A 101,269-nucleotide genomic window follows, 5' to 3' on the forward strand; every position below is an offset into this window, starting at 1 on the left:
GAGCGTCTGACAGTTTGGGTACTTGCCTGAGGCGATGATGCTGATGAGGCGACCCACCCGCCATTCCGCCACGCGACTGGTCCCCATTCGAGCCGGACGGTTCGATTTTAGATTCATGTGAGTCGAGTTTAATTCAGCCTTCTTAAACAAACAAAAACAAAAAGTCATTGGGGTCGGTCAGTCTTTGTCCGTCCCCCTGTGACACCCATGAGGCAATGATGAATACCTCACCCCTCACAGGATTGTTCGCCTTGTGCGTTCTCAGTTGCCTAAGCGCCATGCTCGCAGGTGCGATGGCATTGGGCTTCGTTTTTGCGGTGGCAAGCATCGCCAGTCATGGCTGCATTCGCAAAAATGAGGCCCGGGCCTGCTTGCCGCGACCCGTCATCACCTATCTGCAGCACGCCCGCGCATGTGAGCCGCTGATCAGTCTTCAGCGCGGTCAATTTGTCACCGTTCCTTGGCCGCACACTCTTCAGGTACATCTGCCAGCAGGAGTGCGCCTACAGATTCTCGAAGCCACACCTGAATGTATCCGAGTCATTGCAGTTTGAATCGCCCATTCGATTTACCATGAAACGCCGCTCGTTCTTCGTTCGCATCTTGAATGCAGTGACCGCCGTTGTCGCTACATCCACAACTGGCAGAACCGCACCCACTGTTGCCATTATTGATCCCCCTGTCCCGCTTCCGAAGGTGGACATCGAAATCCCTCCATGGCTCCGACACTGGCGCAGCTTATCACGCCAGCCTGTCTGGGAGAGCACGAATCCCACGGCAGCCCATTTGATCCAGGCAGTCGAGCACTCTCAAAGTGTGCAACTCAGATATTGGTGTGGCAGCATGCCAGGTGAACCTCGGCTATTTTCTCCATCGATGGTGTTCACTGTTGGACAGTCTAATGCTCTCTATGTCAATGGCTGGTGCCATCACCGTCAGGCCCACCGCACGCTGCGTTTGGATCAAATCACGCTGGAGTCGCCGACTCTCATGTGAAAACTGCGATGAATGGAATGATGCACAAGAATGCCAGTTTTTGATTGTGCGAATTTGATTAGGAACTCAAGATCGGAATACCCCAACCCCTTTAGATATTTTCCGTGCATGTCTTCTGCCTTATTTTCAGACCTCTTTCTTGAACTCACGGAGTCGGCTCCTTTCCCTTGGCAACAAGCCTTGTATGACCGCCTTCTCTGTTCAGAGCCGCCTTCGATGGCAGATTTGCCCACAGGCATCGGCAAGACCTCAGTGGTGGCGATTTGGCTGATCGTGCTGCTGACGCATCCAGATCGTGTTCCAAGACGGCTCGTCTATGTGGTGAACCGCCGGACCGTCGTGGACCAGACCTCAGCGGAGGTTGAGCGCATTCGGGAGCGTTTGAAGGCGAATCCTGAGTTGAACGCGAAGCTGACTGCACTGTGTGCGGTGCCGGTGGATGAGCCCTTGGCGCTGAGCACATTGCGGGGGCAGTTTGCGGACAATCGCGAATGGTGTGCTGATCCTGCGCGGCCTGCGGTGATCGTTGGCACGGTGGACATGATCGGCAGCGGGCTTCTTTTCAGCCGATACACCTGCGGATTTAAAACGCGGCCCCACCATGCTGCATTCCTTGGGCAAGATGTGCTGCTGGTGCATGATGAAGCTCATCTGGAGCCCGCCTTCCAAAAGCTGCTTGATAGCATTGTGGACGAACAAAAAAGCTGCGGCGACGCGATGCCGCTGCATGTGCTGCAGCTCACCGCCACGGCCCGGGATTCAGGCAAGCCCTTTACCCTCACTCCAGCGGATGAAGAGCACGAAGTTGTGCGCCAGCGGCTGAGCGCCAGGAAGCACCTGCGGCTCAGCGCGATTGAGGATGAAAAGCCGGCTTCATTGGCTGCAAAGCTCAGCGAACTAGCCCTGGCTCGGCGCGATTCGGGCCGTGCTATTTTGATTTTCGCCCGAACCGTCGATGCAGTTCAGAAAGTAGCCTCAGCGCTCGAATCTGAAAAGCTGCCTCACGAAGTCCTCACCGGCACCATGCGCGGCATGGAAAGAGAAGGACTCATCAAGAGGCCCATCTTGAGCCGCTTCCTGCCTCCTTCCTCCCGGCCAGAGGGTGCGCAACCGCCGCGCGAAGGCACCTGCTATCTCGTCGCCACCAGCGCGGGAGAAGTCGGTGTGAACCTCTCCGCAGACGACCTCATCTGTGATCTCTCGACTTATGAGAGCATGGCGCAACGCTTTGGCCGCGTGAACCGCTTTGGCCTGCTTACGGACACCGTCGTCGAGGTCGTCCATCCAGCCACTTTCAAAAACACCGACCCCGACGACAGCAAGTTTGACCCCATGGAAGCTGCGCGTCAGCTAACGCTCGATCTCCTGCGCCAGCTCAATGAGGATGCCAGTCCCGCAGCTCTTCGGAAACTGGATGCTGACGAGCGCGCCAAGGCCTTTTCGCCACTTCCGACCATCCGTCCCGCCACTGACATTTTGTTCGATGCTTGGGCCATGACCAGCATTAGCGAGTTGTTGCCTGGACGCCCACCTATCGCCCACTATCTGCATGGCGAGGCCGAGTGGCAGCCTCCGGATACTCAAATCGCCTGGCGTAGCGAGGTGGAAACAATCACTGGTGAACTCGCGAAGATTTACGATCCGGAGGAACTGCTCGGCGAGTATCCGCTCAAACCTCAAGAACTGCTGCGCTCGCCCTCCTATCGTGTACGGGAGGAGCTCGCCCAAATCGTGAAACGTCTCGGCGATGACAAAGCCGCCACCCTTTGCCCCTGGCTGGTTGCAAATGATGGCAAAGTCTCCCGTTCCTACTCTCTCGCTGAACTCGTGGAAAAGGACAACGAAGCCCTGCTGCACAACGCGACCTTGCTGCTGGCTCCGACCCACGGTGGACTTTCGGAAAGAGGCCTGCTTGATGGCAAGGCTGCCGCGCCGGAAAAACCTCTCACCCTCGATGTTTCCGATATTCTCGCTGGCCCTGCCATGCGAGTTCGCGTGAAAAGCGCCTCAGAAGATGTTCCCGCAGAACATGCCTGTCTTCGCCTCAAGCTCTTCATCGACACATTGATTCAAAATGAGGACCTCAGTGAAGCCGAGGAAGAAACGTCAAAAACTCGGTACTGGCTCTGGTTGGAGGCCAAAAAGGCCGTAGGCGCAGACAGCATGGAAAACACCACCGCCGTCTATCTTGATAAGCACGTCGCAGACGTCGTCAGCCACGCTCGCAATATCGTCGCCAAGCTCAGCCTCTCCGCATCTCTGGGCCGCAGCGTCATCCTTGCAGCCCAGCTCCACGATCTCGGCAAACGCCGCCGCCACTGGCAGCATGGCATTGGCAACTACGACAAAGCCGAGTGCTTTGCCAAATCAGGCAAACACCCCATCACCGGCAAAAAGCTCCGCCCTCGCCCTGGACTCAATCCCTACCGTCATGAGTTCGGTTCTCTGCTCGATGTCTCCTTCCCCAGCCAGCACAAAGAGTCTGATGCTGATCTTCTCCGCGAATTTGCAGCTCTTTCAGACGAAGGAAAAGACATCGTTCTGCACCTCGTCGCCGCTCATCACGGTCGTGCACGGCCTCACTTCCCGATGTCGCCCGCAGACGAAACTTTCGACCCCGAGTCAGACTACGAGGCCGCTCAAAAGGCCGCCGCCGAGGTGCCCCAGCGCTTTGCCCGTCTCCAGCGCCGCTTTGGCCGCTGGGGTCTCGCTTATCTCGAATCCCTCCTACGCGCCGCCGACTATGCAGCCAGCGCCGAAATCGAACCTTTGCCACTAACCCATCATGCCTGATTCTACCACGACCACCCGAGTGCAGGCAGACGTGACGAACCCCGCGCATTACTTCGCCTGCTGCGCTCTGCTCGAACTTGCGTCCCGGCTTGCACCAGAGAGTGAGGGATGGTTCGAAGACGGAGCTTTTCACATCGCCAAAAGCCCCGCCTTGCCAGAAATCATCCGCAAGCTCACCTCGGCATCTTTGGTGATGCTGGATCTGACGGACGGCACCGCCTCACCTATCCGAATCCCCGAGCCTTTCGGCCTGCGCCTCGACTGGTGGAAAGGTGGCGACCGTGCCTCCAGTGACCTCAAAGTCTGGGCTGGTACCATGGAGAGCTTCCGCATCGCCAAAGCCATGCAGGCGGCCATGCTCAAGCCAGAGTTCTCCACCGAGCATCTGCTCAATGCTTCCATGGTGGCCTACGATCCCGATGATCCGGTCAAAAAAGTTGAACCCTTTTACTTCGATGCCCGCCGCGGACCGAACGCCCATTCCCGTGATGTCGGCTTTGCCCCGAACGATCTCGGTATGACCACTATCGCCTCACCCGCCGCCGAGCTTCTGTGCCTTATTGGTCTCCAGCGCGTTCGCCCTGTGCCAGCGGGCAAAGACAAGCCCCGCCTGTATGACTACCGCACCTGGAGCCGCCCCATCCCGGCCTTGCTAGCCCCCATCGCTGCCGCCGGACTTTTATCTGACCCATGTGCAAAACGTTACCGGTTTGAGAGCTGGTATCGAACCGGTCAGCGCAAACACAAAGCCTTCCTTTCCGCCCAACTCCAAACCACAACCGACATCCTATGAGCAATATCCTCGAACAGTTCGACCACTACCTGAAAGCCGATGGCCCCGCCGCCATCGTCACGCGCGAGCCTCTGATCCCCGTCGAGGGGCCAGATGGCGTGCTTTTCCCATCCACCTTTGCCTCGGGTGATGGCTTCCCTGGTGGCTACAACATCGACGGGGACCTGAATGGCGAGAACATCGCCCTTGTGGACAGTGTAGGCTCCCAAGCTAATCGCATCGAGCCGCTCTTTGCCGAGCCCGAACAGGCTGAGCTAGTTCCTCAAGTCGTCATCACCGCAGGGGCCAAAAAAATCAATCTCCTGGAAGCAGGGCACCGCGCTGGAGATGCCATTGTTCGCTGCTCGTCCTTGCAGCAAGAACTTCAAGACGCCTTCAAGGCACTGCTGGATGGAAATGCCACAAGCCTCGCCAAGATCGCACCTACCTCGCTCGTCTTTGGTGTGTGGGACTCACGCGATACGCAGGCCAAGATGCCGCGCCTGATCGCCTCCACCATCCGCGCCTATAACGTGAGAAAGCTGACCCGCTCAGCTCAATATGTTCCTGCCACAGAATACGTCGGCAACGGCCTTCTCTCAGAAGCCACGGACAAAGCAGCCAAGGATGCCTACGCCGAACGCGGATTCATCCACGTCCCCGCCACCGGCTCCCACGGAGGCATTATCGCCAAAGGCGGCATCCGTCGTGATGCCACACTCGCCATTGCTGCTCTAAAGCTAATTACCGCAGGCTCCGATGCTGAGGCGACGCTGAAACTGCGTCGTTACATCCTCGGCCTTGCCCTTGTCGCCTTCACCAAGCTACCCGGCGGCTATCTGCGCCAAGGCACCATCCTCGTGTCTGATCCTGACAAGGAGCGCAAAACCGATGAAGTCTATGCCAACGGTTCTCGCAAACCATTCACCGTCACTCATGATGAAGTTCTGAAGTATGCCAAGGCTGCAGCCAAAGACTTCGGTGTCGGAGAAAGCCGCGAAGTTCCCTTTGATGCTGAGCGAGCCAAAAAAGACCTCGAACCCAAAGAGAAGAAACCCAAGGCCAAGAAGGAAAAGTAACCGCTCCACGCCATGCCTGACCACCTTTGCATCACCATCCGCTTCCTGGATGGCGCGTTCCACGGGCGTGCCGATCACGGAGAGCCCGAGTGGCCGCCATCGCCACTGCGGCTTTATCAGGCCATCGTCGCCGCATCCGCCGCACGATGGAATGAACGTCGTGGCCTTCGCCATGCCGAGCCTGCCTTGAAATGGCTGGAGCAGCTCACGCCGCCAGCCATCATCGCCCCGCAGGCCCGCGAATCGCAGGGATACCGCCTCTATGTGCCGGACAACGCAGGCGACCTTGTGGGCCGCTCCCTGTCACGAGGCGGAGACGACAGAATCGCAAATTACCGCACCGAGAAGTCCATCCGTCCGATGGTTTTCCCCACTGAAGGCGCTGTTCATTATCTCTGGTCCACCACCGGGTTGCCTTCCGGCTTCGACGAGCACCGCCGCGTGCTTTTCGAAGCTGTGGAATCCATCACTCACATTGGCTGGGGAGTCGATCTGGTCGTTGCCTCTGCCGCCATCGTGCCAGAGGAGGCTATCGCATCCCTCGCTGGCGAGACTTGGCGACCTGGCAGCGATGCTCCCAAAGCCGAGCTCCGTGCTCCCAAACCTGGCACCTTCGATGATCTGGCCCGACGGCACCAAGCCTTCTTCAACCGCGTCACCGCCAGCGGCTTTGCCCCAGTACCGCCTCTCTCGGATTACCAAGTCGCGGGCTATAGGCGTGACTCCGACCCCGCAGCCGTTCCTCACGCCATCTTTGCCCTTCGCAGCCTTGATGGTGCTAGTTACAAGGCCTTTGATCCCACCCTTCGCAGCCTGCACATTGCCGGAATGTTGCGTCATGCCGCCAGCCAGCCGGACTTTCTCCGTAGCGTGGGGCTAAGCCCCGAGGAAGGCCGCAGTCTCGTACTTGGTCACGGAGAAGCCCGAGGCGAAAGCCATCAGGCTGTCGCTGGCCCACGCCTTGCCTTCATTCCGCTGCCTAGCATCGAACCCCGAGAAAAATCACTCGTCGTGAGCAGCGTGCGCCGAGTTTTGATCACCCTCCGCAGCGGCGACACGGCAATCTTCAAACGCCTCGTGCAACGGCTCGAAGCCCGCGAACTCATCGACGAGAGCAAGACCGAAGCCATTGCCATCCTCCAACGCCAGTCAGGTGGCTCTGAAGGAGCCACCGACCGTTATTTGCGATCAGCCACTACCTGGGCCACCGTCACCCCCGTCATCCTCCCCGGTTACGATGACCCCCGCAAGCTCCGCCAGCGACTCAAACCCGGCAACACGCTTTCTGCCGAGGAAAAAGCCGCCGTGCTCGGAAAGCTCGACGAACGCATTGATGCCCTCCTGCGCAAAGCCATCCGTCAAGCTGGCTACTCAGAAGTCCTGGCCACCCATGCCGAACTCGACTGGCGTTCCTCGGGTTTCTGGCCTGGAACCGCCCTGGCCACCCAATACGCGGCAGGAGATCAGCACCGCCGCTACCGCAAACTCCACGTCCGTATCACGTGGAGAGACGCAGATGGCACTACCATCGATGTCCCTGGCCCGATCTGCGTTGGCAGCGGTAAGTTCACCGGCATGGGGTTGTTTGCAGCGATGACATAAAAACACCGGAGCTTTCACCCTTGAGTTTGAACAGTAAATTTAAGGCCCTCTGGCTCTGGATTATGGCTCCCCGCTTGGCTTCGGGTTGTTTGCGCTCGTTTCTGAGACCTGATGTCTGCCACATTCATCGACATGAAGAAATCATCTCTCCAAAACATGAAGGAATCGAAGGGCGAACCGCTTGGTCATGGTGACCACTGGGCGGCTTTGGGTCTGGAAGGTGAGACGTTGATCTCGCTCCTGACTCTTACCGCTCAAGAAGCCACTGCCATGCATGATTTTCAAATTCCATGGCCGCAGATTGACTTTGGAAGATTGGTTCAGCTAGAACTGTCGAGCCGAGAGGTAATTTATTCCATTATACTTGGGAAGCCACGCAATGAGGAATCGCTGAATTTACTGTCTGGCTTTCCTATTCTTAGCCACACCTCACCCTGGATCTTGGATATTTCTGGCGTCGAAGACAGCTATGGTCCTTTCGAAGGCGTCATTACAGCTAATGCAGATACCGGTCATGGCCTTGAGTGGTTTGCCCCACGGTTTGGCCGGGAAGCAGAGGAATGGCGACGAGGTGGACGCATGAAGGTGGGACTTGCAGGTCTGGCACTTTCCTTGGAACGCTTTACTGCGGAACCCATTGTCATCAAGAATGGGCCGCGGATTACGGAACGCCGCGCGGAATTGAATGCCGAAGGCCTGCATGACCAAGCCAATGATCCTAACCTGACCGTCACTTTCCGGACAGAAGAAATGCGAACTTTGTATTCTTCATTTCATGACCACCATGAATTGGTCGGCCAGGTCCTGCGAGTCGCCAAAGTACGTTTGGCACCCGGATTACAAGGCTGGCGACTGGAAGTGCAGTGCCGGCACGACGAAAACAAGACGGGATCCACAATACCCCTCTATGTCTTTCCTCCATCACTGTCGGATGGCTACGTGCCAAAACGAGGTGATCTGATTCAGGGCACGATCTGGCTGCAAGGTACACACCTTGGTTTTGAGCAGCTTGCGTGAACTCCAGCCCTATTCATTTACCCACGCCCAGCCATCATAGAGGCGGCCTTGCCAGGCTTGCATTAAAGGTTGGCGAGGCGGAGAGGTGGCGGATTTGTTGTCAAGGCTGGTAAGTCAACAGGCCATTCGGATTAACTTTCCATGCTGGAGCACGGGAGACCAGCATAACTTTTCTTTACGAAGAGCACTGATTCTGGTAGGTTGAAATTCTTGATTCACTTTTTCATGAAGCCGCGCGGTCTGACTGTCGCGGGCCACTTTTTATGAATCTGCCCTCCTACCGCACCGCACGTGCTCCTTACCCGCATCAATCCGAAAGGTGGGAGCCGGAATATCTCTATGAGCCACTGCCGGAACCGGCAGATCACCCGGAGCTGGATCTCTGGGGCATCGAACGTGTACGCCGAGGATTTGAAGCGGAAGATGTGCTGGCACCTGCTCGGGCGCGAGTATCGGAGAAGCAGTCGGAAAGTGAAGGTCCGGACTCCACCGCGGAGCTGATGCGGGCGCGGATGCTGAACGAGTTTGTCTATTGCCCGCGCCTTTTCTATTACGAACAGGTAGAGGGCGTGTTCGTGAGCAACGCGGACACGGAGCGTGGATCGGCCATCCATGAAAAGGTGGACCGGGGCCGGGGGGCGCTGCCGAGAGCGCGCAAGAAACCGAAGCCGGAGGAGGATGCCGCCGGAGCTGATGAGCCTGCCGAGAATACTGCGATGACGGAAGGTGGTGAGCAGGATCTCTCCGACCTGAAAACGCATGAGCCGGAGTTGGCGGAACCCAACACGGTTCCCGCTGCTGAAACGATTCACTCTCGCTCTGCGATGCTGAGCTCCACCCGTCTGGGCGTGGTGGCAAAGATGGATCTTGTGGAGGTAAAGATGGCCGTACGCGGTGTGGATGATCTCTTTGGCAGGAGGCCCGGGGATCCGGATGGCGCGGAGGTGCAGAGCGTGACGCCGGTGGACTACAAGGCCGGCGCACCACGGCTGGGTACTGAGACAAATGAGCTGTGGGACGCTGACAAAATGCAGCTGGGGCTGCAGATTCTCATCCTGCGCGACAATGGCTACACCTGCGACGAGGGCGTAATCTATTACCGCGCGACAAAGCAGCGCGTGCGCCTGGCGATGACGCCGCAGATCGAGACGTGGATCATCTCGAAGATCGCGGAGGCACGTGAGGTGGCTGCCTCGCCGGAGATCCCGCCGCCGCTGGTGAACAGCCCGAAGTGTGTGCGCTGCTCCCTCGCACCGGTTTGCCTGCCAGATGAAACGCGACTACTGGCGGAGGATCGTTCCCGCCAGCGCTTGGGCGCTGCACGTGTCCCAGCACCGATGCCTTTGGGCACATCACTACGCCCTGCACTTCCTGTGGCTGGAGCCTCGACTCCGCGTCGCCTCATCGCCGCGCGCGATGACGAGCGTGCGCTGTACCTGAACACGCAGGGCTGCCGCATCGGCATCAAATCCGAGCGGCTCATCGTGAAAGATGGCGACAGCGTGCTGGACGAGGTGCGTCTGCATGACGTGACGCATGTGGCGCTCTTTGGCAACATCCAGCTCAGCACGCAGGCGGTGCAAGAGCTGTGCGAGCAGGAGATCCCGGTGGCGTATTTCAGCATGGGCGGGTGGTTTTACGGGCTCACGCGGGGGCACGGGCTGAAGAACGTGCACACGCGCATCCAGCAGTTTGCGGCGGCGGCGAATCCGCTGCAGTGCCTGGCCATAGCACAGAGGATTGTGCAGGCCAAGATACGCAATCACCGCACGATGCTAATGCGCCTGCACAGTGACGCACCTGCCGCTGCGGTGGTGGGGCTGCGGGAGATCGCCGGACGTGTGCCGAATGCACGCGGGCTGGATGAGCTGCTGGGCATGGAGGGTGCGGCTGCCGCATTGTACTTCCAGCATTTCGCCGGAATGATCAAAGTGGGAGAAGATGATCTGGATGACGAGATCCCCGGCCTGGAATTGAGCGGCAAGGCGCAGGAGCGTCGAAAGGTGGAGACGGAGGCCTTCACCTTTGACTTCACACAGCGCCGGCGCAGACCACCTACGGACCCGGTGAATGCGCTGCTCTCGCTGGCCTACAGCCTGCTGGCCAAGGACTGCACCATCGCTGCGCTGGCGGTGGGGTTTGACCCTTATGTGGGCCTTTACCATCAGCCGCGCCACGGCCGCCCTGCGCTGGCGCTGGACCTGATGGAAGAGTTTCGCCCGCTGGTAGCGGAGAGCGCGGTGCTCACGGCAATCAACAATCGCATGGTTACAGCGGTGCATTTTGTGCGCGCAGGTGATGCCGTGAACCTGACTCCTCATGGGCGCCGCGCCTTTTTCCACGCCTACGAGCAGCGCATGAACGCGCTGATCACGCACCCTGTGTTTGACTACAAGGTGAGCTACCGCCGGGTGCTGGAGCTGCAGGCGCGGCTGCTTGCCCGCCACCTGACAGGGGAAATCCCCGAGTATGTGCCGATGGTCACTCGATGATGATCTGAAATCATTCCTCATGTCAGACCGCAATGTCATCGTCAGCGCCCGTCACACCTACTTGGTGTGCTATGACATCGCCAACGACAGGCGTTTGAAGAAGGTCTTCAAGGTGTGCAAAAATCATGGCACTCACCTGCAATTTTCCGTTTTCGAGTGCGATCTGAATCCACGTGAACTTGTCCAACTGCAGCGCGAACTAAAGTCGCTGATCAAGCAGGACGAGGACCAGGTGCTGTTCGTCTCACTCGGCCCGGCGGAGGGACGCGGCGACCGGGTGATTTCATCCTTGGGATTGCCTTATTCCAAGTTTGATGCGCCGTGCTACGTGGTGTAGAACACGTCACGTCTGTTTTTGATCTTTTACATATCCCAAGTTTAGACCGCGAGCGGTTCGATGGCGTCTCCGGGTGCCGCAAGCTCTCGCACGTTGAAAACCAACACTTTCCCCTCTTTTATTTCATGTCGCATCCGTCACCAGCATCATGGTTGACCAGCCGCTCGCCAAGTGCTGCTGGAAAGCTTGAATCTGCTAGGCCCGGAAGCCGACACTATCCGCCCTCCTCAGAGGGCGGCCCCGTTGAAGTATTGTCCTGCGCATACTGGCGGAGCTGCACCTCTTTCTATCCGCCCTCCTCAGAGGGCGGCCCCGTTGAAGTCAGATGTGGTGCCGAGCGATGTATTTGAAGCCCATCTATCCGCCCTCCTCAGAGGGCGGCCCCGTTGAAGTGATGGCATCGCGGACGCGGGAATCATCGCAAACGACCGCTATCCGCCCTCCTCAGAGGGCGGCCCCGTTGAAGTAATAGGCGCTTGTTTGAGCTTTGAAACGAATAAAACCTATCCGCCCTCCTCAGAGGGCGGCCCCGTTGAAGTAGCAGCGGGGCGAATTTGCCAAATGCCTCTTTCCATCTATCCGCCCTCCTCAGAGGGCGGCCCCGTTGAAGTCGCGCGGGTGATTCCCACATAAAAAAGGCGGCGCTCCTATCCGCCCTCCTCAGAGGGCGGCCCCGTTGAAGTATGCTTCCAGCGCCTCCACCGCCACGAGTTCCTTGGTCTATCCGCCCTCCTCAGAGGGCGGCCCCGTTGAAGTTCTCAGGGGTGATATTCCCCTCTGTGCCCGCCCATTCCTATCCGCCCTCCTCAGAGGGCGGCCCCGTTGAAGTTGAGAGGCAGAGGTGCCCTTCGTGTGGCTCACCACGCCTATCCGCCCTCCTCAGAGGGCGGCCCCGTTGAAGTGATTCGGCCGGGTTTTTTTGCGCCGCGGCCCAGACCCTATCCGCCCTCCTCAGAGGGCGGCCCCGTTGAAGTCCGAACGAACCGAGGGCGATGGTGTTGGTATTAACCCTATCCGCCCTCCTCAGAGGGCGGCCCCGTTGAAGTCGGGTGCGGGCGGCGAACATCATCCGCAGCGCCTGCTATCCGCCCTCCTCAGAGGGCGGCCCCGTTGAAGTTCCTGCGCCCAAAAGCGCACGCTCGCCGCCACGTAGCCTATCCGCCCTCCTCAGAGGGCGGCCCCGTTGAAGTCCAGCCGTCCGGGTCGTTGCCTCGAAGCCAGCGCCATCTATCCGCCCTCCTCAGAGGGCGGCCCCGTTGAAGTCATCATGCAGCTCCGCGCTGCTGGCACCGTGTCTGAGACTATCCGCCCTCCTCAGAGGGCGGCCCCGTTGAAGTCAGCCTTCGCGGTAAAGCGTCTGCGGGACCTCGCCGGCTATCCGCCCTCCTCAGAGGGCGGCCCCGTTGAAGTGATGGCACCTCCCGCGCCGTCGGCTTCCGTCCTGGCGACTATCCGCCCTCCTCAGAGGGCGGCCCCGTTGAAGTGGGCTTCGATGGTGCCTCACGCTCCATCGGATTCCGTCTATCCGCCCTCCTCAGAGGGCGGCCCCGTTGAAGTTCCAAATTCGGGAGGCACACGCTCACGAAATACCCCCTATCCGCCCTCCTCAGAGGGCGGCCCCGTTGAAGTAAGAACCTCATGCAGCAGCAGGCGCGCGCGGAGCGTCTATCCGCCCTCCTCAGAGGGCGGCCCCGTTGAAGTTTTTCATCGCGTGCCAGCACTGGCGCCAAGTCGCCATCTATCCGCCCTCCTCAGAGGGCGGCCCCGTTGAAGTGAGGGGGGGGCGCTGTCTGTGCCGCGCATGCCAGTGCTATCCGCCCTCCTCAGAGGGCGGCCCCGTTGAAGTCTGACCGGGCTGACCTGGACGCCTGAAGGTGCCGATGCCTCTATCCGCCCTCCTCAGAGGGCGGCCCCGTTGAAGTCTGCTATGGTGGCATCATCAGCGGCACTCTCTCGCTCACTATCCGCCCTCCTCAGAGGGCGGCCCCGTTGAAGTAAATCGACGGCGCCGACTCCATGCGCACCGACGTCAATCTATCCGCCCTCCTCAGAGGGCGGCCCCGTTGAAGTTTTTTTTCCTCCGCCGTTTTGGCGGCTTCGAGCTTCAGCTATCCGCCCTCCTCAGAGGGCGGCCCCGTTGAAGTCGCTCCCAGGTTGTCCATCAGCTTCACCAGTCGGTTGCTATCCGCCCTCCTCAGAGGGCGGCCCCGTTGAAGTGACCTGGCGAAGCTGCAGGAGGAGGTGCGTGTGGTCTATCCGCCCTCCTCAGAGGGCGGCCCCGTTGAAGTCAGATCGGCGGCATGATCGTCACCTTCGGCATCGGCTGCTATCCGCCCTCCTCAGAGGGCGGCCCCGTTGAAGTAAGCCTTTGGAAATTAAGTCTATAAAAGCAGTTTCTTCTATCCGCCCTCCTCAGAGGGCGGCCCCGTTGAAGTTCTTCTCAGAGCCCAGCAAGCTGCCCAATTATTCCGGCTGCTATCCGCCCTCCTCAGAGGGCGGCCCCGTTGAAGTAAAGACAAGTAACTCCCCCCGCCTCTTTCAGCTCCACCTATCCGCCCTCCTCAGAGGGCGGCCCCGTTGAAGTGCCGATTTGTGGCATATCCATTTCCGCCGTGGTGCCATTGACTATCCGCCCTCCTCAGAGGGCGGCCCCGTTGAAGTAACGTCGCCAGCCAGCCGCACGGCCCCGGTGCCCGTGCTATCCGCCCTCCTCAGAGGGCGGCCCCGTTGAAGTAGGCACCGCTCCAGCGCCGCCTTCTGGCTCTCGCTGCTATCCGCCCTCCTCAGAGGGCGGCCCCGTTGAAGTACGTATTGGCCATCATCAATGCCGAGTGTGTATTGAGGATCTATCCGCCCTCCTCAGAGGGCGGCCCCGTTGAAGTGACGCTGATGAGCTGCTGGCCGGAGAGTCCTTCAATGACTATCCGCCCTCCTCAGAGGGCGGCCCCGTTGAAGTGGGGGTGTTTTCCGCCGAGGATGCGGGCCGGGTGAGTGCTATCCGCCCTCCTCAGAGGGCGGCCCCGTTGAAGTTAGTCCGTGCTGGACTCGTCCGCGTCATAGATGACGAGCTATCCGCCCTCCTCAGAGGGCGGCCCCGTTGAAGTCAGGACTGGTCACACGGCCGCACTCTCGCGCCCGCCTCTATCCGCCCTCCTCAGAGGGCGGCCCCGTTGAAGTAACGACAACGGCAAACTGGTGTACCGCGAAGGTGACCTATCCGCCCTCCTCAGAGGGCGGCCCCGTTGAAGTCATTTGCGCTCTTTCCACTCAGCGATGCCTTTGCGGGCTATCCGCCCTCCTCAGAGGGCGGCCCCGTTGAAGTTCAAGCTCTGCGCCTCACGCTTTGAAAGCGCCGAGCCCTATCCGCCCTCCTCAGAGGGCGGCCCCGTTGAAGTGCAGGCCGAAGCGGGCAAGACCAAGTTTGTATCGGCAACTATCCGCCCTCCTCAGAGGGCGGCCCCGTTGAAGTGCGTGATGGGGCGATTGTCCTCCTTATGCCAATGCGCTATCCGCCCTCCTCAGAGGGCGGCCCCGTTGAAGTGCGGTGGTAGCCGTTGAGGCGGGCCGCGTGCTTGGCTATCCGCCCTCCTCAGAGGGCGGCCCCGTTGAAGTGACCTCTACGCCAATGGACGCCTCCGCCTTGATCCGGCTATCCGCCCTCCTCAGAGGGCGGCCCCGTTGAAGTATCTCAATAAGGAATCTTTTTCGTCCCCAAAGGCCTCCTATCCGCCCTCCTCAGAGGGCGGCCCCGTTGAAGTTTGATGCGGTGGCGGCAGGGAGAAAGACTTTTGAGATTCTATCCGCCCTCCTCAGAGGGCGGCCCCGTTGAAGTGCGCGGCGGCTGCGTCTGCTGCGGCCTTGGCTGCTGCCTATCCGCCCTCCTCAGAGGGCGGCCCCGTTGAAGTAAAGCCTTGGTGCACGTCGCACGTCAAGCAACCGGCCTCTATCCGCCCTCCTCAGAGGGCGGCCCCGTTGAAGTGATGCCGCAGAGACAGACGGCGGCGAAATGCTCCAGCTATCCGCCCTCCTCAGAGGGCGGCCCCGTTGAAGTCTGAGAGCGACAAACTCGCACCGTCCCTCCTGTCCAACTATCCGCCCTCCTCAGAGGGCGGCCCCGTTGAAGTACGTTCCGGGCACAAGAGGCGTAGTGCCCCGATGCCCCTATCCGCCCTCCTCAGAGGGCGGCCCCGTTGAAGTGCCACCAGCGGTCCGGGCGCAGGATGGAGCAAACAGCTATCCGCCCTCCTCAGAGGGCGGCCCCGTTGAAGTGCCTCTTCTGGAGTCACAGCCAGGCGGTTGAGCGCCTATCCGCCCTCCTCAGAGGGCGGCCCCGTTGAAGTACGGACGGCACGCTCAAAGGTGCCGGCATTGAGGGCCTATCCGCCCTCCTCAGAGGGCGGCCCCGTTGAAGTGACATCGGCGTTTTCAAAGGCAATCAATGGCTCCCCGCTATCCGCCCTCCTCAGAGGGCGGCCCCGTTGAAGTTCGTCGATGAGCGGTTGCAGTCGCTTTTCGCTGATCTATCCGCCCTCCTCAGAGGGCGGCCCCGTTGAAGTGGCCTTCCGGCAGTGACATGGGGAATTGCCTGGGTACTATCCGCCCTCCTCAGAGGGCGGCCCCGTTGAAGTATTTTCATGCGTGGTGCCAGGTGGCGGCGCGGGCGATCTATCCGCCCTCCTCAGAGGGCGGCCCCGTTGAAGTATTTTCATGCGTGGTGCCAGGTGGCGGCGCGGGCGATCTATCCGCCCTCCTCAGAGGGCGGCCCCGTTGAAGTTGACGCCTGCATTTTTGGCAAGCCTGAGCTGTTCTTGCTATCCGCCCTCCTCAGAGGGCGGCCCCGTTGAAGTGCCGCGCTGCCCGGCACTGGTGAAACCGGCAAGATTTCTATCCGCCCTCCTCAGAGGGCGGCCCCGTTGAAGTATTGCCGGTGATGTCGTCAATCTTGCCAAGATCGATCTATCCGCCCTCCTCAGAGGGCGGCCCCGTTGAAGTTTCTGCGCGGCGTAGAGGCGGCAGGCGCATGTCTTGCTATCCGCCCTCCTCAGAGGGCGGCCCCGTTGAAGTGACCTGCCTGCTGCTGATGAGCGCCGCCTGGATGGACTATCCGCCCTCCTCAGAGGGCGGCCCCGTTGAAGTCGCTGCCTCCGCCGCCATGTGGCGCAGGGAATAGGCGCCTATCCGCCCTCCTCAGAGGGCGGCCCCGTTGAAGTGACGGGGCCTGCGGGCTGCGGGAAGAATCGGCTGCACTATCCGCCCTCCTCAGAGGGCGGCCCCGTTGAAGTGTCGATGCCCGCCGCACCGATGCCATTGAATACTGTTCTATCCGCCCTCCTCAGAGGGCGGCCCCGTTGAAGCGGTGCCATGAAATGGACAGAATCACTTTAGCGGCCCTCGCACGAGCTCATACGACTCCGTTGAAAGCCAGTTCATGAAGTCGGCATGTTGTGAGTTGAGATAATCATGCCAGCGACTCCAGCTAAAGAACTTGCCGAGGTGCTGGATGAAGAAAAGTTCGGCGCTCGCGCCCGGCAGATCAAGCCTTGCAGTCCTGGCAGTCGTCCTGCCGACCCGCTCTGTCTGTGCCACGGCAACAAACGGTAGGCGGTAAGTGTTCATGGAAAAGTCAAAACTGTTCGCTGCCTCGACGCCGATGAAAAGACAGTGGCTCGGTTGAATGAGCCGGACAACCTCGGCAAAGACTCTCCAGGCAGAAATAAAATCTTCGCGAGTTGGGCGCTCTGGCAGCCCCTCTCGCTTGTAGCGCATAGGCCGCTGAATGAAGTTGTAGTATGCCGTGTCACCCCAGAGCCGTTCACGGTCTATGTCGGTCGTCCTGAAAAGGACTTTAGGCAATGTGTCCAGAGTGCGATTGCGCTCACCTTTGACGAGGATTCTGGAAGCAATTTCTCTAGTGTATAGAGGGTATTCGAGGTGCTGTCGTATCACCCTCTCAAGCTGGTCGGGCGGCTGCTCACCAATGTAATGAGACTCGCCGACAATGAGGAGCCGCTTGTGAGCTGGACGCTCCGAGAAACGGTGTCCTACCCAAGGGAGCCAGGTGAGCCCCTGAATCTCACGAAAGCCGGTGTCGAAGTGGGTGGATGACTCGCTGAAATTCATTCGGGCCGAGCTACAGCTTTGTCCAATGGTGTGAACTGGCCTTTGGACAACCGCTAATGCGTGGCTCCTTCGCCATCTTGGCGAGGGTGCCGCACTTCTTGCACTGGTAATTGATGTCACCCACCGGACCGAGCTTGGTCCAATTGTGAGATGAGGCGTCAGGGCAGCCGCTAATCCTGGGAATGGAACTGTTCTGAATGAGCGTCGAACAGTTTTTGCATTGGTAGTTGTCCATTGTCTTTAGAGGTGGGGTTTGGGACATTTGCTGTGTGCGCGTATCGACGGCTAATGTTGTTCTGTTCTGCGCCTATGGGCAAGCGAGCAATTCAAGCACCGGGAGAATTTACCTATGCCTATTTGCTACTGGAACGAGGGATTCAGCCCTTGGTTCTCAGTCCTGCAAAACTCAAAGTGCGGTTCAAACGAATGCCACTGTGATAGGCAAAGAGGATAATGACCGCCTTCTGAGACAAAGCCAACTTTGTCCGTGCGGTCTCAGGATGGCTTGCCATCATCGCAGCCTCCCTCATGGCCGTCGAAACCAAGCCTCTTTTCAATCCCGAGCTCGTCCGCCGGGAGGTGCATTCCTTCACACTGCCGGAATCGGCCGAGTCAGCACTGCCATGCCTGCAGCATTGGGCAGACCTCATCTCCTCGGGAAAAGCGGACACGTTCAAGGAAACCGCACTGTTCCCCGAGTTCCTTACCGACATCTTTGGCCAGCTCCTTGGTTACACAGGCCCGGCGGGTGCAGGAGACAGCTTCACCCTGCTGCGGGAGACGCATGTCGAGGTGGATGGCCAGTTCGCCGATGCCGCACTCGGACGCTTCACCTCGGAGACCAAGAAGTTCATTGTCGCCGTCGAGGGCAAAGGCACGCGCGATCCGCTGGAGCGCCCATTTGCAGGCCGACGTATGTCCGCCGTGGATCAGGCCTATCGTTACGCCATCAATCTACCGTGTGACTGGATCATTGTCACCTCCATGCAGGAGACGCGACTGTATCACAAAGGTTCCAATCAACAGACCTACGAACGCTTTGAGACCACTCGCCTTGCCAGCGATGCAGCGCTACGGAAACGCTTCGTCTTTCTCCTCGGCGCGGAGCGCGTAGCGCCAGCTCATGGTGAAAGCCATCTCAACGCCTTGCTGCGCACGTCCGAGTCCGCAGGGCGTGAACTGACCAACAAGTTCTACGCGCTCTACGCCGACATCCGCCAGGAGGTTTTTGGCCACCTTAGGGTCGCCAACGATCAGGTGGACCCGCAGGAAATCCTGCGCTGTACCCAGAAGCTGCTCGACCGCATTCTCTTTTGCTCATTCTGCGAAGACCGCGTCCTTCTTCCGCCGAATACCGTTCGCTGCGCCTTCGAGCACAACGATCCCTATAATCCCCGGCCCATCTGGGATAACTTTCGCGGCCTTTTCCGCTCCGTCGATGTCGGCAATGCCGGACTGAAAATTCCCGCCTACAACGGCGGCCTCTTCGCGCATGACGCGGGCCTCGACACCCTCGCCGTCCCAGATGAAGTCTGCGCGCTCTTCCGCGATCTCGCCGATTACGATTACCGCCCGGCGCGCGAGATGGCGGACGCCTCAGACACCCAGGAAATCCGTCCCGTCATCGACGTGGACATTCTCGGTCACATCTTCGAGCAGTCCATCACCGACCTCGAACGCCTGCGCCAGGACTTGGAGCGTGATGACAGCGCCCTCGCCGATGAAAAGCTGGCCAAGACCCGCCGCAAAAAGGAAGGTGCCTTCTACACGCCAGCCTTCATCACCCGCTACATCGTCGAGCAGACGCTCGGTGCCGTACTGCGTGTCCGGTTCGAAGCCCTGCGCCTCACCGAAGAGACCGCCGCTACTGGCACCGCCAAAAAAACGCTCATCGATCCCAATGCCTACGATCTCCAAGCGCTCAATGAGCCGCAGCGCAAGGCGCTCATCCGCTTCTGGGAGCAGTGGCAGGAAGTCTTGAAGACTCTGCGCATTCTCGATCCCGCTTGCGGCAGCGGTGCCTTTCTCATCGAGGCTTTCGACCAGCTTCACGCCCACTACGAGGTGTCCAATGCGCGCCTGGAAGAACTGCGCGGCCACCGCACACTTTTCGACCTCGACCGCCAGATCCTTCAAAACAACATCTACGGCGTGGACCTCAACGCTGAGGCCATTCAGATCTGCCAGCTCAGCCTCTGGATCAAAACCGCCGCGCATGGCAAGCGCCTCACGAGCCTCGACCACAGCATCCGCGAAGGGAACAGCGTCGTCAGTGATTCCACGGTGCATCCCAAGGCCTTCAATTGGCAGGCCGCCTTCCCCGAAGTCTTCGCCCAGGGCGGCTTCGACGTCGTGGTGGGCAATCCGCCTTACGTGCGGCAGGAATTTCTCACGCCCTACAAGCCCTGGCTCGAAGCGCACTACGCCAGCTACCACGGCATGGCCGACCTCTACGTGTACTTTTACGAGCTGGGCCAGCGCGTCTTGAAGCCCGGCGGTCTGCTTTCCTATATCGTCACCAACAAATGGATGAAGGCAGGCTATGGCGAGCCGCTGCGTCGCTTCTTTCGCGATAAGGTTTGGGTTCGCAGTGTCGTGGACTTCGGCCACGCAAAGCAAATATTCGAGGAGGCCGATGTCTTCCCCTGCATCATCGTCGCCGAAAAGCCCACCAGCGAAGAAAAGCCCAAAACCGCCCGCCTCTGCACCATCCCCAGAGAGCAGCTCCGCATCGACGATCTCAGCGTACAGATCGAGAAAGGAGGCGCGGATATGGATGCCGAGCAATTGAAGGCTGAAGCCTGGCAATTGGAACCCACTGAAGTCTTGTCGCTGCTGAACAAGCTGAGGCAAACTGGCAAAACGCTCAAACAATTCGTCGGTTCATCTCCTCAATACGGTATCAAAACTGGATTCAATGACGCTTTCCTCATCGACGATGCCACCAAACAACGACTAACCAAAGATCACGAAAGTTGTCGCGAAATCATTAAGCCCTATTTACGTGGGAGTGACCTTGATCGCTGGGAGTCCAATTGGGATCAACTCTGGATGATCGTGCTGCCATCCAGCAATGATTACGCCTGGCCTTGGGCAGACCTTGGTGACAGCGCCGAAGACAAATTTCGCGAGCTATACCCCAGCCTTCACGACCACATGAAGCCGCATGAAGAAGCGCTTCGGAAGCGCCAGGACAAAGGCCGTCATTGGTGGGAATTACGCTCATGCGCGTATTGGGATGCGTTTGAGAAGCCTAAAATTTTCTACCAGGAGATTCAGTTCCATCCAAGCTACTCGCTCGATGTCGCGGGCCGCTTCGGGAACAACAAAACCTTTTTCCTCAGCACCGATGATCTTTATCTGCTCGCCGTTCTGAACTCTCCGCTCATGTGGTGGCACAACTGGCGCTACCTCCCACACATGAAGGACGAGGCTTTGTCACCTGTGGCTTTCAAGATGGCCGAACTTCCCATCGCCGAACCCACCGCCGCCATCCGCACCGCCGTTGAAATCGCCGTGAGTCGCCTAATTGACATCAGCGACAGCCAGCAGCAGACCCAGCACACCGTGCTCGACTGGCTGCGCGTGGAATACGCAATCGAGAAGCCCAGCCAGAAACTCGCAGCCCTGAATGAGCTCGATTCGGACGCCTTTGTGGCCGAGGTGAAGAAGCTGCGTGGCAAAAGCCAGCCGCTCACCGCCGCCAGCCTTGCCGCCCTGCGTGCCGAGCACACCCGCAGCATCGCCCCCGCCCGCGCCCTCGCCGCCGAAATGCTTCAACTCGAACGCACCCTCAGCGCCCTCATCAATCAAGCCTACGGCCTCACTCCCCAAGAAGTGCAGCTCATGTGGGACACCGCCCCGCCCCGAATGCCGTTTGTAGGTCCGTAGTCGAGCAACCTTACGATCGCCTTGATGACCTGCTAACAATTGCCTCGTCCTCATGAAACCCTCCCGCCGCAAACGCTACCGCATCCTGACCGCAGCAGCGGAACTGGTGAGCCTGTGGTATGGACAGAAGGCCAACGAGCCCTTCAAAAAGAACGATCCGGCAGCCGAGCGTTCGTACACTCATAGCTCCGTCATTCACGACCGGGACTACTTTGCTCTCTGGGATGCTTGCAGGCGTCTGGGTCGCGAGTTCGAGTTCATGTGATCCAGCACTGAGTATAACACTCCTGGGTCTCAATCTTATTGGGATTACGTGCAAGAGCATGGCAAAGTTCTCACCGAGGAGGAACTGCAATCTCTCCTTGATGGCACTCTGGACCTGCAGCAAGTCGAAGGTCCCAAATACGTCGATCCATTGGATGCCCATGTCATCAAAGCGGCAGACGTATCACGAGCCTCGGTCCCGCAGATCGGCCGCCTGATTTACTGCTTCCAAGGGGCGGATAAATTCAACGACGGATTGTGGGATGGCTTTGTCTCCAGCGGCGAACTGGAACAGGCCATCCTGCGAATCGAGGTGCTGCTGAAAGCTGGTACCGACCTGAGCGGTGATGGCGCACCGCCTGTGAAAGGGTAATTTTTCCAACTTCCAACCAACTGATACCCCATGGGAATGCTGCAAGACTTCATCTGCCCGGCCTGCGGGCTAAAGGGGCACGTCTCCGGCGGCAAGGATGCCGGCATGATCGCTGCGACGACGACGATCTACTGCGAAACCTGCCGCACCCTGCAAGATGCGGAGGTTGAGAAAATCCGCTGTTCCATTCCACCCCGTCGCATCAAGCCCTGTTGCGAAAGAAGCAATATCCATACCATCAAAGTCTGGAACCAGAACGAACCCTGCCCCCGCTGCGGTCAAAGCTTGCTTGTGGTGGACGAGAACGGTGAAGTAACGATGTGGGATTGAAAAAGCGTAAGTTTGCGCTCAGAAGGGCCTCCTTACCTTTGTGAAAGTCTTCCATCCGGCCGTCTCATCTCTCGATGCTCGCCTTGCTTCGCCCCACTTGACGCCACGCTTCATTCGACGATTCTGCCACCAGAGTCGCTCCCATCCTCCAACACGACCATTGCAGGTGGCGGATGCATGGGGTGGAATGAATATGATCCTTCCGGCTCCACCCTTCTTCGTCTGATCATGGCTCGGTTTGAATACATCGTGAAAAATCTGAAACGGGCGAACCCGCGCTCGGTGCGGCGGAGTGTCATGCTCAGGATCGACGGTGAGGTGCTAAATCTTGGTTATGTAATGTGCGAAGATGAACTGGTGCGCAGCCTCGAAAAACCCGGTGACTACTGGCTTCTCACCTGCACCTGTGGCGAGCCGGGCTGTGCGGGGCTGTTTTCACCGTTCGAGGTGGAGCATCTGGACGATGGAATCATTCATTGGCACGTCACCGATCCCGGCCCTGAACGTGATTTTTATTTCTCCCGCGATCAAGCCATGCGTGAACTGCAAAAGGCCGGGGAGATCGCCAAACCTGCCAAACCGCTCCCTCTACCACTGCTGCCGACGGAGGGAGAAAACGATGCTTGAGATCACCTTTGGCGAAATCGAGGACGGTTGGCGGAGACCACCTTCGACTTTGGGAAAGAGCAGCGTCTGACGCTGGCACTTTCCTACATGACCGAGTTGTTTGGGGACCTGGCGGACCTGACGCTATGCATGCTACGCGGAGAGGCTTCAGGCATTGCCGCATTCACCGATGAATACGATCATTACAAACTTAGCTTCCAGCACCAGCCAGACAGTCTCTACTTTTTACATCAGGAGCGCTGGCATCCATGGTCACTCCTGCCCGGTGTACTGCGTTGGAGCAATGACGATGAAGGCTGCCTGCCGGAAGTCCATGTCTCAAATTCTCTCAAACAACCAGCCTTCGTCCGCCGCAAGGCCCTACCAGGCAAGACAATGTACACGCTGCATAAAGTCCGTCAGAAACCATTCCGTACATTTTCCACAAGCGATTTTTTGTACATTGATGATGCAATGCCTGAGCTGCCGTTGAAGGCATAAAAATGGCACTATTGTTTCACCTCAGAACGAGCCTTGTACAAGGCAATGGCGTGCTGTGCTTACAGCGAAGCAATTCGATTTGTACAAAGGAGGGGCGTAAGGTGTTTTATTTGAGACACGGTAATAGGCGATCATTTTTAAGCGAATGTACAAATCGTTGATCAAGCATTCCTTTTGGAGAGATGTCTTCGAGTACGATCTAATTTGTGGCAGTACAGTGGTCAGGCAATTGAGACATGAAGCCTGAGCAGGCAAGTTTCAAGTGTCGTCTCTGGATGGGCCGAAGGCACTGCTTTTCTCTTCAACTCGCCGCCACCCTTTCCGCAAAGCCTCCACGGGGCTGCGTGCATTCAGAGGGCCTCAAGAGTCCCCAGATCACCCCTCGATCGCGAGCCATCGACGTTCAGGAACCGTTAAGTGGGATTATGAACTCATGTTGGGGCATGTTTCCCAGTATGTTCATAATGAGCAGCTGGCATTGCGTACCGTTGCGCACTCCTGTTATGAACAGCCTCCAGGACCACCATTTAAGGGAGTCACAAGCGTTTAAAAGACGTGGACGAAAACTCCATGTCACGACAGTCAGGTGTTTCCAGTTAGAGCAAATCACATTGATTTTAACTCCTGGGCATCGGGCGGTTCGCGACGGGCAGCGCCACGCCGCTGCCCTGCTCTTTGCCAACCGAAACATTCAAAAGCACGTCCTTAACGGGACGTGTTTCTATCAATTTACAAACTGCGACACGTCCATCAGAAAACGGCCATGGGGCCGGGGATGATGGCTGAGAACTGCCCCTATGGAGTTCCCAGAACAGCGAGTGGGCGAACAGGTGCGGACGAGAGTCCAATTCCTGTCGCCGCAGTGATCGGTTGAAAGCAGTCCCAGTCGTGTACGGTGGTGATAAAGCCGGATGCGGTGAAGCGGGATGAAACGCTTTCATCCTGGGCAACGAGGCCCGGGATGCAGGCAGCACAGATGGAGCGGTTCAGTCACACAAAGGGTGATCGAATCGTCGTAAGGACAAGGCGGCGTAATCTCGTTGAGGAAGGGATTTCTAATCTCTCAGCACGCCGCAGCCAAAAGGCACTGGGGTATCGCCTCCAGGAGTGTGCGACATCTCCTGGATTCACCGGCCGCCCCCGGCGAATGCGCCCGGACCGTCTCCATCGTCAATCGCCCGCTCGAAACGTGGTCACCTCCGTCGTCTCTCCAGGCGCAAGCCAGGAGTAGGTCATCACCCGTATGACGGCGAAGGGCAGGACGTCCGACCAAGCCAGTGCGCCCCTGTAATGGGGGCGAGATGCCGAATTCGGACGGGCAACACGAAGACCAAACCAATTAAAAGAACATGATTACGAAACCCATCGATCAATGGGAGGACCTTCCGCTGGAGCAATTCAAACAGGAGGTCTTCCATCTTCAACGGCGCATCTTCGGCTCATCGCAGCAAGGAAATCGCAAGAAAACGCACCGCCTGCAAAAGCTGCTCCTAAGCAGTTTCGCAGCCCGATGCATTGCAGTACATAAAGTCTCAGAGATCAACGCCGGCCGTAACACCGCCGGTATTGATGGCGAGAAAAGGCTCACCGATTCACAAAGGCTCCAACTGGCACACGATCTTGATGTACATCAGGACATCCTGCCAGTACGCCGTGTCAGAATCCCCAAGCCTGGCAAAAGCGAGCAACGACCGCTCGGAATACCCGCCATGAAGGATCGAGCATTGCAGGCGCTCATAACGCTGGCACTCGAACCCGAATGGGAGGTCCGGTTCACTCCGGGCATGCATGGATTCCGCAAAGGTCACCGGGCTCACGATGCCATCGACATCATCAGAGCAAGCATTCAATCTTCACCCAAATGGGTTCTGGACGCCGACATCGAGAAATTCTTTGATCGTGTGGACCACGAGGCCCTCCTGGCGAAGATCGACACATTCACGATATTGGAACAGGCGATCCGCCGAGTTCTGAAGTCGGGAAGCATCGAGGGTGGGGTTGCGTCCGCCACTCACGAGGGAACTCCGCAAGGAGGACCTCTGTCACCTTTGCTTGCAAACATCGCTCTCTGCGGATTGGAGTCAGACCTGACAGAATATTTCCAACAGGGAACAACCAGGAATGCCAAGAGACCAAAACGGATGCCCGTTATGGTCATGTATGCCGACGATTTTGTGGTCCTTCACAAGGATCGCAAGATCATCACCGAATGCCGGGAGTACATCTCGGCCTGGCTGGTCAACATGGGGTTAACCATCCACCCCGAAAAGACCCGCATCACGCATACGCTTAACCTCGAAACAGGAAGCGCCGGCTTCAGTTTCCTCGGTCATTGCATTCAACAATTCCAAACCGGGAAGTATGCCGTGAAAGCGGCATTCAAACAGGTCTTCACCCTCATCAGGCCCGCACCTGAGGCTCAGGAGCGCGTTTACCAGCGAATCGCCACGATCATCAACATGATGCTCTGTGGCAGTCCCAACCGAAACGCCGCCCGCCGAGCCGAGGAGATTCTGATACCGCAGATCAATGCGGTCATCCGAGGGTGGTCCAACTACTTTCGTCACTGCAACGCGAAGCACAGCTTTAGCCGCCTGGACAGCCTGGTGTGGTTCAAGCTGTGGAAGGCTCTCCGACGCAGGTACAAAAAGCGTGGTCGCCAATGGACAGTGCAACAGTTCCTCAAAAGGTCCGATGGGAAGTGGCGGTTTAACTGCCCTTCCAGCAAGGATCCACAAGAGCTACTGGTGATGCGCCTGTTCGCCGAGACCCCTATTCTTAAACACATGCAGCTCCGCAAGGGCAAGTCGTACTTCGATGGCGACTGGGCCTACTGGGGGACACGGTTGGGGAGCTACCCTTCCATCCCGTTAGAGCTGACAAGGCTTCTAAAACGACAGCACGGCAAGTGCCATCGATGCCAATCTCTGTTCACCCGACGCGACAAACTTCACGTTTGTACTGAATGGGTGGACGTGAGGGACATGAAGAAGCCTCTACAGAGATTGGAGCACCAAGACTGCGATTCCCAACTGCGCTCGAACAGTGAGGCAGCCATGCCCGCTGTTGACGCTGCCAGCAGCCCGGTGCGCTGAAAGGCGCCCGCCGGGTTAAAGGACCAAGGTTGTCCGCGAGGACAGCTTTGAGCCACCTCTTAACAAACCACGGTGATGGCGGGGAAGTCCCCCGCCGCCGCCTCTCTTCCGTGCTGTCAAAACAGCACGATGCGGCCTCGGCGATTCCAGGCCATCCACACCGCGAATCCAATCCAACACTCCGTCGGCTAGGGGCATCATGTTTGCCCCCTCAGACGGTAGCAAATTTATCAGCCTCCTCAGTCAGCTACAAACCCATTCAAAAATCTATGAAACAAACACCGAACGACCAGCACCAACCGATGGCGACAGCCACACCAGCAGCGGAAGAGCCCGTCTCTCTTCAACAGGCAGCCGCAACATTTAAATTAAAAGAGGTTACACTGAGATCCTGGTGTAAAAAAAAGCTCATCAAGTGGAAGCGTGTCAAAATCGGCAAGAAGGCTCGCCGCTTGGTATTCATCTCGGATGTCCGCGCCTATCTCGCCAAACGGCCCGCTTCCGCCGTTGGCAGTGTCGAATCATCGCATGCTAAGCCAGAGTTAGCACAGCTGAGCATTGAAGCCCATGTGCCTGTGCCGCAAATGCCAGTCGCTGATGCCTCCTCAGAAGTACCTCTGCCCGCAGCTGTTCCAGCAAGCGCAAGTCAAGTGGAGTCCAATCAGAATACTACCGAGACGAACTCGCCCCCACATTCCCCGAGCATGACCACCGCTGTTCCCCAATCCACTGTGGCCACACAGCCAGCACCTTCACATCCTTCGGCATCACTGAAGCAGAAAACGAAGCCGCCACGGGTGGGATCGTCAGGTCTGCTGATACACCGTGCCAAAAACTCCATGCGAAAATTCGGAGCAGACGAACTCCGGAAAATCGGTGCGTGGATAACACATCGTCTCGAGAACAAGCTGGCACCGAACATCAACCCCACTCCTTCCGAACAACCAACGACAGCATCATGAACGCAGCATCGCAAACCTCAGCCACCGTTCAAAGTCATACGATGGAGCCCTTGCGCTGGCTCCGTGTGGAAGAAGCCGCGCGCACACGCGGCATATCCCGCAGTCTTCTTTATGAGTTCCTTCGCGACGGCAAAATCAAATCGTCACTCTTGCGCAAAAAAGGCAACGTCCGTGGCATTCGACTCATCAGTGCCGAAAGCTTGGATGCCTACATCGAGTCACATGTTCTTCCTTGGCATCCACCTACAAGCGAGATGGCGTCCGTAACAAAAAGTCCAGACGGTTGATTGCGGGATGGCTTCATACCCTCTCCCTGCAAACAGGAGCTAGCGGCCTAGATTTGGACGCTGCCGGACGTGATTGGACATGTTCTTAGCCATGTTCTCAGATCGTCACGTTTGCATGCCTACCACGTTGATTTTCAACGTGGTGGCAGAGGGGAGATTTGAACTCCCGACCAAAGGCTTATGAGTCCTCTGCTCTACCCCTGAGCTACTCTGCCGTCGTCGTTAATGGCTCCTGAGGTAGGGTTCGAACCTACGACCTAGTGGTTAACAGCCACCCGCTCTACCGCTGAGCTACTCAGGAATCACTTTTTCCCCTCCCGAAGAAGGGGGCGAGATGGATAAACGTTCCCATCCATCACGCAAGCGTTTTTGGCACGGAAATTGAAGAGTTTTCAGCCGACGGCATTGGCGGCCAGGAGAGCCTCCAGCAGGCCGCGCTGGCGGTAGAACTCCACCTCCGCGGCGCCGGTGGCCTCGAGATCGGCACGAATGGAGGCGGCGTCCCGCTCTGCGGCGACGTGCTGGCGGATGAGGGCGGTCTTGCGGGCCTGGAGATCCAGGAACTCGGTGTCCACCACGGGGGTCTGGGGCCATTTGCCGTCGGCCTGCCCTGCCCTGAGCACCTGCTTGAAAGGGGTGCCGGCTTTCTGCGCCTGGATCTTGGCCTCATTGATGCCGGCATACCAGTCCGGGTGCACGAGGCGGTAGTAGTCGCGCATGGCCTGCTTGTTGTAGTGGATGACGAGCTTGCGGCCGTCTACATCCAGGAAGGTGGTGCCGCGGAAGGAGTCGGCGTCGATGGTGTCCACAAAGAGGAGTTCCTCGCGGTCCACGGCAAACTCCCACTTGAGGTCCCAGAGGAGGAGGCCGGCGCTTTCCAGGAGCTCGCGGACGGCCCAGCCGCCGAGGATGGCGAGCTTCACGGTGTGGAGGAAGTCATCACTGCTGAGGCCGGACATCATGAGGGCTTCCTGCTTGCTGACGGCGCGGTCCTCGGGCTCGTACTTGCTGGTGAGATCGTAGATGGGGCGCTGCAGCATTTCCCAGACGCCCATGGGCTTGGAAAGGCCGAGCTCCTGCTCGTAGGCGCGCTTTGCGGGCTCGCTGAGGCTCTGGTATTTTTTGAGGATGGAGGAGCCGCTGGTGACGCCGAAGCGCACGATGTACTCCAGCGGGACCACATACGTGGCGCTCTGGTGGAACTGGGCGTAGTCAAAGACGTAGGTGCCGAGGAGATTGCGCTGCGGCGGGTGCATGACCGGGAAGCGGCGCACGACATTGTAGCAGCTCGGGTTTTTGGGCAGGCCGGTGCGGACGATCTCGCCGGTGACGGCGTCCACCATCCCCACATGGTGGGTGGCGGCGCCCTGCTCCAGCATGAGCTCCATGGGGCCGGAGAGGAGTTCCTTGCGCCAGGCGGCGTCCATGGGAGCGGCCTCGATGGCGGCCTTCACGCGCTGCCAGGTCTCGGGCTGGCCCAGGCGGGAGTACATGGCGTGGCGGAAGATGGCGCGGTTGAGGTCATTGCCCTCGATGTTGAAGATGGAGCCCACGTCGAAGACGGATCCGGCGGGGGTGGTCTCGCACACGACGTAGCCGGGATGGTCTGGCACGGCGTAGAGATTCTGCACGGAGCCGCGGTAAACGGGCTGGCCGAGCCTGGCGAGATCGAGGTGGGTGGGCGCTGGGGCGGGATGGGACATGGTTGCCGGGGAAAAACAACGGATTCCGCCCCCGCGCAACTGGGAAGAGAGAAGCGCGAACTTTGAACTTTAAACTTTGAACTTTAAACTTCCGGCTCCTACTTTCGCCCTCACACTTTTTCCATGTCCGAAGCCGCCGCCCCCTCCCCCGCCTCCCTTGATTTCATCCGTGAAATGATCGCCGCCGACCTGGCCGCAGGTCGCAATGGCGGGCAGGTCGTGACGCGTTTCCCGCCGGAGCCGAACGGGTATCTGCACATCGGCCACGCGAAGAGCATCTGCCTGAACTTTGGGCTGGCGCAGGAGCATGCGCCGAACTCGCGCTGCCACCTGCGCTTTGACGACACCAACCCCACCAAGGAAGAGGTGGAATATGTGGACAGCATCATGGCGGATGTGAAGTGGCTGGGCTTCGACTGGGGCGAGAACCTTTTTTATGCGAGCGACTACTTTGAGAAGCTGTATGCCTTTGCCGAACAGCTCATCACCAAAGGGCTCGCCTATGTGGATGACCAGACGCATGAGGAGATGCGTGCGAACCGCGGCACGCTGACCTCTCCGGGGACGCGCAGCGCGGGCGCGGACCGCAGCGTGGAGGAAAATCTGGACCTCTTCCGCCGCATGCGGAAGGGAGAATTCAAGGAAGGCCAGTGCGTGCTGCGCGCGAAGATCGACATGGCCTCGCCGAACATGAACATGCGCGACCCGGTGATCTACCGCATCCTGCATGCGCACCATCACCGCACGGGGGATGCGTGGTGCATTTATCCGATGTATGACTACGCCCATCCGCTGAGCGATGCGCTGGAGAGCATCACCCACAGCCTGTGCACGCTGGAGTTTGAGCACCACCGCCCGCTATACGAGTGGCTGATCAACAACGTGGACGGTCTGCCCGGCGCGCCCTACCAGCGCGAATTCGCCCGCCTGAACCTGACCTACACCGTGATGAGCAAGCGCAAGCTGCTGCGCCTGGTGAAGGAAGATCTCGTCAACGGCTGGGACGACCCGCGCATGCCCACCATCAGCGGCATGCGCCGCCGCGGCATCACCGCCGCCGCCATCCGCAGCTTCTGCAAGACCATCGGCCTGACGAAGTTCAACTCCCTCACCGAGATCGCGCTGCTGGAGCACGCCATCCGCGAGGACCTGAACAAGGTGGCCCGCCGCGCCTATGGCGTGCTGCGCCCTATCAAGGTGGTCATCACCAACTACCCCGAGGATCAGGTGGAACACTTCGAAGCACCGAATCACCCGGAAGATCCCGCCGCAGGCACCCGCCAGGTGCCGCTGTGCCGGGAGTTGTACATTGAGGCCGATGATTTCATGGAGTTCCCCTCTGAGGGCTTCCACCGCCTGAAGCCCGGCGGTGAAGTGCGCCTGAAGTTCGCGTTTTGCATCATCTGCCAGGAAGTGATCAAGGATGCCGCCGGGAACATCACGGAGCTGCGCTGCACTTATGATGATGCGACGCGGCACGGCAAAAAGCCCGAAGGCCGCACCAAGCCCAAAGGCATCATCCACTGGGTCAGTGCACGTCATGCCATCGACGCCACCACCCGCCTCTACGACCGCCTCTTCACCGTGGAAACCCCGGACGCCGATGCCGGCGAAGACGGAGATTTCACCAAGTTCCTCAATCCAGGATCCCTGGAAGTCATCACGAATGCCAAGCTCGAACCCAGCCTGAAAGACGCCGCCCCCGGCAGCCTCTGGCAGTTTGAGCGCGTGGCCTATTTCTATGCGGACCCGATCGACTCCAAGCCCGGAGCGCCCGTGTTTAACCGCACGGTGACGCTGAAGGACGGGTGGGTGAAGAAGTAGGCCGGAGCGGGGTCAAAGAGTCACCGGTCAAGAGGACAAGGTGGTGTGTGCGACAGCGCAATAACCAGCGCCGATGCGCAGCATCTTTGGACTGCGGTCGCGCAGATGCGAGGTACAAGCCCGCATCGGAGCTACCGCTTTCGCGGAATGCAGAATGTTCTTCGTCCTCAGCCCCCTGCCCGGCGTGCAAAAGCGGCGTCGCGCAGCCTTGCCGCGAAACCAACCCAGGCGGCAACCAAAAAGAATGGAACCTTCCGGCCTATTTAATCCCTGTTGGCGCTCCTATTCGGATTTGAGCTGGCACAGGATAAAGCAGGCGGACTTCTCCAATCGTTCCCCAATCGAGAGAGCATCTGGAACTTTGGCTGATTTCACAAGCTCCGCCAGGCCATCTATGCTGCGAAGCAACGGGACCAAATAGTCAATCTTGATGGCGTAGTTCACATTCTGCGGGACTGAGCCAGTAGCCAAAACGACGGCGGAGTCGTTTAGTTTTGCGTTTACAACCCCCACAACGCTGCCATCCGATGAAACGAGCGGACCACCGGAGTTGCCAGGCTGGATTGAAGCATCGATCTGAAAATGTCTCACATCGTCTTGCATGCCTTTGAGGCTGCTGATCACGCCCTTAGTCAGTTTCAGACTGGTCCCCTGCATCCCTGGATTTGGAAAGCCACCGACGACAATGTCATCGCCCAGCTTGGGGCTTGTATCCGTATTTAATCGTATGGGCGTCGTTGCCGCTTCGATTTTCAGTATCGCCAGATCATTCTGCTGATCTATCGCAACAACCTTTGCCTCAACAAAGGTCTGACCTGAACGAACCTCCACCTTCACCGCACCTTCGACCACATGAGCGTTGGTCACAACGTATCCAGTCTCGGTGATCGCAAAACCACTTCCGGTGGCAGAAAAGCTCTCCTGGGCATGCTTGGAATTGCGATCATTTTTTGCAGCCGACCCATCGCGCGGCGCAAGCCTGTTCTCCCAGATTACAACCGCCTTATCCAGGCTTCTAGCGAAGCTTCTAATGGTTCTGTCAATATTTTCAACGCTCGTGTATGAGTATGAACCCGCCCAATAAATATCGCTGCGATAGACTTCGCCATCGGCAACAGAGTTTCTAAACTTCCCCCAGATAAACATCGTTTCACCTGAAAAGTAACGGTTATTGTCGGGGAGCTCCTGGCAGAGGATGCCGTCTTCGAGCACCTGAATCACTTTATAGGGTATCTGAGGAAATGATCTTTCCAGCACACGCTCAGCCAAGTAGCAATATCGTTGGTCCGCAGGGCTCAACAGTTTCTCGCTAAAGGTCATCTTCTTCCCATCTTTAAGAATGACGGTGACTGAGGGTGGTCGATATTCAACCATCTGACCCGAGAACGTCCGTGAACCATCGGCACTTTTCCACTCTCTCGCTGAAACAGTCTTGATGCCAACGACAAGCGACAGGATGAATAAAATGAGAGTGCGCATGACGCTAATGTCTAAAAAAATCGTCTTCAATCCCCCCCGGCCAAAGACTCATCTAGGGCGGTTCAAATGCAGAAGATGGCAGGGGGCTTTAAGGATAATCTCAAGAAGGCATCCCACATCAACCACTTTTCCTGATGGCTCACGACTTGTCTCGCAAGCCCGCTCCACGTGTCATCTCGTTTTTTCCGCCCTACTCTTCCTAAGGAGCCACCACCCCACCGCAGCCGCTAGCAATCCTGCGAGAGCGGCCATGCGCTCAACACCTTGGGAAGAATCTGCGGGCGGCTGAAAGGTGTATGCGATTTCGCCGGCGCTTTGGTTTTCGATTCTCGTTTGCCGGTTGATCTGGATGGTCGCAGTCTTGGGTTTGGCGGCATTGATGAGATACACGCTCACGCTGGGGAGGTGGCGGTTCCGCAAGGTGAGGGTGTGGGGGCCTGCGGCAATGGTGTCGGGTACAGCGGTGAATTCCATCTGCATGATCCCTGCGCCGGTGCGGAGTTCTGCGGGGGTGGGGATGTCTGAGGCTGTGAGTTTTAGCTCCAGGTCTTGTGTGTCGAGCTGGAGGCTGAGTTCGCGCTTCAGCAGCGCTGCGTAAGCAGCGCCTTCCTCGGTGGAAAGGACGCCGTCCGCATTGCCATCCATCAACGCCAGCACCTTTTCCGCGATGGACACGCCGGGGGTCAGGATCATCTGCAAACGGATGCTGGCGGGCTCGATGACGACCAGCGTGGACTGCAGGTATTCATCGAGCTGATGGGCGCGCACGACAGACGGCAGCGCGAGCAGCACCAGAGATGCCAGCCGTACTTTCACGGCCTCCACCATTGGGCTCCGTAGTCGTTGGTCGGGTCGCGGTAGATGGTGTGAATGTGATTCGTGGGGTCGCCGCCGAGGCGCTGCGGGGCGTACTCGATGAGCACCGTGGGGCCCTGGATGCGGAAGTAGGCGGCACCGCCTTTTTCCACCGGGCCGCTCCAGGCGAACCAGGTGTCCTCGATGTTCTTTTTCATCTCCTCCATCTTCGCTTTGGCAAAGTCGGCGCTCTGCATGCCGGTCCACTCGCTGGCGAGGTCGAGCAGCAGCTCGCGCTGCTTGTCGGTCAGGTTTGCACCCTTGATGCCTTCGGGCTGGATCGTCTGGCCGTCGCGGCCGGGGCCGAGCACGAGGTCGCGCATTTCGAAGCCGAGGATGGCCTGCTTGCGCTGGGCCTCGGTGAGCGATGTGAGCAGGGCGTGGGCCTTGTCCGTTTCATCGCCCAGGGGGCGCACGGTTTTGCCCTCGATCTCATAGCGGGCGGGCTGCGCGGCGGTGTGGCTGGGAGCCAGGGTGCCGTGCGCGCCCGCGAGCGTGATGTTGATGGCGAGGTGGTGCCCGCCGAACTGGATCATCCACGGCTCCGTGGTGGAGGGCTGGCCGAGAAAGGAGATGTAGTATTCATCATGGCCAAACGCGGGAGGGCCGCCGCCTCCCGGTCTTCCCGGACCCTTGGGCGCGCCCGGGCCCCCTGCCCCGCCGGATGGTGGTGCTCCAGCACCACCTGCACCGGCCTGACCGCTGCGTGGTGCGCCGCCTTTGTCGTTCTTCTTCAGCATCTCGTCGCCCTCGACGATTTCCTCCACCTTCGCGTAGCCCTCCGGGCTCAGGGCGGCCTCGACGACTGCCATGGCGGCGTCGCGCTGCTCCTGGGTGAGATCGCCCAGGCGCAGGCCGCCGCGCTTCACGAAGGAGGTGGGCAGATTGGACCAGTTTTTGCGCTGGGCGGCGTCTTTGAAGTCGTAGGCGACTTTGCCACGCTGGACTTCCGTCAGCGTGGCGAGGAAGGTTTGGGCGGCAGTGGCCGTCGCGCCTGTGCTTGTCGCTAGATTTTCCTCCGCTACGACCTTCAGCGGGAGACAGGCGGCCATCAGGGCGAGCAAGGGGAGTGTTTTGTGAGTCATGGCGGAAGTGGAAAGGGAGATCGGGTTAACAGGCAGACGTGCCTCAGGTTGCGTGTGACATCGCGTTGTTTTTTGTCGTGTTTTGCACAACATGCGCCCAGAACGAGCTAAAGCTCTAGACTACTTTTTGAGATCGTAGGTCGTGATCTCCAAAAGGAAGCCATCGGGGTCGGAGAAGTAGATGGAATGGGAGATTTCGTGGTCGCGGAATTCGACGACGATGCCTTTGGCGGTGAGCTCGGTCTGGGCGGACTGGAAGTCGGCGTAGGTCGGGGCGCGGAGGGCGAGGTGCCAGGCCTGGCCGTTCTTGGCGGGCGGGTCGTTTTCCTTTTGTGGGAAGAGGGTGAGGAAGGTGGTGCCGAGGCGGAGGAAGAGGGGGATGCCACCGCCGTGGCCGGGATAGACGTGCTCAAAGCCGAGGGTGCGGATGTACCAGTCTGCGGTCGCTTGCAGGGAAGCGCAGCGGAGGGCGAGGTGGTCGATTTGTTCGAGGTTCATGGGAGAGAGTTTGGAAGGACGGAGGTGCCGCCACGTGCGGAGGAACGTGGGCGAGAGTGGATTCGCCTGAACACACCTGCTCTTCGAGAGCAGGGGCTAGCGTGGACTGGTCTTTTCCATCTGGCGCTGGGCGCGCCGGCACTCGGGGCAGACGTAGGCGAGGGCGCGGCCTTCCTGGCCTGGCAGGACGATGTTTGTGGAGTGGATGCCGTCTCCAGGATGGGGATAGAAGTCTGTGCGGCGCTTCCACTCGCCCTGCTCCGCCTCCACTTTGCTCATGGGGATCATGCCATGGAGGAAGTGCAGCGGACGTTTCGTCATGCGGACATGGTGAACTTCACAAAGGCCGGACTGGCCGGCGGTGTCGTCATCGAGCTTCGCGCAGCCGGTGAAGGCCAGCGCAGCGAGCGCGACCAGGGAGAGGAGGTGAGAGACGGGAAGGTTCATGGTGGGATGGAGGAAGGTCTGCATGCGATGGTGGGCAGACGGATGGCCTTCGGAGGTTTTGGTCATCGCAGGTGGTGCAAGCTTGACGGGCCGCCGTGGGCCGGGCAAGCCGGAAATGTGCCTGCGAGCGGGCGGGTGATTCCAAAATTACCCCAAGGATGTTTTGGCGTGGACGTATGCGCGGGGGCATATTTTGAGCGGACTCCCCTTCCCCTTTTTGCCGTATGAAAATGATCCGTCATCTCGTGGTGCTCTGCTCGGGCATAGTGTCCGCCCTTTATCTGCTGAATGTCACGGCGGGATTCGTCGAGTTCATTCCCGACAACATTCCTGTCTTTGGCAATCTCGATGAAGCCGCGGCGACGGCGCTGCTGATCAACTGCCTGGCCTACTTCGGCGTGGACCTCGGACATCTTTTCAAGCGCAAAGACGAGGTCGCCAAACCGGGGGCGAAGACGCACGACATTGAGGTGACCAAGGAGTGACACAGGCCGCAGCGTGAAAGAGTACGATGGACACTCTTGTCTGTCGATCAGCGCTTCCGCACGTACTCATCATCCTCCGAAAAGCCAAAGCGTCCCCGCGGCAGCCTGCTCTGGGAGGGCGCGGTGGTTCCAGAGTGAGCTAAAGCTCACGAGTACTTTCTTCCACCACCACATCCGCCGCGGGCGTTTCTGCACTGGCAGTCCTGCCATGCACCAGTGACCACTTCAGGCCCACGCAGTAGCGTGACTCCCACACATCCCGGCGGATCAGCGTATCCGCCGCGCCGTGGCGGAGGTAGGGGAAGTGGCGCTTGTGATTGAGTGCGAGGCGCAGAGGCGAGAGGTCCTCGCTGAAGCTGACGAGGTGCAGCGGGCGCAGGGGGCCTTTGGCGGCTTCGGCTTCGTAGAGAAGAATGATGGCCAGCGCGGTGGCGGCGGCATCAAGGCGCGTGTCCCACACGACGAGGGGCGGCGAGTCGGCAGGCTGGCGCAGGTGCTGGATGATCTGGGACTCGACGGCCGCATCAAGCTGCGGCGTGGTGGGGAGAATGCGCCGCGTGCTGATGTGGCGGATGTCTGGCGGCTCGCCGTGGAGCTCGTAGTCGCCTTCGTGCTTGAGTTTGGGGGATCCGCGCTTGGGGTGGGTGACGGGATGATCGATGTCCTCGATGGGCAGAATGTCGCGGCGCCCTTTGTAGAGCGGCAGAAAGCGGTCTTCCAGAATGCTCTGGCGCACCTCGCGCATGAGCTGGTGGTAGAAATGGATGTTGTGCTGGCCTACGAGCGTCCAGCCGAGCGGCTCCTGCGTCTTGGTGAGGTGGTGCAGATACGCGCGGGTGTGCGTGGCGCACACCGGGCAGGTGCAGGCGGGGTCGAGACGGTCTTCGCTGAATTTGTACACGGAGCGGCGCAGCTCCACGATGCCGCGGGAGGTGAAGGCGGTGCCGCGCTTCGCCACCTGCGTGGGGATGATGCAGTCAAACATGTCCACGCCCCGGTGCACGGCCTCCAGCACATCCACCGGCGTGCCAACGCCCATGAGGTAGCGCGGGCGGTCCGCAGGCAGCAGCGCGGCAGTGAGCTCGCACACATCCTCGCGCTCGCTCTTTTCCTCCCCCACCGCCAGGCCGCCGATGGCGAAGCCGTCAAAGTCGATCTGCATCAGGCCCTCCGCGCTCTCGCGGCGCAGATGGGGATACAGCGCGCCCTGCACGATGCCAAACATGGACTGCGGCGAATCCTCCCGCGCGGCGAGACTGCGCAGCGCCCAGCGTTGCGTGATCTGCAGAGCGGCACGCGTCGTCTTTTCATCCGCCGTGGAGGGGATGCACTGGTCCAGCACCATCATGATGTCGCTGCCGATGGCGCGCTGGGTTTGAATGCTCACCTCCGGGCTGAGCAGGATGCGCTGGCCGTCCACGTAGCTCTGAAACACGGCGCCCTTTTCCGTCATCTCACGCGAGTGCGGCAGGGAGAAGATCTGGTAGCCGCCGGAGTCCGTGAGCACGGAGCCGGGCCAGCGCATGAACTTGTGAATGCCGCCCAGCTTGGTGAAGACATCGGGACCAGGACGCAGCAGCAGGTGGTAGGTGTTTGCCAGCAGGATCTGCGAGCCGGACTCATGCAGCGTCTCCTGCGTCTGCGCCTTCACCGTGGCCTGCGTGCCCACCGGCATGAAGAGCGGTGACTGAATGGTGCCGTGCAGGGTGCGAAAGGTGGTGGCACGCGCGCGGGAATCGCTTGATTGCGCGTCGAGCTGGAACTGGAGGCGTGAGGGGGACATGCGGGGCGCAGCGGCGCGTGGGTGTATCCGGATTCCGGCTAAAGCCGGTACTCCACTACAAAAACGGGCGCTGAGGAGGTTTCAGATTTTTTTTGGGAGTGCGGGGCTTCCGGAGCGGGCTGAAGCCCGAACTACGTACTCGGAGGCGTTACTTCTGGTCCGCGAGCATGGCGCGCAGGCCGGAGAAGAAATTGGTGTTTTCCTCCTGCGTGGGGGTTTCATTGATGTGCCGGCTGTAGTCCAGCTCTTCGACGTATTTGCGGTCCAGCTCCTTGAGGAAGGTGCTGGGCGCGCTGGTCTGCTTTTTGCCCCACTTCATGCGGATGCGGGTGTGGCTGAGCGTGAGCTTCTGCTTTGCACGGGTGATGCCCACATAAAACAGACGGCGCTCCTCATCCACGCGGCCTTCGTCAAAGCTGCGCTTGTGCGGCAGGATGCCCTGCTCCACCCCCGGAAGATACACCACGGGAAACTCCAGCCCCTTGGAGGCGTGCATGGTGATGAGACACACGCCTTTTTTCTTCTCGATGTCGTCCTTCTCCTCGCGGTCGTCATTGAGGCTGACTTCATCCAGAAATCCGGCCAGGCCGCTGGCGCGGTCGCGCTCCTGATGTCCGGCGAGGCTCTTGAGCAGTTCATTGACGCCGTTTTCCCAGCCGGTGAAATCATCCGGCTCCTTGGCCGCCTTTTTGAGGTAGTCCATGTAGCCGACCTCGAGGATGAGCGCCTGCGTCATGTCCACCAGATTGGTGCCCGGGGTGCCGGCAGGTCCGGAATATTTCACGATGAGCTGCGTGAAGGTGCGGATGGCATTGCGCGCCTTCTCGGGGATCTGGCGCAGGAAGTCCTCATCGCACAGGGCCACCCAGATGCTGTGGTGCTTCTCCATGCTGCGCTCGCGTGCGAGCTCGGCGGTGGCGCTGCCAATGCCGCGAGTGGGCGTGTTCAGCACGCGCAGCAGGGCCATGTCATCGTGCGGATTGTGCAGCACGCTGAGGTAGCTGATGATGTCCTTCACCTCGCGGCGGTCAAAGAAGCTGCGTGCGCCCACCACACGGTAGGTGATGCGGCGCTGGCGGAAGGCCTGCTCCAGCACGCGGGACTGGTCATTGGTGCGGAAGAGAACGGCAAAATCCTCCAGAGACTGCTTGTTGGCAAAATGCGCGGTCTCCACCTCTTTGGCGATCATGTCCGCCTCCTCCTTTTCATCCTCGGTGATGACGAGGCGCACGAGGTCGCTGCCGCTGTTCCGGCTCCACAGCGACTTTGGCCTGCGTCCGGCGTTGTTTTTGATGAGGCTGTTTGCCGTGTGGAGGATGGGCGTGGTGCTGCGGTAGTTTTCCTCCAGCTTCACCACATGCGGATTCGGGAAGAAGTTTTCGAACTCGGTGATGTTGGTGATCTCCGCGCCGCGCCAGCCGTAGATGGACTGGTCATCGTCCCCCACCACGCACACGTTGTAAGGCGCGGGCACCAGCGCGCGCAGCAGGCGCATCTGCAGGGAGTTGGTGTCCTGGAACTCGTCCACCATCACATAGTGGTGGCGGCTCTGCACCGTGGCGCGCACCTGGGCGTTTTCTTCGAGAAGCTTCACGCCCAGGATGATGAGGTCATCGAAGTCCATGACGTTCAGCCCGCGCATTTCGTCCATGTATTTCTCCATGACCGCCGCATCCAGGCTCTCCTTGGGGTCTCCCAGGGTCTCGCCCGCATTCTTGGCCTTGCTGATGCGCATGAGCGCCATGCTGGGGTCCAGCGTCTCGTCTTTGACCAGCAGTGTCTGCAGCACGCGCTTGATCAGCGTCTCCTGTTCGCTCTGGCTGTAGATGGCGAAGTTGTTCTTGTAGCCCACATGCTCGGCAAACTCGCGCAGGAGGCGCACGCAGAAGGCGTGGAAGGTGCCGACCACGACCTTTTTGCCGAGGCCGTCGCGCACCATGCCCTTGATGCGCTCACGCATTTCATTGGCGGCCTTGTTGGTGAAGGTGACGGAGAGGATGTTCCGCGGATTGATGCCCTCGTTCACCATGAAGCTGATGCGCGCGGTGAGCACGCGCGTCTTGCCCGTGCCAGCGCCGGCGAGGATGAGCAGCGGGCCGTGGATGTGCGTGGCGGCCTCGCGCTGCTGATGATTGAGTGTGCCGGTGAAGCCGCTCATGACGGTCCCGCACCTCGCACGGGCAGACCACGTTCGCGCCATTCATTCAGCACCTGCGGCAGCAGCTTGTGCTCCTCCACCTTGATGCGCGCGTGCAGCGTCGTGGCGGTGTCGCCGATGTTCACCGGCACCCGGGCCTGCGCCAGGATGCGGCCGCCATCGATCTCCGCGGTGACGAGATGCACGGTGCAGCCGCTCTCCAGTTCGCCCTCATCAATGGCGAGCTGCGGCGCATTGGCGCCCTTGAATTTCGGAAGGAGCGAGGGATGCACATTCACAATGCGTCCGGCATAGGCGCTGATGACGGGCTCCTTGAGAATGCGCATGAAGCCCGCGAGCACGACCACGTCCACACGTGCGCGCTCCAGATGCTCGAAGATTTCCTTCTGCGCGGCTTCGCTCAGTTTGCGCGGGTTCTCGCCGCCATCCACAAACAAGGCCGGAACGCCAGCCTCGCGGGCGATCTGACGGAAGCCGGACTCCGCCTGATCCGTGAGCGTGACGGCGATCTCCGCCTTCAGCTTTTTGTCCGCGATGGCCGCAATGATGGCGCGGAGATTTGAGCCTGCGCCGGAGCCCAGCACCGCGATGCGCAGCAGGCCGCTGTCCGTCGCGGGAGCTTCACCGCCGGCCGGGGCCTGCATCTTGTTGATCGTCCTGGTGGTGGAGCGGCCGGGCACCAGAGGCAGGATGCGGATCTGCGTGCCCGCCTTTTCCAGAGCGGTGCGCTCTTCACGATTGAGGGACTCCACGGTGTAGTCGCCGCCTTTGGCGTAAACGTGCGGGCGGATGGCCTCGATGAGCGAGGTGGCGCGCTCATCGTCAAAGATGGTCACGATATCGACCGCGCGCAGGGCGGACATGACTTCCGCGCGGTCGGTTTCCGGATTGAGCGGGCGCTCGGGCCCTTTGAGCGCGCGCACGGACTGGTCTGAATTCAGGGCGACCACCATGGCGTCCCCCAGGGCGCGCGCCTGCTCCAGGTAGCGCACATGGCCTGCGTGCAGAAGATCAAAGCAGCCGTTGGTGAACACGAGCTTTTTTCCCTGCTGATCCAGGGTGTCACGCAGACGCCGGACATCGGCGACGGTGGCGGGTGTGTAGTCATCGGGCATGCCTTGTTAATGGCGTGAACCGGCGCGGATGCAAGGAACGAGCGGCCTGAAAATAGACGGGAAAAAGGCGCGCAATTGGGTTGAAAATGGGGAGTGGGTTTTTTTGCGGAGGAGAGGTGAGTGAGGGGAAGGCATGGTCGCGGGCCGGAGGGCGTCCCCTCACCCCGGCCCTCTCCCCCGAAGGAGAATGCAGAGGTTAGCGTTTTTATGGGCGGGGAGAGGGAGAGAAACGCCGGCTGCCCGAGCCCGGGTTTCAAAAACAGCGCCCCCGAGAGACTGACCATTTTATACCATTTCATGCCATTTTCCTATTCTAGCACTTCATACCATGAAAAATTATCTCGAACCAAGGCACAAAAAAAGCGGAAGGGAGAACCTTCCGCTTTTTTTGAAAAATGAAGAGATGAACCTCAGTCCTGCTTGGAGACCACCTTGGTGGCGCTGCCTTCGAGGACGGCGGCGCCGGGATCGCGGGTCAGAGGCCAGTAGGCGTCCATGTTGAGCTTGGCAGGCGGGCTCATCTTGAACTGCTCGCCCGTCTTGGTGACAAAGCCCTGATAAGCCAGCGGCATGAGCGTCACGCACACGCGCTCCTGGTCAAACTTCTGCACGTGCAGCGCGGCGGCGAAAGTGCTCTTCTGATCCAGCACGAGGGTGTCTCCCACCTGATAGGGGTCAGCCTTGTCTTTATTGCCAGGAAGCACGATCTCGATGTCCACGTCTTCGATGTCCGCGGAGCGGGCGCGCACCACCCAGCCTTCGGTGATGACATCGCTCGTGGTGAGCGGACGTGCGTTGATCACCTGGAAGGTGCCCTTCACATACAGAGGCTGCTCTTGCTTGTAGTTGCGGATGTAGGAGCGCTTGAGCAGATCATTCTTCACAGCGAGCTGCTCACCGTTGAAGGAATAAAATTCCGCCAGCAGATCGCGCGCGGGGAGGAACTTGCCCTGCGGCACGGTGTAGTTGGTGAACTTGCGAAGAGGATCGAGTTTGTCGAAACGGGCGAGGACGCGGTAGTTGAAGGGCTTCTCAGGATGAGCGAACACCATGATGCTGAAGAACCAGCAGAAGGTGGCGAAGCCCATCAGCAGAGTGATGAGAATGGTCCACCAGAAGATGCCTCCAGAGTCCTTTTTCTTGGAGAAGCTTCCTCCGCCGTAGGAGCGGTACTCATTGCCGTCGCTCAAAAATCGGATTTGCATAACAGTTTTGCGAAAATTTTAGTAATTATAGATTAAGAATGTTCAAATTCTACAATATTGACGGAATTTGAAAAGGAAATTTTGTGAATAAGTTGGCAGCAAGTTTGCTTCATTTTGGGTTCCAAAATCAAGTAAAGGGAGGCTTAAGTTGAGGCGGTTTGCGGTTCAAAAGAGGTACCGCAGCCACAGCTCCGGGCGGCGTTGGGATTATTGAGTTTAAATCCGGCGTCCGAGAGGGAATCGACGTAGTCAATCTCGCAGCCGCGCAAGTAACCCAGGCTTTCCGGATCGATGATAATCGAGACACCATCCTGCGACTGCACTTCGTCGCCGGCTTGAGAGTGATCCAAAGCCATGACGTACTGCATGCCAGCGCAGCCGCCCTTTTCCACGCGCAGACGCAGCCCGGTGCCCGCATCCGCATTCTTTTCCGCGATGAGGGATTTGAGATGTTCGACGGCGCTGGGGGTGAGGGAAATCATGAAGGAGAAAAAGGGTGGAGAGGCCTGTCTGGATGGCTCAGAAGCACAGAGATTGCAAATCCCCATCCGGCATCCAAGGTAACGTTTCCGGGCGGCGATACAGGCTACGCTTCCCGCCCACCCTTTTATCGAAATTCATGGCTAAAATTCGCATTCTTCCAGACGCACTCGCCAGCCAGGTGGCCGCAGGGGAGGTCGTGGAGCGGCCGGCGGCGCTGGTACGGGAGCTGGTGGAGAATAGCCTGGACGCCGGGGCGCGCCACATCGAGGTGCATGCGCAGCGCGGCGGCATCGCGATGATCCGCATTGTGGATGATGGAAGCGGGATGGACCGGGAGGATGCCATGCTGTGTCTGGAGCGCCATGCCACCAGCAAGATACGGACCAAGGAGGACCTGGGAGCGATTCACACCTTCGGATTTCGCGGCGAGGCGCTGCCCAGCATCGCCAGCGTGTCACGCTTCCGCCTGGCCACGCGGGAAAAGGAGGCGCTGGTGGGCACGGAGATCGAGGTCAATGGCGGCAAGCTGGTGGCCGTGCGAGACAGCGGCGGCGCTCCCGGGACGGTCATCGAGGCGCGCTCGCTGTTTTTCAATGTGCCCGCGCGGCGCAAGTTTCTGCGCACGGAGAATACCGAGTTTGCCCATGTGGAGCAGCAGCTGCGGCTGCACGCCATCGCCAATCCGCAGGTGGCCTTCACGCTCACGCACAACGGCGAGCTGGTGCTGCACCTGCCCGCCACGCGGGACATGCTGGAGCGCATCCGCGGGCTGGTGGGGGACGAGCTGGCCTCCCGCCTGCTGAAGGTGGAGGAGACCACCGTGCACGGCATCACCGTCTCCGGCTACATCGGCGGGCCGGGCATGAGCCGCTCGAACCGGCAGATGCAGACCACGTATTTGAACGGGCGCCCGATCGAAAGCGCCAGCATTTCGTATGGACTGCGCGAGGGCTACCACACCGCCTTGATGAAAGGCCAGCATCCGGTGACCTTCCTCTTCATCCAGATGGATGCGCAGGCCTTTGATGTGAATGTGCACCCGGCGAAAAAGGAGGTGCGCTTTCACGATGGCCACGCCGTGCGCGATGCCATCTCCCGCGCGGTCAGCCACACGCTGGAAAACGCCGCCAAGCTGCCCTCCGGCCACACGCCCGCCGCACGCCCCGCACCCGCCGCCACAGTCCCCAGGACGCCCGTGGTGCCAGACAGCCGGCAGGAGCAGTTTGCCATGCCGGTGGCCGCTTCATCGGCGCCGCTGCGGGACATCCCGGCGGCGCGACCGCAGCCGGCTGGGGACGCGCCTGCGGTCTCCCACCGCGTGGCGGACGTGCTGGAGAGGATCGCGGCCGCGCGCCATGCCGCAGCCACGGCGCCTGTGCAGGCCGCGCCGGAACCCGAAGCGGAGGCGGAGGCACCTCAAGCAACAGCCACCGCAGCCGAGACAGACGAGGAAGAACCGCAGGAGCCGAAAGCCGCGAGGGAGACGGAGTCCCCTGCCCCGCCGGAATACCGCATCATCGGCGTGCTGCACAAACTGTATGTGCTGATGGAGTCCAAGGAGGGGCTGGTGCTGATGGATCAGCACGCCGCGCATGAGCGGGTGAACTTTGAGAAATTCCGCCGCTCAATCGAGTCCGGCGGCGTGCCCTGCCAGCGCCTGCTGCTGCCCGTGACGCTGCAGACCACGCCCCGGGACGCCGACTTGCTGCGGCAGAATCTCCCCTCGCTCAACCGGCTTGGCATCGAGATCGAGCCCTTTGGCCCGAATATTTTCAAGGTGGAGACTCTGCCCGCGTTTTTGAAGGCGGATGATCCGGCGGCCTGGCTGGACCAGGTGATGGAAGAACTCAGCAGCCTCAGCGCGAAATCCTCCAGCCTGCGGCTGAGCGAGGACGCCATCGCCACCATCGCCTGCCGTGCCTCGGTGAAGAGCAACGACGTGCTCTCCATCCCGGAATTTCAGGCGCTGCTGAAGGATCTCTTTGCCTGCGAAATGCCCTACTGCTGTCCGCACGGGAGGCCGACGCTGGTGCAGATTTCCACCAATGAACTCGAGCGGAAGTTTGGGCGGAGAGCGCCGGGCTGATGGGGGGGACAAGAGCGGCCGAGAACACTCTCGACAATCGCTCGCCGTTTCCGCTAGTTTTGCGCGCATGAAAAATGCGCACGTGCTGCCGTTGCTGCTGACGGCTTGGATGCTGGTGGGGAGCGCCGCGCCGGCGGCCGAGAGCAACCGGCAGGTGCCGACGATGGTGCGGCGCATGTATGAAACACCGCTCAATTTTTTCAGCCTCGCTGGCCACCGCGCCGACCCGCAGAGCCCCCTGAAACCCCGCACCAGCCAGGAGATGCTGGAAGACTGGGGCGTTCCCTTTCCTTCCGGCGCGTGGTCCAGGTTTCATGAATCGATCAACCGCCTGGTGGTGGTGAACATGCCGGACAATCTGGAGCTCATCAGCCAGCTGGTGGAGGAGCAGGCCGAGGGCGCACCGCGCACCGTCATGACCCATGCCACGGTCTTTGAAGGGCCGGGCAAGCTGATCCGTGAGCTCAATGCCGCGGCTTCCAGAAAAATGAGCGCGGTCAAGGAGCTGGAGACCCTGCTGGCACAGGCGCAGCGTGCCGAGTCCGGCGTGCGCGTGGTGGGAGATGCCTGGCTGGAATCAGCCTCCGGCAGACGCGCCAGCACGGAGACCGTATGCGAGCAGGCTCAGGCCAAGTTGAGCCTGGGTGCTGACAGCCGTCCTTCGCTGAATGTGGACTGGCATCCAACCGGCCTGAAACTGGACATGGAGGCCACCTTTGGCTCCTGGAGCAGGCCGGAGATCGTTCTCACCACGACGCTGAGTCTCCACCCTGCCCCGCCCCCCACGCGCCCGCTCAGTGTGAGCGATCCCCTGAGCGGCCAGCCCTTGCTGCTGCCTGCGGCGGATGGTCGCAGCGTCGCCTTCACCAGCGGCACGTCGTTGTTCAATGGCGACACCAAGATCCTTGGCATCGCCAAACCTGATGCCGGCCTGAGCGCGGAAAGCGGTGATGTGCTGTGGATGGCCTTCATCACCGTGCGTGCGCAGCCCGTGCCGACGGTGAAAACCCTCCATGCGGTGGAGCCGGCGCCACCTCCTGGCCAGCCCGCCAAACCACCGGCGGCCCGCACCCCCGCGGAGGAGGCGCGGGAGGCTGAGCTCCAGCCCCCGCCCTTGCGCACCGCTTTCTTCACGCTGCACACCGTCCAGGGCCCGGCACCCTTTCTGCGCGCGCTCGCCGCCAAAGCCGCCACTGCCAGCGACCACGCAGCCCTCTGGCGTGAGATCGAAGCCGAGGTGGCACAAGGCAAGGCGTCCTTCATCGACAGCCACACGCTGGAGGCGCAGTCGGGACAAAAAGCGGAAATCAGCGCTGTGCGCGAATGCGCCTGCCCCATCACTTTTGACAGCGATGACAAGGGCCGGCCCGCACTGGAGTTTGAAACGCATGCCACAGGTTCGCGGCTTTCCCTGGAGCCCGTCATCAGTGCAGATGCGCACAGCATCACGGTGGCGGTGGACTATGAACTGGGGACCGCACCGCCCGAACAGCGCCAGCAGGCATTCCATGCCCCGGCGACACAGAAAGAGGTCGAGTTTCCGCTCACGGATTTCCATGCCGCGCATCTGCAAACGGGGTTCACCCTGGCCGATGGCGGCACCCGGCTGCTCACCCTCTGGAAGCCCGCAGGGCAGGCTGCGGGCGAGGTGCTCTGGGCCACCTTTCTGCATGGCGATGTGGTGGTACAGACCCGGCAGAGCAAGGACCTACCCGTGCACATCAGCGGCACCGTTCCGGTACCGGATGAAAATGAATGGATCTCCCGCGCCTTTCGCGTGCCGCCAGACCTTGCCAAGGGGCCCAAAACTGCGCAGCAGATTCTGGAGGAAGTGGGCATCGCCTTTCCCAGCGGAGCCAGCGCCCGCTTCAATCCCAAAGGGAACTGGATGATCGTGCGCCATCAGAGAAAAAGCGTGGAGATGGCCGGGACCTACATCGAAACGGTCTGCTTTTCCCAGCCGCCGCGGACGCTTGTTTTCACCACGCATGTGCTGCAGGCGCCGGGAGCTCTGATCCGCGGCGTGATGAGGGAGGTTTCCACGCTCTGCGACCACCGCCCGCAGATGGAGCGGCTGCTTGCCGCACCCGAGGTGAAGCATCTCGGCACGTCCCACATCGAGGCACGCTCAGGTTGCACCGCTTCCTCGGAGGCCGCGCTGGAGCACACGGCCCTCGCCTGTTTCGGCACAGACTTCGATCTCTGCCAGAAAGTGCGCAAAGCCGGATTTCTGATGGAGCTGCAGCCCAGTGTCATGAGCGACGGCTCCACCGTCGATCTCACCGCGATTGCCGAGTTTCACACCGCCGAGCCCCAGGAAAACCGTGCGCCTCTGACCGACGTGCAGGGACGCAAGCTGGAGCTGCCGCTTACCGATTACCACCCGGCGAAAACCACCACCCGCATCATGATCCCCGAGGGTGCTGCGCGTCTGCTGGGCGTGTGGCGGCCCACCGGCAGGCCGGAATTTGAGTCCGCGGACATCCTGCAGGCCGCCTTCATCACCTATGATCTGATGCCCGTCCTGGTTTACGAAAGCGCGCCGGCGAAAAAGGCTGAGGGCAAGGGCGACTGAGCCGCTTCTCCGGGCGGCACCGGGCGTGGGGACAAAGAATGTGAATCTTGTGATAAGTCCGGAGCGCGGCTGCGTTAAAGGCGCATCGCCCCAAATCCCCCTATGAATCCCCTTCGCCACGATCTCAGCCGCCGCGCTTTTGTCTCGGGTGCCGCCAAGACCTTTCTGGGTGTGAGCACCGCCTCGCACCTCGGCTCCCGCATTCTGGCCGCCCCGGGCCAGGGAGCCTCGCCGCTGAAGCAGGCTGCCACCGCGCGCAATGTCATCTATTTGTACATGACGGGGGGCATGAGCCACCTGGACACCTTTGACCCGAAGCCGGAGAAGCCGGACGTGATGGGCCTGACGAAGGTGATGAACACGAATGTGGACGGCATCCGCGTGTCCAACAACATCCCCCTCCTCGCCCGGCAGATGGACAAGCTGGCGGTGGTCCGCAGCATGATGACGACCCAGGGCGCGCATGAGCAGGGCAACTACTACCAGCACACCAGCTACACCATGCGCAGCAGCATCCGCCATCCCTCCATGGGTGCGTGGCTGCAGAAGTTCCAGGATCGTGGGAACCCCACGCTGCCGGGCAGCGTGATGATCGGCAATGACAGCCGCCACCCTGGCGCCGGCTTCTTTGAGAGCCGCTTCGCCCCGCTGATGATCAATGATCCCGAGAGCGGCATCAACAATGTGAAGACCAACCAGTGGTTCACCGAAGAGCGCTTTAACAGCCGCCTCAACACCGCCAAGCTGCTGGACCGCAAGTTTGCCGAGACCTACAACGTCAAAAACGTGCGCGCCTACGCCGACATGTATGATGACGCACTCAAGATGATGAAGAGCGAGGAACTCGCCGCCTTTGACCTCAGCGCGGAGCCCGAGGCCCTGCGCAACAAGTACGGCAGCGACCGCTTTGGCCAGGGCTGCTTGCTGGCCCGCCGTCTGGTGGAGCATGGCGTGCGCTTTGTGGAAGTCTCCTTCGGAAGCTGGGACACGCACAATGCCAACTTCACCCGCGTCCCCGAGCTCTGCGATGAGCTGGACTCCGCCCTGAGCACCCTGCTGCAGGACCTGCAGGCCCACGGCATGCTGGACGAAACCCTCGTCGTGCTCGCCACCGAGTTCGGCCGCACCCCGGAGATCAATGCCAACGACGGCCGCGACCACCACGCCCGCGGTTTCACCTGCCTCATGGCGGGCGGCGGCATCCGCGGCGGCCAGGTCTATGGCGCCACCGACGACACCGGCCTCGAAGCCGCTGTGAATCCGGTGACGATCCCCGACTTCAACGCCACCATCGCCTACGCCCTCGGCATCCCGCTGGACCAGGTGCTCTACAGCCCCAGCAAGCGTCCCTTCACTGTCGCAGACAAGGGCCGGCCAATCACGGAGCTGTTCGGTTAAGGACAGGTCAGGAAACGACCTCGTCTCCTCTTCAACTTTATACAGACCCGCTTCAACGGGTGTACCCTCACACATCACACACCATCGCCGCGTGGCGCAGGGCGAGGATGGGGTCGTTCCAGGTGGGGATGAATTCGTGGGCGACGAAGTCGTGGTAGCCGATTTCCACCAGGGCCTGCATGACGGCGGGATAATTGATCTCCTGGTGCTCGTCGAGCTCGCAACGGCCGGGATTTCCGGCAGTGTGGATGTGGCCAATGTAGTCCTTGTGGATCCGCAGACGGCGGATCACGTCGCCGTTCATGATGCTCACGTGGTAGATGTCGAAGAGCAGCTTGAAGTTCGGGCTGCCGATCTGATTGATGAGGTCCACGCAGAAATCCACGTCATCGCCAAAGTAGCCGGGGTGGCCCTTCATGGGGTGGGAGTTGTCGCGTGAATTGAGATGCTCCAGCACCAGGGTGATGCCTTTCTTTTCGGCATGCGGCAGCACTTCCTTCCAGGTGTCGAGGCAGTTCTTGATGGCTTTGTCGCGGTCCATGCCGTCGAACTTCATGCCAGTGAAAGTGATGACCTTTTTGCACCCGACATCCGCCGCGACGTCGATCCCTTCGGTGAGCTTGGCGACGACTTCATCGTGGAATTTGGGATTGCACGGACCGTTGGCGAAGCCATGACCGGAGACCAGAGAGATGTCGAGCCCAAGGGCCTTCACCTCGGGGTAGTATTTGCGGTCGATGCCCTCCATGCCCACTAGGCCGATGTCCTTGCAGTGTTTTGCCAGCACCACGGTGTCCATGGGCTTGAAGCACCAGCCCATGACGGTGTGCCTGATGCCGTGGTTTTTGATCACGTAGGCTGGATCAGCCGCCGCTTTGTCGATGGAAACAGCGCCCAGGCGTGAGGCGGCGGTGGCGGCAAGTGCGGTGGTGAGGAAATGGCGGCGGTTCATGGATGGAGTCAAACAAACGTAGGCAGGATCACTTTCCTATGCAGAAGGTGGAGAAGATGACGTCGAGAATGCGCTCCACATCCACCTGGCCAATGACATCGCCGAGGGCGTGAAGGGCATCGCGGATTTCCAGGGCGATGAACTCGGGCGCCTCGCTGCGCTCGAGCGCGGCTTTGGCGGCGGTGAGGTGCGCGGCACAGCGCTCAAAGGCGGCCTTGTGCCGCGCATTGATGGCGATGGGGTGGTCGGCCGCGAGCGGCCCAGCGATGGCGATCACATCCCGGATTGCGTCGCGGACGGCTTCGATGCCATCCCCGCTCACACACGAAAGAGGGATGGCCTGGGGAATGCTGCTCCAGTCAGGGTGGATGCCGAGATCGCTTTTATTGAGAATGAGGATGCGGCGGCGGGCAAGCTCAGGAGGAAGGGCGAGACGTGGAGGCGTGGCCGCAAGGCTGGCATCCACGACTTCGATGACGAGGTCGGCGCGCTCCAGCTCGCGCTCCGTGCGCTGGATGCCCACGCGCTCGATCTCATCTCCCGCCTCGCGCAGGCCGGCGGTGTCCACCAGCCGCAGCGGGATGCCATGCACCTGAATGATCTCTTCGATGGTGTCGCGCGTGGTGCCGGCCGTGGGGCTGACGATGGCGCGCTCAAAGCCCAGCAGCACATTGAGGAGGCTGCTTTTGCCGACATTGGGAGCGCCGGAGATGACGGTGCGGGCACCATGGCGCAGGATGCGGCCTTGCTCCGAGGTGGCGATCAGCTTCTGCGCACGCACAAGCACGGCATCCAGACGGCGCAGAAGGGCGGCTCCAGTTTCGGGAGAAATGTCTTCTTCAGGAAAGTCGATGTAGGCCTCGATGTGGGCCAGCACGGGGATAATCGCCTGCTCCATGGCGGCAGCCTCGCGCCCGATGGCGCCACCGAGCTGCTCATTGGCAGCGCGGAGGGCCAGCGTGCTCTGCGCATGGATCAGATCCATCACGGCTTCCGCCTGCGTGAGGTCCATTTTGCCATTCAAAAAGGCGCGCTGGGTGAACTCCCCCGGCTCCGCGGCACGCGCGCCACAGGCCAGCCAGCGCTCCAAAACGCGCTGCGTGGCCAGGACTCCGCCGTGCCCGTGGAACTCGATGACGTCCTCCCCGGTATAACTCGCCGGGCCCTTAAAATAAAGCAGCAGCCCGTGGTCCAGCACGCCGCCATCCGCATCCGCCACAGGCACCAGATGCGCCTTTCTGGGGAGGACCAGAGAGGGCAGCTTCAGCACCTGGGCGGCGATGGACAGCGCCTGGGGACCGGACACGCGCACCACGCTGATCGCGGCCTCGCCCAGGGCGGTGGAAATAGCGGCGATGGTGTCATGAAGCATGGCCGATGGTGAAGGGAGCGCGGGGAAAGTTCAAGGAGGCGTTCCAGGAAGTTGCAACAAACGACTTCTTAAGCGCTCAAGTCTTGATCCATGAATCGGCAACGCTTATGCTGGCAGGCTTTCCAACCTGATCAATCCGCCACGCATGCTAGATCCAGCCATCCAAGACAATGCCATGGGCCCCTGGGCGCCAAGACATGTCTCATGGTTCGAAATGGGCTGCTATTTTGGCGGGGCAATGCTGGTGGCCGCGCTGGGAACCTGGTGGATCCTCCAACGCGGCGGACGTTTGGGCCTGGATGAACCGGACGCCCGGCGCAAACTGCACGAAAAGGCGGTTTCAAGGCTCGGCGGGGCTCCGATTTTCCTGGCCGTCGGCCTGGCATCCCTGGTGGCCGGTTACATCGGCGGCCTGGGCTGGACCCGCTGGCTGCCGCTGGCCGTGTGCAATGCCCTGATCTTCAGCGTCGGTTTCGTGGATGATCTCAAACCCTTGGGTGCCAAGGTAAAGCTGGTAGGCCAGATTGGCACGGCGTTGATTTTGTATTCCCTGGGGGTTTCGATCGACATGCTCAGCAATCCCTTTGGAGACGGCACTCTCGCATTGGGGTGGTGGAGCCTGCCTCTGACCCTCATCTGGCTCGTAAGCATTCCGAACATCGTCAATTTGATCGACGGCATGGATGGTCTGGCGGGCGGGTTCGGTCTGTTTTTGTGCCTGACCCTGGCCTTCCTGGGCTACTACAGTCACCAGCCTGACGTCTTGGTGGTTTCACTTTCCATGGCCGGTGCCCTGGCCGGTTTTTTGATCTTCAATCTCCCGCCCGCCAAGATTTTCCTGGGCGATGGCGGAGCTTATCTGATCGGTTTTTTCATCGCTTCCGTTTCCCTCTTCACCTCCAACAAAGGCTCCGTCATCGGCGCACTTTTGGTGATCGTCATTGCTCTGGGCGTCCCGATCCTGGACACCTTGTTTGCCATCATTCGCCGGGCCATCCGCGGGGTTTCCATTTTCAATGCGGATGCCGAGCACATTCATCACCGGCTCATCCTGCTCGGCTACAGCAAGGGCGGCGCACTCGCCGCGATGTATGCCGTCTGTGTGGCGCTGAGTCTTGTCGGGGTCAGTATTCTGCTGACGCGCGGCCACGCGCTGCCGGTGACCGGCGCCTTTTTGCTTTTGCTGGCCCTGGGCACCGCACGCTACCTGGGCTACATCCGAAGCTGGTCCAACTTCCGTACGCAGATCGACGAGGTGATGGAGCGCAGGCGACAGCGCGAATTTTTCCGTGCCTATGGCCGTGTACTGGACTTTGAAGTCGAGCGCTGTGAAGACCTGCAGAGCTTTTCCACGCTGTTTCAGCATGGGCTGGAGCGCATGGGCTTAAGCGCACACTCCCATCCTGGCGGCAAGCCTGAAGTTCTGAAACTGGGCGATGGCCGGAGTTTCACTCTTTACCGTCCCATAGACGCCACCGACCTCAGCGAATGGCATCTTCGGCTAGATGTTCTGCTGCCCGCGCTGGAGCGCTGTCTGGAGAAATGGAAGGCCCTTCCAGCCGGCACCGAAGCCGGATCTGCCGCCGCTCCCCTCATCAGTCCGCCCTCAGTCACGGCATGAAAAAAGAATTTGACCAGCCCGCAGAACCTTCGCCTCAAGTCCCGCTGCTCGCCGATGACGAGAGCGTGGAAATGAACCTGTCACCTCGGGCTGGAACCATGCAGGAGGATGATCTGGAAGATGACGACACGACCACGCGCACACGCAGCTATGACGTCCCGGGCCCTGCATGGCAGGGATATGCCTTTGCCGCACTGCCCATCCTGGCGTGCCTGTTCGGCGCCGGCCGCGAGAGCTGGTCCAAGGCATTGATCGCCCCTCTGCTGGGTGTGGTGCTGATTTGCTTTGTGCCGAAACGCCAGTTGCCGGGTGTGGCGTTGTTCGGCCTGCTGGGCGCCCTGATCGTTCCGCTGTGCGCGTTCCTGCCGGCGGACTGGTTGTCTCAGCCCCCTGCCTGGAAGACCACCCTGGTCCAGGACTGGGACATCCATCTCTCCAAAAGCCTGACTCCGCAGGCCGGTGTGACCCTGGAGGCATGGTTGTTTTTTGGCGTGTGCTGTGCCTGGCTGGCCTGGTGCCTGACCCGCGGCTTTTCGGACCTCCAACGTCGCGCCATGATCCACACGCTGACCTGTGGAGGCGTCCTGATCTGCGTGCTCTCCATTTTGGAAGCCAGTAAAGTGATCGCCATCCCCTGGTGGCCGCGCAATCCGGTGGAATGGGGCCACGGTTTCGGCCCCTTTGCGAACCGCAATCACGCCAGCAGCTTCGCCGCCATGACCTGCGTGCTCTGTGCAGCCGCCAGTTACGATGCCCAGCGGCGGAGATCGCGTTTGTGGCTGCCTTTTCTGGCAGGCTTCATCCCGCCCCTCATCTGCATTTTCATGAACAGCTCCCGGGCCGGTCTCATCCTGCTGTTTCTCGGCATGACGGCCTGGTTTGGGACGGTGGCCATGCGCCGGGGTTTTTTTCAAAAACTGGCCGTTTCCACATCGCTGATCTTCATCATCGCCTCCCTCCTGGTCATGTCGGGGGGCAATCTTTCCAAGCGGTTCACCGACGTGGGTATTTCCAAGTTCGCCACGGACAACGGCCGCAGCACATTGTTTCTGGAGACGCTGAAAATGAGCCTGGAATCCCCATGGACAGGGATCGGGTTCGGAAATTTTGAAGACGTCTTTCCCCAGTTCAACGACATGCCATCGCCACTCAGTCGTTTCCTGCACCCGGAAAGCGACCTGCTCTGGCTGCTCTCTGAGGGAGGCCTGCTGACCCTGCTGCCCGCGCTGCTGGTGCTGTTCTGGATTTTTCTGTCCACCGGCCCCTGGTTCGGCAAGAAGAAGAAAAACAAATCAGGCATGCATGACCGCCGTCTGCGCAATGCGGCGGCCATTGTCTTCGGTCTCGGAGTCGTCCACGGTCTCGGGGATGTGCCCAATCATGGGCTGGGTTATGCGACTTTCATGGCCCTTCTGGCAGGTATCGCAATCCGACCCCGGCGGCTGCCTCAGGTCGCATCGCTTCCCCAGCGCATCGCCTGCCGTCTGGGCGGCGTCGCGCTGCTGGTGCTTGGCGTCATGTGGGCGTACGTCGCGCTCGGACATCCGGTTCTGGCTGGCGCCAGCGCGACAAAAGTACTGAGAGAGCGCTCGGGGAAACTGGCGGCCTCCGGTTCCCCTGCTGGCGCGCTGGTTCTTCTGGATCAGGCCATTCAGATGAGGCCGATGGATTTTCACCTTTATTATGAGCGCGCGCGCCTGCGACTTTATCTCGGCCAGCCCAAGGGCGATGCCCTGCTGGACTTCTCACGTTCACGGGTACTCGATCCGGTTTATGCACTGACCTGCTATACGGAAGGGCTCTTCTGGCTCGACTTCTACCCGCCATATGCCGTCATCGGCTGGCGTGAATTCCTGCGCCGCTTTCCAGAGAGAGACCTGGCCAATCATGGTTACTTCGGCGGCATGCTTCAATCGGGCCAGCAGCATCCCGAGCTGCGCGAAGCGCTTTGGTCGCTGGCCACGACCACGGAGTTGAAATTCGACTATCTCAGGACGGTGCAGAACCGCGATGAATTTGACCGCTGTTTGCGCAGCCTGCTGGCGCAGCCTCCTTCCGACCTCAAAGGCCTGGAACCCGCGCAGCGGGAGACACTCTTCAATCTCTGGTATCAGCATGGCGACCAGGCGGCGCTGATCTCCGCGCTGGAAACCAACCGCAAATGGCGGGACGATGGCTGGCGCATTCTGGCGGAGCATTACGCGCGCAATTCCGACTTCCAGAAGGCATGCCAGACGGCCATGCCTTACATGCCCTCCGTGGTTCGCACCGCGCCCGGCACGACCACCGACATCGGTGCCCTGGAGCGTGCCCTGCTGTACAATCCCACGGACGCCCGGCGCGCCATCGACCTCTTCCAGGCGCAGAAGAGCCAGGGAGACATCGATGGAGCGCTGCGCACCCTGCAGAAGGTGGTGGCCATGCCGAACGCCCCGCCCTACGTCCGGCAGGAGATCGCGACGCTGTACATCATGAAACAGGATTTCCGCCGCGCGTGGGAAAATCTCCGGCAGGCCATGCAAAACGTTAAGAAATGAGGTGGCGGCCTGCGTGACCCGTGTTTTGAACGCCACACCTCGCCACAGCCGGATACCTAAGCGCCGGATGTCGTCTCATTGAACGCATTGCCTTTGGGCGCGAGCCCGCTATCCTAACCTTCATGTCCGCCACTGAAACTGAACCCCACATCGAACCGGCCACCATCGAAGATCTGCCCCAGTTGGTGGAGCTGCTGATGGCGCTGTTCAGTGAAGAGGAGGACTTCAAGCCGGACCGCGCCAAGCAGGAGCACGGGCTGCGGCTTATTCTGGAGCAGCCGAACCGTGGGCGCATCTTTGTGCTGCGCACGGAGCACAAGGTCATCGGCATGATCAACCTGCTCTTCACCATCAGCACGGCGGAAGGCGGCCTGGTGCTCATCATGGAGGACGTCATCGTGCACCCGCAGCACCGGCGGCAGGGCTACGGCGGGCGTCTGCTGGAGCACGCCATTGAGTTTGCGCGGGAGAAGCGCTTCCGCCGCATCACGCTGCTCACGGACCGCATCAGCGCGGACTCCCAGGCCTTCTTCCAGCAGCACGGCTTCCAGTTCTCCAAAATGATCCCGATGCGGCTGGTCTTCAACGACGCCTGAAAAGCCCCGCCGTCATGCACGCGCTCCTCTCCTTCCTCCCAAGGCCTGAAGGCGGCACCACCCGGGTGCCGCGCGAGTGGGTGGAAGCCTCGGACTGGTTCGTGCTCTTCACGCTGGGCACCCTGCTGTTTCTGCTGGGCGCCTTTGCCATGTGGGGCTGGCTCATCTGGCGGCGCGGCGCAAGGCCGGAGCCGCATGTGAAGCTGCTCATGGAGCTGGAGGAAGAGGAAGAAAAAAGGGAGCGCCAGGCCCGCACCGCCGCGCCTCATGAAGAGCGGGAATCCAGGGCCCCGTGGGAAAAATCACCCGACTGGTGGAAGAAGCCGGAGTCCTGAAGCGAAGCACGCATGAGCACGGAGCGTTCTTATTTCCACGGCTGGCGCGCACGCACGCACTACCTCACACGGGACCGCCGCTTCCTGCTGCGCACCTCCGCCGCCATCATCGCCCTGGGAATGATCATCGCCAGCACGATCGTGATCGGACGGGCCGGCTCCCATGAGCCGCCGCAGGGGCATGCCGCCAGCCCCGCGCTGAGCCGCCTGCACGAAGACTTTCACCTGCTGCGGCATGAGACCACCCCGCAGCCGCGCCGGCTGGCCACCTGGCTGCGCCTCCTCGTGGCGCAGATTCCGCAGTTGGTGAAGGCTGGCGACGAGAGCGCCTATGAGGACTTCGCGCAGACAGGCAGGATAGGGAACTACGAGGTGAGGCAGCTCATCCACCAGCACGCCACCACGGACGCACCGGCAGGGCTGTTCCACGGCTACCTCGCCGCGACGCTGGCGGGAGACCCCGAGGCCCTGCGGGACCTGGAGCAGAAAGCCCGCGCCGTGCCGCCTGAAATGCTGGCTGCGGAGCTGCTAGGCAGCGTGGAAAAACGCCGCGACAGCCTGCCCGCTGCGCTACAGGCCTTTTACACCGAAGGCCTGCACTTCCCCGAGGCCGGCGCCGCGCGCGAGGAAGCGCTGCACCTGGCCGTGGCGCAGCGCGATGTGAAAATGCTGCGTCTCATCGCCGAGCAGCCGGGGTGGATCGAGCACTGCCACCCTCTGCTGCAGCACCATGCGGGCTCCCTGCTGGGGGATGTGTGGATGCAGTGGCACGGCCTCATCCGCCACCGCCTCAATGAGCTGCCCTACGGCCTGCTGACGCTCGCGTTTTTCGTGGCTGCGCTGTGGTATTTCATCCTGGTGCAGCACAGCGACCATGAAAGCTGGCGCTGGGCCCGCCCGCTCGCGGCGCTGATGGCGGGCGTGGCCAGCGTGTGGCCCACGCTCACGGTGCTGGCCTATCAGGAGTACATCCAGGGCATGACGGCGGATGCGCCCTTTCCGCATGATCTGATCTATTTCGTGCTGGGCGTGGGGCTGCGGGAGGAAGGGTGCAAGCTCCTGCTCTTCGCGCTCTTCCTGCCCTGGCTGCTGTGGCGGCGCACGCCGGGCCTGGCGCTGCTCACCGGCGCCTTTGTGGGCCTGGGCTTTTCGCTGGAGGAAAACATCGGCTACTACCAGGACTACGGCGGCACCATCGCGTGGACGCGCTTTCTCTCCGCGAATTTCCTGCACATCTCCCTCACCGGCATCTGCGCGCACAGCCTTTACCGCATGCTGCTCACCCGCTTTGCGCGGGCGGAGGAGTTCATCACCACCTTCGCGCTCGTCGTGCTGGCGCACGGAGGGTATGACTATCTCTCCACGGTCTCTCTCGGGGACAATGGCTGGTTCTCCCTGATCGTCCTCATTCTTTGCGCGGCACGCTTCATCGATCTTCTCGGCGAAGAAACCCGCCCCTCCCGCCTCACCATTGCACCGCGTGCCGTTTTCACCTTCGGCTCCGCGGTCCTCATCGCCTCCTCCTTTGTGATGGGAGCCTGGACCACCCACAGCATGGCGGGCGTGGCAAAAGCGGGGCAGGAATGCCTGGCCATGGTGCCCATCGCAATGCTGTACTGGCGGAAGTTTGAGAACGCATGAAACGACCGTCCTCCGCGTTGTCTCCGGCACCCCTTTGTACTTAAAATGCATGCGCACGCTGTGACATGAGCTGGCTTTTACACCACATCTGGAACGACACGCTGATGATCCTCGCCATCACCGGCTCGGTCATTGCCATCATCCATCTGCTGCTGCAGCACCGGGACTACCGCTCCGCGGCGTTCTGGATGGCGATGATTGTGGTGGAGCCGCTTATCAGCCCGCTGCTGTACCTGCTGCTGGGCATCAACATCCTGCGCCGCAGCGGCCGGCGCTACCGCAGCGGCATCAATGAACCCTGGCGCGACCCGGTGCCGGATGAGCCGCTGCCTCTCACCGCCACGCAGGAGCACCAGCAGCTCGCACGCACGCTGGACCGCATCTCGCGCTTCAGCCACACGGTGGGAAACCACCTCGACATCCTGCACAACGGGGACGAGGCCATGCCGCGCATGCTGGAGGCCATCCGCGGCGCGCAGCAGAGCATCTCCCTGGCCAGCTACATCTTTGAGGCGACCGGCATCGGCGCGGAGTTCGTGGCGGAGCTCTCCAGCGCGGTGAGGCGCGGCGTGCAGGTGCGCGTGATGGTGGACGATGCCGGCACGCGCTACTCCTGGCCGCCGGTGGTGGAGGCGCTGGAAAAGGCCGGAGTGACGGCGCGGCGCTTCATGCCCAGCCGCCTGATCCTGCGCCTGATCACCATGAACCTGCGCAATCACCGCAAGATCCTGGTGGTGGACGGCCGCACCGCCTTCACCGGCGGGATGAACATCCGCGAGGGAAACATGATCTCACGCAAACCCAGGCACGCGGTGCATGATCTGCACTTCATCGTCACCGGCCCCTGCGTGGCACAGATCCAGCGCGTGTTTGCCGAGGACTGGGCCTTCTGCACCGGGGAGGCTCTGGAAGGCCCGGCGTGGTTTCCCGAGCTGAGTACCACTGGCAGCACGACCGCCATCGGCATTGTGGACGGACCGGACGAGGACATGGAAGTGATGCCTGCCGCGTTTTTTGCCGCGCTCAATGCCGCGCGTGAGGAGGTGAAGATCATCACGCCCTACTTCCTGCCCAATGCGGTGCTCATGGCGGCGCTGCGCCTCTGCGCCGTACGCGGCGTGAAGGTGACAATCCTCACCCCGGAGAAGAACAACATCCCCTTTGTCGGCTGGGCGGCGCAGACTTTGTACCCCGAGCTGCTGCTGGTGGGCTGCCGCATCTTTGAGTCGCCCTCGCCGTTTGACCATTCAAAGATTTTTCTGATCGATGGCGTGTGGTCCTTCCTCGGATCCACAAACTGGGACCCACGCAGCCTGCGCCTGAATTTTGAATTCAACCTGGCCTGCCATGATGCGGAGCTGTGCCGACGCCTCTCCGCGGAAATGGATGCGAAGATGGCGCGCAGCCGCGAGATCACCCCCGGGATGCTGGAGGCCGCGCCGGTGGGGCGGCGCCTGCGCAACGGCTTTGCGCGCCTGTTCATTCCGGCGCTGTGAGACTTTTTGCATCTTTTGTCAAAACAGACCGTATCATGGAACGTTCTTTCTTTTTCGGGAATAAGCTTCCGGCCTCCTTCTCACACATGAACTCCTGAGATTCCTTTCAACCTTTGCCCCGGCAGACGGGGCCCTGCCGCGCACAGTCCAACGCGCATCACCTAACTCAAACCATCCAGATCAATCATGAAGAAACTCATCGCACTCGTCTTCGCTCTCGTCGCCACCGCCGGTTTCGCCGCCGAATTCCCGGACATCAGCATCGCCGACCTCAAGCAGGCCATCGCTGACAAGAAGGTCACCATCATCGACGTGAATGGCGCCGCCTCCTACAAGGCCGGCCATGTGCCAGGCGCCATCGACTTCGCGACCCAGGGAGACAAGCTCGCCAGCGTGCTCCCATCCGACAAGAACGCCCTCGTGGTGGCCTACTGCGGTGGTCCTGCCTGCAGCGCCTACAAGGCTGCCGCCAACGCCGCCGAGAAGCTGGGCTACACCAACGTGAAGCACCTCTCCGCCGGCATCTCCGGCTGGAAGGCCGCCAAGGAAACTCTGGAGAAGTAATTTCTCTGTCTCTGAACCACTCCACCCACCGGGTGTGCGGGCTCCAGTCCTGCCACCCGGTTTTTTGTGCCCGTGGGTCGCAGCTCTCTCAGGCCGGCAGCCACGCCTCCATCGCCAGGCTCGCTGCGCCCAGGGCTCCGGCGTTGTCTCCCAGCGCGGAGGGCACCACCTTCAATCCGGTGCCACGCAGCGCGGACATGAGCCCGCACGCGGTCTCCGAAATGGAGCGGCAAAAGCGCTCTCCCAGCACGGTGAGGGGGCCGTGCAAAATGAAGACCTCCGTATCGAGAATCATCTGCAGGCAGCCGATGACGCGCGCGAAGTCAGCACACACGGCGTCCCATTCCGCGCCTTCCACACCGGCCACCTCCGCCAGCCCTGCGCGCAGATCTTCAGGCAGCCTGCCCTGCGGGCCCACGCCAGCCAGCCTCCGCCATGTGGAGGGTGCGCTGAGCGCGTGATGCAGTTCTTGCACGCCGCCCGGCCCCGCATTCAACGGCCAGGGCCAGCGCCCCACCTCGCCTGCGGCATGGCGTGAGCCTTCGACGACCCTGCCACCCTGCACCATGGCGATGCCAAAGCCGCTGCGCGGGCCGAGGATCACATAATCATTCAAGTCATGCCCCAGGCCAAACCAGCGCTCCGCCAGCGCGATGGCCCGCAGGTTGTTTTGCAGGATGACAGGAACTTTGAGCCTGGCGCTGATTTTTTCCACCACCGGCACCTGCTGCCAGTCTGGGATGAAGGCATAATACAGGCCGACGCCAGCGTCAGGGTCCACCAGCCCGGGCGCCCCCAGCCCCACTGAGAGCAGCGGGCCCTGCATGGAGTCGGTCAGCCGGGTCACGCAGGAGAGGATGGACTTGATCACCTGCTCTGCCGTCACCTCTGGGGGCAGGCTTTGCTCCACCGTCATTTTCAGCGTGCCGGAAAAATCCACTCCGACGGCCTGGATGCGCTGCGCATTGAACTCCACCCCGGCAAACCAGCCTGCCTCCGGGCGGGTGGTCAGCGTGCGGCGCGGGCGGCCCATAGGTCCCTGGTTCAGGCCCGATTCATTGAGATACTTCTCGGCGATCAACTGGTCCACATACAGACCCGTGGTCGAGGGTGAAATGCCCAGCGCTCTGGCCAGCGTGGTGCGGGAGGTGGCACGCCCGCTGCGCACCTGAAGCAGCGCCGCGCCGAGCGTTTCACGTTGGAAAATGGGATTTTTTCGCATTCGAATAAAAAGCCTGTTGCTCCCCTCTCTGTCCAGCAGGATCAGTGCGCTCTCAGCAATATTCTCTCATGAGTGATTTATCCATCCGCACCCCTGATCGCAAGTGTGAAGTCGCCTGGTTTTCTGCTCTCTGCTCTGATGATTACGAATTTCTCGGCATTCCGGACGGCTCCATCCGCTCCAGCTACGAGCACTGTGGCGATATCGTGAAAAAGGCCGACGCGCTCGGCTACCAGAACATCCTGCTGCCCTCCGGCTGGATCGCCGGGCAGGACGCCCTGGCCTTTGCCGCCGCCATGGCCCCGCAGACCGCGCAGATCAACCAGCTCGTGGCCCTGCGCATGGGGGAGGTCTGGCCGCCCATGCTCGCCCGCGCCCTGGCCACGGTGGACCACATCGCCAAAGGCCGCCTCTGCATCAACATCATCTCCTCCGACATGCCCGGCCTCAAGGAGAGCAACGAAGTACGCTACGCCCGCGCCAGCGAGATCATTCAAATCCTGCAAGGCCTGTGGCGCACCGACGGCCCCTTTGAATGGAAGGGCGAATTTTACAATATCAGTCTGCCCAGCACCGAACCCGCCAGGACCTACCAGCAGAACGGCGGTCCCCTGCTCTACTTTGGCGGCATCTCCCCCGCCGCGCAGGAGCTCTGCGCCAAGCACTGCGACGTCTTCCTCATGTGGCCGGAGACGGAGGACCGCATCGCCGAAACCATGCGCGTCATGTCCGAAAAGGCCGCCGCCCATGGCCGCAAGATCGACTTCGGCTTCCGCGCCCACGTCATCGTGCGCGAAACCGAAGCCGAAGCCCGCGCCGCCGCCGACCGCCTCATCTCCAAACTCACCGCCGAAAAAGGCGCCGAGATCAAAGCCCGCTCTCAGGACAGCCAGAGCGCCGGCGTGAAACGCCAGGACGAACTCCGCGCGCAAAGCAGCGACCTCTACATCGAGCCCCACCTGTGGAGCGGCATCGGCCTCGCCCGCAGCGGCTGCGCCAGCGCCATCGTGGGAGATCCAGATCAAGTCCTCGCCAAGCTCAACCGCTACATGGACCTCGGCATGCGCGCCTTCATCCTCAGCGGCTACCCCCACCTCGAAGAGTGCGACCTCTTCGCCAAACACGTCCTCCCCAAACTCCCCACCTGCCGCCTCAACGAACTCCAAGGCCGCCGCGTCCCCGATCCTGTCACGCCGCTCACTACTGCTCCGCGCAGGTAGCAACGAATGACGAAACCAGAATGAGGAATGACGAATGATAAGTCACTTTCATCCCGCACCTCACTTGGTCATTCGTCATTGATTCGTCATTCCTCATTCTGATTTCGTCATTCCTTCTTATGCAACCCGTCCGCTTCTCCCTCGCCGGCTTCGGTGCCTGGGGCAAATTCCACGCCCAGTCCATCGCCCAAAATCCCAACGCCCAGCTCGTCGCCATCTCCGCCCCTTCGGACGCTTCCCGCGAAGAAGCCCGCAAGCTCTACCCTGACGCCCACATCTTCGCCGACAGCCTGGAGATGATCGCGCAGACCGACTTCGACATCATCGACATCGCCACCCCCAGCCACACGCACCGCGAGATAGCCCTCGCCGCCATGGCGAAGAAAAAGCACGTCCTGCAGGAAAAGCCCATGGCCATCACCCTCGATGATTGCAAAGCCATCGTCGCAGGCGCGCGCGACCACGGCGTGCACCTCGCCGTCGGCCATGAGCTGCGCCTTTCCAGCCAGTGGGGCCGCATCAAGGAAATCATCGCCGCAGGCACCATCGGCGATCCGCAGTACGTCCTCGTCGAACTCTCCCGCAAGCCCTACCGCCTCGGCGCCAGCGGCTGGCGCTACGATCAAAACCGCGTCGGGAGCTGGGTGCTCGAAGAGCCCATCCACTTCTTCGATCTCGCCCGCTGGTACCTCGAAGGCAGCGGCGACCCCGTGGAGCTCCACGCCTACGCCAACTCCCGCGATCCCCAGCGCCCCACGCTGTACGACAACTTCAGCGCCATGTTTAAATATACCAACGGCAGCTATGCCGTGGTATCCCAGACCCTCGCCGCCTTCGAGCACCACCAGACTGTCAAAGTCAGCGGCACCAAAGGCGCCCTCTGGGCCGCCTGGAGCGGCGCCCTTGACCGCACCCTGGAGCCCGAGTACTTCCTCAAAGTCTTCGACGGCGAAACCCTCGAAACCGTGAAGCTCGAAAAGCACAGCGGCGAAGTCTTCGAACTCCGCGAAGAAATCGCCCAATGCATCGCCATGGTCCGCACCGGCAAGCCCCCCATCGCCACCGGCCTCGACGGCCTCTGGTCCGCCGGCCTCTGCCTAGTCGCGGAGGAATCGATCCGCCAGGGCAAGCCCCTGCCCGTGGGCGAGATGCTGAGGTTTTAGAGAAGGGCGGAATTGTGAAGGTAGAAAGATTAGGGGTAGAAAAATTTTCCAGAGCTTCCCATTTTGAGATTCTGAAATCTTTCTACCCCTAATTTTTTCTACCTTTATCTTCTCCATGCCCATCGAATGCCCGGTCCAATTTCACAGGCAAGATTACGAAGCCCTTCAGCGACTGGACTATGAAGTCATGCGGCTGGTTTTCCAGGTTCATAGGGAACTCGGAAAAAGCTGCGACGAAGAGATCTATCACAATGACCTCGCAGCGCGGTTGAACAAAGCGGGCCTATCTCCTTTGCCAGTCGAAGTTCCTGTGCAAGTGTGTCACGGAAGTTTTGTGAAGGATTATAGAATCGATGTCGTCGCTGCAGGACAGGCGATCTATGAGCTAAAGAAGGCCAGGAAGGTCACTACAGCCCATGAGGGCCAGACGATGAACTACCTTCTGCTGACAGGTTGCGAACACGGGAAAGTGGTGACCTTTGGCGGAGCGTCTGTGGACTCTCGATTCGTCAACAACTCGGTGATCCCCGCCGAGCGTTACCGGTTTGAAATCGAATCATCCTCTTGGAGAGGTCCTGACAGCTTGCTCAAGGCAATGCTTCATTTCATCGAGGACATCGGGCTTTTTCTCGAGGCACCTCTTTACAATCAGGCCCTTGTCCATCATTTCGGAGGCGAGGAGCATGCCTTGGAGCGTCGTTCGATGCATTTGGAAACGCGGCATCTTGGCCAGCAAACTTTCCAGATGTGCGCTCCTGACGAAGCCTTCCGCATCACCACTCTCGGCCAGCATCTCAAAGCCCAGCGCCTCAGCCTGGATAAGCTCTTGTCTCTCAGCGACCTCAAGGCCTTTCACTGGATCAATCTCAACCGCCATCAAATCAATTTCATAACCCTCCGCCGCTAAGATCGAAAGTTCAAAACTTTGAAATCATCGGTTCGGAAAATTTTTCTACCCCTAATCTTTCTACCTTCATTCTCTGAAATCGAAAGCCACCGGCTGGAAGGATTTCATCACCTCACTTTCCTGCTGGATTACCCCTCCCTCCTCCGTTCTACCGGCACACTCCCATGAAAGCCTTCCTCCTCGCCTCTCTCTGCCTCATCGCCCCCATCACTCGCGCGGAGGATCTGCAGCCACCCGTCACCGAGGGACAGCGCATCGCCACATGTGGGCACAGTTTCCATGTGTTCACCTACAAGCAGGTGGATGAGATCGCGAAATCGGCCGGGCTGAATCACCAACTCGTCGGCCTCTCCAGCATCGGCGGCTCCACGGTGCAAAAGCACTGGGATGTCCCCGAAGAAAAAAGCGCCGTCAAAAAGGTGCTCAAAACGGGCAAGGTGGACGTCCTCACCCTTTCACCCATCTGGCTGCCGGACCCCGCCATCGAGGACTTCGTGAAGCTCGGCCTCGATCACAATCCCGCGCTGCGCATTTTCGTGCAGGAATACTGGATGCCGAATGACGAATACAAGCCCGTCTACCCGCTGGAGGCCAACAAGAAGAAGGTGGACCACAACGCCACCGACATCGCCCAACTCCGCGATGCCACCCAGCGCTACGCCAAGGACATCGAAGACTACGTGCGCGGCATCAATCAGCGCCTCGGCAAGCAGTCCGTTTACATCGTCCCCGTCGGCATGGCCGCCGTGACGCTGCGCGACAAGATCGTGAAAGGCGAGGCCCCCGGCCTCAAAACCCAGGGCGAACTCTTCCGCGACTACTGGGGCCACGCACTGGCCCCGCTGCAGATCCTCTCCAGCTACTGCCACTTCGCCGTCATCTACCGCCGCAGCCCCGCGGGCCTTCCCGTGCCAAACGCCTTCAAAGCCCTCAAAGACATGAGCGATGACGACAAGGCCAAGCTCAACAAACTCCTCCAGGAAATCGCCTGGGAAACCGTCAGCCACCACCCCATGGCCGGTGTGATGAAGCCTGTGGCGGCCAAATAATGCGATTTACTTCTCACGGTGCATCCTGCCAGCCGCTTACGTGTCTGGCCGTGTTTGGAAAATGACGCGGCGTGCGCTTTGCGTTTTGGACTGCGCCGGTCCTCCGGCGCTTTCGGACGTCCATCGGACCATGAAAAGCTCCAGAGGACTGGAGCACTCCAGGACGCTCCGCGTTCTTTGGCACGCTACGGCCCCTCTGCACTTCGAGGTTTTCAAAAATGGCCTGGGCATCTCAGGGCTGGTAGGGAACCGCTGTGTCGGGTCCGACTTTTCGGGTCTGTCATGGCGCAGGCAACCCAAAAGGGACCGCCGTCCTTGTCGTGCTCGATAACCAGGAGCGCATCGCCACTTCTTTTGACAGCGCCGCCTCTTTCGCAGCGTATTGCAACGCCCCGCATGAAACCTCACGCCCTGCTGTTTACCTCCGCACTCTTCACCATGCCCCTCCTCGCCGCGGATTGGCCCGCGTGGCGTGGCCCGACGATGGACGGGCATGCCGCAGCAGGCCAACATCTGCCGCTGAAATGGAACGAAAATGAAAACGTGCTGTGGAAGGCCGAGGTGCGCGGCCGCGGCCACGGCTCCCCCACCGTTGTGGGAGATCACATCTACCTCGCCACGGCAGACATGGAGACCGAGGAGCAGCTCGTGCTCTGCTACGACCGCACCACCGGCAAGAAACTCTGGGAAGCCGTCATCCATCGCGGCAACCTCAACACCAAGGGCCACAAAATCTCCTCGCAGGCCTCCTCCGATGTCGTGAGCGATGGCGAGCGCCTGTTCGTGAACTTCCTCAACAACGGCGCCGTCTTCACCACCGCGCTCGACTTCTCCGGCAACTCGTGTCGGCAGATCATCGAGGCGGCGGCAAGATGTCCGGACTCAACAAACTCACCGGCGAAATCGTCTGGCAGCAGGACCGCCCGCCCGTGGCCAACTACGCCTCCCCCGCCGTCGTGCAGGCCGCCGGCAAAACGCAGGCCGTGCTCGCCGGCTGCAACAAGGTGGAAAGCTTTGATCCGCTCACCGGCAAAAAACTCTGGAGCATCGACGGCAGCACGGAGGAAACCGTCGTCACCGCCGTGACCGATGGCAGCCGCATCTTCCTCGGCGGCGGTTACCCGAAGAACCACACCATGGCCGTCGAGGCGGATGGCTCCGGCAAGATCGCCTGGGAAAACGTCACGCGCACCTACGTGCCCTCCATGATCGTGAAGAACGGCCACGTCTTCGCCGTGGGCGATGGCGGACGCGCCGCCTGCTGGAAATCCGCCACCGGCGAGGAGCTGTGGTCGGAGAAAGTGGACCGCGAATTCTACGGCTCCCCCGTCATGGCAGACTCTCGCATCTACGTCACCAGCAAAGGCGGCGTCACCTCCGTCTTCGAAGCCACCCCGGAGAAGTTCACCCTCCTCTCCCAAAACCCGCTCGGCGACGAATCCTTCAGCACCCCCGCCATCTGCGACAATCGCATCTACCTCCGCTCCGCCAAGACCGGCCCCGTGCGTCAGGAGTATCTATGGTGCGTGGGTGCGCCCGGGAAGTGAGTTTTTGAGCCTTTCCAGCAGACCCACGCCGATCAAGCCGCGCGGTGCTTGGTCATCCGTGCTTTTTCTCCCGCCGTGGAAAATAAAGCCGGTGAAGTCTTCTTCGAGGATCTGACGTTCATCACTGCCCTGACGCACTGGTTCGCCATGGTTGATGTCTCCCTGCCAGATGGCATCGTCGAACTTCACATTGGCGCGGCCTGCGAAAGGGGTTTCCGCCGTTGCCACCACGGGCCGCCACGCGGCATCCAGGCGATCCGCGGCGTAGCTCTGCTGGTATTGTTTACCATCCGCAGCGCGGGCAGTAAGGGTCAGCAAATAGCTCTCTTTGTTAGCGGCATCATAGCGATAAACATGCGGCGCGTAGATGAAATCGCCACGCAGGGCGATGACGGGTGCGGACCAGCCGTGCGGGTAGTTTGCCAGGGCAGTCTCCGAGCGCCAGAGGCGGCCGCCGTCTGAGGTGACAAAGAGATGCGCCTTTTCCGCGTCGCAGATCACCCAGAAGTCGATCCATTGATTCACCGACTTCGCATCGTCCTGCGGCGGAGGTACATCGAGCACCTCAGGCGCGGACCAGCCCTCGGGATGAGTGATGTCGGCATTGGTGCAGAAGCATGGGGCCATCTTCGGATAGCGCCCCGTTTTGTCCGGCATCATGCCGATGAGATGCCAGCGCGATTGCGGCCGGTAAAAGAACACCTGCGGCACGAAGCACGACCCCACCGGCAGCTTCACCACCGAGGATGCGATGGGCCGCGTGTCAAAGTTGGGCGTGGATGCGTGCACCGTCCCTCCATTGGCCGAAGCGAAGATGTGCCAGAGCCCTTCATGCCTCACGATGCACGGATCCACCAGCTTCACAGGCTTCCCCTCAAGCGGCGTCGTTTCGTTCAGCAGAGGCGCCCCGAGACGCCACACAGGCTCAGCCGCATGCACCACGCAGGCAGATGACCAGATGAAGGCCAGAAGAGAAGAGTGAAAAATCGAACGAAAATGGGTCATGGAAAAGATGAGTAAAACGCAGCCATCGGCACATTAAGCGGTGTCTTCGCAAATACCATGCTCTCCGGAGAAATGTGCCATCAGGCATTAGGGGCATGTGGAAAGGGGGAGAGTGACGAGACTGCAGCGCGTGCTGGGACGAGGATTCTTGGGACACGGCACAGCGCGTCCCTACCTTCCTTGCGGGTGCCGTGAATGCCGAAGGGCTGGTAGGGAACCGCTGCGTCGGGTCCGTAGATGAGGGTCTATGGCGCCGAGGGCGATGCAAAAAGGTGCGCCGTCCTTATTCCCTCCGAAATCCAGATGGGGGCGGGCGCTCTGCGTGTGATTCATGCTCGCCGCCATGGCGCTCTTGCCTTGACCGCATGAGGGCCTTTCAATCGACACCGCCTACCGGATCCCCGGCCCGCAGAAACAAAAAGCCAAAAAATCAGCATTGACCCCCGGCCTCATTTCTTTACATACCGACCGGTCTGTATGTCCAAAAAAGAAGCCAGCACGAAACGCGAACGCGACCCCGCCGCCACCCGGCAGCGGCTCATCGACGCCACCGTGCGCCTCATGCTGCAGCAGGGTTTCTCCGCCACCTCGGTTGATCAGATCTGCAAAGAGGCTGGCATGACCAAGGGCGGCTTCTTCCACCACTTTGAAAACAAGGAAGCACTCGGCCTCGCAGCCATCGACTGGTGGGGCCGCATGGGCACCGCCCTCTACGCTGAAGCATGGAAAGATGCCTCCATCGATCCGCTCGACCAGCTCCACCACCTGCTCGACATCATGGCCGGCTTCACCCACCGCAGTGAAGACGCCGTCGTATGCATGGTGGGCATGATGTCCCAGGAGATGTCCGCCACGAGCCCCGCCTTTCAGGCCGCCTGCGCCAGAGAGCTGGACCTCTGGACTGAAAATGCCGCCAAGCTGCTCGCCGCCGCCAGGAAGAAGCACAAGCCCAGGACCAAGTTCGATCCCGTCAAAGTCGCGTGGTTCCTCAACAGCCTCTGGCAGGGCTCCATGCTCATCGGCAAGACCTGCCGCTCCCAGGAACTCATTCGTCACAATATCAAACTGGCCCGCGACTTCGTGGAAGGTCTGTTTCAGGCAGACTGATGAATGAAAACACCCGCGATGTCTGACACTTCCCCCAGCGCCCAGTTTGCCACCGAACATTTCTTCCGGCACGAGTCGGCACGCCTCGTAGCCACGCTGGCAGGTCAGTTCGGCGCGCGGCGGCTGCAATGGATCGAAGATGTGGTGCAGGAAGCTCTGGTGCGTGCGCTGCAGACCTGGCCGTATCGCGGCGTGCCGGACAATCCCGCGGCATGGCTCACGCAGACCGCACGCCATCTGGCACTGGACCAGTTGCGCCGCGAGCAGCGCTGGAACGAGCGCGAGGAAGGAATCTCCGCCGAGCAGGCGCGCTGGATGGCCGTACCACCCGAAGCCGCCGCGGACGACGAAGCCCACCTGCGCGATGACACCCTGCGCCTCATGTTTGTGTGCTGCCACCCGCAGCTCTCTGCCGAAGCCCAGATCGCCCTCTCACTTCGCACCTTGTGCGGCCTCAGCCCCGCAGAGATCGCCGCAGCCTTTGTTACCAGCGAGGCCACCATCTCCAAGCGCCTCGTGCGCGCACGCCAACGCATTCGCGAGCTGGAGCTGCCCTTTGAAATTCCAGCGGCACATGAGCTGCCGCAGCGCCTGCACGCCGTGCTGGCGTCTCTCTACCTGCTCTTCAATGAAGGCTACAAGGCCAGCAGCGGCCCGCACCTGGTGCGCGCGGATCTTTGCCATGAGGCCATCCGTCTCACCGAGCTGCTGGCCACACATCAGCACACAAGTTTGCCGCAATGCCACGCCCTGCTCGCGCTCATGCTGCTGAGCGCCGCACGCCTGCCCGCACGAACGGATGATGCTGGTGAAATCCTGCGCCTGCATGAGCAGGACCGCAGCCTGTGGGATCAGTCGCTTGTCCATCGCGGCCTGCAGCATCTGCAGCTCTCCGCGCGTGGAGACGCGCTCACGGAGTATCATCTGGAAGCAGGCATCGCCGCATGCCACAGCACCGCGGCCAGTCATGAGAAGACGGACTGGCCGCGCATCCTCGCGCTTTATGATCAGCTTGCACAGCTCACCCCCTCCTCCGTGGTGGCGCTGAACCGCGCCATCGCCCTGGGGCGCGTGCAGGGCGCCCAGAGCGGACTCGAGGCGCTGGCTGCCGTTAAGGGGCTGGACGCCTACCTCCCCCTGCACGCGGCACGCGGTGCCTTTGCCGCAGAGCTCGGCCAGACGCAGGACGCGGCGGCTCATTACCGCAGGGCGCTGGCCCTCGCCGCCCTGCCCTCCGAGCGCAGCTTTTTTGATCGCCTGCTCGCGGCTTGCGAAAGCGCCAGCCCAGAAAAATAACACCCGCTCAAAAAAATCTTTGTCCCGATGTCCTTTTCCGTCCGGCTCGTTCGTCGTCCCTTTTGAAACCACGACATCTTCCCCCACCCACGACCCACACGCGCCACTCCCATGAACACTGACACACCACCCCAGGACTACCTCGTGATCTCGCGCGGCCATTGGGACAAAGACAAGACCCGGGAGCAGATCGACACCGCCATCACGGATTTTTACGACTGGCTGAACGGCCACATCGCCGCAGGCCGCATGCGCGCTGGCAGCCGCCTCGGCACGGACCGTGCCAGTGTGTCCAAGGCTGGCGTCACCACCGACGGCCCTTTCGGCGAGGCCAAGGAAGTCGTGGGCGGCTACTGGTTCGTCAGCGCCGGCAGCCTGCGTGAGGCCGCCGACCTCCTCTCCCACAGCCCCACCCTGCCCTGCGGCCTTCATTACGAAGTCCGCCCGCTGGATGCCACCGTCTGCACCGCCTCAGACATCACCAACGAAACCGCGCCCGCATGAATCCCCAAAACCCCACCGACGAATACCTCCTGCTCATTCGAGGCACCCACTGGAACCACGGCATGTCCCCCTCAGAACTCCAGCACGTCATGACCGACTTCTACGCCTGGGTGGACGGTCTCGGCAAAGCGGGCATCCATCGCGGCGCACAGCCTCTCGTGGAGGAAGGTAAACTCGTCACCGGTCCCAAGGGAGCCACCGTGACCGACGGCGTCTTCGCCGAGTCCAAGGAAGCCATCGCCGGCTACTTCCGCATCGCCGTCGGCAGCATGGATGAAGCCGTGCGCATCGCCCAGCAGTGCCCCATTCTCCAATACGGAGCCACCATCGAAGTCCGCCCCATCGCCGATCTCTGCCGCCCCATGGCCGAAGTCAAATCCGCCACCCAGCATTAAACACCCCCGCCAATTCTTCATTCACCATCCCCAACCACCACCACCATGAGCACCCCATCCTACCCCGCCTTCAACCCCTACATCACCGTGACCAACGCCGCCGAGGCCATCGCTTTCTATGAGAAAGCCTTCGGCGCCAAAGAGCGCTTTCGCCTCACAGACAAAGCCACCGGAAAGATCGGCCACGCCGAGCTGTCTCTGAACGACGGCCTCCTCATGCTTTCCGATGAAAATCCCGCGTGGAACAAGTCTCCGCAGACGCTGGGCGGCACGCCGGTGAAGTTCTGCCTCATGGTGGAAAACTCAGACGCCGCCATTGCCAAAGCAGCCGCCGCCGGGGCCACGGTGCAGATGCCCGCCACAGACATGTTTTACGGTTTCCGCAGCGGCTGCGTGTGCGATCCCTACGGCCACGTGTGGCTGCTGCAGCACGAGATCGAAAAAGTCTCCCCCGAAGAAATGCAGAAGCGCTGGGACAACATGAGCGGCGAATGCCCCGCCTCCAAGGACACCGCCAAGTAATCCACCGCCACCGTTTCATCATCCACGACTACACATACCATGATCAAAAAAATCCTCCTCGTCCTCGTCGCCATCATCGCTGTCATCTGCATCATCGCATCTTTCCAGTCGGATGACATGAACGTCACCCGCAGCGCCACCACCACGGCTCCGCCCGCGACAGTGTTCAAAATCGTAAACGACTTCCGCCAGTGGGATGCGTGGTCTCCCTGGTCCAAGCTGGATCCCACGATGAAGAAGACGCTCGAAGGCCCGCCGGAAGGCGTGGGCGCCGTTTACAAATGGAGCGGCAACAACGAAGTCGGCGAAGGCAGCACCACGCTGGTGGAGAGCAAGCCGAATGAAAAGGTCGGCATGAAACTGGCCTTCGTGCGCCCCTTCGCCGGCACGAGCGATGTGCAGTTCACCTTCACCCCCGAAGGCAGCGGCACCAAAATCACCTGGGCCATGCAGGGCAAGAAACCCTTCGTCGGCAAGATCATGGGCCTCTTCATGGACTGCGAAAAAATGTGCGGCGACCAGTTCAACGAAGGCCTTGCCAACCTGAAGAAACTCGCCGAAGCCGCCCCGAAAGCCTAACCCAAGGAGTGGGGGTCTCCGACCCCCACGAAAACCCACGCGCTCACTTAAAACCCACGCGCTGACTTATCTTCCTAGCGTCTTCGCTTCGCTCATCCAGAAACGGGGTCAGAGACCCCGTCGCCTTGGCCCAATCCTCCCCTCCCCCCCATGCTCGGCGATCCCTCACCCCCCATCACCACCACGGCCCAGCCTGCCGCGGTGATCCATATCACCGTGCCGCGCGATCAAATCCAGGAGGTGATGGGCCCCGCCATTCAGGAAGTCATCGCCGCAGCCACAGCGCAGGGCATCGGGCCGAAGGGTGCCCTATTCGCGCACCACTTCGGCATGACGCCCGGCATCTTCAATTTCGATGTCGGCGTGCCTATCTCCGGTCCGTTGCAGCCCTCCGGCCGAGTCATCGCGGGAGAGATCCCCGCCGCCACCATCATCCGCACCGTTTACACCGGTCCCTATGAAGGCCTCGGCCAGGCCTGGGGAGATTTTCAGGACATCATCGAAGGCCAGGGGCACACGCTCGGCCCCAGCCTGTGGGAGCGCTACCTCTCCGGCCCCGAGTGCGGTGGAGACTCCTCCACCTTCCGCACGGAGCTCAATCAAACCATCGTCCCCTCATGACATCTCATACCACAGTCTCACAGGATGAGGCGCTGCAGGCACGCCGTGCGCTGCTGGCCAAAGAAAAGGCCCACATGGCCGCCGGCGACGAGCTGGCACGCCAGCGCCGCGAGCTGCCCTGGGTAAAGATCACCAAGCCCTACGTCTTCGACACGCCCACCGGTCAGCAGGTGATGCTGACGGACCTCTTCGATGGCCGCAGCCAGCTCTTCCTCTATCACTTCATGTTTGGCCCGGATTGGGAAGAAGGCTGCACCGGCTGCTCCTTCCTGTGCGATCACGTGGACGGCGCACGCCAGCACTTCGAGCATCACGATCTCTCCTTCGTCGCCGTGTCGCGCGGTCCCATCGAAAAGATCGAGGCCTATCGCCAGCGCATGGGCTGGAAGTTCCGCTGGGTCTCCGCCGCGCACACGGATTTCAATCAGGACTTCCACGTCTCCTTCCCGCCTGAGACCGTGAAGAAAGGCAAGATCACCTACAACTTCACCGAGCAGGACTACAACGCCGACTGCGAAGAACTCCCCGGCTTCAGCGTCTTTTTCAAAGACGAGGACGGCCAGATCTACCACACCTACTCCTCCTTCAGCCGCGGCGGCGAGGCGCTGCTGGGTGCCTATCAGTTCATCGACCAGACGCCGAAAGGCCGCATGGAAACCAAAAACGGCAACCTCATGGACTGGGTGAAGCGCCACGACCGTTATGAAAACGACGGCCGCACCTCCGAGAAAACCTGCTGCGGTTGCAGCGCCGCCTAGCGCCATCACCCTTCACCCCCATTTCAACATCCCCCCATCATTATGCCTCATCCCGCCCCCATCGAATCCCCGCTCTCCGAACGCGAACTCGTCCTCGTCCGTGAAACCGACGTCCCGCGCGAAAAACTTTTCGCAGGATGGACCACCCCTGAACTCTATCCCCAATGGTTCTGCCCCAAACCGTGGTATGTGACCGACGTCGAAATCGATCTGCGCCCTGGCGGTTTCAGCCGCATGACCATGTGTGGTCCCGATGGCGAGCGCTTCCCCAATGCGGGCGTGTATCTCGAAGTCGTGCCCAATGAAAAACTCGTCTTCACCGACGCCTACTCAGCCAACTGGGAACCCAATCCCAATCACTTCTTCACCGCCATCGTTACCTTCGAGACACTGCCTTCCGGCAAAACCCGCTACACCGCCCGCGCCCGCCACTGGACCAAGGAAGCCTGCGAAAAGCACGCCGCCATGGGCTTCATGGACGGCTGGGGCAAAGCGTTTGACCAACTCGTGGAGCTGATGAGCAAGCCGTGAATCAGGACGAATGACTGAAACTTTACCCCTATAACTTCACTCCCGCTGATCATGGCCCGCGTTTCCACCTATCTCAATTTCCCACGCAACACCGAAGAGGCCTTCGCCTTCTACAAGTCGGTGTTCAAGACCGAGTACCTCGGTCACATCGCCCGCTTTGGCGACATCCCCGCCAGCCCAGACTGCCCGCCGGCGGCGGAGGCGGACAAAAACCTCATCATGCACATCGCGCTGCCGACTCTGGGAGAGCACCTCCTCATGGGCACCGATGCGCCTGAGTCCATGGGCTTCACCTGCACCGCCGGCAACAACGTCCACATCAATCTCGAACCCGACACCCGCGAAGAAGCAGACCGCCTCTTCACCGCACTCTCCAGCGGCGGCAAGGTCGAGATGCCCATCCAGGACATGTTCTGGGGCGCCTACTTCGGCTCCTTCAGCGACAAGTTTGGCATCCAGTGGATGATCAACTGCATGCAGCCTAAACAATGACGAAACCAGAATGGCGAATGACGAATGACGAATGAAGTCCGAAACCGAGTTCTTCATTTCATTCATACTTCGTCATTCATTCGTCATTCCTCATTCTGGTTTCGTCATTTCCCTCTTCCGCAACACCCACACCTCTAATCTTACCTATGACCTCCTACATCCAGCCCTATCTCTTCTTCGGCGGCCGCTGCGAAGAAGCCCTTGAGTTTTACAAATCGGCCATCGGCGCGGAGGTGCAGATGTTTTTGCGCTACAGCGACAGCCCCGACCCCATGCCGCCGGACGCGCTGCCAGAGGGCTATGAGAGCAAGGTCATGCACGCCAGCTTCAAGGTGGGCGGCAGCGTCCTCCTGGCCTCCGACGGCTGCGGCGGCGAGGAGAGCAAGGGCTTCCGCGGCTTCTCCCTCTCGCTGGCCCTGCCGAGCGCGGCTGAAACAGACCGCGTGTTTGCCGCCCTGGCCGAAGGCGGCGCGGTGAACATGCCCCTGGGCAAGACCTTCTGGTCCTCACGCTTCGGCATGCTGCAGGACAAGTTTGGCATGGGCTGGATGATCACCATTGATCCCAGTGTTGATTCCATTTCCGCCTGAGCTGCCGCCCCCGCCATGCAAAAAATCAGCACCTTCCTGTGGTTCCATGAGAATGCCGAAGAGGCCGTGCGCTTCTACCTCGATGTCTTCAAAGACGGCCGCATCCTGCGCACCACCCGCTACGCCGAAGTACCTGAGGAGGAGAGACCGCCCTGCCCTCCTGCAGGCACCATCATGACCATCGAGTTCGAGCTCTTTGGCCAGACCTACACCGCTCTCAATGGCGGCCCCATCTTTACCTTCAATGAAGCCATCTCGCTCGTCGTCTCCTGCCAGACTCAGGAGGAAATCGACCACTACTGGGATGCCTTCACCGCCGGTGGCGGCAAGGCCGTGCAGTGCGGCTGGCTAAAGGACAAGTTTGGCGTCTCCTGGCAGATCGTCCCCTCCATCCTCGGAGACCTCAATGCGGACAACGACCCGGCCGTCGCCTCCCGCGTCACCCGGGCCATGCTCAAAATGGTCAAGCTCGACATCGCCGCGCTCGAAAAGGCCGCCGCGCCTCCTCCGGATCACTCCACCGAGATCATCAGCACCCGCATCTTCGCGGCGAACCGCGAGCGGCTTTTTGCCGCCTTCAGCGATCCCGCCCAACTGGCGCAGTGGTGGGGGCCGAAGGGATTCACCAACACCTTTGATGAGTTCGATTTCCACCCCGGTGGCGAATGGAAATTCACCATGCACGGCCCCGATGGCAAGGACTACGCCAATCACGCCCGCTTCCTCGAGATCGTGCCTGCCGAGCGCATCGTCTATGAGCATGTGGCCCCGCATTTCCGCATGACCATCACGCTGGCGGATGCCGGCACCGGCACGCACATGACGTGGTGCATGCAGTTTCCCACCGCGGAAATGTGCGAACGCTTCAAGCCCGTCTGCGTGCCGTCCAACGAAGAAAACTTTGACCGGCTGGAAGCCCATCTGGGTTAGGCCGGCTCCGCAAATCTGCTCATCCCACATCATTCACCACTCACCCCATACGCCATGAAATACCTCACACTCGCCGCCTCCATCATGCTCGGACTGCTGTTCATCACGGTCTCCTGCATCTTTTTCTTCGGAACCATGCCTGAGCAAAAGCTGAACCCGAACGAAGTTCACTTCATGGCCGCCTTCGGGCCCACGGGCTACATGAAGTTTGTGAAGGTGTTCGAGCTGCTCGGCGGCATCCTGCTCCTCGTGCCCAAAACGCGCAATCTCGGCCTGCTGTGCGTCGGCCCTGTCATTGTGAACATCCTCGCCTACCACCAGCTTGTTAAAGGGGATGGCATCCTCAACCCCATGCTGGTCGCCATTGCCGTGCTGTCCCTGTTTCTGCTGTGGTCAGAGCGCAAGGCCTGGGCTGCCCTGATTCATCGAGCGCCCGTAGCGAACCGATGAAAGGTCGGGTGGTCAGACGCGGTTCACACCTGCGTCCCAACCACCACCATGACCACGCGCCGCTCCTTCCTTGCCACCACCGCCCTGACCGCCGCCACGCACGCGTTTGCGGCGCCGAAAGACAACGACATCAAGATCGCCCTGATCGGCTGCGGCGGGCGTGGCACCGGCGCCTGCAATCAGGCGCTCTCCGCCGGCTCCACCATCAAGCTCGTCGCCGTGGTGGATCCCCTGGAAGGCAAGGCGCAGGCGGCGCTGGACATTCTGAAGGGAAAACACGAAGGCCAGGTGGATGTGCCGCCGGACCAGGTGTTCACGAATTTCGAAGACTACACGAAGGCCTTCGCACTCGCGGATGTGGTGCTCATCACCACGCCTCCCGGCCCGCGCCCCTTCCTGTTTGAGCAGGCGGTGAAGGCTGGGAAGCATGTGTTCATGGAAAAGCCGGTGGCGGTGGATGCCGCGGGCGTGCGCCGTGTGCTGGCCGCTTCGGAAGAAGCGAAGAAAAAGAAGCTCAATGTCACCGTGGGCTTTCAGCGCCGCTACCAGCCCAGCTACATCGACATGATCGAGCGCATCCACGCCGGCGAGATCGGTGACCTCGTGTTTGGCCGCGTGTACTGGAACGGCACCTCCCGCGCCGGATTCCCGCGCCTGCCGGGCGAAAGCGAAATGCACTACCAGATCCGCAACTGGTACTTCTTCACCTGGATGAGCGGGGACCACATCCTGGAGCAGCACTGCCACAATCTGGATGTGGCGAACTGGGTGATGAAGGGCGTCATGCCCGTCAGCGCCGTGGGCCAGGGCGGGCGTCAGGTGCGCAAAGCGAAGGAGAACGGCACCATCTTTGACCACCACACCGTGGAGTTTGCCTATGAGAACGGCATGCGCATCCTCAGCCAGTGCTGCCAGATCGGCGGCAAGTGCGCGAAGGATGTGAGCGAGCACTTCCACGGCACCAAGGGCGCGGCCGATCTGGCGAACAGCGGCAAGTTCCTCATCAACGGCCAGCCTCCAGGCGGCAAGCGCCTGCGCAACAAGGAAGACCCGTATCAGCTCGAGCACGACGCCCTCTTTGAAAACGTCCGCACCGGCAAAGTACGCAACGATGCCGACTACGCCGCGCATAGCACCATGATGGGCGTCATGGGCCGCATGGCCACCTACACCGGCCAGGTCATCACCTGGGAGCAGGCCATGAACTCCAAGGAAGAACTGGTGCCCGACAACATCACCTGGAACACTGAGCCGCCGGTGAAGCCGGATACGGAGGGGTGGTATCCGGTGGCAATACCGGGAACGACGATGCCGGTGTAAGGGTAAAAAAATTGAGGGTAAAAAGATTTTCCCAATCTCTGATTCTGAAATTTTTTTACCCAAAATCTTTTTACCCCAATCATCTCACGCCATCGCCCCCAGCCCATGTGCAGCGCGTGCCTGCAGGCACTTCTCATCTCCGATCTCCACGCTCCGGCACGGCGTGGTGCGCTGCTCGTAGATGCGGCATGAAACACACGAGCCAATTTCGCCTTCCAGATTCACGCATCGCACGGGCTTCTGCTCCGTGCCGCGAAAGCACACCTGCCACGGACTCACCTGCACCAGCAGGCTTTCATCCAGCCCACGCTGCACCGCCTCCTGCCAGTAGAAGGAGACGCGGTAGTGCGCGCAGCAGGCGCCGCAGCTCTGGCAGGAGAAGGTTGGGGGTGAGGGCGGAACGGCAGGCATGTGTGGGCGCAGAAAGGCTGGCGGCACATTGAAGAGAGGACCCGGGCCGGTCAAAGAATGACAATCATTGCACACATCCGGACATTTACTTGGCTTTTTAACCAAATAGTCTGCTCTCAGAAAAGGTGCCTTATTCAAACCCGCACGCCAGCCAGACAGCTAGCCACACACATATCCCATGAAAACGGTACAGGTCTATGATCCGCCCATGTGCTGCTCCACCGGCATCTGCGGCCCGAATGTCGATCCAGATCTCATCAACTTCGCCGCCATCCTCTACCAGCTGGCCGGACAGGGAGTGAAGGTGGAACGCCAGAATCTCGGGCAGCAGCCCATGGCCTTCGCACAAAACCCGGCGGTCAAAGAAGCGCTGCAAAAAGAAGGCACCGCCGTGCTGCCTCTGATCTTCCTCGATGGAGAGATCTACATGAAAGGCCGTTACCCCAACCATGACGAGCGTCCGGCCTTCTTCCGCGCCGCGCTGGGTATCAAGGAGAAGGAGGCAGCATCATGAACCTGCCGCCTTATGTACCTGATCCCTCCACGACCACGCGCTTTCTCTTTTTCACAGGCAAGGGCGGCGTGGGAAAGACCTCCCTGTCATGCGCGGCGGCATTGAAGCTCGCCGAGGCCGGCAGGCGGGTACTGCTGGTCAGCACCGATCCGGCCTCCAATCTCGACGAAGTGCTGGAAACCCGGCTGACCAATCGCCCCACCCCCATTGCAGGCGCGCCGGGACTGGAGGCGATGAACATCAATCCCGTCGAGGCAGCCGCTGCGTATCGCGAGCGCCTCATCGGGCCCATGCGCGGCCTTCTGCCCGAGGCGGCGCTGCGCAGCATGGAGGAGCAGCTCTCCGGATCCTGCACCGTGGAGATCGCGGCATTTGATGAGTTCTCCGGCCTCATCGGAAACCCCGAGGCCGTGCAGGCCTATGACCACATCATCTTTGACACCGCACCCACCGGCCACACGCTGCGGCTCATGAGCCTGGCCAGGGCCTGGGATCAGTTTCTCGAAAGCAACACCAGCGGCACCTCCTGCCTGGGCCCACTGGCGGGTTTGGAAAAGCAGCGCATCATTTACGAGGCCACGGTCAGAACGCTGGCGGACGCAGCAGCCACCACGCTCGTGCTCGTCAGCCGTCCCCAAGGTGCCGCCCTGCGCGAGGCGGAGCGCACCTCCAAAGAGCTGCGCGCCATCGGTGTGGGAAATCAATGCCTCATCATCAACGGCACTTTTGAAACCCAGTGCGCAAAAGACCCGACCGCACAGGCCCTGCAGCAGCGCGGCATGGCCGCCCTGGAATCGGCGGGCGGCTTCATCCGCAGCATGCCCAGCTTCATCGTTCCGCTGCGTGCCATCAATATCCTCGGCATCGCCGGACTGCGCGTGCTGCTGGGTGGCGGTGCCCACGGCACTCTCACGCCTCAGACGGCAGAGAGCTGGACTCCACCCCAAATGGAAAGCCTGGCAGATCTCGTCAGCGCCATGGAGCAGCAGGGCCATGGTGTGATCATGACCATGGGCAAAGGCGGTGTGGGCAAGACCACCGTGGCCGCAGCCATCGCCGTCATGCTGGCCCGGCGCGACCACTCCGTGCATCTCAGCACCACCGATCCTGCCGCGCACGTGGCCCAGACCCTGCATGGCCGGGTGGAGGGGCTCACGCTCAGCAGGATCGACCCGGCGGCGGAGACCGCCGCCTATCAAAACGAAGTGATGCAGGCCCAGGGCAGCGCGATGGATGACGCAGGCCGCGCCTTGCTGGAGGAAGATCTGCGCTCCCCGTGCACCGAAGAAATCGCCGTGTTTCGGGCCTTTGCCCGCGAAGTCGGCCAGGGTGCCAGCCGCTTTGTCGTGCTGGACACCGCTCCCACAGGCCACACCCTTTTGCTGCTGGATGCCAGCGAGGCTTACCACCGCGAGCTGGAGCGCCAGGCCCGCAGCACCCAGCCCGAGCACGTGCTCAGGCTTCTCGAGCGCCTGCGCGATCCCGATTATACCCGCATCCTGCTCGTCACGCTGCCAGAGGCCACGCCCGTCCATGAAGCCGCCGCCTTGCAGGCAGACTTGCGCCGTGCGCACATCGAGCCCTTTGCGTGGGTTATCAATCAAAGCCTGCTGCACAGCGGCACCTGCGATCCCCTGCTGCAATGCCGCGAGTCCTCCGAGCACCGCTACCTGCGCGAGGTGGTGGAAAAACAGGCCTGCCGCACCGCGTGGCTGCCCTGGCAGCCTGAGGAGCCTGTGAGGCCCGAAGCGCTCGCCCACCTGGCATCCTCATCTCTGCAGACCGCCCGGGTGCACTCGTAAGCATCTCTGCTTTTCTGCGCGATGATGAACCCGTGCAGCTCCGCGCTCTTGCAGCCCCCTGGTCTGCTCTTAAATCGCTGCCCGCATCCGCTTTCCCCTCTTGTGCGATGCCAGGCGCTTTGAGTAAAACCGCGAACCTGCTGAAATGTGGCTGCGCTCCGGCACGTCACTCATGCGCGCCACAACCGGCCTTCTGCATTCCCCATCTCCGCCCATGTCTTCCGCTTCTCCCAAATGGTACTCCACCGTCACCCGCTACCAGTGGCTGGTGCTGCTCGTCGCCTCCCTCGGCTGGGTGTTTGACGCCTTTGAGGGGCAGATTTACAACCTGACGCGGGCGGACATGCTGCCGGAGCTGCTGCATGTAAAGGCCGACGACGCCCTGGTGAAGGTCTGGGGCGAGCGCTTCCTCGGCATTTTCCTTCTCGGCGGCACCTTCGGCGGCCTGCTGTTCAGTTCCCTGGCGGACAAGTGGGGGCGCAATCCGGTGATGGCGCTCACCATTCTCTTCTACTCGCTCTTCTCCGGTGTCACCGCCTTTGCCAGCGAGATCTGGCAGGTGGGAGCCCTGCGCTTTCTGGTGGCCATGGGCGTGGGGGGCGAGTGGGCTGTGGGCGCGGCGCTCGTGGCAGAGGTCTTTCCCAAGGAGGCACGCGAGCGCGCGGGCGGCATCTTCCATGCCACCAGTGTGGCCGGTCTGTGGCTCGCGGCGGCATCGGGACTTTATGTGGGCAGCCAGTGGCGTACGGCGTACCTGCTGGGCGTCATCCCGGCACTGCTGGTGCTGTGGGTGCGCATGAGCATCAGGGAGCCCGAAGCGTGGAAGGAAGCACGGGCCGCCAAGGCAAAGCGCATGGGCAGTTTTGGCGAACTGCTCGGTACTCCGCGCTGGCGCTCGCGTGCGATCTTCGGTGCCTTGCTCGCCATGGTCGGGCTTGCCACGTTTTGGGGCGTGGTGGTCGCGGGCCAGGATATTGCCGCCAAGTTTTTGCAGGATGCCAATGATCCCGACTGGGCCAGCAAATCCAAGATCGCCTTCGGCTTCATTCAAACCGCCGGCGCGGGTGCAGGCATGGTGGCCTTCGGTCCGCTGAGCGCCCGCTGGGGCTGCAAGAAGACCTTTGTCATCATGCATCTGGCCGCGCTGGCCATGACGCCCATCGTCTGCTGGCTGCCCTCGTATGCTGGCAGCTACACGCTGCTGCTGGTGCTGCTGCCCCTCTTCGGTTTCTTCGCGCAGGGCATCCATGCGGGCTATGCCGCCTATTTCCCCGCGCTCTTCCCCACGCACCTGCGCGCCACCGGCTCCGGCTTTTGTTTCAATACCGGCCGCCTCCTCGCCGCTCCCGTGCTCATCTGGCTCAGCGCCTGGATGAAGTCAGAGCTGGATCTGCGCACGGCCATCACCTGCCTCGGCGGCTTCTTCCTGCTGGGCCTTCTTTTCCTCGCCTGCCTGCCGGAGACGCACGGGGAGGATCTGCCAGAATGAGTTCCTGAGCCGGCCCGGCAGGCGGGATGCCTACGGCCATACCCAGCGTGAATGGCGAATGCTTGTCATGACGCCACATTCCCGGCATCCTTCCTGGTCTGCATGGTCCGGCCGGGCGCTGCATGCCCTCACCTCTTCACAGTCTCACCTCAAACCATGAGCCTCGTGTCCCATGCTCTGGCCTGGGTCACGCTCGGGCTGTGCCTCTGTGGCGGCCTTGCCTCCTGCAGCGGGTCGCGTGCGCGGGACTTCGCGGACAAAGGGCCGCCGCTGGACCCCAAAGCCTATTTCTCCGGTCACCTCCAATCCAGCGGCATGGTGCAGAACCATGGCGGAAAGGTGCGCGATGAGTTTACCACCCGCATCCATGGCGTGCCGAGCCAGAAGGGCCTGCTGCTCATCCAGGATTTCACCTTTGCCAGCGGGCGGAAGGTGCACCGCGTGTGGGACATCGACGTCCTGGACGCTCACCACTTCGAAGGGGAGGCCAGTGACGGCGTCGGCCTCGCCCGTGGTGAAGCCTGGGGCAATGCCTTTGAGTGGAACTACACGCTGGCCGTCCCGAAAGGCGGCCGCAAATTCGACATCAACTTCCACCAGATCATGCTGCTGCAGCCGGACGGCACGTTGCTGAACCGCGCGCAGTTTGGCAAATTCGGCCTGCGGCTCGGGACGGTGACGGAGTCTTTTCGGAAACTGCCTCGATGACCCTTCAGGCCATCACAAGCCTTTCAAACTGCAAACGGCCCGGCGCGGCGCCCGTCACCAGTGTGGCATGCAGGGGGCCGTCCATGTTCTGCCCCGCATTGACGACATTCGTCCTCCCAATCTGATCGTGCCACACCCCGCGTTCGATTGGCGTGCCGTGGTCGTGACCGCAGACCACCAGGTCAGGCTGATGCTCCTCCACGGCATCCCGCCACCACTCATGGCCTTCGGTCGGAGAGCCCGCGGTGGAGATCTGCGTGCCAGTCGGTGGTTCGTGCATGACCCACAATCGCTTCGCAGCAGCTCCGTAGTCCGAGAGCAGGCGGTTCAGCCAGAACGAATAATGCTCGCCGCCCAGCGGGTCGCCTTCGCTGAAAGCCTCCTCCTGCCCCATCGCACATGGGAAGCCCACCACGCCGATGTCTCCGATCATCGCAAAGCCACCGTTCAGCCGCAGGGGCTTCCGGTCTCGCATGGACTTCCAGGCGTCCGCAAACGCCAGCCAGTTCTCATCCTCATGGTTGCCCCGCACGAAGAACAAAGTCGGCGCGATGCTTTGCAGCTCCACCGCGCATTGCGTCGGCGTGAGCTGCCGTGTCTGCCCATACGGCAGCATGCCCGTGCCATGCAGGAAATCACCGCCCAGGATGACCGCATCCAGCTTGAGTTCGTCCGCCAGCTTCACCAGGGCGGTGTAGAGCACGGCACGCTGATGCAGATCAGTGGCGATGAGGATGTGTGACATGCGCTCATGCATCACCCGCCTTTGACCTGATGCAAGAGCCTCTCCGTGGACAAATCCCACAGCGGCCGGTGGATGAGAAAACGAAAGGGCGCGCGACTCGCCACGACGAGCGCCGCCAGCTCACGCTCCGTCAGTTCTTCCACCGGCCTGCCAAACAGCCGCCTGGACACCTGATGAATCCCCGCTTTCCCTGCTCCATCGTTCACGCACGCGCAGTAGAGAAGGTCCCTCTCCTCCGCGGAAAAGTGCAGCCAGAGTGACGCGCCCCAGGAGAACGCCCGCGCATGCCGGCGCAGAGAAGTCGTGTCATCCAGCCCATGCTTCGCTAGAAGGCATCTGGCGGTATGATGGTCAGGCACGCCCTCCGCATGCATGCAGCGTCTGAAAAAAAGCGGCAGCGCCGGAGTCGCCGCCCTTTGCGCCTCGATCATCCGCCTCATCTCCGGCAGCCGCGGCTGAAAGGAAACGACGTCTGAACGCAGAAACAAAACGCCCACGCCAGCCACCGTCAAGCCGACAAGCAGCAGCGGGATCAGCACGAGCAGCTTTACAAGGCGTCTCACACTGATGGCAGGTCTCTGTCTCTTGCCTAGCTCTGTCGGCAGACGGTTCATGATCACATCATAATAAGGAGGACTTCCGGCGGTCATAGTCTGCCGCCAGTTTCAGTTCTTCCAAGACTCGTTGTGTGAAATGGGTGTGAAGCCCCCAACGGTCAGCGCCACACCTCACTCCTTGTTCTTCGGAGCTTCGCCTGCGCCCCACTCAATGCTGCCCAGCGCCTGAATCGCCGCGAGAAAATCAGCATCTTTCGCATCGTCGGCAAAGATCGTGACCGTACCTAGGACATCCTCCTCGGGCGCGACGAAGCCGGATGAGATGACCTTCGCCTTGCCAGGCTCGATCGGTTTGTCCACGAGAGCCGCATCGGTAAAAACAGCCTGGCAGCCCACGCCATGCTTCAGCGGGATGTCCTGCCAGTTCCCCGCGCCTTCCACCGCGTCAGGCGGGGCAAACCGCTGCGCCGTCAGCCGGAGGTCCTGCTGGGTCTTGTAGCGCACCGCGCTGTTGAAAAAAGTCATCTTCCAGTTTTTGTTCGGATCAGTGGCGGAGAAAAGCGAGAGTGTGTGCTGCTCTCCCGCTCCGATGCCCCGCGTCACGCAGTGGTTCCCCACCTGCCAGCCCGCCGGCACCACGAGCCGCAGTTTACCCATGCCGCCCATCGCAAACTCCTGCGGCTCTGCTTTGGGCCGGGCAAACGTGCAGTAGACGAGAGATTCGCCCAGCGTTTTGAGCATCCGTGCGTCGTCCTCAGTGGGTGAAATCACCGAGGCATGCACATCCACCCATTTGCCCAGGAGCTCGAAGTAGCAGTTGATGTTCGCCAGCGTCATCTTTTCCCCCTGGCTCTCATCCACCGTCACATACTCCACGCATTCGCACCATTCGGCGCTCCAGATCTTGATGCTCTCCTTCTGGATCATCGGGTTGGCACTGGCCTTCTGCCAGAAGTGATCACGGCAGGCCTTGCTGTCACCGCCACCCGGGGGCTGCGCCTCCACGAAAACCGAGACATTGAACCGCCCCGCATTGCCGCGATAAATCAGTCCGTCTGCATCGCAATGCTGGCTCTCCACCGCCAGCACCGGCCCCTGAAGCCGGATGCGCCATCCCTCGCCCACCACGGGAACGATCAGCGTTTCGGCTCCCAGCCTCAGGCTGCTGAGCACGCAGACCAGCAGCACCGCCATAGCAGCATTCCTCATACGCTCGACATCCTTGGGCACGCTTTTCACACCAGCGCAGGCGCAAAGCCGTCCTTCTGCTTCTTCTTGAGCTTGCCCATGCGCACCAGCTCCACATCAGCGGCCACCACCTTGTACTCGGGGCAGAGGGTGTCGCCATCGCAGCCTTGGCCGGTGACGTTGTTCACCATGGCTTCAGGGAAGTGGAAGGTGGTGTAGAGCACGCCGGGCTTCACCTCATCCGTCACGCGGGCCTCCAGCTCCACCTCGCCGCGCGCGCTGGAGAGGCGCGTGATGTCCCCGGTGCGGATGCCTTTGCGTTTGGCGTCCTCGGGATTGATGGAGAGGAAGTCCTGGCCGACGATGTCGCTGTTGCCGGTGCGGCGCGTCATGGTGCCGCAGTTGTAGTGCTCCAGAATGCGCCCGGTGGTGAGGATGAAGGGGAAGGCCTCTCCATTCGTCCGCAGCTCGGTGGACTCCTCCCAGGGGAAGAAATGGAAGTGCCCCTTGCCGCGGGCAAACTGCTCCTGGTGCATGATCTGCGTGTCCACGCCGCCTTCTTTGACCGGCCACTGCTTGCCATTGATGCCCAGGTTTTCCCAGGTGGCGCCTTTGAAGAACGGCACAATGCGCGCGATCTCCGCCAGCACGCCATCCGGCGTGTAGTCCGCCTGCGCCACGCCGAAGCGCTGCAGCACCTCGCACATGATCTGGCCGTCCGGCTTCGTGCCTTCCAGCGGCTTCACGGCGGCGTTCACACGCTGCACCCGGCGCTCGGCATTGGTAAAGGTGCCGCTCTTTTCCAGGAAGGAGGAAGCGGGCAGGATGACGTCCGCATACTTCGCCGTCTCCGTCATGAAAATCTCCTGCACCACCAGGTACTCCAGGCTCTCCATGGCATGGCGCACGTGGTGCGCATCCGGGTCCGTCTGCACCACGTCCTCGCCCATCAGCCAGAGCGCCTTCAGCCGGCCCTCCACGGCGGCGTCAAACATCTGCGGGATCTTCCAGCCCGGCTCCGAGGGGGAAGGCACGCCGTAAAACTCCTCGTAGCGCTTCTGCACTTCCACATCCGCCATTTCAAAATAGCCCGCGCCTTGGTGCGGCTGGCAGCCCATGTCTGCCGCGCCCTGCACATTGTTCTGGCCGCGCAGCGGGTTCACACCCACGCCGGGCCGGCCGATGTTTCCGGTCATCATCGCCAGATTGGAGATAAGCATCACGGTCTTCGCGCCCTGCTGGTGCTCCGTCACGCCCAGGCCGTGGAAGCTCATGGCGGCCTCCGCGGAGGCGTACTCGATGGCCGAGGCACGCACTTGCTCAATGCTGACGCCAGTGATCTTCTCCAGCTCCGCGAGATCGAGCGCGCGCAGGCCGCTTTCAAACTCCTCCCAGTTTTCGCAGCGCTTCCGCACAAACTCCGTCTTCACCAGACCGGCGTCGAGGATGCAGCGCGCAAACATGTTCAGCAGCGCCACGTTGGTGCCGGGGCGGAGCTGCAGGTGGTGCTTCGCATACGGCACCAGCTCGATCTTGCGCGGGTCGATCACGATCAGCGGCGTACCTTTCATGATGTGCTGCTTCAGGCGTGCGCCCGTCACCGGGTGGCCTTCCGTCGGATTCGCACCGATGACGAGGATGCAGCGCGTGTGCTCGATGTCCTCATACGAATTCGTCGCCGCACCCGTGCCAAAGCTCTTCTGCATGCCCCAGGCCGTGGGGGAGTGGCACACGCGGGCGCAGCAGTCGATGTTGTTCGTGCCCATCACATTGCGGATGAACTTCTGCATGAGGTAGTTTTCCTCATTCGTGCAGCGCGCGGAGGAGATGCCCGCCACCGCCTGACCACCATGCTCGCTCTTGATGCGGGTCAGGTTGGCGAAGATGTGGTCATAGGCCTCCTCCCACGTCGCTTCTTTGAACTGCCCGTCCGGCTGCTTGATCAGCGGCTTGCGCAGGCGGTCCTTGTGATTGTAAAACTTGAAGGCAAAGCGGCCTTTGAGGCAGGTGTGCGCGTGGTTCACCTCCGCATCCACCGGCGCCTGGATGCTCAGCACCTGGTCGCCCTTCGTGGCCACGTTCAGATTGCAGCCCACACCGCAGTAGGTGCAGATGGTGCGCGTCTTCTTCGTCGCCTCGACGGACTTGGAGAAAAACACATCGCTGATCGCCGAAGTCGGGCAGGCCTGGGAGCAGGCGCCGCAGGACACGCACTCGGAATCCGCAAACGACTCGTCCAGCCCCTTGATGATTTTCGCATTGAAGCCGCGGCCGTGCATGGAGAGCACGTGCTGGCCCTGGATCTCATCGCACGCGCGCACGCAGCGGGAGCAGTTGATGCACTTCGCCAGCTCGGAGGTCATGTAGGCGTGCGAGTGGTCCTTCTTGCGGTCAAGATGGTTCGCGCCCGCCGGATAGCGCACCTTGCGGATGCCCACCTTCGCCGCCACCGTCTGCAGCTCGCAGTTTCCACTGACCTCGCAGGTCAGACAGTCCAGCGGGTGGTCCGTCAGCACCAGTTCCACGATGTTCTTGCGCAGCCTGCGCACTTTCTGGGATTCGGTGAAGACATGCATCCCCGCCGTCAGCGGCGTGTGGCAGGAAGCCACGACACGACGCGGCCCGTCCGCCTGCAGCGCCACCTCCACCGAGCACACACGGCAGGCCCCATAAGGCTCCAGCTGCGGCGCATCACAAAGCGTCGGCACATGCCCCCGCCCCCGATGCCGGTCGATGAAATTTAAGAGCGTGTCACCTTCATTGAACGAATAGGCATCGCCATCAATGAAAGCAGTGAGGGTGGAAAGATCCTTGACCATGGGTGCGCGCGTAAGGTGGTGGGGCTGGAAAACAGTTTACTGAATAGAACCGCCTTCGGGAAGGTGTTTTCGCAGGAAATTCATGGGTTTTTCAGGCGCGGAGACTGGACTGAAAAGACCTGGTGCGGGGCTGTGGGGGCGATGCTAAGCTCCATGCAATGACTCCGACCTTTGAGAGCATCTATGACTCCGTGCTGCATCTGCCCCGCGGTGAGCAGGTGCGCCTGCTGGCCATGGTGGCGCTGAAGGTGGCCGATGCCAGCCCGGGGATTGACTTCGATGACCGTGTCTGCGGCGGCGCGGCCAGGATCGTGCGCACACGCATTCCGGTGTGGCTGCTCGAGTCCCTCCGGCGGGGTGGCAGGACCGATGCCGAGCTCCTGGCCGCCTACCCCAGCCTGACCGCCGAAGATCTGGCCAACGCCTGGCTTTATGCCCGCACCCACCGGGAGGAGATGGACCGCGAAATCGCCGCCAATGGTGACGAGGCATGAAGGCGCGGCTCTACTCGAACGAAAACTTTCCCCTGCCCGTGGTGGAGGCGCTGCGACGGATGGGCCACGATGTGCTGACCACGCATAACGTCGGCAAATCCAATGAGGGCGTGCCTGACGACGAAGTGCTGGCTTATGCCATTGCCGAAGATCGGGCCGTGCTGAAACACAATAGGAAGGACTACATCCGCCTGCATCGCCTGAATCCGGCGCACGCGGGTATCATTGTGTGCACCAGCAATCCTGATTTCCCAGCACTCGCGATAAAGATTGATGCCACCCTCTCCACCATGGACTCCTTGAGAGACGTGCTGCTGCGTGTGAATCGGGGAGATTGATCCATCCACAGGAGTCATTGTACCCGTTGTGGCGTCAGAAATTCCTCGCGATCTGCCTTGTCAATCATAATGACCTCAACCGCATCGAAGGGCTGTGTGCCGGTAAAGACGAGAAAGCCCTCACGATCCACAAGCTGCGCGGCTTCGGCCTCCACTTCGTCCAGCCGGGACGGCATGTTTGCTTCCATGGTTAAGGTGGCATTCATGCCCCCATTTTATAATCCACCGAATCATTCACAAGCTCAGCTCTGAAAATACCCCTTCAGCTCCCCATCAAAATGCTGCAACGCATTCTTAATCGGCAGCGGCACGCCGCCACCCAGCGCGCAGAGGCTCGTCTGCTCCATCGTATCGAGCAGATCGGTGATGAGTTCGCGGTCGATCTTAAAGCTCGAATCAGCACGGGCTTTCGCCACGAGTTCCTTCCCTCGCGTGCTGCCGAGGCGGCAGGGGAAGCATTTGCCGCAGCTTTCGTCTGCGGTGAACTGGAACATGTGCTGGATGTACTCGATCATCGGCATCGTCTCGGGGATGCTGACGACGCCGGCGTGGCCCAGGAGGAAGCCAGCTTTCTTGAAGCTTTCGAAATCCACCGTGAGCTGACCAATGTGGGACATGGGGACGATGCCGCCTAGCGGGCCGCCGATCTGCACGGCCTTGATCTTCGTTTTGAAACCGCCGGCGAGGTCGAAGACCGTCTGCAGCGGCGTGCCCATGGCGACTTCATAAATGCCTGGCTTCACGAAATGCGAATCCAGCGAGAGCAGCTTCGGCCCGGTGGACTGCGGCGTGCCGATCTGCGCATACGCCTTGCCGCCCATGGTGAGGATGGCACGCAGGTTGGCGAAGGTTTCCACGTTGTTGACGATCGTCGGCTTGCGGAAGAGGCCTTCGATGGTGGGGAATGGCGGGCGGGTGCGCACTTCGGGGCGCTGGCCTTCGATGCTGGCGAGCAGCGCGGTTTCTTCTCCACAAATGTAGGCGCCTGCGCCCTTGATGGTCTTCAGCATGTAGTTGAAGCCGGTGCCGAGGATGTTCTTCCCCAGCAGGCCCGCGGCGCGCAGGTCCTCGATGGCTTCGTTGACGATGGTCACTGAATCCGGATACTCCGCGCGGATGTAGAGGATGCCATTCTCCGCGCCGGCATACCAGCCCGCCACCATCATGCCCAGCAGCACGCTGTGCGGCTGCTTTTCCATGAGGTATTTGTCGATGTAGGCTCCGGGGTCGCCCTCATCCGCATTGCAGACGATGTACTTCACCGCGCCTTCCGCGGCACGGCAGCTCGCCCACTTGAAGTGCATGGGGAAGCCCGCGCCGCCACGGCCGCGCAGCCCGCTGTCCTTGAGCTCGGCGTTCAGCGCATCGCGGTCACCGGTGGTGATGAGTTTTTTAAAGGGCTCGTAGTAGGCGTCGATGCCCGGAAAATCCGCGGTGAGAATGGGCGTCGGCAGATGGGAGACCACGGCGTAGCGGTCCTCGGCATCGCCCTTCCCGGTCTTCACCAGGTCGGCCACGGCGGCATCGCTCTGCCCTGAATAATTCTTCCCCTGATACTGAAAAGCCCCGCCCTCATGGCAGCGGCCCAGGCAGCAGATGTGGCCAATCTCCTCCTTCTTGAACTGCGTCTCCAGCGTGTGGTGCAGGTGCTCCTGCGTGCCGGCGCACAGGCAGGCGCTGCCATTGCAGACGAACACCTTCTTCCCCTCGTTCTCCTTTTTCAGGAAGTCGTAGAAGGACACCGCGCCAAGCGTGAGCGCGTCTCCAAACAGGTGCTCCTGCCCCATCTGGTGCACGAGATCGTTCTTCTCCGCCGTGCCCGCCTTTTCGGCGGCATCGACCATGCGTTCAAAGACGTTCTTTTCGACACCTTTGCGGAAAGAGAGGGCGCTGAGATTTTTGGACATGCGTTGGGAGGGCAAGACTAACGGGCAATTCCTGCGAATGCATGCGCAAAAGTTGAGATTAAACCGCTTCCACGATGATCTTTTCGCCCCTCACCTCGCGCACGCGGACGGCCGTGCCGCTCTGAATGTAGCCGCCCTCCACCATCGCCTCGATCAGACGCCCGCTGATGTCGATGGTGCCGTAGGGCCGCAGTGCGCTGCGGGCGATGCCGCTGTCCCCTTCCCGGGCCTTGATCGCGGCCTGCATGGCCGGTGCGTCCAGCAGCGTGCCGCCCGCGGAGGTCTGCAGAATGAGCGAGCGGAAGGGCCGCAGGTCCGGCAGCCACAGGCACACGAGTGTGATGATGACCGCCGCGCCCGTGACGCCCAGCGCAAAGTTGCGGAAGCCCGTGGCATACGCGGTGAAATGGAAGCCCCCCGAGGCGCTGCCATCCGTCGGCGGCAGCTCCCAGCCGGACATGGCATAGATCAGGGCCACCATCACGCAGATGAAACCCAGGATGCCCGGCAGGATGGTCCCCGGCGCAGCCAGCAGCTCCACACCGATCAGCACAATGCCGATGATGAACACCGCGGCCACCACCATGGTCTCCTGCCCCGCCAGACTGCCCGCCACGTAGTGCCCGAAGAAAAACAGCGCAAACGCCCCGATGGAAACAAAACCCGGCAGGCCAAAGCCCGGTGTCTGCATTTCCAGATAACCGCCCGCGAGCCCGACCAAAATCAAGATGGCCGCCCAGCGCGTCACCCAGATGGCGATCTGTTCAAAACCCGTCGGCTCCGCGGTGATCAGCTCTCCCTTCAGCCCTTCGAGCCGCTTGATGTCATCGAGCGATTTCACGATGCCTTTCGCCAGCAGCGGCCTGCCATTGATCAGCATCGTCGCCTGCTCGGAGTCCAGCGTCACGATCTCCCCCTTCGGAATGATCACCTGCCCGTTGATGCTCAGCCCGCGGTCCATGTCGATCATCCCTTCGATGATGCGCACGTCATGCCCCTTCTCCCGCACCACGGTTCGCGCCATGCCCATGAAGGCGGAGTTGTTCTTCGCGCGCTCCGCCTGCGCCAGTGGCGTGCCATCGCCTGACACCGGGGTGGAGGCGCCGATGGCGCTCGCGGGCGCCATGTAGATCGCGTCCGTGGCCATGGCGATCATCGCCCCGGCGGAAATCGCCCGCGTGTTCACAAAGGCAAAGCTGCGCGACTTCAGATTTTGCAGGTCCTGCATCATCAGGCTGATCGTGTCCCAGGCCAACCCGCCCGGCGTGTCCAGCTCAAAGACCACCGCCTCCGCGCCGTCGTTGTTGCAGCGGGTGAGCGTGCGCTTCATGAATTCAAACCGCGCCGGAATGATAAGGTCATCCCTGCCCACGGGAATGACCACCACCTTGCCCGCGTAGCTCTGGCTGTGTACAAAGGCGGGCGCGGCATGCTCCGGGACGGAGCCGGGTTTCGCCTCGGCGGCAGGTTTCGCTTCCGGCGTGCCCTTGGCGTCTGCCACGGCCGCGGCCCGTTTGTTTTCGGCCTCGCCACGTTTCTCATACCAGGCCGCGTTCAGAGTCAGCAGCTTTCCCGGGGGCGTGGCGGACTTTGCCAGAGACTCCACATCTGCCACGATGCCGCGCGCCAGCAGCGCCTTGCCATCCACGGGCTGCACCGCAGTGTCGGCATCCAGCAGCAGCAGTTCGCCCTTTTCCGCCAGCGTGCCGCCCAGCACCAGGCCCTTCTCGCGGTCCACAAAGGCATCCGCGATCTCCGGGCGGTGGCCCTTCAGCTTGCACAGGCTGCGCGCCCCCGCCTTCAGCACGGCCAGAGACTCCGCCAGCAGCGTGTCCTGCGCTTTTTGAGAGAGGGAGTCATCCACCGTCACCTTCGGCGGTGCCGCGCCGATGCGCGAGCCCGGCGCCATCCAGATCTCATCGCAGGCCAGCGCCAGCAGCGCACCGCCGCCCACGGCGGAGGTGTTCACATACGCATGCGTTTTGATCTTCAGCCGCGCGATCTCCTCTGCCAGCGGCAGCACCGCCTGGGCGTGGCTCTGCGTCACCTGGATGTCCAGCACCAGTCCGGCCGCGCCCTGCTTGATCGCCTCATCCATCCACAGGCGCATCTCACGCCAGCGCCGGAGGTCTTCGATGTCCGAATCCGTCACCCCCACCCGTGCCAGTTGCCCGCTGAGCGCCGGTGCGGCAGAACCCGTGGCTGACAGCAGTCCCAGGCATGCCAGCAGAATAAAACGGTGAATTTGCATGCCCCAGACTACGAGAATCCCGCTCCCGTGCAACCCCTGCCCGCACTCTCTCCCCTGCCACTACTTCTTCTCCGCTTCCTTCCACGCGTTCCACCCGCCTTTGAGCACAAAGGCGTTCTCGATGGGCAGCCGCAGCTTCAGTTCCTCCAGGATCTTCCGGCTGGCCTCACACTTCGCGGCATTGCAGTACACGATGATGGGCTTCGTGTTCGTCTGCAGGGTGTCCAGCAGGCCGAAGAGCTGCTCGTCAAAGCGCTGCTCATTCAGCAGCACCGCGCCCGGCACGTGCCCGGCATCATACTGCTCCTGGATGCGCGCATCGATCCACAGCACCTTTCCCTGCCACTTTTCCTGGATCACCTTCATGGAGACCTCGTCATTTCGCAGCGGCTCCTGCACCAGATACAGCGCCGGCGCCCGCGGGTGCCAGACATGCGTGGCCCAGGCCGCCGTAGCGGCGAGCAGGATGAGAAAGGCGGCCTGAAGAATGGCGGAGATCATACAACGGCCAGGTTGCTCAATCAAGGCTTGGCGGCTGCAGGCACGGCCGCCGTGGCGGGCGCAGGCTGCGACTCCGGCTTTTTAGTGATGGTGAAAAACGCGAGCTGGTAGCGGTATTTGTCCAGAGAACTGTTCGTCTCGATCTTCAGCGCCCCCATCGTGGTGTCATTCGTGCTGTCCGGCGTCACGGTGATGAGGTACTCCCGCCCTTCCTTGATCTCCTTCCAGGTGAACTTCACATTCTGACGCGTGGGGGTGATGCCCACGATCTTCATCGGCTCCGCGCCCACAAACTGCACCAGGCAGGCCTTCGGCTCCGGCTTGTCGCCGATCCACCACTGCAGGTTCTTCGGCTTGATCTCCACCACCTCAGGCACCTCCAGCACGAAGTTCACCTTCCACTCGGGCTGCTCCTTGTCGTCCGTGCTGACCGTGACAAACTTTTCATACCGCCCCTTGAAGGAGGTCACCTTGAAGGTCGCCGTGCCCGTGCCCACCTCCCCGGGCTGGTACACCTCCTTGTCCAGCGTGGCGCTCAGGCAGGTGCAGGCGCTGTCCAGCTTCAAAATCTTCACCGGCTTGTCCCCCGTGTTCCGGAACTTGAAGGTCGTCGCCACCTCCTCGTCCTCCGGCTTCGGTTTCAGCTCGATCACAGGCACATCGAGCGTGAGCTCCGCATGCACGCACGCGGTGAACGCAAACAACAGGAGAAAGGCTGGGCGGGTGGCTGGCGGGTGCATCTGAAAATATAGCACATCCCGCCCCCCCGAATGCAAGGCATCTTGACGTGTCTGACCAGCCGCGCACTCTCCCCTCCCTATGCGATTTGCCATCTGCAACGAGACCTACCAAAACTGGACCTTCGAAAAAATGTGCGAGGACGCCGCCGCCGCGGGCTACCACGCCATCGAGCTGGCCCCCTTTACCCTGAAGGAAGACCCGCGCGAGCTCACCGTGGAGGAGGCCCTGACCCTTTGCGCCAAGGCCAAGTCCTTCGGCCTGGAAATCCTGGGCCTGCACTGGCTGCTGACAAAGCCCACCTGGTTCCACATCACCACGCCGGATGCCCTGCAGCGCAAGGAGACCGCGAAGTTTGGCCGCCACCTGGCTCAGTTCTGCGGCGCCACCGGCGGCCGCATCATGGTCTGGGGCAGCCCCAAGGCCCGCAACACTCTCCCTGAATGGAACTACGAGGACGCCTTCAAGCGCGCCGCCGACTGCGTGCGCGAGGTGGCGGAGGAGTGCGGCAAATACGGCGTCGTCATCGCCATGGAGCCCCTCGGCCGCAAGGAGACCAACTTCCTCAACACCGCCGAAGAAACCATCCGCCTCTGCAAGCTCGTCGATCACCCCTCCTGCAAGCTGCACCTGGACGTGAAGGCCATGAGCGACGAATCCAAGCCCATCCCCGACATCATCCGTGACAGCAAGGAGTGGACCGTGCACTTCCACACCAACGACCCCAACCTCCGCGGCCCCGGCCAGGGCGAGGTGAAGTACGAGCCCATCATCGCCGCCCTGCGCGAGACCAACTACGACGGCTACCTCTCCGTGGAAGTCTTCGACTACACCCCCGACGCCCCCACCATCGCTCGCCAGAGCATCCAGTACCTCAAGCAGGTCATGGGCCTCAAGTAAAACGGCCGCCGGAGAGACAGGATTCACAGGATGACCAAAGTCACAGGATTTCCAGACCTGCTCGAAAGTCCCCCGTCCCCGGTCTTTTTGTGAATCATGTTGATCCTGTTTTTGAGACTCAAATGGGCTCCCGGCAGGGAGCGGAGAAATTAGATATGGTGAAGCGAAACCGCGAAGCGGTGCAGCGAGAAGCACCGGACTCTGCCCATGCCTGTCTCATATTCAAGTCGCATGCCGAAGGTATGCGAGAAGCGTTCAACCGCTCAGCGCCAACGAGGAATCTTTGCACGGCTCTCGCATGCCTCCGGCATGCGGCCTTGAACTCGGTGGTGGTACTTGTGATCCGGTGGTTCTCGCTCGCCAAGCCTCGCTGACCATATCTAATTCCCGTACTCCCTCCGGGAGCTTCCTCTTCAGCCGCGTCTCACCTCACCGCCTCACTCAGCCTTTCCCACAGCCCGCACCTCCGGTTTCGTCTTCTACTCCACCTTCCCCCGCTCCTGCAGTGCATAGACCACCGGCAGGCACGCCCCCAGCGCATAGCCGCACAGCCAGACGCAGATGCGCGCCCAGTACTTCACCGGCTGCCGGCGGCGGAAGGTCGGCCCCGCATTGTCATCCAGGCAGCCCGTGCTCAGCGCCTGGGTCAACAGGCCCACCACCACGAAGCACCATAGCGGCGCAAACACCGTCATGAAGCTGAACTCATGGAACACCACCCCGCTCACCACCGACACGCCAAACAACCCCCAGAACCACGGCGACTGAAACTGCATCTACCGCACCGGCACCTTCGGCTTCGGCCCGCAGGCCTCCTCCTCGTCCCGCACGATCTGCCACCCCAACCGCCCGCCGCCCCGGATCTCCCCGCACTTCGGACACTCCATCGTCAGCCCCACCGAGCGCCGATGAGATCCCAGCCCCGGCCTTCCGCAAAACGCACAATGCAGCAGCAACCGCCGCCGCATGATCATCCCCACCAGCCCCAGCCCCACCAGCCAATACAACACCATCAGCCCAATGATGGCCCCTTCCATCGGTGACGTGTACCCACACGGCTGCCCCCGTACCATCAGCAGGTTGATGATCCACACCACCCCCAGCACCCACGGCGCGGTGTGAATCGCATAAAAACAAAAACGGAAGCTCATGCGACGGAGTGAAACGGATTCGCGGAGATTTGGCAATGACAGTCTGAGGCGTGAATTGGAACCGGTGCCTTATCACTCATTTCAAGACTTTGCCGCCGCCTCATCGCGTCCCGGCAGGACAGTCTTTTTTCTCGGTTTCCAATTCGCTGTGACACGCTTGCAACCCTTCATTGGAACCAATTCTGCCCTGCGAAAGATCTGGGCTTCCAAGATCCACGGATCACTAATTCTCACAAGAATCAGCTTGTTCCAGTGTCCCGCGAGTTTCACCCTCACACGAGTGATCTTCTTCCAAGGACTTAACGTCTTCACTTCCACAAAGTCATTCCCGATCTTTCCGTCTGAACCTTGAGCGCACTGCCGATGCCGTTTGAGCCCAAACTTCGCCTCCGCAAACACCTCTCCAATTTCTCCGATTTGACGGCCAATGTCCTCTCCTTTTTCCTGTGCCTCATCAGCTTGCCTGATCAGCTTCATCAGCTGCTTCCAAACTTCGCGCGAAGGCCCCCTTGTTTCAGTTGAGGCCTCACGTTCGGGCGCAGGATCACTTGCAGATCGCTCGTCAAGTTCCAGCCATTCTTCATCTTCTTCAAGGACATCCCAGCCTCCCTCTTCGAGTTCAGCCGCCTCCTCCTCGACATAACGATTCATCTCAGACCAGCCTACCCACTCGCCGTCATCCCATACGGCATTCTCGGGACCCAGAGTTTCGCTTGAGGAATGAAAACTCATTGAGTTCAGGGATTGGGGCGCGTTCCTCCACACGCGGGATATCGATCACACCCCCAGAAATCGGACCCGGCATTGGCACCACGTTTGGCCGCGCGGCGTACCATCGTACGACCGCAAACGGGACACGAAGGAGCGGTATCATGGCAAAGGTCCCCGGCACTCATGCGGTCCTTTGCAAAGCCGCCTTCTGCTGGTTGATTCACCCGCGTCAGAAACGTCACCAAGAGATTCAATACCGCCAGAGTCAGGGGCACCGCTGCTCCTATCCATGCAGCGCCTGGCAAGGCTTTAATGATCATCGACAACATTGGATCGTCCAGCCGTACGTCCGGCGCCACCCATCGCATCAGGGCATAGACGACTGCTGCAAGAATGCCGCTCACCCACCAGGGGACGCTGTGCACCAAAATGTAAGGAACCGACTCTTCGCGTCTCGACATCAGTAAATATCGAAACACACATAAGAAATGTCACGCGACATTTATTCCTATTTTCAAATCTCAACAACGCGACGCACCACATCAACGAGAACTCACAGACACAAGTCTTGTGAACTTTCGAGCAAGATTCCGGGGATAAAGCAGTCTCTCTCCCCCCTACTTCTTCTTCTCCGCCTTCAGCGCCGCTTTGTCCGCCTGCAGCGCGGCCATCGCAGCGGCCTGCCTGGCCTTCTGCTTGGCTTCGTACTCAGCCAATGTTTTCGCACGGGCTTCGGCGCGGCGGGCTTTGGCTTCTTCTTCGGCCTGGGTGAACTTGGCGCGCTCGGCGTCCTGCTGGGCCTTCACGGCGGCGGCTTCGGCGGCGCGTTTTTCTTTCTCTTCGCGGATGGCGTCCTTCTCGGCCTGCTGCCTGGCCTTCAGCTCCGCAGCAGCGGCGCGGACGGCTTCTTTCTCGGCTTCAGCCTGGGCTTTGACAGCGGCTTTCTCAGCATCGGCCTGCTCCTTGGCCAGGCGTGCAGCCTCCTTCGCGGCTTCTTTGTCGGCCAGGGCCTGGGCCTTTGCAGCGGCCCTCTCCGCATCGGCCTGTTCCTTGGCGGCACGGGCGGCTTCTTTGGCGGCGGCCTTCTCGGCTTCAGCCTGCTCTTTGGCCAGACGGGCAGCCTCTTTGGCTTCGGCAGCGGCAGCTTTCTCGGCCTCCTTTTGAGCGAGGAGCGCAGCCTTGGCCTCGGCGGCGGCGAGCATGGCGGCCAGTTTCTCCGCCTCGGCCTTCTCCTTGGCGGCGGCCTTCTCAGCGGCCTCCTGCTCCTTGGCGATGCGGGCTGCCTCCTTCGCAGCGGCCTTCTCGGCATCGGCCTGTTCTTTGGCGATTCGTGCGGCCTCCTTGGCGGCGGCTTTTTCGGCTTCAGCCTGCTCCTTGGCCAGGCGGGCGGCTTCTTTGGCAGCCTCCTTCTCGGCCTGTTCGCGGGCCTTGGCCTCGGCCTTCTCCAGGGCGGCCTGCTCTTTGGCTAGGCGTTCGGCCTCCTTGGCAGCCTCCTTTTCAGCCAGCGCCTGGGCTTTGGCCTCGGCGGCGGCGAGCATGGCGGCCAGTTTCTCGGCCTGCGCGCGCTCCTTCGCGGCAATCTTCTCAGCGGCCTCGCGCTCCTTGGCCAGACGGGCCTCCTCCTTCTCAGCGAGGGCGCGGGCTTTGGCCTCCTCCTTTTCGGCCAGTTCCTTGGCCTTGATCGCTGCGGCGGCAGCGCGCATGGCCTCCAGCTCCAACTGCGCCTGCGCCTTCGCAGCGGCTGCAGCCTCCTCCTTGGCGATGCGCGCGGCTTCCTTCGCCTCCAGCGCCGCGATGCGCGCGGCCTCTTTCTCCGCCAGCGCCTGCGCCTTGGCGGCCTCCTTCGCGGCGAGATCGGCGGCCACCCTGGCCTCGATGGCGGCGGTGAGCTGCACGCTGTAATCCAGCAGTTGCTGCCCCAGCTCCGTGGCCGTGGTGGTCAGCGCCGGGGCGGCCTCCTCAAGCACGCGGGGCTGGATTTCAAGCGCCTGAAGTTTCTGCGCGGTGTCTGCAAGAAGAGCGAGGAATTTGGGATCGAGCTTGGTGGTCATTACAGTTGGAAAAAGCAAAAAACGGGTGAGCATGATGGTCCGAGATGGGCGGGTGTAAAGGCGGGAATAATCGCGAAATTTGACCCTCGAATGTGCGGGCCACGTGCTTCGCACCCTTGACCCGCTTGACCTCCTGACCACTCCTTCCGACACCTCCCCATGCCCCGCCCCCTGTTTCTCTCCGCTGCATTGCTTTCCTCCACCATCGCCAGCCTCGCGGCGGAAAATTCCCCGCTCTTTCTGGGTGCCAGCCAGCTCTCCATCGCCACGGGCAAGCCCTCGCTGGTGCTCATGTCCAGCGGCTCCACGCATATCCCGGTGTGGTCGCTTTCCGGAGGCACGGAGGGGCAGTCCGTCTGCGGCGTGGTGCCCGCCCTGCCGCGCGACTGCGGGGGCGTAAAGGTGGAGATCACCGTGACCAGCACGGATGCGGAAACCAGCCCCGCCTTTGAAGACGTGTACCGGGTGCACCTCTCCCAGATGGTGGAGGGCGCCCCCTTCACCGCCCGGCAGCGGCAGGGCGATCCCGTGCGCACCGCGCTGCCCGCCGGCCCTCTGCACTCGCGGAACATCGTATTGGAGTCCTACTACAAAGTGGTATCCGGCGCGCCGCTGACCGTCCGCATTCAGCGCGAGCCCGGCGACCCCGCCGACACCTTCACCCGCCCCACCGGCCTGGCGATGGTGACAGTGACCCCGGTGAAAACACCGCCCGCGCCCCTGGTGGTGCACGACGGCCCCGGCTACAACTCCTGGCCCATGCTGCAGGCCATGGGCGACAAGCTCGTCTGCGTGTACAGCCGCGGCTCCGGCCACACCATCGGCGAGGACGCCCGCGCCACCTACGCGCGCACCTCCACCGACCACGGCAACACGTGGACCGCTGAGACCACCGTGGCGAACTCCCCCGGCTACGGCGACGTGCCCGTGGGCAAAGGCCTGGACTCCACCGGCGCCATGCTGCTGTGGGTGCGCCGCGTGGGCAAAGAGTGGCACCAGGACCTGTACCGCAGCACCGACGGCGTGACCTTCACGCTCATCACCACGCCCAAGCTCGACCCGCGCCCCGTGCAGATCACCGATGTGTTTGCGGTGCCCGGCGTCGGCCTCATGGCCCTGTGGTTCGCCGGTGACTACGGCGACCAGGGCCCCACCCACTCCTGGGGCACGCTGACGAGCAAGGACGACGGCAAGACCTGGACACAGGCCACCATCGAGTCCGGCCTGACCAAAGCGCAGTGGCCCACGGAGCCCTCCGCCGTGTACCTCGGCGAGGGCAAGATCCTCGCCATCGGCCGGTCGGAGGCCGGAGACTCCACCACGGTGCGCACCCAGTTTCAGATGACCTCCACCGACAACGGCGCCACCTGGACACGCCAGCCTACAAACATCAGCGATGTCGTCATCTCCACCCCCAGCCTGATCCTCGATCCCAAGACCGGCCTCATCAGCAACTACTACTACCAGCGCGGCAAAGCCGGCGTCCTGCGCCGCCGCGTGGTGAAAGCGGAAAGCATCTTCGATCATCCCCTGCAGTGGCCCGCCTCCGAAGCCGTCGCCGCCGGCAGCGACAGCACCATCGACGCCGGCAACGTCAACGCCACCGTGATTAGCGACACCCACTACCTTTCGTATTACTCCGGCAAAGCACCGAACACGGCCGTGCTGATGTCTGTGCTGAAGGCACCAGGCGGGGAGTAGGAGCCCCCATCTCTCATAATGGTGAAAGCTGGGCTCCGCTTCCGCCCGTCATTACTCGCTCATTCTCCTGGCTCCCGCGAAGGGCTGAGGACAGCCCTCCCTACCTCCGCGCTGGGCGAGCGGACGCCAGGCGCGGGATCGGGTGGCCCCGACGGGATTAGACCCGTCGAGGCTCCCACACCACCGGACGTGCGGTTTTCCGCATCCGGCGGTTGGAGACGACGCGGGGCTTGTCCCGCGAGGCCAGGTCGGCTGGCGTGATCAGCCCATACTTC

General features: G+C 61.2%; 87 protein-coding genes, 2 tRNA genes, 3 pseudogenes and 1 CRISPR repeat array (1 of these 93 running past the window's edge). Of the genes and pseudogenes, 59 read left to right on the forward strand and 33 right to left on the reverse strand.

Annotated elements, in window-relative coordinates:
- Positions 1-117, reverse strand: partial view of a helix-turn-helix transcriptional regulator gene (locus ACILSQ_RS19905; RefSeq protein ID WP_395745406.1) — the 5' portion only. It extends 903 nt beyond the left edge of the window; only the first 117 of its 1,020 coding nucleotides appear in the window; its start codon is at positions 115-117; its stop codon lies off the left edge, out of view.
- Positions 118-215: 98 nt separating this feature from the next.
- On the opposite strand from ACILSQ_RS19905, the gene ACILSQ_RS19910 reads away from it, so the two are divergent.
- The 9 genes from ACILSQ_RS19910 (at position 216) to cas2 (ending at position 11,088) form a co-directional block, all read left to right on the forward strand.
- Positions 216-554 (forward strand): hypothetical protein, encoded by a 339-nt coding sequence (locus tag ACILSQ_RS19910; RefSeq protein WP_395745407.1) that lies wholly within the window; start codon positions 216-218, stop codon positions 552-554.
- Between the two features lie 19 nt (positions 555-573).
- The gene (locus ACILSQ_RS19915) at positions 574-996 is read left to right on the forward strand and encodes a WYL domain-containing protein (protein WP_395745408.1); all 423 of its coding nucleotides are present in this window, start codon (positions 574-576) and stop codon (positions 994-996) included.
- A 30-nt stretch (positions 997-1,026) separates the two neighbouring features.
- Entirely contained in the window at positions 1,027-3,789 is a 2,763-nt protein-coding gene (cas3u, locus tag ACILSQ_RS19920; protein ID WP_395745409.1) for a type I-U CRISPR-associated helicase/endonuclease Cas3, read from the forward strand.
- Complete coding sequence (locus ACILSQ_RS19925) at positions 3,782-4,582, forward strand: hypothetical protein (protein ID WP_395745410.1); 801 nt, start codon at positions 3,782-3,784, stop codon at positions 4,580-4,582. The genes cas3u and ACILSQ_RS19925 overlap by 8 nt, the downstream gene beginning before the upstream one ends.
- The gene (cas7u, locus tag ACILSQ_RS19930; RefSeq protein WP_395745411.1) at positions 4,579-5,640 is read left to right on the forward strand and encodes a type I-U CRISPR-associated RAMP protein Csb1/Cas7u; all 1,062 of its coding nucleotides are present in this window, start codon (positions 4,579-4,581) and stop codon (positions 5,638-5,640) included. The genes ACILSQ_RS19925 and cas7u overlap by 4 nt, the downstream gene beginning before the upstream one ends.
- A 12-nt stretch (positions 5,641-5,652) precedes the next feature.
- A complete protein-coding gene (gene csb2, locus ACILSQ_RS19935) occupies positions 5,653-7,242 on the forward strand; it encodes a type I-U CRISPR-associated protein Csb2 (protein WP_395745412.1) in 1,590 nt (529 codons plus the stop codon).
- 111 nt (positions 7,243-7,353) lie between these two features.
- Positions 7,354-8,259 carry a hypothetical protein gene (locus tag ACILSQ_RS19940; RefSeq protein ID WP_395745413.1) on the forward strand — a complete coding sequence of 302 codons (906 nt, stop codon included), beginning with the start codon at positions 7,354-7,356 and terminating at the stop codon, positions 8,257-8,259.
- A gap of 263 nt (positions 8,260-8,522) precedes the next feature.
- Positions 8,523-10,751 carry a CRISPR-associated endonuclease Cas1 gene (gene cas1, locus ACILSQ_RS19945; RefSeq protein WP_395745414.1) on the forward strand — a complete coding sequence of 743 codons (2,229 nt, stop codon included), beginning with the start codon at positions 8,523-8,525 and terminating at the stop codon, positions 10,749-10,751.
- Positions 10,752-10,770: 19 nt separating this feature from the next.
- Positions 10,771-11,088 carry a CRISPR-associated endonuclease Cas2 gene (cas2, locus tag ACILSQ_RS19950; protein WP_395745415.1) on the forward strand — a complete coding sequence of 106 codons (318 nt, stop codon included), beginning with the start codon at positions 10,771-10,773 and terminating at the stop codon, positions 11,086-11,088.
- Between the two features lie 214 nt (positions 11,089-11,302).
- Positions 11,303-16,443: direct repeats of the CRISPR family, unit length 36 nt; unit sequence CTATCCGCCCTCCTCAGAGGGCGGCCCCGTTGAAGT.
- Positions 16,444-16,464: 21 nt separating this feature from the next.
- Here cas2 and ACILSQ_RS19955 read toward each other — a convergent pair.
- Complete coding sequence (locus tag ACILSQ_RS19955; protein WP_395745416.1) at positions 16,465-17,208, reverse strand: hypothetical protein; 744 nt, start codon at positions 17,206-17,208, stop codon at positions 16,465-16,467.
- A gap of 528 nt (positions 17,209-17,736) precedes the next feature.
- Between ACILSQ_RS19955 and ACILSQ_RS19960 the strand changes: the two genes are divergently transcribed.
- The 9 genes from ACILSQ_RS19960 to ACILSQ_RS20000 all read left to right on the forward strand — a co-directional run bounded on the left by ACILSQ_RS19960 (position 17,737) and on the right by ACILSQ_RS20000 (position 27,517).
- Positions 17,737-21,099 (forward strand): Eco57I restriction-modification methylase domain-containing protein, encoded by a 3,363-nt coding sequence (locus ACILSQ_RS19960; protein WP_395745417.1) that lies wholly within the window; start codon positions 17,737-17,739, stop codon positions 21,097-21,099.
- Positions 21,100-21,151: 52 nt separating this feature from the next.
- Positions 21,152-21,364, forward strand: a complete 213-nt coding sequence (locus tag ACILSQ_RS19965; RefSeq protein ID WP_395745418.1) for a hypothetical protein — start codon at positions 21,152-21,154, stop codon at positions 21,362-21,364.
- A gap of 48 nt (positions 21,365-21,412) precedes the next feature.
- Positions 21,413-21,736 (forward strand): hypothetical protein, encoded by a 324-nt coding sequence (locus ACILSQ_RS19970; protein ID WP_395745419.1) that lies wholly within the window; start codon positions 21,413-21,415, stop codon positions 21,734-21,736.
- Between the two features lie 30 nt (positions 21,737-21,766).
- Positions 21,767-22,066 (forward strand): hypothetical protein, encoded by a 300-nt coding sequence (locus tag ACILSQ_RS19975; protein WP_395745420.1) that lies wholly within the window; start codon positions 21,767-21,769, stop codon positions 22,064-22,066.
- A gap of 228 nt (positions 22,067-22,294) precedes the next feature.
- On the forward strand, positions 22,295-22,693 hold the full coding sequence (locus ACILSQ_RS19980; protein WP_395745421.1) for a hypothetical protein: 399 nt from the start codon (positions 22,295-22,297) through the stop codon (positions 22,691-22,693).
- A 27-nt stretch (positions 22,694-22,720) separates the two neighbouring features.
- Positions 22,721-23,173 carry a hypothetical protein gene (locus ACILSQ_RS19985; protein ID WP_395745422.1) on the forward strand — a complete coding sequence of 151 codons (453 nt, stop codon included), beginning with the start codon at positions 22,721-22,723 and terminating at the stop codon, positions 23,171-23,173.
- A 1,349-nt stretch (positions 23,174-24,522) separates the two neighbouring features.
- Positions 24,523-26,268, forward strand: coding sequence for a reverse transcriptase domain-containing protein (locus ACILSQ_RS19990; RefSeq protein WP_395745423.1), 1,746 nt, complete (start codon positions 24,523-24,525; stop codon positions 26,266-26,268).
- A gap of 269 nt (positions 26,269-26,537) precedes the next feature.
- Positions 26,538-27,230 carry a hypothetical protein gene (locus ACILSQ_RS19995; protein WP_395745424.1) on the forward strand — a complete coding sequence of 231 codons (693 nt, stop codon included), beginning with the start codon at positions 26,538-26,540 and terminating at the stop codon, positions 27,228-27,230.
- Entirely contained in the window at positions 27,227-27,517 is a 291-nt protein-coding gene (locus ACILSQ_RS20000) for a helix-turn-helix domain-containing protein (protein WP_395745425.1), read from the forward strand. Before ACILSQ_RS19995 ends, ACILSQ_RS20000 begins: the two co-directional genes overlap by 4 nt.
- Positions 27,518-27,657: 140 nt before the next feature.
- Here ACILSQ_RS20000 and ACILSQ_RS20005 read toward each other — a convergent pair.
- The 3 genes from ACILSQ_RS20005 to ACILSQ_RS20015 form a co-directional block, all read right to left on the reverse strand.
- A tRNA-Met gene (locus ACILSQ_RS20005) sits at positions 27,658-27,732 on the reverse strand.
- Positions 27,733-27,743: 11 nt separating this feature from the next.
- A tRNA-Asn gene (locus ACILSQ_RS20010) sits at positions 27,744-27,818 on the reverse strand.
- Positions 27,819-27,909: 91 nt separating this feature from the next.
- Positions 27,910-29,220, reverse strand: coding sequence for a phosphoribosylaminoimidazolesuccinocarboxamide synthase (locus ACILSQ_RS20015; protein WP_395745426.1), 1,311 nt, complete (start codon positions 29,218-29,220; stop codon positions 27,910-27,912).
- A gap of 123 nt (positions 29,221-29,343) precedes the next feature.
- Between ACILSQ_RS20015 and ACILSQ_RS20020 the strand changes: the two genes are divergently transcribed.
- Positions 29,344-31,044: a glutamine--tRNA ligase/YqeY domain fusion protein gene (locus ACILSQ_RS20020; RefSeq protein WP_395745427.1), complete on the forward strand. Its 1,701-nt coding sequence runs from the start codon at positions 29,344-29,346 to the stop codon at positions 31,042-31,044.
- Positions 31,045-31,326: 282 nt separating this feature from the next.
- On the opposite strand, the gene ACILSQ_RS20025 is transcribed toward ACILSQ_RS20020, so the two are convergent.
- The 5 genes from ACILSQ_RS20025 to ACILSQ_RS20045 all read right to left on the reverse strand — a co-directional run bounded on the left by ACILSQ_RS20025 (position 31,327) and on the right by ACILSQ_RS20045 (position 35,474).
- Positions 31,327-32,523 carry a S1C family serine protease gene (locus tag ACILSQ_RS20025; protein ID WP_395745428.1) on the reverse strand — a complete coding sequence of 399 codons (1,197 nt, stop codon included), beginning with the start codon at positions 32,521-32,523 and terminating at the stop codon, positions 31,327-31,329.
- Positions 32,524-32,694: 171 nt separating this feature from the next.
- On the reverse strand, positions 32,695-33,351 hold the full coding sequence (locus ACILSQ_RS20030; protein ID WP_395745429.1) for a hypothetical protein: 657 nt from the start codon (positions 33,349-33,351) through the stop codon (positions 32,695-32,697).
- A complete protein-coding gene (locus tag ACILSQ_RS20035) occupies positions 33,336-34,463 on the reverse strand; it encodes a DUF3500 domain-containing protein (RefSeq protein WP_395745430.1) in 1,128 nt (375 codons plus the stop codon). Before ACILSQ_RS20035 ends, ACILSQ_RS20030 begins: the two co-directional genes overlap by 16 nt.
- Positions 34,464-34,583: 120 nt before the next feature.
- Positions 34,584-34,961 carry a VOC family protein gene (locus ACILSQ_RS20040; RefSeq protein ID WP_395745431.1) on the reverse strand — a complete coding sequence of 126 codons (378 nt, stop codon included), beginning with the start codon at positions 34,959-34,961 and terminating at the stop codon, positions 34,584-34,586.
- A gap of 96 nt (positions 34,962-35,057) precedes the next feature.
- A complete protein-coding gene (locus ACILSQ_RS20045) occupies positions 35,058-35,474 on the reverse strand; it encodes a hypothetical protein (RefSeq protein ID WP_395745432.1) in 417 nt (138 codons plus the stop codon).
- A 158-nt stretch (positions 35,475-35,632) separates the two neighbouring features.
- On the opposite strand from ACILSQ_RS20045, the gene ACILSQ_RS20050 reads away from it, so the two are divergent.
- Positions 35,633-35,893, forward strand: coding sequence for a hypothetical protein (locus ACILSQ_RS20050; protein ID WP_395745433.1), 261 nt, complete (start codon positions 35,633-35,635; stop codon positions 35,891-35,893).
- Positions 35,894-36,032: 139 nt separating this feature from the next.
- On the opposite strand, the gene tgt is transcribed toward ACILSQ_RS20050, so the two are convergent.
- The 5 genes from tgt to ACILSQ_RS20075 form a co-directional block, all read right to left on the reverse strand.
- Positions 36,033-37,676: a tRNA guanosine(34) transglycosylase Tgt gene (gene tgt, locus ACILSQ_RS20055; RefSeq protein ID WP_395745434.1), complete on the reverse strand. Its 1,644-nt coding sequence runs from the start codon at positions 37,674-37,676 to the stop codon at positions 36,033-36,035.
- Positions 37,677-37,824: 148 nt separating this feature from the next.
- Positions 37,825-39,834 carry an ATP-dependent helicase gene (locus tag ACILSQ_RS20060; protein ID WP_395745435.1) on the reverse strand — a complete coding sequence of 670 codons (2,010 nt, stop codon included), beginning with the start codon at positions 39,832-39,834 and terminating at the stop codon, positions 37,825-37,827.
- Positions 39,831-40,949: a phosphoribosylglycinamide formyltransferase gene (gene purN / locus ACILSQ_RS20065; protein WP_395745436.1), complete on the reverse strand. Its 1,119-nt coding sequence runs from the start codon at positions 40,947-40,949 to the stop codon at positions 39,831-39,833. The genes ACILSQ_RS20060 and purN overlap by 4 nt, the downstream gene beginning before the upstream one ends.
- Positions 40,950-41,359: 410 nt before the next feature.
- The gene (locus tag ACILSQ_RS20070; protein ID WP_395745437.1) at positions 41,360-42,154 is read right to left on the reverse strand and encodes a hypothetical protein; all 795 of its coding nucleotides are present in this window, start codon (positions 42,152-42,154) and stop codon (positions 41,360-41,362) included.
- 143 nt (positions 42,155-42,297) lie between these two features.
- Positions 42,298-42,636, reverse strand: a complete 339-nt coding sequence (locus tag ACILSQ_RS20075; RefSeq protein WP_395745438.1) for a HesB/IscA family protein — start codon at positions 42,634-42,636, stop codon at positions 42,298-42,300.
- A 137-nt stretch (positions 42,637-42,773) separates the two neighbouring features.
- Here ACILSQ_RS20075 and mutL point away from each other — a divergent pair, with 137 nt between their 5' ends.
- The 3 genes from mutL (at position 42,774) to ACILSQ_RS20090 (ending at position 48,696) form a co-directional block, all read left to right on the forward strand.
- Complete coding sequence (gene mutL, locus ACILSQ_RS20080; protein WP_395745439.1) at positions 42,774-44,723, forward strand: DNA mismatch repair endonuclease MutL; 1,950 nt, start codon at positions 42,774-42,776, stop codon at positions 44,721-44,723.
- Between the two features lie 67 nt (positions 44,724-44,790).
- On the forward strand, positions 44,791-47,298 hold the full coding sequence (locus ACILSQ_RS20085) for a hypothetical protein (protein WP_395745440.1): 2,508 nt from the start codon (positions 44,791-44,793) through the stop codon (positions 47,296-47,298).
- Between the two features lie 102 nt (positions 47,299-47,400).
- On the forward strand, positions 47,401-48,696 hold the full coding sequence (locus tag ACILSQ_RS20090) for a DUF1501 domain-containing protein (RefSeq protein ID WP_395745441.1): 1,296 nt from the start codon (positions 47,401-47,403) through the stop codon (positions 48,694-48,696).
- 67 nt (positions 48,697-48,763) lie between these two features.
- Here the strand turns inward: ACILSQ_RS20090 and ACILSQ_RS20095 are convergent, their stop codons facing one another.
- Positions 48,764-49,648 (reverse strand): TIM barrel protein, encoded by an 885-nt coding sequence (locus tag ACILSQ_RS20095; protein WP_395745442.1) that lies wholly within the window; start codon positions 49,646-49,648, stop codon positions 48,764-48,766.
- A 28-nt stretch (positions 49,649-49,676) separates the two neighbouring features.
- Positions 49,677-51,020 carry a tRNA uridine-5-carboxymethylaminomethyl(34) synthesis GTPase MnmE gene (gene mnmE, locus ACILSQ_RS20100; RefSeq protein WP_395745443.1) on the reverse strand — a complete coding sequence of 448 codons (1,344 nt, stop codon included), beginning with the start codon at positions 51,018-51,020 and terminating at the stop codon, positions 49,677-49,679.
- A 145-nt stretch (positions 51,021-51,165) separates the two neighbouring features.
- On the opposite strand from mnmE, the gene ACILSQ_RS20105 reads away from it, so the two are divergent.
- The 7 genes from ACILSQ_RS20105 (at position 51,166) to ACILSQ_RS20135 (ending at position 59,810) form a co-directional block, all read left to right on the forward strand.
- Positions 51,166-52,641, forward strand: coding sequence for an MraY family glycosyltransferase (locus ACILSQ_RS20105; RefSeq protein WP_395745444.1), 1,476 nt, complete (start codon positions 51,166-51,168; stop codon positions 52,639-52,641).
- The gene (locus ACILSQ_RS20110; protein ID WP_395745445.1) at positions 52,638-55,178 is read left to right on the forward strand and encodes an O-antigen ligase family protein; all 2,541 of its coding nucleotides are present in this window, start codon (positions 52,638-52,640) and stop codon (positions 55,176-55,178) included. The genes ACILSQ_RS20105 and ACILSQ_RS20110 overlap by 4 nt, the downstream gene beginning before the upstream one ends.
- Positions 55,179-55,300: 122 nt before the next feature.
- The gene (locus ACILSQ_RS20115) at positions 55,301-55,774 is read left to right on the forward strand and encodes a GNAT family N-acetyltransferase (protein ID WP_395745446.1); all 474 of its coding nucleotides are present in this window, start codon (positions 55,301-55,303) and stop codon (positions 55,772-55,774) included.
- A gap of 14 nt (positions 55,775-55,788) precedes the next feature.
- Positions 55,789-56,109 carry a hypothetical protein gene (locus ACILSQ_RS20120; protein WP_395745447.1) on the forward strand — a complete coding sequence of 107 codons (321 nt, stop codon included), beginning with the start codon at positions 55,789-55,791 and terminating at the stop codon, positions 56,107-56,109.
- A 12-nt stretch (positions 56,110-56,121) separates the two neighbouring features.
- Positions 56,122-57,750, forward strand: coding sequence for a PrsW family glutamic-type intramembrane protease (locus ACILSQ_RS20125; RefSeq protein WP_395745448.1), 1,629 nt, complete (start codon positions 56,122-56,124; stop codon positions 57,748-57,750).
- A gap of 65 nt (positions 57,751-57,815) precedes the next feature.
- Positions 57,816-59,246 (forward strand): cardiolipin synthase, encoded by a 1,431-nt coding sequence (gene cls, locus ACILSQ_RS20130; RefSeq protein ID WP_395745449.1) that lies wholly within the window; start codon positions 57,816-57,818, stop codon positions 59,244-59,246.
- A gap of 186 nt (positions 59,247-59,432) precedes the next feature.
- Positions 59,433-59,810 (forward strand): rhodanese-like domain-containing protein, encoded by a 378-nt coding sequence (locus ACILSQ_RS20135; protein WP_395745450.1) that lies wholly within the window; start codon positions 59,433-59,435, stop codon positions 59,808-59,810.
- Positions 59,811-59,898: 88 nt separating this feature from the next.
- On the opposite strand, the gene ACILSQ_RS20140 is transcribed toward ACILSQ_RS20135, so the two are convergent.
- Complete coding sequence (locus tag ACILSQ_RS20140) at positions 59,899-61,032, reverse strand: ROK family protein (RefSeq protein ID WP_395745451.1); 1,134 nt, start codon at positions 61,030-61,032, stop codon at positions 59,899-59,901.
- Positions 61,033-61,100: 68 nt separating this feature from the next.
- Here ACILSQ_RS20140 and ACILSQ_RS20145 point away from each other — a divergent pair, with 68 nt between their 5' ends.
- The 6 genes and pseudogenes from ACILSQ_RS20145 (at position 61,101) to ACILSQ_RS20170 (ending at position 66,918) form a co-directional block, all read left to right on the forward strand.
- On the forward strand, positions 61,101-62,252 hold the full coding sequence (locus ACILSQ_RS20145) for an LLM class flavin-dependent oxidoreductase (RefSeq protein WP_395745452.1): 1,152 nt from the start codon (positions 61,101-61,103) through the stop codon (positions 62,250-62,252).
- A gap of 119 nt (positions 62,253-62,371) precedes the next feature.
- Positions 62,372-63,415 carry a Gfo/Idh/MocA family protein gene (locus ACILSQ_RS20150; protein ID WP_395745453.1) on the forward strand — a complete coding sequence of 348 codons (1,044 nt, stop codon included), beginning with the start codon at positions 62,372-62,374 and terminating at the stop codon, positions 63,413-63,415.
- 115 nt (positions 63,416-63,530) lie between these two features.
- A complete protein-coding gene (locus ACILSQ_RS20155) occupies positions 63,531-64,322 on the forward strand; it encodes a GxxExxY protein (protein WP_395745454.1) in 792 nt (263 codons plus the stop codon).
- 164 nt (positions 64,323-64,486) lie between these two features.
- On the forward strand, positions 64,487-65,371 hold the full coding sequence (locus tag ACILSQ_RS20160; RefSeq protein ID WP_395745455.1) for a hypothetical protein: 885 nt from the start codon (positions 64,487-64,489) through the stop codon (positions 65,369-65,371).
- A 483-nt stretch (positions 65,372-65,854) separates the two neighbouring features.
- Positions 65,855-65,989 (forward strand): annotated as a pseudogene (locus ACILSQ_RS20165) (PQQ-binding-like beta-propeller repeat protein); the annotation flags it as partial.
- A 254-nt stretch (positions 65,990-66,243) separates the two neighbouring features.
- On the forward strand, positions 66,244-66,918 hold the full coding sequence (locus ACILSQ_RS20170) for a PQQ-binding-like beta-propeller repeat protein (RefSeq protein WP_395745493.1): 675 nt from the start codon (positions 66,244-66,246) through the stop codon (positions 66,916-66,918).
- Here the strand turns inward: ACILSQ_RS20170 and ACILSQ_RS20175 are convergent.
- Positions 66,889-67,923: a non-reducing end alpha-L-arabinofuranosidase family hydrolase gene (locus ACILSQ_RS20175; RefSeq protein WP_395745456.1), complete on the reverse strand. Its 1,035-nt coding sequence runs from the start codon at positions 67,921-67,923 to the stop codon at positions 66,889-66,891. The two genes, ACILSQ_RS20170 and ACILSQ_RS20175, sit on opposite strands and share 30 nt — an antisense overlap.
- A gap of 477 nt (positions 67,924-68,400) precedes the next feature.
- Here ACILSQ_RS20175 and ACILSQ_RS20180 point away from each other — a divergent pair, with 477 nt between their 5' ends.
- From ACILSQ_RS20180 to ACILSQ_RS20250, 15 genes and pseudogenes are all read left to right on the forward strand, one after another.
- Positions 68,401-69,030, forward strand: coding sequence for a TetR/AcrR family transcriptional regulator (locus ACILSQ_RS20180; RefSeq protein ID WP_395745457.1), 630 nt, complete (start codon positions 68,401-68,403; stop codon positions 69,028-69,030).
- Between the two features lie 18 nt (positions 69,031-69,048).
- Positions 69,049-70,326 (forward strand): RNA polymerase sigma factor, encoded by a 1,278-nt coding sequence (locus tag ACILSQ_RS20185; protein ID WP_395745458.1) that lies wholly within the window; start codon positions 69,049-69,051, stop codon positions 70,324-70,326.
- A 111-nt stretch (positions 70,327-70,437) separates the two neighbouring features.
- On the forward strand, positions 70,438-70,830 hold the full coding sequence (locus tag ACILSQ_RS20190; RefSeq protein WP_395745459.1) for a YciI family protein: 393 nt from the start codon (positions 70,438-70,440) through the stop codon (positions 70,828-70,830).
- Positions 70,827-71,225 carry a YciI family protein gene (locus ACILSQ_RS20195; protein WP_395745460.1) on the forward strand — a complete coding sequence of 133 codons (399 nt, stop codon included), beginning with the start codon at positions 70,827-70,829 and terminating at the stop codon, positions 71,223-71,225. The genes ACILSQ_RS20190 and ACILSQ_RS20195 overlap by 4 nt, the downstream gene beginning before the upstream one ends.
- 45 nt (positions 71,226-71,270) lie before the next feature.
- Positions 71,271-71,747 (forward strand): VOC family protein, encoded by a 477-nt coding sequence (locus ACILSQ_RS20200; RefSeq protein ID WP_395745461.1) that lies wholly within the window; start codon positions 71,271-71,273, stop codon positions 71,745-71,747.
- A gap of 39 nt (positions 71,748-71,786) precedes the next feature.
- Positions 71,787-72,326 carry an SRPBCC family protein gene (locus tag ACILSQ_RS20205; RefSeq protein ID WP_395745462.1) on the forward strand — a complete coding sequence of 180 codons (540 nt, stop codon included), beginning with the start codon at positions 71,787-71,789 and terminating at the stop codon, positions 72,324-72,326.
- A 150-nt stretch (positions 72,327-72,476) separates the two neighbouring features.
- Positions 72,477-72,947, forward strand: a complete 471-nt coding sequence (locus tag ACILSQ_RS20210; RefSeq protein ID WP_395745463.1) for a GyrI-like domain-containing protein — start codon at positions 72,477-72,479, stop codon at positions 72,945-72,947.
- Positions 72,944-73,705, forward strand: coding sequence for a DUF899 domain-containing protein (locus tag ACILSQ_RS20215; RefSeq protein WP_395745464.1), 762 nt, complete (start codon positions 72,944-72,946; stop codon positions 73,703-73,705). Before ACILSQ_RS20210 ends, ACILSQ_RS20215 begins: the two co-directional genes overlap by 4 nt.
- A 42-nt stretch (positions 73,706-73,747) precedes the next feature.
- Positions 73,748-74,236, forward strand: coding sequence for an SRPBCC family protein (locus tag ACILSQ_RS20220; protein WP_395745465.1), 489 nt, complete (start codon positions 73,748-73,750; stop codon positions 74,234-74,236).
- Between the two features lie 51 nt (positions 74,237-74,287).
- Entirely contained in the window at positions 74,288-74,728 is a 441-nt protein-coding gene (locus ACILSQ_RS20225) for a VOC family protein (RefSeq protein ID WP_395745466.1), read from the forward strand.
- Positions 74,729-74,874: 146 nt separating this feature from the next.
- Positions 74,875-75,318 (forward strand): VOC family protein, encoded by a 444-nt coding sequence (locus ACILSQ_RS20230; RefSeq protein ID WP_395745467.1) that lies wholly within the window; start codon positions 74,875-74,877, stop codon positions 75,316-75,318.
- A 15-nt stretch (positions 75,319-75,333) separates the two neighbouring features.
- A pseudogene (locus tag ACILSQ_RS20235) lies at positions 75,334-75,819 on the forward strand (VOC family protein); the annotation flags it as partial.
- A gap of 36 nt (positions 75,820-75,855) precedes the next feature.
- A pseudogene (locus tag ACILSQ_RS20240) lies at positions 75,856-76,248 on the forward strand (SRPBCC family protein); the annotation flags it as partial.
- 54 nt (positions 76,249-76,302) lie between these two features.
- Positions 76,303-76,698 (forward strand): hypothetical protein, encoded by a 396-nt coding sequence (locus ACILSQ_RS20245; RefSeq protein WP_395745468.1) that lies wholly within the window; start codon positions 76,303-76,305, stop codon positions 76,696-76,698.
- 48 nt (positions 76,699-76,746) lie between these two features.
- Positions 76,747-78,018: a Gfo/Idh/MocA family protein gene (locus ACILSQ_RS20250; RefSeq protein WP_395745469.1), complete on the forward strand. Its 1,272-nt coding sequence runs from the start codon at positions 76,747-76,749 to the stop codon at positions 78,016-78,018.
- A gap of 84 nt (positions 78,019-78,102) precedes the next feature.
- Here the strand turns inward: ACILSQ_RS20250 and ACILSQ_RS20255 are convergent, their stop codons facing one another.
- A complete protein-coding gene (locus tag ACILSQ_RS20255; protein WP_395745470.1) occupies positions 78,103-78,429 on the reverse strand; it encodes a YkgJ family cysteine cluster protein in 327 nt (108 codons plus the stop codon).
- A 178-nt stretch (positions 78,430-78,607) separates the two neighbouring features.
- Between ACILSQ_RS20255 and arsD the strand changes: the two genes are divergently transcribed.
- From arsD to ACILSQ_RS20275, 4 genes are all read left to right on the forward strand, one after another.
- On the forward strand, positions 78,608-78,943 hold the full coding sequence (gene arsD, locus ACILSQ_RS20260) for an arsenite efflux transporter metallochaperone ArsD (protein WP_395745471.1): 336 nt from the start codon (positions 78,608-78,610) through the stop codon (positions 78,941-78,943).
- Positions 78,940-80,745 (forward strand): arsenical pump-driving ATPase, encoded by a 1,806-nt coding sequence (gene arsA, locus ACILSQ_RS20265; protein ID WP_395745472.1) that lies wholly within the window; start codon positions 78,940-78,942, stop codon positions 80,743-80,745. The genes arsD and arsA overlap by 4 nt, the downstream gene beginning before the upstream one ends.
- A gap of 214 nt (positions 80,746-80,959) precedes the next feature.
- The gene (locus tag ACILSQ_RS20270) at positions 80,960-82,234 is read left to right on the forward strand and encodes an MFS transporter (RefSeq protein WP_395745473.1); all 1,275 of its coding nucleotides are present in this window, start codon (positions 80,960-80,962) and stop codon (positions 82,232-82,234) included.
- Between the two features lie 156 nt (positions 82,235-82,390).
- Positions 82,391-82,942, forward strand: a complete 552-nt coding sequence (locus ACILSQ_RS20275; RefSeq protein ID WP_395745474.1) for a DUF3833 family protein — start codon at positions 82,391-82,393, stop codon at positions 82,940-82,942.
- Between the two features lie 4 nt (positions 82,943-82,946).
- On the opposite strand, the gene ACILSQ_RS20280 is transcribed toward ACILSQ_RS20275, so the two are convergent.
- From ACILSQ_RS20280 to fdhF, 4 genes are all read right to left on the reverse strand, one after another.
- Positions 82,947-83,687, reverse strand: coding sequence for a metallophosphoesterase (locus ACILSQ_RS20280; RefSeq protein WP_395745475.1), 741 nt, complete (start codon positions 83,685-83,687; stop codon positions 82,947-82,949).
- A gap of 11 nt (positions 83,688-83,698) precedes the next feature.
- On the reverse strand, positions 83,699-84,250 hold the full coding sequence (locus ACILSQ_RS20285) for a hypothetical protein (RefSeq protein ID WP_395745476.1): 552 nt from the start codon (positions 84,248-84,250) through the stop codon (positions 83,699-83,701).
- Positions 84,251-84,415: 165 nt separating this feature from the next.
- Positions 84,416-85,453 carry a hypothetical protein gene (locus ACILSQ_RS20290; protein ID WP_395745477.1) on the reverse strand — a complete coding sequence of 346 codons (1,038 nt, stop codon included), beginning with the start codon at positions 85,451-85,453 and terminating at the stop codon, positions 84,416-84,418.
- A gap of 26 nt (positions 85,454-85,479) precedes the next feature.
- Positions 85,480-88,251, reverse strand: a complete 2,772-nt coding sequence (gene fdhF / locus ACILSQ_RS20295) for a formate dehydrogenase subunit alpha (protein WP_395745478.1) — start codon at positions 88,249-88,251, stop codon at positions 85,480-85,482.
- A gap of 158 nt (positions 88,252-88,409) precedes the next feature.
- Between fdhF and ACILSQ_RS20300 the strand changes: the two genes are divergently transcribed.
- Together ACILSQ_RS20300 and ACILSQ_RS20305 are read left to right on the forward strand one after the other, a co-directional pair.
- Entirely contained in the window at positions 88,410-88,745 is a 336-nt protein-coding gene (locus tag ACILSQ_RS20300; RefSeq protein WP_395745479.1) for a DUF433 domain-containing protein, read from the forward strand.
- Positions 88,742-89,083 (forward strand): DUF5615 family PIN-like protein, encoded by a 342-nt coding sequence (locus ACILSQ_RS20305; RefSeq protein WP_395745480.1) that lies wholly within the window; start codon positions 88,742-88,744, stop codon positions 89,081-89,083. Before ACILSQ_RS20300 ends, ACILSQ_RS20305 begins: the two co-directional genes overlap by 4 nt.
- 14 nt (positions 89,084-89,097) lie before the next feature.
- On the opposite strand, the gene ACILSQ_RS20310 is transcribed toward ACILSQ_RS20305, so the two are convergent.
- From ACILSQ_RS20310 to ACILSQ_RS20330, 5 genes are read right to left on the reverse strand one after another with little or no spacing between them, the layout of a single operon-like run.
- Positions 89,098-89,289, reverse strand: coding sequence for a hypothetical protein (locus ACILSQ_RS20310; protein WP_395745481.1), 192 nt, complete (start codon positions 89,287-89,289; stop codon positions 89,098-89,100).
- 36 nt (positions 89,290-89,325) lie between these two features.
- The gene (locus tag ACILSQ_RS20315) at positions 89,326-90,990 is read right to left on the reverse strand and encodes an NADH-ubiquinone oxidoreductase-F iron-sulfur binding region domain-containing protein (protein ID WP_395745482.1); all 1,665 of its coding nucleotides are present in this window, start codon (positions 90,988-90,990) and stop codon (positions 89,326-89,328) included.
- 58 nt (positions 90,991-91,048) lie between these two features.
- Positions 91,049-93,241 (reverse strand): hypothetical protein, encoded by a 2,193-nt coding sequence (locus ACILSQ_RS20320; protein WP_395745483.1) that lies wholly within the window; start codon positions 93,239-93,241, stop codon positions 91,049-91,051.
- Positions 93,242-93,301: 60 nt separating this feature from the next.
- Positions 93,302-93,742 (reverse strand): rhodanese-like domain-containing protein, encoded by a 441-nt coding sequence (locus tag ACILSQ_RS20325; RefSeq protein WP_395745484.1) that lies wholly within the window; start codon positions 93,740-93,742, stop codon positions 93,302-93,304.
- A 20-nt stretch (positions 93,743-93,762) separates the two neighbouring features.
- A complete protein-coding gene (locus tag ACILSQ_RS20330) occupies positions 93,763-94,482 on the reverse strand; it encodes a DUF1573 domain-containing protein (RefSeq protein ID WP_395745485.1) in 720 nt (239 codons plus the stop codon).
- A 79-nt stretch (positions 94,483-94,561) separates the two neighbouring features.
- Here ACILSQ_RS20330 and ACILSQ_RS20335 point away from each other — a divergent pair, with 79 nt between their 5' ends.
- Entirely contained in the window at positions 94,562-95,380 is an 819-nt protein-coding gene (locus ACILSQ_RS20335) for a sugar phosphate isomerase/epimerase family protein (protein WP_395745486.1), read from the forward strand.
- A 479-nt stretch (positions 95,381-95,859) separates the two neighbouring features.
- Here ACILSQ_RS20335 and ACILSQ_RS20340 read toward each other — a convergent pair whose 3' ends face one another.
- The 4 genes from ACILSQ_RS20340 to ACILSQ_RS20355 all read right to left on the reverse strand — a co-directional run bounded on the left by ACILSQ_RS20340 (position 95,860) and on the right by ACILSQ_RS20355 (position 99,293).
- Positions 95,860-96,156 (reverse strand): hypothetical protein, encoded by a 297-nt coding sequence (locus ACILSQ_RS20340; RefSeq protein WP_395745487.1) that lies wholly within the window; start codon positions 96,154-96,156, stop codon positions 95,860-95,862.
- Positions 96,157-96,531 (reverse strand): hypothetical protein, encoded by a 375-nt coding sequence (locus ACILSQ_RS20345; protein WP_395745488.1) that lies wholly within the window; start codon positions 96,529-96,531, stop codon positions 96,157-96,159.
- Between the two features lie 81 nt (positions 96,532-96,612).
- On the reverse strand, positions 96,613-97,263 hold the full coding sequence (locus tag ACILSQ_RS20350; protein WP_395745489.1) for a hypothetical protein: 651 nt from the start codon (positions 97,261-97,263) through the stop codon (positions 96,613-96,615).
- A 596-nt stretch (positions 97,264-97,859) separates the two neighbouring features.
- A complete protein-coding gene (locus ACILSQ_RS20355; RefSeq protein WP_395745490.1) occupies positions 97,860-99,293 on the reverse strand; it encodes a hypothetical protein in 1,434 nt (477 codons plus the stop codon).
- A 159-nt stretch (positions 99,294-99,452) separates the two neighbouring features.
- Between ACILSQ_RS20355 and ACILSQ_RS20360 the strand changes: the two genes are divergently transcribed.
- Complete coding sequence (locus ACILSQ_RS20360; protein ID WP_395745491.1) at positions 99,453-100,994, forward strand: sialidase family protein; 1,542 nt, start codon at positions 99,453-99,455, stop codon at positions 100,992-100,994.
- The last annotated feature ends 275 nt before the right edge of the window (positions 100,995-101,269 follow it).

It is taken from the genome of Prosthecobacter sp. (assembly GCF_044227185.1).
Taxonomy (GTDB): Bacteria; Verrucomicrobiota; Verrucomicrobiia; order Verrucomicrobiales; family Verrucomicrobiaceae; genus Prosthecobacter.

Coding starts and splice junctions, on each gene's coding strand:
- ACILSQ_RS19910 (WP_395745407.1), top strand. CDS start 216: ATGATGAATACCTCACCCCTCACAGGATTGTTCGCCTTGTGCGTTCTC.
- ACILSQ_RS19915 (WP_395745408.1), top strand. CDS start 574: ATGAAACGCCGCTCGTTCTTCGTTCGCATCTTGAATGCAGTGACCGCC.
- cas3u (WP_395745409.1), top strand. CDS start 1,027: ATGCCAGTTTTTGATTGTGCGAATTTGATTAGGAACTCAAGATCGGAA.
- ACILSQ_RS19925 (WP_395745410.1), top strand. CDS start 3,782: ATGCCTGATTCTACCACGACCACCCGAGTGCAGGCAGACGTGACGAAC.
- cas7u (WP_395745411.1), top strand. CDS start 4,579: ATGAGCAATATCCTCGAACAGTTCGACCACTACCTGAAAGCCGATGGC.
- csb2 (WP_395745412.1), top strand. CDS start 5,653: ATGCCTGACCACCTTTGCATCACCATCCGCTTCCTGGATGGCGCGTTC.
- ACILSQ_RS19940 (WP_395745413.1), top strand. CDS start 7,354: ATGTCTGCCACATTCATCGACATGAAGAAATCATCTCTCCAAAACATG.
- cas1 (WP_395745414.1), top strand. CDS start 8,523: ATGAATCTGCCCTCCTACCGCACCGCACGTGCTCCTTACCCGCATCAA.
- cas2 (WP_395745415.1), top strand. CDS start 10,771: ATGTCAGACCGCAATGTCATCGTCAGCGCCCGTCACACCTACTTGGTG.
- ACILSQ_RS19955 (WP_395745416.1), bottom strand. CDS start 17,208: ATGAATTTCAGCGAGTCATCCACCCACTTCGACACCGGCTTTCGTGAG.
- ACILSQ_RS19960 (WP_395745417.1), top strand. CDS start 17,737: ATGGCCGTCGAAACCAAGCCTCTTTTCAATCCCGAGCTCGTCCGCCGG.
- ACILSQ_RS19965 (WP_395745418.1), top strand. CDS start 21,152: ATGAAACCCTCCCGCCGCAAACGCTACCGCATCCTGACCGCAGCAGCG.
- ACILSQ_RS19975 (WP_395745420.1), top strand. CDS start 21,767: ATGGGAATGCTGCAAGACTTCATCTGCCCGGCCTGCGGGCTAAAGGGG.
- ACILSQ_RS19980 (WP_395745421.1), top strand. CDS start 22,295: ATGGCTCGGTTTGAATACATCGTGAAAAATCTGAAACGGGCGAACCCG.
- ACILSQ_RS19990 (WP_395745423.1), top strand. CDS start 24,523: ATGATTACGAAACCCATCGATCAATGGGAGGACCTTCCGCTGGAGCAA.
- ACILSQ_RS19995 (WP_395745424.1), top strand. CDS start 26,538: ATGAAACAAACACCGAACGACCAGCACCAACCGATGGCGACAGCCACA.
- ACILSQ_RS20000 (WP_395745425.1), top strand. CDS start 27,227: ATGAACGCAGCATCGCAAACCTCAGCCACCGTTCAAAGTCATACGATG.
- ACILSQ_RS20015 (WP_395745426.1), bottom strand. CDS start 29,220: ATGTCCCATCCCGCCCCAGCGCCCACCCACCTCGATCTCGCCAGGCTC.
- ACILSQ_RS20020 (WP_395745427.1), top strand. CDS start 29,344: ATGTCCGAAGCCGCCGCCCCCTCCCCCGCCTCCCTTGATTTCATCCGT.
- ACILSQ_RS20025 (WP_395745428.1), bottom strand. CDS start 32,523: ATGCGCACTCTCATTTTATTCATCCTGTCGCTTGTCGTTGGCATCAAG.
- ACILSQ_RS20030 (WP_395745429.1), bottom strand. CDS start 33,351: ATGGTGGAGGCCGTGAAAGTACGGCTGGCATCTCTGGTGCTGCTCGCG.
- ACILSQ_RS20035 (WP_395745430.1), bottom strand. CDS start 34,463: ATGACTCACAAAACACTCCCCTTGCTCGCCCTGATGGCCGCCTGTCTC.
- ACILSQ_RS20040 (WP_395745431.1), bottom strand. CDS start 34,961: ATGAACCTCGAACAAATCGACCACCTCGCCCTCCGCTGCGCTTCCCTG.
- ACILSQ_RS20045 (WP_395745432.1), bottom strand. CDS start 35,474: ATGACCAAAACCTCCGAAGGCCATCCGTCTGCCCACCATCGCATGCAG.
- ACILSQ_RS20050 (WP_395745433.1), top strand. CDS start 35,633: ATGAAAATGATCCGTCATCTCGTGGTGCTCTGCTCGGGCATAGTGTCC.
- tgt (WP_395745434.1), bottom strand. CDS start 37,676: ATGTCCCCCTCACGCCTCCAGTTCCAGCTCGACGCGCAATCAAGCGAT.
- ACILSQ_RS20060 (WP_395745435.1), bottom strand. CDS start 39,834: ATGAGCGGCTTCACCGGCACACTCAATCATCAGCAGCGCGAGGCCGCC.
- purN (WP_395745436.1), bottom strand. CDS start 40,949: ATGCCCGATGACTACACACCCGCCACCGTCGCCGATGTCCGGCGTCTG.
- ACILSQ_RS20070 (WP_395745437.1), bottom strand. CDS start 42,154: ATGCAAATCCGATTTTTGAGCGACGGCAATGAGTACCGCTCCTACGGC.
- ACILSQ_RS20075 (WP_395745438.1), bottom strand. CDS start 42,636: ATGATTTCCCTCACCCCCAGCGCCGTCGAACATCTCAAATCCCTCATC.
- mutL (WP_395745439.1), top strand. CDS start 42,774: ATGGCTAAAATTCGCATTCTTCCAGACGCACTCGCCAGCCAGGTGGCC.
- ACILSQ_RS20085 (WP_395745440.1), top strand. CDS start 44,791: ATGAAAAATGCGCACGTGCTGCCGTTGCTGCTGACGGCTTGGATGCTG.
- ACILSQ_RS20090 (WP_395745441.1), top strand. CDS start 47,401: ATGAATCCCCTTCGCCACGATCTCAGCCGCCGCGCTTTTGTCTCGGGT.
- ACILSQ_RS20095 (WP_395745442.1), bottom strand. CDS start 49,648: ATGAACCGCCGCCATTTCCTCACCACCGCACTTGCCGCCACCGCCGCC.
- mnmE (WP_395745443.1), bottom strand. CDS start 51,020: ATGCTTCATGACACCATCGCCGCTATTTCCACCGCCCTGGGCGAGGCC.
- ACILSQ_RS20105 (WP_395745444.1), top strand. CDS start 51,166: ATGCTAGATCCAGCCATCCAAGACAATGCCATGGGCCCCTGGGCGCCA.
- ACILSQ_RS20110 (WP_395745445.1), top strand. CDS start 52,638: ATGAAAAAAGAATTTGACCAGCCCGCAGAACCTTCGCCTCAAGTCCCG.
- ACILSQ_RS20115 (WP_395745446.1), top strand. CDS start 55,301: ATGTCCGCCACTGAAACTGAACCCCACATCGAACCGGCCACCATCGAA.
- ACILSQ_RS20120 (WP_395745447.1), top strand. CDS start 55,789: ATGCACGCGCTCCTCTCCTTCCTCCCAAGGCCTGAAGGCGGCACCACC.
- ACILSQ_RS20125 (WP_395745448.1), top strand. CDS start 56,122: ATGAGCACGGAGCGTTCTTATTTCCACGGCTGGCGCGCACGCACGCAC.
- cls (WP_395745449.1), top strand. CDS start 57,816: ATGAGCTGGCTTTTACACCACATCTGGAACGACACGCTGATGATCCTC.
- ACILSQ_RS20135 (WP_395745450.1), top strand. CDS start 59,433: ATGAAGAAACTCATCGCACTCGTCTTCGCTCTCGTCGCCACCGCCGGT.
- ACILSQ_RS20140 (WP_395745451.1), bottom strand. CDS start 61,032: ATGCGAAAAAATCCCATTTTCCAACGTGAAACGCTCGGCGCGGCGCTG.
- ACILSQ_RS20145 (WP_395745452.1), top strand. CDS start 61,101: ATGAGTGATTTATCCATCCGCACCCCTGATCGCAAGTGTGAAGTCGCC.
- ACILSQ_RS20150 (WP_395745453.1), top strand. CDS start 62,372: ATGCAACCCGTCCGCTTCTCCCTCGCCGGCTTCGGTGCCTGGGGCAAA.
- ACILSQ_RS20155 (WP_395745454.1), top strand. CDS start 63,531: ATGCCCATCGAATGCCCGGTCCAATTTCACAGGCAAGATTACGAAGCC.
- ACILSQ_RS20160 (WP_395745455.1), top strand. CDS start 64,487: ATGAAAGCCTTCCTCCTCGCCTCTCTCTGCCTCATCGCCCCCATCACT.
- ACILSQ_RS20170 (WP_395745493.1), top strand. CDS start 66,244: ATGTCCGGACTCAACAAACTCACCGGCGAAATCGTCTGGCAGCAGGAC.
- ACILSQ_RS20175 (WP_395745456.1), bottom strand. CDS start 67,923: ATGACCCATTTTCGTTCGATTTTTCACTCTTCTCTTCTGGCCTTCATC.
- ACILSQ_RS20180 (WP_395745457.1), top strand. CDS start 68,401: ATGTCCAAAAAAGAAGCCAGCACGAAACGCGAACGCGACCCCGCCGCC.
- ACILSQ_RS20185 (WP_395745458.1), top strand. CDS start 69,049: ATGTCTGACACTTCCCCCAGCGCCCAGTTTGCCACCGAACATTTCTTC.
- ACILSQ_RS20190 (WP_395745459.1), top strand. CDS start 70,438: ATGAACACTGACACACCACCCCAGGACTACCTCGTGATCTCGCGCGGC.
- ACILSQ_RS20195 (WP_395745460.1), top strand. CDS start 70,827: ATGAATCCCCAAAACCCCACCGACGAATACCTCCTGCTCATTCGAGGC.
- ACILSQ_RS20200 (WP_395745461.1), top strand. CDS start 71,271: ATGAGCACCCCATCCTACCCCGCCTTCAACCCCTACATCACCGTGACC.
- ACILSQ_RS20205 (WP_395745462.1), top strand. CDS start 71,787: ATGATCAAAAAAATCCTCCTCGTCCTCGTCGCCATCATCGCTGTCATC.
- ACILSQ_RS20210 (WP_395745463.1), top strand. CDS start 72,477: ATGCTCGGCGATCCCTCACCCCCCATCACCACCACGGCCCAGCCTGCC.
- ACILSQ_RS20215 (WP_395745464.1), top strand. CDS start 72,944: ATGACATCTCATACCACAGTCTCACAGGATGAGGCGCTGCAGGCACGC.
- ACILSQ_RS20220 (WP_395745465.1), top strand. CDS start 73,748: ATGCCTCATCCCGCCCCCATCGAATCCCCGCTCTCCGAACGCGAACTC.
- ACILSQ_RS20225 (WP_395745466.1), top strand. CDS start 74,288: ATGGCCCGCGTTTCCACCTATCTCAATTTCCCACGCAACACCGAAGAG.
- ACILSQ_RS20230 (WP_395745467.1), top strand. CDS start 74,875: ATGACCTCCTACATCCAGCCCTATCTCTTCTTCGGCGGCCGCTGCGAA.
- ACILSQ_RS20245 (WP_395745468.1), top strand. CDS start 76,303: ATGAAATACCTCACACTCGCCGCCTCCATCATGCTCGGACTGCTGTTC.
- ACILSQ_RS20250 (WP_395745469.1), top strand. CDS start 76,747: ATGACCACGCGCCGCTCCTTCCTTGCCACCACCGCCCTGACCGCCGCC.
- ACILSQ_RS20255 (WP_395745470.1), bottom strand. CDS start 78,429: ATGCCTGCCGTTCCGCCCTCACCCCCAACCTTCTCCTGCCAGAGCTGC.
- arsD (WP_395745471.1), top strand. CDS start 78,608: ATGAAAACGGTACAGGTCTATGATCCGCCCATGTGCTGCTCCACCGGC.
- arsA (WP_395745472.1), top strand. CDS start 78,940: ATGAACCTGCCGCCTTATGTACCTGATCCCTCCACGACCACGCGCTTT.
- ACILSQ_RS20270 (WP_395745473.1), top strand. CDS start 80,960: ATGTCTTCCGCTTCTCCCAAATGGTACTCCACCGTCACCCGCTACCAG.
- ACILSQ_RS20275 (WP_395745474.1), top strand. CDS start 82,391: ATGAGCCTCGTGTCCCATGCTCTGGCCTGGGTCACGCTCGGGCTGTGC.
- ACILSQ_RS20280 (WP_395745475.1), bottom strand. CDS start 83,687: ATGTCACACATCCTCATCGCCACTGATCTGCATCAGCGTGCCGTGCTC.
- ACILSQ_RS20290 (WP_395745477.1), bottom strand. CDS start 85,453: ATGAGGAATGCTGCTATGGCGGTGCTGCTGGTCTGCGTGCTCAGCAGC.
- fdhF (WP_395745478.1), bottom strand. CDS start 88,251: ATGGTCAAGGATCTTTCCACCCTCACTGCTTTCATTGATGGCGATGCC.
- ACILSQ_RS20300 (WP_395745479.1), top strand. CDS start 88,410: ATGACTCCGACCTTTGAGAGCATCTATGACTCCGTGCTGCATCTGCCC.
- ACILSQ_RS20305 (WP_395745480.1), top strand. CDS start 88,742: ATGAAGGCGCGGCTCTACTCGAACGAAAACTTTCCCCTGCCCGTGGTG.
- ACILSQ_RS20310 (WP_395745481.1), bottom strand. CDS start 89,289: ATGAATGCCACCTTAACCATGGAAGCAAACATGCCGTCCCGGCTGGAC.
- ACILSQ_RS20315 (WP_395745482.1), bottom strand. CDS start 90,990: ATGTCCAAAAATCTCAGCGCCCTCTCTTTCCGCAAAGGTGTCGAAAAG.
- ACILSQ_RS20320 (WP_395745483.1), bottom strand. CDS start 93,241: ATGCAAATTCACCGTTTTATTCTGCTGGCATGCCTGGGACTGCTGTCA.
- ACILSQ_RS20325 (WP_395745484.1), bottom strand. CDS start 93,742: ATGATCTCCGCCATTCTTCAGGCCGCCTTTCTCATCCTGCTCGCCGCT.
- ACILSQ_RS20330 (WP_395745485.1), bottom strand. CDS start 94,482: ATGCACCCGCCAGCCACCCGCCCAGCCTTTCTCCTGTTGTTTGCGTTC.
- ACILSQ_RS20335 (WP_395745486.1), top strand. CDS start 94,562: ATGCGATTTGCCATCTGCAACGAGACCTACCAAAACTGGACCTTCGAA.
- ACILSQ_RS20340 (WP_395745487.1), bottom strand. CDS start 96,156: ATGCAGTTTCAGTCGCCGTGGTTCTGGGGGTTGTTTGGCGTGTCGGTG.
- ACILSQ_RS20345 (WP_395745488.1), bottom strand. CDS start 96,531: ATGAGCTTCCGTTTTTGTTTTTATGCGATTCACACCGCGCCGTGGGTG.
- ACILSQ_RS20350 (WP_395745489.1), bottom strand. CDS start 97,263: ATGAGTTTTCATTCCTCAAGCGAAACTCTGGGTCCCGAGAATGCCGTA.
- ACILSQ_RS20355 (WP_395745490.1), bottom strand. CDS start 99,293: ATGACCACCAAGCTCGATCCCAAATTCCTCGCTCTTCTTGCAGACACC.
- ACILSQ_RS20360 (WP_395745491.1), top strand. CDS start 99,453: ATGCCCCGCCCCCTGTTTCTCTCCGCTGCATTGCTTTCCTCCACCATC.